General features: G+C 43.4%; 85 protein-coding genes (1 of these 85 only partly in view). 62 read left to right on the top strand and 23 right to left on the bottom strand.

The window, feature by feature from the left end; translation table 11 throughout:
* The 3 genes from N6H06_RS19630 to N6H06_RS19620 all read left to right on the top strand — a co-directional run.
* The coding region (locus N6H06_RS19630; RefSeq protein ID WP_263707777.1) for an LXG domain-containing protein at nucleotides 1-1,262 on the top strand (1,262 nt) is incomplete at its 5' end.
* Nucleotides 1,263-1,277: 15 nt separating this feature from the next.
* Nucleotides 1,278-1,499: a hypothetical protein gene (locus tag N6H06_RS19625; RefSeq protein ID WP_035202084.1), complete on the top strand. Its 222-nt coding sequence runs from the start codon at nucleotides 1,278-1,280 to the stop codon at nucleotides 1,497-1,499.
* A 412-nt stretch (nucleotides 1,500-1,911) separates the two neighbouring features.
* The gene (locus tag N6H06_RS19620; protein ID WP_263707776.1) at nucleotides 1,912-3,012 is read left to right on the top strand and encodes an AimR family lysis-lysogeny pheromone receptor; all 1,101 of its coding nucleotides are present in this window, start codon (nucleotides 1,912-1,914) and stop codon (nucleotides 3,010-3,012) included.
* Nucleotides 3,013-3,395: 383 nt separating this feature from the next.
* Here the strand turns inward: N6H06_RS19620 and N6H06_RS19615 are convergent, their stop codons facing one another.
* Nucleotides 3,396-3,938 carry a GbsR/MarR family transcriptional regulator gene (locus tag N6H06_RS19615; protein ID WP_062750212.1) on the bottom strand — a complete coding sequence of 181 codons (543 nt, stop codon included), beginning with the start codon at nucleotides 3,936-3,938 and terminating at the stop codon, nucleotides 3,396-3,398.
* Between the two features lie 249 nt (nucleotides 3,939-4,187).
* On the opposite strand from N6H06_RS19615, the gene N6H06_RS19610 reads away from it, so the two are divergent.
* The 6 genes from N6H06_RS19610 (at nucleotide 4,188) to ade (ending at nucleotide 11,552) form a co-directional block, all read left to right on the top strand.
* Nucleotides 4,188-5,405: a quaternary amine ABC transporter ATP-binding protein gene (locus N6H06_RS19610; protein ID WP_213029473.1), complete on the top strand. Its 1,218-nt coding sequence runs from the start codon at nucleotides 4,188-4,190 to the stop codon at nucleotides 5,403-5,405.
* Nucleotides 5,374-6,210 carry an ABC transporter permease gene (locus N6H06_RS19605; RefSeq protein WP_062750210.1) on the top strand — a complete coding sequence of 279 codons (837 nt, stop codon included), beginning with the start codon at nucleotides 5,374-5,376 and terminating at the stop codon, nucleotides 6,208-6,210. Before N6H06_RS19610 ends, N6H06_RS19605 begins: the two co-directional genes overlap by 32 nt.
* Before the next feature lie 57 nt (nucleotides 6,211-6,267).
* On the top strand, nucleotides 6,268-7,206 hold the full coding sequence (locus N6H06_RS19600) for a glycine betaine ABC transporter substrate-binding protein (RefSeq protein ID WP_062750209.1): 939 nt from the start codon (nucleotides 6,268-6,270) through the stop codon (nucleotides 7,204-7,206).
* A gap of 317 nt (nucleotides 7,207-7,523) precedes the next feature.
* On the top strand, nucleotides 7,524-9,269 hold the full coding sequence (locus tag N6H06_RS19595) for an adenine deaminase C-terminal domain-containing protein (protein ID WP_263707775.1): 1,746 nt from the start codon (nucleotides 7,524-7,526) through the stop codon (nucleotides 9,267-9,269).
* Between the two features lie 83 nt (nucleotides 9,270-9,352).
* Entirely contained in the window at nucleotides 9,353-9,661 is a 309-nt protein-coding gene (locus N6H06_RS19590) for a YerC/YecD family TrpR-related protein (protein ID WP_011245931.1), read from the top strand.
* Between the two features lie 160 nt (nucleotides 9,662-9,821).
* Nucleotides 9,822-11,552 carry an adenine deaminase gene (ade, locus tag N6H06_RS19585; RefSeq protein WP_062750207.1) on the top strand — a complete coding sequence of 577 codons (1,731 nt, stop codon included), beginning with the start codon at nucleotides 9,822-9,824 and terminating at the stop codon, nucleotides 11,550-11,552.
* Nucleotides 11,553-11,795: 243 nt separating this feature from the next.
* Here the strand turns inward: ade and N6H06_RS19580 are convergent, their stop codons facing one another.
* Entirely contained in the window at nucleotides 11,796-14,207 is a 2,412-nt protein-coding gene (locus tag N6H06_RS19580) for a penicillin acylase family protein (protein WP_263707774.1), read from the bottom strand.
* A 144-nt stretch (nucleotides 14,208-14,351) separates the two neighbouring features.
* Here N6H06_RS19580 and N6H06_RS19575 point away from each other — a divergent pair, with 144 nt between their 5' ends.
* Nucleotides 14,352-15,233: an aldose 1-epimerase family protein gene (locus N6H06_RS19575; RefSeq protein WP_213029468.1), complete on the top strand. Its 882-nt coding sequence runs from the start codon at nucleotides 14,352-14,354 to the stop codon at nucleotides 15,231-15,233.
* Nucleotides 15,234-15,268: 35 nt separating this feature from the next.
* Here N6H06_RS19575 and N6H06_RS19570 read toward each other — a convergent pair whose 3' ends face one another.
* The gene (locus N6H06_RS19570; protein WP_062750204.1) at nucleotides 15,269-15,565 is read right to left on the bottom strand and encodes a hypothetical protein; all 297 of its coding nucleotides are present in this window, start codon (nucleotides 15,563-15,565) and stop codon (nucleotides 15,269-15,271) included.
* A 258-nt stretch (nucleotides 15,566-15,823) separates the two neighbouring features.
* Here N6H06_RS19570 and N6H06_RS19565 point away from each other — a divergent pair, with 258 nt between their 5' ends.
* The 22 genes from N6H06_RS19565 to N6H06_RS19460 all read left to right on the top strand — a co-directional run bounded on the left by N6H06_RS19565 (nucleotide 15,824) and on the right by N6H06_RS19460 (nucleotide 40,229).
* The gene (locus tag N6H06_RS19565) at nucleotides 15,824-15,946 is read left to right on the top strand and encodes a hypothetical protein (protein WP_263707773.1); all 123 of its coding nucleotides are present in this window, start codon (nucleotides 15,824-15,826) and stop codon (nucleotides 15,944-15,946) included.
* A gap of 221 nt (nucleotides 15,947-16,167) precedes the next feature.
* A complete protein-coding gene (locus tag N6H06_RS19560; protein WP_062750421.1) occupies nucleotides 16,168-17,220 on the top strand; it encodes a FecCD family ABC transporter permease in 1,053 nt (350 codons plus the stop codon).
* The gene (locus N6H06_RS19555; protein ID WP_263707772.1) at nucleotides 17,217-18,230 is read left to right on the top strand and encodes a FecCD family ABC transporter permease; all 1,014 of its coding nucleotides are present in this window, start codon (nucleotides 17,217-17,219) and stop codon (nucleotides 18,228-18,230) included. Before N6H06_RS19560 ends, N6H06_RS19555 begins: the two co-directional genes overlap by 4 nt.
* Before the next feature lie 16 nt (nucleotides 18,231-18,246).
* A complete protein-coding gene (locus tag N6H06_RS19550; RefSeq protein WP_062750202.1) occupies nucleotides 18,247-19,074 on the top strand; it encodes an ABC transporter ATP-binding protein in 828 nt (275 codons plus the stop codon).
* A 642-nt stretch (nucleotides 19,075-19,716) separates the two neighbouring features.
* Complete coding sequence (locus tag N6H06_RS19545; RefSeq protein WP_062750201.1) at nucleotides 19,717-20,415, top strand: heptaprenylglyceryl phosphate synthase; 699 nt, start codon at nucleotides 19,717-19,719, stop codon at nucleotides 20,413-20,415.
* 12 nt (nucleotides 20,416-20,427) lie between these two features.
* The gene (pcrA, locus tag N6H06_RS19540; protein ID WP_263707771.1) at nucleotides 20,428-22,674 is read left to right on the top strand and encodes a DNA helicase PcrA; all 2,247 of its coding nucleotides are present in this window, start codon (nucleotides 20,428-20,430) and stop codon (nucleotides 22,672-22,674) included.
* A gap of 16 nt (nucleotides 22,675-22,690) precedes the next feature.
* The gene (ligA, locus tag N6H06_RS19535) at nucleotides 22,691-24,706 is read left to right on the top strand and encodes an NAD-dependent DNA ligase LigA (RefSeq protein ID WP_263707770.1); all 2,016 of its coding nucleotides are present in this window, start codon (nucleotides 22,691-22,693) and stop codon (nucleotides 24,704-24,706) included.
* Between the two features lie 16 nt (nucleotides 24,707-24,722).
* A complete protein-coding gene (locus N6H06_RS19530) occupies nucleotides 24,723-25,877 on the top strand; it encodes a CamS family sex pheromone protein (protein ID WP_062750198.1) in 1,155 nt (384 codons plus the stop codon).
* Nucleotides 25,878-26,026: 149 nt separating this feature from the next.
* The gene (locus tag N6H06_RS19525) at nucleotides 26,027-27,121 is read left to right on the top strand and encodes a BMP family lipoprotein (protein ID WP_062750197.1); all 1,095 of its coding nucleotides are present in this window, start codon (nucleotides 26,027-26,029) and stop codon (nucleotides 27,119-27,121) included.
* Between the two features lie 71 nt (nucleotides 27,122-27,192).
* Entirely contained in the window at nucleotides 27,193-28,731 is a 1,539-nt protein-coding gene (locus tag N6H06_RS19520; protein ID WP_213029463.1) for an ABC transporter ATP-binding protein, read from the top strand.
* Nucleotide 28,732: 1 nt separating this feature from the next.
* The gene (locus N6H06_RS19515) at nucleotides 28,733-29,779 is read left to right on the top strand and encodes an ABC transporter permease (protein ID WP_404830365.1); all 1,047 of its coding nucleotides are present in this window, start codon (nucleotides 28,733-28,735) and stop codon (nucleotides 29,777-29,779) included.
* 2 nt (nucleotides 29,780-29,781) lie between these two features.
* Nucleotides 29,782-30,735, top strand: coding sequence for an ABC transporter permease (locus N6H06_RS19510; protein ID WP_263707769.1), 954 nt, complete (start codon nucleotides 29,782-29,784; stop codon nucleotides 30,733-30,735).
* 210 nt (nucleotides 30,736-30,945) lie between these two features.
* Nucleotides 30,946-31,284 carry a hypothetical protein gene (locus N6H06_RS19505; RefSeq protein ID WP_062750194.1) on the top strand — a complete coding sequence of 113 codons (339 nt, stop codon included), beginning with the start codon at nucleotides 30,946-30,948 and terminating at the stop codon, nucleotides 31,282-31,284.
* Nucleotides 31,285-31,452: 168 nt separating this feature from the next.
* Nucleotides 31,453-32,421: an immunoglobulin-like domain-containing protein gene (locus N6H06_RS19500; RefSeq protein ID WP_213029461.1), complete on the top strand. Its 969-nt coding sequence runs from the start codon at nucleotides 31,453-31,455 to the stop codon at nucleotides 32,419-32,421.
* Nucleotides 32,422-32,456: 35 nt separating this feature from the next.
* The gene (locus tag N6H06_RS19495; protein WP_062750192.1) at nucleotides 32,457-32,942 is read left to right on the top strand and encodes a DinB family protein; all 486 of its coding nucleotides are present in this window, start codon (nucleotides 32,457-32,459) and stop codon (nucleotides 32,940-32,942) included.
* 170 nt (nucleotides 32,943-33,112) lie between these two features.
* Nucleotides 33,113-33,400 (top strand): Asp-tRNA(Asn)/Glu-tRNA(Gln) amidotransferase subunit GatC, encoded by a 288-nt coding sequence (gene gatC, locus N6H06_RS19490; protein ID WP_062750191.1) that lies wholly within the window; start codon nucleotides 33,113-33,115, stop codon nucleotides 33,398-33,400.
* Between the two features lie 27 nt (nucleotides 33,401-33,427).
* The gene (gatA, locus tag N6H06_RS19485) at nucleotides 33,428-34,879 is read left to right on the top strand and encodes an Asp-tRNA(Asn)/Glu-tRNA(Gln) amidotransferase subunit GatA (protein ID WP_213029460.1); all 1,452 of its coding nucleotides are present in this window, start codon (nucleotides 33,428-33,430) and stop codon (nucleotides 34,877-34,879) included.
* Nucleotides 34,880-34,894: 15 nt separating this feature from the next.
* The gene (gene gatB / locus N6H06_RS19480; RefSeq protein ID WP_263707768.1) at nucleotides 34,895-36,325 is read left to right on the top strand and encodes an Asp-tRNA(Asn)/Glu-tRNA(Gln) amidotransferase subunit GatB; all 1,431 of its coding nucleotides are present in this window, start codon (nucleotides 34,895-34,897) and stop codon (nucleotides 36,323-36,325) included.
* 208 nt (nucleotides 36,326-36,533) lie between these two features.
* Nucleotides 36,534-37,442, top strand: a complete 909-nt coding sequence (locus tag N6H06_RS19475; RefSeq protein WP_062750419.1) for a diacylglycerol kinase — start codon at nucleotides 36,534-36,536, stop codon at nucleotides 37,440-37,442.
* Nucleotides 37,443-37,648: 206 nt separating this feature from the next.
* Nucleotides 37,649-38,107, top strand: a complete 459-nt coding sequence (locus N6H06_RS19470; RefSeq protein ID WP_062750188.1) for a flavodoxin — start codon at nucleotides 37,649-37,651, stop codon at nucleotides 38,105-38,107.
* A gap of 74 nt (nucleotides 38,108-38,181) precedes the next feature.
* A complete protein-coding gene (rlmD, locus tag N6H06_RS19465; protein WP_263707781.1) occupies nucleotides 38,182-39,558 on the top strand; it encodes a 23S rRNA (uracil(1939)-C(5))-methyltransferase RlmD in 1,377 nt (458 codons plus the stop codon).
* Nucleotides 39,559-39,623: 65 nt separating this feature from the next.
* Complete coding sequence (locus tag N6H06_RS19460) at nucleotides 39,624-40,229, top strand: NDxxF motif lipoprotein (protein ID WP_213029458.1); 606 nt, start codon at nucleotides 39,624-39,626, stop codon at nucleotides 40,227-40,229.
* Between the two features lie 372 nt (nucleotides 40,230-40,601).
* Here the strand turns inward: N6H06_RS19460 and N6H06_RS19455 are convergent, their stop codons facing one another.
* Nucleotides 40,602-41,309, bottom strand: a complete 708-nt coding sequence (locus N6H06_RS19455; protein WP_263707767.1) for a GntR family transcriptional regulator — start codon at nucleotides 41,307-41,309, stop codon at nucleotides 40,602-40,604.
* Between the two features lie 168 nt (nucleotides 41,310-41,477).
* On the opposite strand from N6H06_RS19455, the gene N6H06_RS19450 reads away from it, so the two are divergent.
* The 5 genes from N6H06_RS19450 to N6H06_RS19430 all read left to right on the top strand — a co-directional run bounded on the left by N6H06_RS19450 (nucleotide 41,478) and on the right by N6H06_RS19430 (nucleotide 48,231).
* Nucleotides 41,478-43,376 carry a beta-glucoside-specific PTS transporter subunit IIABC gene (locus N6H06_RS19450; protein WP_263707766.1) on the top strand — a complete coding sequence of 633 codons (1,899 nt, stop codon included), beginning with the start codon at nucleotides 41,478-41,480 and terminating at the stop codon, nucleotides 43,374-43,376.
* A 12-nt stretch (nucleotides 43,377-43,388) separates the two neighbouring features.
* Nucleotides 43,389-44,828 carry a 6-phospho-beta-glucosidase BglA gene (gene bglA, locus N6H06_RS19445; RefSeq protein ID WP_263707765.1) on the top strand — a complete coding sequence of 480 codons (1,440 nt, stop codon included), beginning with the start codon at nucleotides 43,389-43,391 and terminating at the stop codon, nucleotides 44,826-44,828.
* 1,135 nt (nucleotides 44,829-45,963) lie between these two features.
* Nucleotides 45,964-46,938 (top strand): LacI family DNA-binding transcriptional regulator, encoded by a 975-nt coding sequence (locus N6H06_RS19440; protein WP_318527591.1) that lies wholly within the window; start codon nucleotides 45,964-45,966, stop codon nucleotides 46,936-46,938.
* Between the two features lie 94 nt (nucleotides 46,939-47,032).
* Nucleotides 47,033-47,350 carry a PH domain-containing protein gene (locus tag N6H06_RS19435; protein ID WP_263707764.1) on the top strand — a complete coding sequence of 106 codons (318 nt, stop codon included), beginning with the start codon at nucleotides 47,033-47,035 and terminating at the stop codon, nucleotides 47,348-47,350.
* A 101-nt stretch (nucleotides 47,351-47,451) separates the two neighbouring features.
* Nucleotides 47,452-48,231, top strand: a complete 780-nt coding sequence (locus tag N6H06_RS19430) for a glycosyltransferase (RefSeq protein WP_263707763.1) — start codon at nucleotides 47,452-47,454, stop codon at nucleotides 48,229-48,231.
* A 183-nt stretch (nucleotides 48,232-48,414) separates the two neighbouring features.
* Here the strand turns inward: N6H06_RS19430 and N6H06_RS19425 are convergent, their stop codons facing one another.
* Together N6H06_RS19425 and N6H06_RS19420 are read right to left on the bottom strand one after the other, a co-directional pair.
* Nucleotides 48,415-49,857: a GntP family permease gene (locus N6H06_RS19425; RefSeq protein WP_263707762.1), complete on the bottom strand. Its 1,443-nt coding sequence runs from the start codon at nucleotides 49,855-49,857 to the stop codon at nucleotides 48,415-48,417.
* A gap of 173 nt (nucleotides 49,858-50,030) precedes the next feature.
* Nucleotides 50,031-52,013: a YjhG/YagF family D-xylonate dehydratase gene (locus N6H06_RS19420; RefSeq protein WP_263707761.1), complete on the bottom strand. Its 1,983-nt coding sequence runs from the start codon at nucleotides 52,011-52,013 to the stop codon at nucleotides 50,031-50,033.
* 533 nt (nucleotides 52,014-52,546) lie between these two features.
* On the opposite strand from N6H06_RS19420, the gene N6H06_RS19415 reads away from it, so the two are divergent.
* The 4 genes from N6H06_RS19415 to gucD all read left to right on the top strand — a co-directional run bounded on the left by N6H06_RS19415 (nucleotide 52,547) and on the right by gucD (nucleotide 56,904).
* On the top strand, nucleotides 52,547-53,323 hold the full coding sequence (locus N6H06_RS19415) for an IclR family transcriptional regulator (RefSeq protein WP_062750178.1): 777 nt from the start codon (nucleotides 52,547-52,549) through the stop codon (nucleotides 53,321-53,323).
* Between the two features lie 259 nt (nucleotides 53,324-53,582).
* Nucleotides 53,583-54,455, top strand: coding sequence for a fumarylacetoacetate hydrolase family protein (locus N6H06_RS19410; protein ID WP_213029454.1), 873 nt, complete (start codon nucleotides 53,583-53,585; stop codon nucleotides 54,453-54,455).
* A 23-nt stretch (nucleotides 54,456-54,478) separates the two neighbouring features.
* Nucleotides 54,479-55,384, top strand: a complete 906-nt coding sequence (locus N6H06_RS19405; protein WP_062750176.1) for a dihydrodipicolinate synthase family protein — start codon at nucleotides 54,479-54,481, stop codon at nucleotides 55,382-55,384.
* Nucleotides 55,385-55,434: 50 nt separating this feature from the next.
* Nucleotides 55,435-56,904: an alpha-ketoglutaric semialdehyde dehydrogenase GucD gene (gucD, locus tag N6H06_RS19400; RefSeq protein WP_062750175.1), complete on the top strand. Its 1,470-nt coding sequence runs from the start codon at nucleotides 55,435-55,437 to the stop codon at nucleotides 56,902-56,904.
* 422 nt (nucleotides 56,905-57,326) lie between these two features.
* Here gucD and N6H06_RS19395 read toward each other — a convergent pair whose 3' ends face one another.
* Nucleotides 57,327-58,382 (bottom strand): helix-turn-helix transcriptional regulator, encoded by a 1,056-nt coding sequence (locus tag N6H06_RS19395; RefSeq protein WP_213029452.1) that lies wholly within the window; start codon nucleotides 58,380-58,382, stop codon nucleotides 57,327-57,329.
* 226 nt (nucleotides 58,383-58,608) lie between these two features.
* On the opposite strand from N6H06_RS19395, the gene N6H06_RS19390 reads away from it, so the two are divergent.
* Both N6H06_RS19390 and N6H06_RS19385 read left to right on the top strand, forming a co-directional pair.
* Nucleotides 58,609-59,655, top strand: a complete 1,047-nt coding sequence (locus tag N6H06_RS19390; RefSeq protein WP_213029451.1) for a saccharopine dehydrogenase family protein — start codon at nucleotides 58,609-58,611, stop codon at nucleotides 59,653-59,655.
* A gap of 268 nt (nucleotides 59,656-59,923) precedes the next feature.
* Nucleotides 59,924-61,186, top strand: a complete 1,263-nt coding sequence (locus tag N6H06_RS19385) for an MFS transporter (protein WP_238583371.1) — start codon at nucleotides 59,924-59,926, stop codon at nucleotides 61,184-61,186.
* 209 nt (nucleotides 61,187-61,395) lie between these two features.
* Here N6H06_RS19385 and N6H06_RS19380 read toward each other — a convergent pair whose 3' ends face one another.
* The 4 genes from N6H06_RS19380 to N6H06_RS19365 all read right to left on the bottom strand — a co-directional run bounded on the left by N6H06_RS19380 (nucleotide 61,396) and on the right by N6H06_RS19365 (nucleotide 65,652).
* Nucleotides 61,396-62,226: a metal ABC transporter permease gene (locus N6H06_RS19380; protein WP_062750172.1), complete on the bottom strand. Its 831-nt coding sequence runs from the start codon at nucleotides 62,224-62,226 to the stop codon at nucleotides 61,396-61,398.
* Nucleotides 62,172-62,879: a metal ABC transporter ATP-binding protein gene (locus N6H06_RS19375; RefSeq protein ID WP_062750171.1), complete on the bottom strand. Its 708-nt coding sequence runs from the start codon at nucleotides 62,877-62,879 to the stop codon at nucleotides 62,172-62,174. The genes N6H06_RS19380 and N6H06_RS19375 overlap by 55 nt, the downstream gene beginning before the upstream one ends.
* 106 nt (nucleotides 62,880-62,985) lie before the next feature.
* Nucleotides 62,986-64,578: a metal ABC transporter solute-binding protein, Zn/Mn family gene (locus tag N6H06_RS19370; RefSeq protein WP_263707760.1), complete on the bottom strand. Its 1,593-nt coding sequence runs from the start codon at nucleotides 64,576-64,578 to the stop codon at nucleotides 62,986-62,988.
* 72 nt (nucleotides 64,579-64,650) lie between these two features.
* On the bottom strand, nucleotides 64,651-65,652 hold the full coding sequence (locus tag N6H06_RS19365) for a metal-binding protein ZinT (RefSeq protein WP_263707759.1): 1,002 nt from the start codon (nucleotides 65,650-65,652) through the stop codon (nucleotides 64,651-64,653).
* Nucleotides 65,653-66,163: 511 nt separating this feature from the next.
* Here N6H06_RS19365 and N6H06_RS19360 point away from each other — a divergent pair.
* The 3 genes from N6H06_RS19360 to dcd all read left to right on the top strand — a co-directional run bounded on the left by N6H06_RS19360 (nucleotide 66,164) and on the right by dcd (nucleotide 69,569).
* Nucleotides 66,164-67,129 (top strand): CobW family GTP-binding protein, encoded by a 966-nt coding sequence (locus N6H06_RS19360; protein ID WP_263707779.1) that lies wholly within the window; start codon nucleotides 66,164-66,166, stop codon nucleotides 67,127-67,129.
* Between the two features lie 144 nt (nucleotides 67,130-67,273).
* On the top strand, nucleotides 67,274-68,950 hold the full coding sequence (locus N6H06_RS19355; protein ID WP_263707778.1) for a FeoB small GTPase domain-containing protein: 1,677 nt from the start codon (nucleotides 67,274-67,276) through the stop codon (nucleotides 68,948-68,950).
* A gap of 64 nt (nucleotides 68,951-69,014) precedes the next feature.
* Nucleotides 69,015-69,569: a dCTP deaminase gene (dcd, locus tag N6H06_RS19350; protein WP_213029446.1), complete on the top strand. Its 555-nt coding sequence runs from the start codon at nucleotides 69,015-69,017 to the stop codon at nucleotides 69,567-69,569.
* Between the two features lie 16 nt (nucleotides 69,570-69,585).
* Here the strand turns inward: dcd and N6H06_RS19345 are convergent, their stop codons facing one another.
* From N6H06_RS19345 to N6H06_RS19335, 3 genes are all read right to left on the bottom strand, one after another.
* Nucleotides 69,586-70,701, bottom strand: a complete 1,116-nt coding sequence (locus tag N6H06_RS19345; RefSeq protein WP_062750166.1) for an MGDG synthase family glycosyltransferase — start codon at nucleotides 70,699-70,701, stop codon at nucleotides 69,586-69,588.
* A 472-nt stretch (nucleotides 70,702-71,173) separates the two neighbouring features.
* A complete protein-coding gene (locus tag N6H06_RS19340) occupies nucleotides 71,174-72,265 on the bottom strand; it encodes a class II aldolase/adducin family protein (protein WP_213029444.1) in 1,092 nt (363 codons plus the stop codon).
* Nucleotides 72,266-72,289: 24 nt separating this feature from the next.
* Nucleotides 72,290-73,510 (bottom strand): zinc-dependent alcohol dehydrogenase, encoded by a 1,221-nt coding sequence (locus N6H06_RS19335; protein ID WP_263707758.1) that lies wholly within the window; start codon nucleotides 73,508-73,510, stop codon nucleotides 72,290-72,292.
* A gap of 143 nt (nucleotides 73,511-73,653) precedes the next feature.
* Between N6H06_RS19335 and N6H06_RS19330 the strand changes: the two genes are divergently transcribed.
* Both N6H06_RS19330 and N6H06_RS19325 read left to right on the top strand, forming a co-directional pair.
* Nucleotides 73,654-74,277, top strand: coding sequence for a lysophospholipid acyltransferase family protein (locus N6H06_RS19330; protein WP_263707757.1), 624 nt, complete (start codon nucleotides 73,654-73,656; stop codon nucleotides 74,275-74,277).
* Complete coding sequence (locus N6H06_RS19325) at nucleotides 74,246-75,160, top strand: YegS/Rv2252/BmrU family lipid kinase (protein ID WP_263707756.1); 915 nt, start codon at nucleotides 74,246-74,248, stop codon at nucleotides 75,158-75,160. The genes N6H06_RS19330 and N6H06_RS19325 overlap by 32 nt, the downstream gene beginning before the upstream one ends.
* A gap of 92 nt (nucleotides 75,161-75,252) precedes the next feature.
* Here N6H06_RS19325 and N6H06_RS19320 read toward each other — a convergent pair whose 3' ends face one another.
* Nucleotides 75,253-76,689, bottom strand: a complete 1,437-nt coding sequence (locus tag N6H06_RS19320) for an alkaline phosphatase family protein (protein ID WP_318527590.1) — start codon at nucleotides 76,687-76,689, stop codon at nucleotides 75,253-75,255.
* 233 nt (nucleotides 76,690-76,922) lie between these two features.
* On the opposite strand from N6H06_RS19320, the gene N6H06_RS19315 reads away from it, so the two are divergent.
* A complete protein-coding gene (locus N6H06_RS19315; RefSeq protein ID WP_263707754.1) occupies nucleotides 76,923-77,666 on the top strand; it encodes an endonuclease/exonuclease/phosphatase family protein in 744 nt (247 codons plus the stop codon).
* Between the two features lie 23 nt (nucleotides 77,667-77,689).
* On the opposite strand, the gene N6H06_RS19310 is transcribed toward N6H06_RS19315, so the two are convergent.
* On the bottom strand, nucleotides 77,690-78,574 hold the full coding sequence (locus tag N6H06_RS19310) for a diacylglycerol/lipid kinase family protein (RefSeq protein ID WP_062750160.1): 885 nt from the start codon (nucleotides 78,572-78,574) through the stop codon (nucleotides 77,690-77,692).
* Between the two features lie 455 nt (nucleotides 78,575-79,029).
* Here N6H06_RS19310 and N6H06_RS19305 point away from each other — a divergent pair, with 455 nt between their 5' ends.
* Nucleotides 79,030-79,995 carry a formylglycine-generating enzyme family protein gene (locus N6H06_RS19305; RefSeq protein WP_263707753.1) on the top strand — a complete coding sequence of 322 codons (966 nt, stop codon included), beginning with the start codon at nucleotides 79,030-79,032 and terminating at the stop codon, nucleotides 79,993-79,995.
* 32 nt (nucleotides 79,996-80,027) lie between these two features.
* Here N6H06_RS19305 and N6H06_RS19300 read toward each other — a convergent pair whose 3' ends face one another.
* Nucleotides 80,028-80,921, bottom strand: a complete 894-nt coding sequence (locus N6H06_RS19300) for a LysR family transcriptional regulator (RefSeq protein ID WP_263707752.1) — start codon at nucleotides 80,919-80,921, stop codon at nucleotides 80,028-80,030.
* A gap of 297 nt (nucleotides 80,922-81,218) precedes the next feature.
* Here N6H06_RS19300 and N6H06_RS19295 point away from each other — a divergent pair, with 297 nt between their 5' ends.
* The 4 genes from N6H06_RS19295 (at nucleotide 81,219) to N6H06_RS19280 (ending at nucleotide 87,454) form a co-directional block, all read left to right on the top strand.
* Nucleotides 81,219-81,998 (top strand): MurR/RpiR family transcriptional regulator, encoded by a 780-nt coding sequence (locus tag N6H06_RS19295; protein WP_263707751.1) that lies wholly within the window; start codon nucleotides 81,219-81,221, stop codon nucleotides 81,996-81,998.
* Between the two features lie 191 nt (nucleotides 81,999-82,189).
* Nucleotides 82,190-83,965, top strand: a complete 1,776-nt coding sequence (locus N6H06_RS19290) for a sulfatase (protein WP_263707750.1) — start codon at nucleotides 82,190-82,192, stop codon at nucleotides 83,963-83,965.
* A gap of 121 nt (nucleotides 83,966-84,086) precedes the next feature.
* Nucleotides 84,087-86,003, top strand: coding sequence for a beta-glucoside-specific PTS transporter subunit IIABC (locus N6H06_RS19285; protein WP_263707749.1), 1,917 nt, complete (start codon nucleotides 84,087-84,089; stop codon nucleotides 86,001-86,003).
* Nucleotides 86,004-86,014: 11 nt separating this feature from the next.
* Nucleotides 86,015-87,454 carry a 6-phospho-beta-glucosidase gene (locus N6H06_RS19280; protein WP_263707748.1) on the top strand — a complete coding sequence of 480 codons (1,440 nt, stop codon included), beginning with the start codon at nucleotides 86,015-86,017 and terminating at the stop codon, nucleotides 87,452-87,454.
* Between the two features lie 334 nt (nucleotides 87,455-87,788).
* Here the strand turns inward: N6H06_RS19280 and N6H06_RS19275 are convergent, their stop codons facing one another.
* From N6H06_RS19275 to N6H06_RS19250, 6 genes are all read right to left on the bottom strand, one after another.
* Complete coding sequence (locus N6H06_RS19275; protein ID WP_263707747.1) at nucleotides 87,789-87,962, bottom strand: hypothetical protein; 174 nt, start codon at nucleotides 87,960-87,962, stop codon at nucleotides 87,789-87,791.
* A gap of 27 nt (nucleotides 87,963-87,989) precedes the next feature.
* Nucleotides 87,990-88,757 (bottom strand): alpha/beta fold hydrolase, encoded by a 768-nt coding sequence (locus N6H06_RS19270; RefSeq protein ID WP_263707746.1) that lies wholly within the window; start codon nucleotides 88,755-88,757, stop codon nucleotides 87,990-87,992.
* Between the two features lie 207 nt (nucleotides 88,758-88,964).
* Complete coding sequence (locus tag N6H06_RS19265) at nucleotides 88,965-89,669, bottom strand: Type 1 glutamine amidotransferase-like domain-containing protein (RefSeq protein WP_263707745.1); 705 nt, start codon at nucleotides 89,667-89,669, stop codon at nucleotides 88,965-88,967.
* A gap of 37 nt (nucleotides 89,670-89,706) precedes the next feature.
* On the bottom strand, nucleotides 89,707-90,585 hold the full coding sequence (locus tag N6H06_RS19260) for a fumarylacetoacetate hydrolase family protein (RefSeq protein ID WP_263707744.1): 879 nt from the start codon (nucleotides 90,583-90,585) through the stop codon (nucleotides 89,707-89,709).
* Nucleotides 90,586-90,616: 31 nt separating this feature from the next.
* Nucleotides 90,617-91,387, bottom strand: coding sequence for an SDR family NAD(P)-dependent oxidoreductase (locus N6H06_RS19255; protein ID WP_263707743.1), 771 nt, complete (start codon nucleotides 91,385-91,387; stop codon nucleotides 90,617-90,619).
* A 148-nt stretch (nucleotides 91,388-91,535) separates the two neighbouring features.
* Nucleotides 91,536-92,387 (bottom strand): helix-turn-helix domain-containing protein, encoded by an 852-nt coding sequence (locus N6H06_RS19250; RefSeq protein ID WP_213029436.1) that lies wholly within the window; start codon nucleotides 92,385-92,387, stop codon nucleotides 91,536-91,538.
* Between the two features lie 187 nt (nucleotides 92,388-92,574).
* On the opposite strand from N6H06_RS19250, the gene N6H06_RS19245 reads away from it, so the two are divergent.
* From N6H06_RS19245 to N6H06_RS19210, 8 genes are all read left to right on the top strand, one after another.
* The gene (locus tag N6H06_RS19245; protein WP_263707742.1) at nucleotides 92,575-93,588 is read left to right on the top strand and encodes a C4-dicarboxylate TRAP transporter substrate-binding protein; all 1,014 of its coding nucleotides are present in this window, start codon (nucleotides 92,575-92,577) and stop codon (nucleotides 93,586-93,588) included.
* Nucleotides 93,585-94,100 (top strand): TRAP transporter small permease, encoded by a 516-nt coding sequence (locus N6H06_RS19240; RefSeq protein ID WP_263707741.1) that lies wholly within the window; start codon nucleotides 93,585-93,587, stop codon nucleotides 94,098-94,100. The genes N6H06_RS19245 and N6H06_RS19240 overlap by 4 nt, the downstream gene beginning before the upstream one ends.
* A complete protein-coding gene (locus tag N6H06_RS19235) occupies nucleotides 94,078-95,361 on the top strand; it encodes a TRAP transporter large permease (protein WP_263707740.1) in 1,284 nt (427 codons plus the stop codon). Before N6H06_RS19240 ends, N6H06_RS19235 begins: the two co-directional genes overlap by 23 nt.
* 223 nt (nucleotides 95,362-95,584) lie before the next feature.
* Nucleotides 95,585-95,875, top strand: a complete 291-nt coding sequence (locus N6H06_RS19230; RefSeq protein ID WP_249413937.1) for a UxaA family hydrolase — start codon at nucleotides 95,585-95,587, stop codon at nucleotides 95,873-95,875.
* On the top strand, nucleotides 95,872-97,038 hold the full coding sequence (locus tag N6H06_RS19225) for a UxaA family hydrolase (RefSeq protein ID WP_213029432.1): 1,167 nt from the start codon (nucleotides 95,872-95,874) through the stop codon (nucleotides 97,036-97,038). Before N6H06_RS19230 ends, N6H06_RS19225 begins: the two co-directional genes overlap by 4 nt.
* A gap of 157 nt (nucleotides 97,039-97,195) precedes the next feature.
* On the top strand, nucleotides 97,196-98,656 hold the full coding sequence (locus N6H06_RS19220; RefSeq protein ID WP_263707739.1) for a protein adenylyltransferase SelO: 1,461 nt from the start codon (nucleotides 97,196-97,198) through the stop codon (nucleotides 98,654-98,656).
* Between the two features lie 166 nt (nucleotides 98,657-98,822).
* Nucleotides 98,823-99,815, top strand: coding sequence for an ROK family protein (locus tag N6H06_RS19215; RefSeq protein ID WP_263707738.1), 993 nt, complete (start codon nucleotides 98,823-98,825; stop codon nucleotides 99,813-99,815).
* 21 nt (nucleotides 99,816-99,836) lie between these two features.
* Nucleotides 99,837-100,844 carry the 5' portion of an MFS transporter gene (locus N6H06_RS19210; protein ID WP_263707737.1) on the top strand. Its footprint extends 216 nt past the window's final position, so only the first 1,008 of its 1,224 coding nucleotides appear in the window; its start codon is at nucleotides 99,837-99,839; its stop codon lies off the right edge, out of view.

Raw genomic sequence — 100,844 nt, 5'->3', positions numbered from 1 at the left:
CCATCGCCGACCTGTTGCCGCTGCCACCGTTCTCGATGGAACCAGTCCTTCGCTACGTGCAACAAGGCAAAGACCATGTCCGTGTGACGGCGGAAAGGCTTGGTAACTTGGACGAAGCCAACGACACGGTGCTCTCAAGCGCAAAAAGCACTTTGCAAGAACTGACGACCGTTGTCAGCCAAGTAGCCAACTGGACCAGTGGCGGCGTGATCCCTTCCCCAGAAACGCAGGCGGAGATCGATGCCAATATGGAAGAGCTGTACCAAAATGTCGTGACACAAGCGATCCAAATGGCCCCACTAGACCGAAGCCATATCAAAGGCCGCGAAGGGGATCTGTACCAAGACGTCTTGCCGCTCGAATTTCTGTATACAGGCGCCTACGCCCCTCTATACAGTGGCTTGAAGGCAGCGAGTTGGTATTACTTGAACCATTTCCCTGTCAGTGCCATCCTAAGCAATGAACAGGCGCTGCAAGCGTGCCGAGCGCCAGCGATGGGAGCAACCCATGCCGTTACCCCGTCGTATTTCCCGTTATTTGCGCGCCTATCGACTTTGCCGGCAAACGCGACCGTCTCGCCGGCGATCCTGACACGGCAACTGAAACAGCTGGTTCCGATCCAATACCAATGGTACCAAGCCCAGCTCCGTACCCAAGCGATTCAAACGGATACGTCGCAAGTGGTCACCATACCAGAATATATGTTTACGGATCAAGAAGTCGCAGCCATCAACACGTACCTCGAGAACAACCCTCCGAGCGAGGAGCGGTTGAAGACAAATCCCATTGTTGCTGGAGTGGTCGACTTTTTATTTGGTGACTTCATCACGCTCGCCGACCCAGAAGCTTCGTTCGGGGAGAAGGCCCTAGCAACGACGTTTATCTTAGTGAAGCCAGCGAAAGTGGCCGAACTAGGATATGACTTGTCGAAAGCGAGGAAGGTGAAGACTGGGGGGAAGGGTGCAGGGAGAATTCCTAAGCAAACAGTGAAATCGAATAAAGGTAAGACAATTGATGTTACACCCACTGCAAATCATTCAACTACAACATCGGTTCCAAATCCTGCTAAGGGTACACCAAATTCATCAGTAGATATCACAGACAAGAATACTGGTGAAATAAAAACTAGGAGATTTTATGGACCTGACGGCAGGGCTGTGAGAGACGTTGATTATACTAATCACGGTAATGCTAAGACTCATCCTGAATGGCCACATGAACATATTTTTAAATGGAATAGTGATGGTACGTTTAATAGATAATCTAGGAGTGATACTATGGATTATGAAGAATTAAAACAAAGAGTAGCGATGGGAGAGGAGTTTCAATTCTACTATCGAAATCAAAGTTTTTGGATTAGCAGAAATGAAGATGGGTACTATTTAACAAGAGTTAGAGATAGCTATTCTCAATCCTTTAAAACATCAAATGAATTGTTTGTGGATGGACGAATAGATGGGAAAAGTATTCGAGAGTTATGGAAAGAAATTGAGATATAGATGCTGTATACCTTGATTGGCTTTATGCCTTTCAAGGTTTTTTTGTGAGGCCTAGTACTGAATAAACCGCTTTTTACCTTACAAGAAAAGGTAATCTAAGTGGTTGGATTTTGTTGTGTATATCCATTTTTTCATTTGGCTAATCCATTTTATTTCCTCTTTTTTACACAATATTGAGCTTGCCTAGAAGCTTCACAACGACAGCACTACCATCATTTATAATGAATTCCCATACACAACTAGCATAAAAGAGGGCTTTAGTACGTTTTCCCAACCACCCACCGATACTCCCTTCTACACCAGTTTTTAACAAAAAGCATATTGGGAAAATGGCCAAGCCTGTTGTCTTATTCATTCAAAAGTACTAGGATAGCACTAGTATGGAACTTTATTTCGGGAGAAGGGATAAACATTGCTTGAAGTAAAAGAAAAAGCTGGCACACTTATGCGCCAAAAAGGGTGGTCAGATCCTTTATTAAACGAAGCACGCATGAAAGAACTAGCAAATAGTGATGAATACTCGTTTGAAGAAGTCCTCCTTATTGCAAAACATTTAATGCCTGACGAGTTCATTCCCCTTATGAATGTATATGCGGCATCAGCAAAGAAGCTGCAGCATGTCCGGGATGCGTTTGAGTATGCTGCACTAAATGAGCAATTTGATATACTAGAAATTCTTATTAACACTCATAAAGAAGATGAGTTGCTTTGGGAGTCGGTTCGTGTTTATCAATTAATATATGATATACTAACAAATCAAATTGATGAAGAAGAGTCTCTCCAAAAAGCTAGAAATTTATATGCAACAACCAAGAATCCAATGGTGAGAATGCGCTTAGAATTTTTAGAGTTAGCGCAATCGTTTAAAAATCGAACATTGCGTGGGGCAAAAATTATTGAAAATAGAATGAGAAATGCTTTTAAACAAACGGAACCTTGTTATATGAAAAGTGTTTTGGCTTCAAAGTATTCAATATTAATAGGTTCAGTCTTACTATACAATGAAGGGTGCTTTGAAGAAGCAGAAAATTATTTCTTGGCCTCTGCTGTGAATCAATCATCTTCGGACGGTATGTTAAGCTCATGTTATCACGGGTTAGGCCAAATTTATCTCGTTCAAAATAAGCCCGGGCTATGTATCGATAGTTACGAGAAATCAATCAACTATGCGGCTGCTTCAACATTGGACCATTATAAAATTAGTCTCGAAAATGAGTTTTTTCCTTTTGCACGCAATATGCTTGGTCAAGTTTTTGATATGGAAAACGTCGTCAGTGAAGAGCGTGTTCATCAATATATTGTTCGAGGCGAAAATCAACAAGCTTTATCGCTTATTGCGGACTTAGAAACTCAAGGGAAAAGCACTCCTTTTCTATTATTTTATAAAGGAAAAGCGACAAAAAATGCGGATTATTTTTTGCAATCGATGAGAAAGTTTGCTGATTCTGGACATATTTATTATTATGGAATTGTAGAACGTGAACTAAAAAATTTAATAAAAAGGTGGTTTTAATGTGAAAAAAGTGTTAGTAGTGGTATTTATGTTGACAGTTATTTTTGGTGTTTCAGCGCCTTACGATGGAACCATCCAACCCCAAGGGGGAGGAACAAATTACATTAATCCATAACACTTTGAGATATTAAGACCTGTTCTATTACTTCATTTATTTTCACGCACCATGGCTAACTACCTTTTCGGAAGAGAGTAATTTTAAACGCAAGCAGTCGTAACAAAGAAATGTTAAGAAAAGCGAACAAAGTGGCTTAGTGTTATTCATTAGACTAAAGGTTATAAGAAAAAAGAAGCTTAAATTAACAAGCTTCTTTTTCTTGTTCCTCAGCTTCTTAAAAAACTTATGGACAAGGAGCCAGGTATAAAACATTCAGACTTTCTATTCATTTCTCCAAATGCTCAAAAATCTCGCCGCTCTCTAAAAAGTCGATAAAGCGGTCGAGCCAGTCGTAATATGCTTTGGCATGGGCGATTTTTTTTAAGTCGGAAGCAATGACTTCTGCTTGTTCGGGGGCTTCTTTTTGTAATGCAAGCAAGCGTTTTTCCATTTGCACGCTTGCTTTTTTGTTGTTTTCGATTCCTTGGCGCCATTTTTTCGAAAAAATCGCGATAAAAGAAGCATACCAATCTTCTTCTCCAATATAAAGGTCTTTGCGGACGCCTTTCTTCCACACTTTCCGCGCCATATTGGCATCCACAAGCTGTTTAATGCCGGTGCTCATGCTTGTTTTGCTCATCCCTAGGCGCCGGCTCATTTCATCAAGCGTTAAAGTATCGTTTTCAAATAATAGCGTACCATAAAGACGACCGACTGATTCGTTAATGCCATATAGATGAAAATTGGTCGAAAGCTCATGGATAAACTGTTCTCTGATTTCCTGAAGTTGCTGGTCAACGCCGTTGCTATGCTCGTTTGCCTTCTCCATGTCATTCCTCCAGTGGCCTGCTTATAGAGAGTGTAACAAAGTTCAAAAACAGGTGATAGCATGACAAAGTACAGCATCTGCCAGCATCTGCGAGCAAATAGAAGGAAACCGACCATTGCTTTCGTACAGTTTAAACTGTATGAAAAATATCGACTAAAAGAATGATATATCATGTTTGATTAAAAAATTGTAAATAAGGTATAGTTACAAGGTCTAAAGCAGCACGACTGAAGTGAAGAGGTGGAAAACTTGTCAAAAATTAGGGTTGAGGGCTTGACAAAAGTATTTGGGAAAAAACCGAAACGGGCTCTGGACATGTTGGCACAAGGAAAATCCAAAGCGGACATATTAAAAGAAACTGGCCACACGGTTGGTGTTAACCAAGCAAGTTTTGAAGTCGAAGACGGTGAAATTTTTGTTATTATGGGGCTTTCAGGCAGCGGTAAGTCAACGATTGTGCGGCTGCTGAACCGTTTGATTGAACCTACATCAGGAAGTGTTTGGATCGACGGTGAGGACCTCGCTAAGATGGATGGGAAAAGCCTTCGGGAAGTTAGGCGCAAAAAGATGAGCATGGTCTTTCAGAAGTTTGGCTTGTTTCCAACAAGGACGTTGATTGAAAACGTGGAGTATGGCCTTGAAGTGCAAGGCATTGAGAAGCAGGTGCGCCGTGAAAAAGCGATATCGTCCCTTGAACTTGTTGGCTTAAAAGGATACGAAAATAGTTATCCTTCGCAACTTTCTGGCGGAATGCAGCAACGTGTAGGGCTTGCACGTGCTCTTGCCAATGATCCGGATGTCCTGTTAATGGACGAAGCGTTTTCTGCGCTTGATCCGCTCATTCGGAAAGATATGCAAGACGAATTATTAGATTTGCAAGAAACGATGAACAAAACGATCATTTTTATTACCCATGACTTGGACGAGGCACTGCGTATCGGTGACCGCATCATGATTATGAAAGACGGTTCGGTCGTGCAAATTGGCACGCCTGAAGAAATTCTTACACAACCGGAAAATGATTATGTTGAGCGGTTTGTGGAGGATGTGGACCGCTCAAAAGTATTTACGGCGGAAAATGTCATGATCCGTCCAGAAACGATTAATTTGGAAAAAGATGGACCGCGCGTTGCCTTGCAACGGATGCGTGATGCGAAAATTTCTAGCATCTATGTAACGAAGCGGAATAGAGAGCTAGTTGGAATCGTCCATGCGAGCGATGTTTCTGAGTTAATCAAACAAAATATTAATAGCATTGACAGCATTATTGTGACAGATGTGCCGAAAGTCGAATTGGATACGCCAATTAATGAATTGATGGAGCAGCTTGCGAGCAGTTCCGTGCCCCTTGTTGTCATTAAAGGCGACAAGCTACAAGGCATTATTGTAAGAAGCGCCGTTCTTGGGGCGTTATCGGGAAGTGAGGTTGATTTTAATGGATTTTCTACCCCGTCTGGAACTAGGTAGTTGGGTTGAAGCGTTTGTAGAATGGCTGCAGCATGCTGCTTGGTTGTTTAATGGCATTGATTTTACGATTGAAAAGGTCATGGACGGGATTTACTGGGTGATCGCCTTGCCGCCAAGTTGGCTGTTTGTTCTTATTATCGGCGCGCTTACGTATTGGACGAACCGCAAATGGGGCTTGACTGTCTTTGTGATTCTCGGACTTTTGTTAATTGACAGTCTCGGTTTTTGGAACGGCATGCTTGATACGTTGGCACTCGTCTTAACAGCTTGCTTGATTTCAGTCGTCATTGGTGTTCCAGTTGGCATTTTAATGGCAAAAAACGACCGTACAGAAGCCGTTATCAAACCAGTACTTGATTTTATGCAGACGATGCCAGCATTTGTTTATTTGATCCCAGCTGTTGCTTTCTTCGGCATCGGCATGGTTCCTGGCGTTGTCGCTTCTGTCATATTTGCCATGCCGCCGACGGTCCGTATGACGAACCTTGGTATTCGTCAAGTTTCCACGGAATTAATTGAAGCAGCAGACGCATTCGGTTCAACTGGCACGCAAAAACTATTTAAAGTGCAACTGCCAATGGCTCGGGGGACGATCATGGCTGGGATTAACCAAAGCACAATGCTTGCCCTTTCTATGGTTGTGATCGCGGCAATGATCGGGGCAACTGGAATAGGCCAGGTTGTTTATAGCGCAGTTGGACAAAATAATATTGGCAATGGCTTTGAAGCAGGTATTGCGATCGTCATATTGGCCATTATTCTCGACCGTTTAACGCAAAGTTTTAATAAAAAACAAAGCGAATAAGTGGCAAAAGGGCGCAACCGCTCTTTTCACAATAGATGAAATTCAGGGGGTAATGAAATGAATATTAAACACGTTACGATGACAGCAACAGGATTGGCCCTTGCCGTAACACTTGCGGCTTGTGGGAATGGCGATGACAACGGCAACGGGAATGGTTCTGACTCTAATCCAGTTGGCTCTACGGATGAAGGCATGATTTCCAAAGAAGATATTACTAATGATCTATCGGTCATTACGGGGATTGACCCAGGCGCAGGCGTTTCCCAAGCAGCGGAGCGGGCGATTGAGGACTATGGCTTGACGAACTTGACTTTGCAAACGTCTAGTTCCTCTTCTATGGCGCAAGCGTTGGATACAGCCATCCAAAAACATGAGCCAATCGTCGTAACGGCATGGAATCCACATTGGAAGTTTGCTGCCTATGACTTGAAATACTTGGATGATCCAGAAGGTTCATTCGGCGGTACAGAAGAGATTCATACGATTGCTCGCCAAGGCTTGGAAAGCGAGAAGCCTGAAGGCTACCAAGTCGTCGACAATTTCTTCTGGAGCGAGGATGACATGAACGAAGTCATGCTGGCTGTGCATGAAGGCGCTGATCCAGCGGATGCTGCTCAAGAGTGGGTTGATAACAACCAAGAAAAAGTCGATGAATGGATTGACGGCGTTGAGACAGTCGATGGAGAATCATTCTCCCTTGTACTCGTAAACTGGGATTCAGAAGTAGCTTCTTCCAATGTGCTTGCCCTTGCGCTTGAGCAAGTTGGCTATGATGTGGAACTGAGTGTCGTTGAAAACGGGCCAATGTGGAAATCGCTTGAATCTGGCGACCAAGATGCAAGTGTTGCTGCATGGTTGCCAATTACACACGGCAGCTTCTTCGATGAAAGCAAAGTCGACGATTTAGGTGTCAACCTTGACGGCGAGCCGCGCATCGGCCTCGCAGTGCCAAGTTATATGGACATTGATTCGATTGAAGATTTGAAAGCTGAATAACGAACAAAAAGAGTCTGTTGGGATTATCCAACGGGCTCTTTTTCGATTGAGGGATACCTGAAGAGTGAATCGAGGTAGATCCTAATTTGGTTTGTTTTCGATTCTTTTTTGGCATATTTATCCTTCAACGCCTATACATTAGTAGAAGTGTGCGTTTTTTAGCAGGAAAGGGGAGAGCGTTAAAAAAGCAATCGTGAAAATCAATTGTTACGATTTTGGCAAAAAAGATGTGAAGAAATGTCACATTTAACAATCAAATGCTGTTCTTAATATGGTAAAATAAAACTAAGATTGACGAGATGAAATGAGTGATAACGATGAGCACGGAGCGGATTCACCGCTGGACGAAAACAAGGCTGCGGGAACATCTAAGTGTTGTAAAAGGGGAGCGCCCGCCAACAATAGTCTTAAAAAATGCTACGTATTTAAACCATGCCAGAAGAAGATGGCTGAAAGCAAATATTTGGATTGCGGATGACCAAATTGTTTATGTTGGCAAAAGCTTGCCAGAGCAGATAGGCGATGCGGAAGTGGTTGATTGTACAGGCGAATACATTGTTCCTGGTTATATTGAGCACCATGCCCATCCATTTCAACTGTATAATCCATACAGTTTGGCAAAATATGCTTCTGAGCGTGGGACAACGACACTTATCAATGACAACTTGGTTTATTTTTTGAACTTGGAAAAAAAGAAAGCGCTTTCCTTGATCGAGAAACTGGAAGAATTGCCGACAACGATGTACTGGTGGGCGCGCTACGATTCACAAACAGAGTTAATCAAAGATGAAATGTTTTCCAATTCAAAAATGAAGGCTTGGCTTGAACACCATTTGGTGGTGCAAGGAGGGGAACTGACGTCATGGCCGAAAGTGCTGCAAGGCGATGACACGACATTGCATTGGATGCAGGAAACAACAAGGCTGCGGAAGCCAATCGAAGGCCACTTGCCAGGAGCTTCTGAAAAGACGCTGTCGCAAATGGCGCTTCTTGGCGTGACGTGCGACCACGAAGCCATTACGGGCGAAGAAGTTGTGCGCCGTTTGGACCTCGGGTACACCGTTTCGCTGCGCTATTCCTCGATCCGCCCTGATTTGCCTCGCTTGTTCGAGGAAATGAAGGAGCTAGGCGTCGATTATTTTGGGCGTTGCTTGATGACGACTGATGGTTCACCGCCGTCGTTCTATAAGGATGGTGTAATGAACCAATGTATTAAAATTGCCCTGGAAGCCGGCCTTGATCCTGTTGATGCATACGGCATGGCTACCTATTATGTCGCCCGTTATTATAATATCGACCATAAACTCGGCATGATCGCTCCAGGCCGCATTGCCCATTTGAACTTTCTCGAAAGTATGGACGATCCAATGCCTAAAAGCGTTTTGGCTAAAGGGCAGTGGGTGTTAAGAGATGGCACTCCACAAGGAAAAGAAACAGCGCCATTTGAGTGGGGCGACTATGGGATTGGTCCGATTCACATTGACTGGAGTCTAGGTGAAGATGAGCTCCATTTTTCGATGCCAATGGGGATTGAAATGACAAACGCGGTTATTTTAAAGCCTTATCAAACGACTCTGGAAACGGCGGCAACGGAGTTAGCGACAGACCATGATGAATCGTTTTTTGCGATGGTCGACAAGCAGGGCAAATGGCTTGTGACGACAACATTAAAAGGGTTTGCCACGGCGGTTATGGGCATGGCCAGTTCTTACTCTTATACAGGCGATATCATTTTGATCGGCAAATCGATCTCAGCCATGATCCAGGCGTTTAATGAGTTGAAAGCACAAGGGGGCGGGCTCATTCTTGTTGAGAATGAGGAAGTGATCAGCCGTGTCCGCTTGCCTCTTCTTGGCATGATGTCCGCTGCGCCGATGGAAGAAATTATGGCAGAAGAACAGTCGTTTGTTAGCCTCCTGCGGGAACGGGGTTACAAATTTGAAGATCCAATGTATAGTTTGCAGTTTTTTTCAGCTACGCATTTGCCTTATATTCGGGTAACGCAACGGGGGATCTACGATGTTCGGAAGAAAGGAATACTATTTCCGGCGATAATGCGTTAAAATAGAATTACTTTGGTGCTTTAAAACTTTAAAAAAGACACGCATCGTAGAGATTGCACAATACTCGAAAGGTGTGACATTGCTTGCAGATCAACAAATTACGGGGCAAAGAACTAGATCAGCTCTTTAAATCGATTTTGTCTCTCAAAAATTTAGAAGAAGCGTATGAGTTTTTTGACGATCTTTGCACCATTAATGAAATCCAGTCACTTGCGCAAAGGCTAGAAGTTGCTCGGATGTTGCGTGATGGTTATACGTACCACAAAATTGAGACAGAGACGGGGGCTAGCACAGCGACCATTTCCCGAGTTAAACGCTGTCTAAATTACGGCAACGATAGCTACCGGATGGCGCTTGACCGGATTGAAGCCCAGGAAGAGCCGCAAGATTGATTAAGGCATCTCATATGAGTGCGGCAAACAACGACATGTGTGCGTGTTTGTCTACAGGCTAAGAACGATTCTTTTTAGGATCGTTCTTTTTCTTGTTTTTTGATAGCACAAATAGGGGAGATCGGCTACAATAGACGTTAAAAACAAAAGGAGAACGAGAATGGACCGCCATCACGCTACCTACAAAAAACGTCTTGCCGTAGCAAGCAAACAGGAGCCGGCCGATATTTTGGTCATTAACGGAAAACTTATTGATGTTTATACGTTAACCATCTATGAAGCTTCTATCGCAATCACAGATGGCCATATTGTTGGCATTGGCGATTATACAGAAGGCAAAACAGTGATTGATGCCCAAGGCAAATACGTATGCCCCTCGCTTATTGATGGCCACGTCCATATTGAATCGGCGATGGTTCGCCCTGAAGACTTTGCTAGTGTCCTTGTTCCAAAGGGCGTGCTTACGGTCATTGCTGATCCTCATGAACTTGCCAATGTTGCTGGTGTAGAAGCGGTGACATACATGGTTGAAGCAGCTAAAGACTTGCCTCTTGATATCAAAATGGCCGTTCCTTCCAGTGTGCCTGCTGCATCCTTTGAGGAAAATGGCGCCTCCCTTTCTGCCGAAGATGCGCGCTTGCTTTTTTTAAACGAAGGCGTATACGGGCTAGGAGAAGTAATGGACTACCCGGCCGTTTTAAATGGCGATGACGACATGCTTGAAAAAATCGCAATGGCGAAGGCAAAGGGCCGCCCCATTGATGGCCATGCCGCAGGGCTAAATAGCGAGGCATTAAATGCATATCGGACAGCTGGCATTCACAATGACCACGAAGCGGTAACTGCTGAGGAAGCAAGAGCACGAGTCCAGCGTGGGTTTTATGTGCTGATGCGTGAAGGGACGGCGGCACGTGATATCGAGGCGCTCTTGCCAGCCGTTACAGCAGCCAATGCCCGGAGGTTTGCATTTGCGACAGATGATAAGCATCTAGATGACTTGCTGAAAGAAGGCAGTGTTGATTTTAATGTCCGTAAAGCGATTGCACTCGGCATGGATCCACTCCAAGCGATCCAAATCGGCACCTTAAATGCAGCTGAATGCTTTCAACTTGATGATAAAGGGGCCATTGCTCCTGGAAAAGAAGCGTCGTTTCTGTTCGTGTCAGACCTTTCCACGTTTCAAGTCGATGCCGTGTATGCAAAGGGCATGCTCGTAGCCGAAAAAGGCGAACTAACGAGCCCGATCCGCGCTCCTTACCCCGTGCCAGAGCGATTATTGAACAGTGTCCATATTTCTCCATTTGCACGAGAGGACTTAACGCTGAAATTGAAAAACCCTCAATCGACCCCTGTTATTGAAACGACGCTCGGCTCGATTGTGACGAAAAAAGCGATGGCGTCCGTTCCAGCCGAAAACGGTATTTTTCAACCTGGCGGCGAATGGCTAAAGCTTGCAGTCGTGGAACGCCATCAGGCGACGGGACATATCGGACTTGCCATTGTAAAGGGCTTTCCTTTTTCAGAGGGGGCGATTGCCGCGACTGTAGCCCATGATTCCCATAACCTCATCGCTGTAGGGGGAGATGATGAAAGTTTGTACCATGCCATTCACCATGTTGCTGGCTTAGGGGGTGGAATGGCCGTCGTAAAGGAAAACAACGTGCTTGCGGCAATGCCTCTCAAACTGGGCGGCTTGATGTCAACGGCTTCAGCGGAAACAGTCAAACAACAGCTCAATGAGCTCCAGCAATCACTCGTCCATCTCGGCTATAAAGAGCAAATCGATCCGTTTTTAACATTGGCTTTCCTTGCACTCCCAGTCATCCCTGCACTTAAACTGACGTCAAAAGGGCTGTTTGATGTCAACGCGTTTGCCTTTGTAGAACAATAAAAACACGAAGTATGGGAGCATTTGTCTGAAGGACTGGCCAGTATGCCAGTCCTTAAGGTTGTCGACAAAGTCGATAAAACCGCACTCAGACTGAAAGAAAACGCTTGTCAGACGAGGAGTGTAGGCGAGGGAAGATGTGAATAGAACGGGTGTTCATGAACATATGACTGAGACAAACGACGAAGTATGCGAGCGTTTGTCTGCAGTCTGAAGGACTGGCCAGAACGCCAGTCCTTCCTGTTGTTACTGGGGGCGTAATTCGAGTTTGTCGCTGTTGTTCTTATACGTTGCCGGATGAATCGATGTCGTATGATAATGGCCCTCTGTCCAAGCTTCCATTTGCGAGCGGTATGTCTCGCTTGTGACGTGGCCAGACTGTCCAGGAGCGACGATGTGGTACGTATGGTCAATGTCGCTTAAATCAAATACGCCACGCCAACCGGCGCCGTGGTTGACAAGGCCCGTTTCGCGGTTGTAGCCTGCCGCCATCGTCGTAATATGGCTGCCGTCTGCTGGAAGAGGATCCCGATCAAATAAGTAATTCAACGGTGTGATCGCTGCCATTGGATGGCTAAATTCAACTTGGTGAAAAACACCCCAGCGCCACTTTGCTGGCTTGTTCCCTTGTATACGAGCAGCTTTGTCTATTGCCGCTTGGTAACTTTGAAGGACGACTGTTTCAAAACCGCCAGCGTTTTCTACCCATGGACCTGGTTCACCAGTTGCTGCACGTCTTAGCAATTCATCGACAACACCAGCCCGGCCGTAAAAAAGCTCGTTGATTTCAGCAGGAATTTTATCGGCAAACAACAGATTCTCGATTTCTTCCATCCAAAAATGGAACAATAGCGGTCCAGCTTCTTCGCGCTCGTCAAATTGGTTCCAGTCCGCCAGAACATTTAACCCCTCCTCGTCAATAGCGCGCAGTCCCTCAGCTGGTAACGCTTCTGTCAGAAGAGGAAGCAGGTTGGTTGCTTGCAAATTGGCGACGTCCATTTGCAATGCTTGCATGTCGGTTACGGTATGGTTGTCTTTTGCTGCGAGCACCTCCATAATTCGCTGTTGCCGGTAAGGTTGGGCCCATGTGTGGGAAATGTGGTAAGGATAGTCATCTCCAGCAATTTTGTTATTAGCGGTGGCAATGATTCCTGATTCAGGATTGACGATTGTTGGCAACTCATCCCAAGGAATATACCCTTCCCATTCATAAGCCGGGTCCCAGCCAGGCGCTGGCAATAATGCATCATCGGCGTTTGCGCGGATTGGAATTAGGCCATTGGCTCGGTACGCGATTGTGCCATCCGTGCTAGCGAACACAAAGTTTTGTGCGGGCGCATGAAAATGGGTTAATGCTTCTTTAAACTGGTCCCAATTATCGGCGCGGTTGAAATCTAGTACAGCTTTTAGTTCCGTCGTCGGATCGTGTCCAGTCCAGCGCAAAGATAACGCATACTCGGATTCGTTTTCTACATGTGCATATTCGGATAGGATCGGGCCATGTTTCGTTAAAACCACATCATGGTAAAAAGGCTCTGCGTCAGCAATTTTAATCTCTTCTGCGATGACTTCGGCTTTATACCACTCCCCGTCATAGAGAAATTCATTTGGGTTTTCAGGGTGGCGCTGTTCAAAATAGAGCTGTTGTACGTCAGGGCCGACATTGGTGACACCCCAGGCAATCGTTTCATTTGAGCCAAGAATAATGCCAGGGACGCCAGCGAAAATGACGCCTGTAACGTTCACAGTCGGCGATGTCAGATGGGTTTCATACCAAATGCTAGGCGCCCCCAATCCTAAGTGAGGGTCATCAGCCAACAGCGGCATACCAGACGCTGTCCGTTCCCCTGAAAGCACCCAATTGTTGCTGCCGTTAAAAGGGTGTGGCAGTTTAGAGCCAATGTTGGCAAACGCCGCTTCGACATCCATGTCAATCGTTTGTGCCAAGTCAAGAACAGCAGGCCCTTCTGCTGGATAGCTAGGAAGCAAATCGAGTGCTTCCTCTTCACTCACATGTTGGCTTAGCCAGTAATGGAACGCTTGGCTTTGCCAATTGCCGCCTAAGTCGTATGCCATATATTTTCCGATCGTTAAGGAGTCAATCGGGTCCCATCGTTCAGGCTCATAGCCGGCCAAACGGAATTCAAGTGGAAGTGTGCCAGTTGCCTGAGCGTGTTCGATAAAAGCATTAACGCCATCAGCGTAAGCTTCTAAATACTGGTACGTTTCAGCGTCATAGGCAGATGCCGATGCCTCAGCTGCCCGGCGCAAGCCGAACGTCCGAAAGAAAACATCTGAATCAACAAAGGTTTCTCCCATTACTTCAGCAAGCTGTCCCGACGCTTGCCTTCTGCTTAAATCCATTTGGAACAGGCGATCTTGGGCGGTAACGTAGCCTTGGCTAAAATATAAATCAACGTCCGATTGGGCTTCAATATGAGGAACGCCTTGCGCATCCCGATAGACGTTAACAGGAGCATCTAATCCTTTGACGACGATTTCTCCTGTCGTTGGCGGCAGCGGTTTTTTGATTTGCATGTACGCCCACAATAGGGTTGCAAGCAAAATGACCAAAATCGCTGCTCCAGAAATAAATAGGCCCCGCTTCGCAAACGGCCGTTTTTTTGGCGCTTGGCCAGTTGATGGTGTTGAATCCATCAAATTCCCCCTCTTATTTGAATGCGCTTTCATTTTATATTCTATTCGAAGACAAGTTTGATTAATCCTGCAAAGGACGGTGCTAGTTGCATTTTCAGTCCATTCCGTCATACTACAAGAGAGAAATGATAGGAGGGGTATATTGTGATCATTATTGAGAATGACAAATTCACAGTTGAAATTGCAAATAAAGGGGCGGAAATTCGGAGCATTTGGCATAAAGAACGAAACAGGCAAGTGATGTGGAGCGGAGACCCAACGTACTGGGGGCGGATCGCGCCTGTATTGTTTCCGATTGTTGGCCGTTTAAACGATGGCGCGTATACATACAATGGGAAGTCTTATCAACTTAGCCAACATGGATTTTTGCGCGACCAAATGTTTGTTACCGACCGTTTGCAAAGTGACAAAGCCGTATTCCGTTTTGAGTCGTCTGGTCAGTTTGCCGATGTGTACCCTTTTGAATTTACTGTTTATTTATCGTATCAGTTAAACGGACATACGCTCACCGTAGGCTGGGAAGTCGTCAATGACAATGAGGAGGAGATGTATTTTTCGATCGGTGGGCACCCTGCTTTTGCGGTCCCCTTTCGCTCAGAGGAATCATTCACAGAGTATGAGCTTTCCTTTAAAGCGGCAGAAGGCAAACAAATCAAACGTTATGAGCTATCTAACGGTTTGGTCCAAAAACCGGAAACCGTACCAGTGCTGAAAAACATTGGGCTTACTGATTCGCTCTTTCAACATGACGCACTCGTCTACAGCCATCTCGACGAAGTCGCTCTCTATCCAAAACAACGCCCTGAAGAGAAAATTGTTGTCTCTTTTCCTGGCTTCCCTTATGTGGGGATTTGGTCAGCATACAATCCTGAAGAAAAAACGAGCGCCCCTTTTGTTTGTATTGAGCCATGGTTTGGGGTTGCCGATACGGTTGATACAACAGGGCGATTTGCGGAGAAAAAGGGCATCCAACAAATTGGTGCCAATGAATCGTTTAAAGCATCCTATGCGATCACGATTTATTGAGCAATCGCGCAAACTGGGGCGCGATTGCTTCAGTGTTAGCTTGATTGCATAAACAAAAAGCGGAAAAACGTGACGGCGGCTAGAACGGCAAGGCCAATCAAGTAAATAATGGAGAGCCTTCGTTCGCTTTTGCTCGTTGTTTTTAATGCTTGCAAGATGAGCAGAGCAGCAAGGAAAATATTTAAGAGCGAAACGATAAAAAAGGGGAAAATGCTTTCATATAACTTCGTTGATGCAATTCCGGTAATGTTGACAACCGCCACTAAAATAAAGAGCCACATATAGACCATCATAAGGAAAGACGGCCGTTCTTTTCGTTTGTTTGCTGACATCATTTGCCTCCTTAATCGAAATTATGTATGGATCAACAGAGAGCCGAAGGAAAAACGCGCCTGTTTAGCGAAAAGAAACGTATGATCCAACAGGCTATCGTAAGTGTAGCATATGAGGCAAAAACATTTCGAAAAAGACGCCAGCTTTAGTGAAAGTCTCCTGCTGATAAGGATTACAGAATCTTTACGATTGCTTAATGCTGGCTACATGCACAGCCCTTATGCTGAAAGCAGCAAGATATAAAGGAGGCGTCGAGGTTGGAGGAGGATATTCAATACGAAGTTGGCGAGAATATGGTTGTAGGCGCAGGCTGGGCTCTTGCTCTTAGCATTCCCTTATGGGGTGGGCTGATTGCCCTTTGCAAGGTGTTGTTTGTATAAATAGCGACTTTTCGTGAAAGGGCTGTTTACGAAAACGCCACAGAACGAAAGGTGAATTGTTCGACTTTTTCTTGGCTGAATGCCATTTTAATTGATAAAAAGTTTTCTAAAACCAGCAAAATGCTGGTTTTTTTGTTTACCCGCTTGATCGTCCATGGTATGATAATGATTATCAATACCATCAAAAATGACGTATCGAACGTTAAAGGGAAAAACATGAAATGAGCACACATGCTAAGGAAGCACAACAAGATTTAGAAAAAGCGAAGGCACGCTCCAAGCCGTTAGCGGCAGTAAGCGTACTCGTTATTGGATTGGGATTTCTTGTGTTTGCGCTCGTTCTCTCCATTTCATATGGGGCAGCGCAAATTGATTTTAAAACCGTTTGGCAGGCGGTTTTCTCTTTTAATCCAGCATTGACCGAACATCAAATTATTCAAGAAATCCGCCTTCCCCGGGCTTTAGGGGCGGCGCTAGTCGGCAGTTTTCTTGCTGTCTCAGGCGCTATCATGCAAGGAATGACGCGCAATGCTCTTGCGGAACCGTCAATTATGGGCGTCATGGATGGGGCGGCGCTAGCGATTGCGATTATGTTTGCTTTTGCCGCGCATGTCTCTGGTTTTCACTTAATGGTTGCCTCTTTTATCGGCGCAGGCGCTGGTGCTGCGTTTGTGTTCGCAATCGGGTCACTGGCACGAGGGGGCTTGACGCCAGCCAAGTTGGCGCTAGCTGGCGTGACGGTCGGCGCGTTTCTAAGCGCGATTTCCTCAGGCATTGCCATTCATTTTGACGTCGCCCAAGATATAAGTTTTTGGTTTGCTGGTGGTTTATCTGGTATGAATTGGACCCACATCAAGTTGATTGTGCCAGTCGCCATGATCGGTTTGCTCCTTGCCGTTGCTTTATCGAAGTCGGTGACGGTGCTTAGTCTCGGCGAAGATGTAGCGCGAGGGCTTGGCCAGCGGATTTTTCTTGTTAAGACGCTCGGTGTTGTAGCTGTCTTGTTATTGACAGGGGCCGGTGTGGCAGTCGCAGGATCGATTGGATTTGTCGGCTTGGTGATCCCCCATATTACTAGAGGCTTAGTTGGCGTCGATTACCGTTATATTATTCCATGCTCTGCTGTATTAGGAGCATTGCTTTTAGTGCTGGCGGACTTAGCCGCTAGGTTGGTAAATGCCCCATATGAAACGCCGGTCGGTGCAATGACCGCGTTAATCGGCGTACCGTTTTTCCTTTACCTTGCAAGGCGTGAAGGGAGGGGGCTTTCATGAAGCAAGCATTGAAAAAACGTCCAATCGCGGTGCTGGCGATTCTGCTTTTGGCCATTGTCGTCGTGTTTTTAGTCAGCTTACAGACAGGCGCGATTCGGATCAGTCCCGACGCGGTTGCGAAAACGCTGTTTGGCTACGGCTCTGCCCGAGATGAGCTCGTCCTGTTTCAGTTTCGTTTGCCGCGAATGGTGATAGCCCTTTTGGTTGGCGCAGGTCTTGCTGTTTCTGGCGCGATTTTACAAAGCATTTCCCAAAATGAACTGGCTGATCCAGGTATTTTGGGGATCAATACAGGTGCAGGCCTCGCTGTTGTCTTATTTATCTTTTTTGTACAAGGTTCTTTAACGGGTCTTGGCAGCGCAAACCTTTTGGTGATGCCGTTATTTGCGCTAAGCGGTGCACTGTTTGCTGCTTTCCTCATTTATATACTGGCTTGGAAAAAAGGCATTACGCCAGTGCGGTTAGTGTTAGTGGGGATTGGTTTAAATGCAGCATTTAGTGCCTTGCTGATCGTGATTCAATTGCGGATGGAACCGAATGATTTTATGCAGGCAACGATTTGGTTAACGGGGAACATTTGGGGAACGACGTGGCCCCACGTATGGGCAGTCTTGCCATGGATCATCCTCTTGATTCCGATTACGCTTTTTAAAGCGCGAACGCTAAATGTTTTACAAATCGGCACTCAGTCGGCGGTGTCGTTAGGCGTCCCGATTGAGAAAGAAAGGCGGACGCTTCTTGTTTTAGCTGTTAGCCTTGCTGCTGTGTCCGTAGCTGTCGGCGGCGGCATTTCCTTTTTAGGTCTAGTCGCTCCCCATATTGCACGTCGCCTCGTCGGGCCGAAACACCAAGTGCTTATCCCGGCTGCGGCTTTAATGGGGGCATTGATCTTGCTTACTGCAGATATGATTGGACGCAACGTCCTAGCTCCATCGGAAATTCCAGTCGGCATTGTGATTGCCATTCTTGGAGCGCCATACTTTTTATATTTGTTGATGAAAACCCGATAAACAAGGAGGAAGTCCAATGCCACGTTTAGTGACTGAAAAGCTTTCGATTGCTTATGAAAAAAGAGAGATTGTCAATGACTTGCATTTGCAAATTCCAGATGGAAAAATTACGACGATTGTCGGGCCAAACGGCTGTGGCAAATCGACGATTTTAAAAACGATTTCCCGTATTCTCCAAGCTTCCAGAGGAGCCGTGTATTTAGACGGGAAGTCGATTCATAAACAGTCAACAAAAGAAATCGCCAAAAAGATGGCGGTTCTGCCACAGTCTCCTGAAGCGCCAAGCGGGCTAACGGTTTCTGAGCTGGTTGCATATGGGCGTTACCCTCATCAGCGCGGGTTTGGTCAATTGAAGGATCATGACCGCTCCATGATCGACTGGGCGCTGGAACAAACCAATATGAGCGAATACGCGGACCGACCAATCGAGGCCCTTTCTGGCGGCCAGCGCCAGCGTGTATGGATTGCAATGGCCCTTGCACAAGAAACGGATATTCTTTTGCTTGATGAGCCAACGACTTATTTGGACTTGGCCCACCAACTCGAAGTGCTGCAAGTGTTAGAACGGCTAAACAAAGAGCAACAGCGCACGATCGTGATGGTCATCCATGATTTAAACCATGCAGCACGCTTTGCCGATTACATGGTATCGATTCGCGCCGGAAAAATTATGAAAGAAGGGGCGCCTGCAGATGTGATGTGCCAAGACGTGCTCCGCGATGTTTTCCACATTGATGCCAACATCGTCATGGACCCACGGACAGGCAAACCTGTTTGTTTGACGTATGATCTGTTGAAAGACCAACACCAGCAGCAGGACGAAAGACAACCAGCACTCGCATAGTGCTGGTTCCCTGGTGTTGGCCACAACAACAGGCAGACTGATAGAAAACGCTTGTCAGACGAGGAGTGCAGCCGAGGGAAGATGTGAATAGAACGTGGGTTCATGAGCAGCGGTTTTCTTGCGCATGAAACGACCGTTTCAAAGCATATGAGTGAGGCAAACGACGAAGTATGCGAGCGTTTGTCTACAGTCTGAGACAACCAGCACTCGCATAGTGCTGGTTGTCTTTTATAAATAGTGGCTACCAAACCGCTGCTTGAAGCGGGTAGACAGGGATTTCGTGGGCAAAACCAAACATAACAGAAAGAGGCAATATTTTTAGCGAATTTTCATTGACATTGATAATGATTTTCGTTATCATTTAGATAACGTGCTACGATACACGTCTGGTCGATATAGACCCCCTACATTTAACCTGCGCCTTACTGGCGGAGGTCTTTTTTTTGTCTAATCGTCTAGGCGGCAACTTTCGGCGAAATCCCTTATTTTTTCAACAGATGGATACGGGACAACGAGTGGGAACTTTGCTATAATGACAGACAGAACGAACGTACGTATACTCGGTATGTGGCACGCCGATTTGTATGTTTTGCATTTTTGAATCAATAAAGGAGGGGCGCGCCTGCGGTTAAGGCGCTTAACATGAAAAATTATGATGAATGGGCGCATGTTTTTAAACTTGATCCAAACAAGGAAATAACGGATGAAGCGCTTGAAGCCGTTTGCGAGTCAGGTACTGATGCGATTATTGTTGGCGGAACGGACAACGTCACATTGGATAACACGTTGTCCCTTTTTGCCCGCATTCGTCGGTTTCCAGTGACATGTGCGCTTGAAGTATCGGACCTTGAAGCGATTACGCCAGGGTTCGATTATTATTTGATTCCATCCGTCATGAACAGCCAACATGTTAGCTGGGTCATTGGCCACCATCACCAGGCTGTCAAAGAATATGGCGAACTCATTAATTGGCAAGAACTGTTGTTGGAAGGCTACTGTGTTTTAAATGGAGAAGCACGAGTGGCTAAACATGCGAATGCCCAGACTGACTTGGATATAGAAGATGTCGTTGCTTACGCACGGCTGGCAGAGCATATGTACCGCTATCCTTTTTTCTATTTGGAATACAGCGGCAAAAAAGGCCCAATTGATGTCGTCAAACGGGCAAGGGCAGTATTGGAAAAGACAAAGCTCATCTATGGAGGCGGGATAAAAAATGCAGCAGATGCCTCTGAGATAGCGGCATATGCTGATGTTGTCGTTGTCGGCAATGGGCTTTATGAAAATCTTACAGAAGCGCTTAAGACGGTGGAGGCCGTCAAGGAACATAAATGCAGGTAGGCGGTGAATGACATGCAAGATACAATAATTGAACGGATGCTATCTGAATTAAACCCTGAGCAACAAAAAGCTGTGACCCATTCAGACGGGCCTTTGCTGTTGATGGCAGGGGCGGGAAGCGGCAAAACCCGTGTGCTGACTTACCGGATCAGTTATTTGCTCCGGCGCCATGCGACGCCGCCTTGGGCTGTCCTCGCCCTCACATTTACAAACAAAGCAGCGCGAGAGATGAAAGACAGGGTGGCGCAGTTGGTTGGACCAATTGCTGAAGATATTTGGATTTCCACTTTCCATTCGATGTGTGTGCGGATGTTGCGCCGTGATATTGACCGGATCGGTTACAGCCGCAATTTTACAATTTTAGATTCATCTGACCAGCTTTCAGTCATAAAGCAAATTTTGAAAAGCCAAAACGTCGACCCTAAGAAATTTGACCCAAAAGCGCTATTAGGGATGATTTCTGCTGCTAAAAACGAATTGCAAACGGCAAGCAAATTTGCGCAAACAGCCTCAGGCGTATTTGAGCAAGTAGCGGCCGATGTGTATAGTGAATATGAAAAACGATTGAAACAAAACAACGCACTTGACTTTGATGATTTAATTATGAAGACGATCCAGTTGTTTAACGAAGTGCCGGAAGTGCTCGATTTTTACCAACGCAAATTCCAGTACATTCATGTTGATGAATATCAAGATACGAACAAAGCACAATATCGCCTTGTGAAGCTCCTTGGTGACCGTCTGCAAAACATTTGCGTTGTCGGCGATTCGGACCAATCGATTTACCGTTGGCGTGGCGCCGATATTCAAAATATCCTCTCCTTTGAAAAAGACTACCCGGATGCGACTGTCATTTTGCTTGAACAAAACTACCGTTCGACGAAAACGATTCTGAAAGCGGCCAACAGCGTTATTGCTAACAATGGCAACCGCAAGCCAAAAAACCTTTGGACTGAAAATGACGAAGGAGCCAAAATCAGCGTATACGAGGCGGCTACAGAACAAGCTGAAGCACAATTTGTCGTCGAAAAAATAAAAGAAGCAGCAGCAGAACCAGGATTTTCTTACAAAGATGTGGCGATTCTGTACAGAACCAATGCCCAATCGCGTATTATTGAGGAATATTTTGTGAAATCTAATCTCGACTACAATATCGTCGGCGGTACCAAGTTCTATGACCGCAAAGAGATTAAAGACGTTCTTGCTTATTTGCGCTTAGTTGCCAACCCCGATGACGACATTAGCTTACAGCGTGTTGTCAATGTGCCTAAGCGTGGCATTGGCGCGACGACGGTAGACAAGATCGCTGCTTATGCCGATGCCCACGGGCTCTCGATGTTCAAAGCTCTGGGGGAATTGGAGCAAATCGGCGTTACAGCCAGAGCGCGGACGAAACTTGTGGAATTTCGCGACCAAGTGAACAATTGGGTGCAAATGCAAGATTATCTTTCAGTTACAGAGCTAGTGGAAGAATTGCTTGATAAAACCGGTTATCGCGAGATGCTTAAAAACGAGCAGACGATTGAAGCACAATCTCGGCTTGAGAACATCGACGAATTTATTACGGTCACCCAAGAGTTTGAGAAGCGGAGCGAGGAAAAAGATCTCGTGTCTTTCTTGACTGACTTAGCCCTTGTTGCCGATATTGACCAACTCGATAAGGATGAGGAAGCGACAAGAAAAGAGGTCATTACGCTGATGACGCTTCATTCAGCAAAAGGACTTGAGTTCCCATATGTCTTTTTGATCGGAATGGAGGAAGGGGTGTTCCCACATAGCCGCTCCTTGTTTGAGGAAGAAGAAATGGAAGAGGAGCGGCGTCTTGCCTATGTTGGCATTACTCGTGCCGAAAAACGGCTCTATTTGACGAGTGCCAAAATGAGGACGCTCTATGGACGAACGAATACCAACCCGACTTCCCGATTTATTGCTGAAATTCCCGCTGAATTGATTGAAGAAGACAGTCAGATGCCAGCTTGGGGAACAGGAGGCTCTAGGCAGCCAGCCGCCGCAAATGCCGCTGCGCGTGTGCGCTCAAGCGTTTTTGCAAGCAAGAGCGGATCGCCACGAGTAACGGCAACAGGCGGGGAAAGTTTTGACTGGTCAGTCGGCGACAAAGCCGTCCATAAAAAATGGGGAACAGGAACAGTCGTCAGCATTAAAGGAGAAGGAGATTCCATCGAGCTGGACATTGCCTTTACTCCGCCTACAGGTGTAAAGCGGCTATTTGCCAAATTTGCGCCTATCACGAAAGCTTAGAGAGGAAGACAGACCAATGGACAAGCACCAAGCAGAAAAAAGGCTTAAAGAGCTGCGCCTCCTATTGGAGGACTACGGCTACCATTATTATGTGCTCGATACGCCTAAAGTCCCCGACTCGGAGTATGACCGCCTCATGAATGAATTGCTTCAACTTGAGGCGGCTTATCCAGAGCTGGTTACGGAAGACTCACCAAGCGTACGCATTGGCGGGCCGCCGGCTCCGTCCTTTAAAAAAGTGGCCCATCGAGTGCCGATGATGAGCTTGTCCAATGCCTTCAACGAGGAAGATTTGCGCGCGTTTGACCGCCGCGTCCGCCAAGCGGTAGGCGAACACGTCTCCTACGTGTGCGAATTAAAATTTGATGGTCTTGCTGTATCGCTTACTTATGCAAATGGAAAGCTCGTCCGCGGCGCGACCCGTGGGGACGGAACTACTGGCGAGGATATAACAAACAATTTAAAAACCGTTCCTGCTATCCCTTTGCGGTTAAAACAGCCTTATTCGATCGAAGTCCGCGGCGAAGCATATATGCCAAAAGCATCGTTCGAACGTTTGAACGAAGCAAAAGAACAGGCAGGGGAAGAAAAATTCGCCAACCCTCGTAATGCAGCAGCTGGCTCTTTGCGCCAGCTCGACCCTAAAATTGCTGCCAAACGGAATTTATCACTATTTGCCTACTCGATTGGCGAAGTCGAGGGCAAAAACTTGCAAACCCATTTTGACAGCTTGATGTTTTTGAAAGAACTTGGCTTTAAAGTAAATGAAGAAGCAGCGGAATGCCAAACGATTGAAGACGTCATTGCCTATACAGAAAAATGGATTGAACGGCGCCATGAACTTCCTTATGAAATTGATGGAGTCGTCGTGAAAGTCAATTCCTTGGCCGATCATGAAAAACTAGGCTTTACAGCAAAGAGTCCCCGGTGGGCAACGGCATTTAAGTTTCCTGCCGAAGAAGTGCTGACGGTTTTACGCGATATCGAACTAAATGTTGGCCGCACAGGCGTAGTAACGCCTACTGCCATATTAGATCCCGTGCTTGTCGCGGGAACAACCGTAAGGCGGGCTTCCTTGCATAACGAAGACTTGATCCGCGAGAAAGACGTCAAGCTTGGCGATACGGTCATTGTCAAAAAAGCAGGTGACATTATCCCAGAAGTTGTTGGCGTTTTGACGGACAAACGAACAGGCGAGGAAGTCGACTTTCATATGCCGACAGAGTGTCCTGAGTGTCATAGCGTTTTGGAACGCTTGGAAGGGGAAGTGGCGCTGCGCTGTTTGAACCCGAAGTGCCCAGCGCAAATTCGTGAAGGGCTCATCCACTTTGTCTCCCGGAATGCGATGAACATCGACGGCCTTGGCGAAAAAGTGATCAGCCAATTGTTTTTGCATCAATTGATCGCTGATGTGGCTGATTTATATTTGTTGAAGCGTGATGAATTGCTCCAGCTGGAACGGATGGGAGAAAAATCTGTCGACAATTTGTTGGCGGCGATTGAAGCATCAAAAGAAAATTCACTTGAACGGCTGTTGTTTGGGCTCGGCATCCGTTTTGTCGGTGCGAAGGCAGCAAAAACGCTAGCATATGAGTTCGAAACAATGGAACGGCTCCAAGAGGCAACGTTTGAAGAATTGCTTGCCGTAAATGAGATTGGCGAGAAAATGGCTGACTCGATTGTCTCCTATTTTCAAAAGCCAGAGGTGTCAACGTTGCTAGAAAAACTAGCCAATGCTGGTGTCAACATGACTTACACAGGACCGAAAAAAGCAGCGATAGACGAAGAAGATGGGGTATTCGCTGGCAAAACAGTTGTGCTGACCGGAAAATTGTCCCAGTGGACGCGAAAAGAAGCGCAGGAAAAAATTGAAGCGCTCGGCGGCACAGTGACGAACAGTGTCAGCAAAAAGACCGATTTGGTTGTCGCTGGGGAAGATGCAGGTTCTAAACGGAAAAAAGCGGAGAGCATTGGGATTGACATTTGGACAGAGGAACAGTTTACACAAGCGGTTGAACAAAGCGAACAGTAACAAGGGGGATTGAAAGATGAAGCGTGTGGGGATACTTGGTTTGGCAGGCGTTGTTCTCCTCTCCGGCTGCAATTTCTTTGGCGGCGAAGAGGATGATGAAGCCAATACGCCTGATGTTTCGGAAGCGGATGAATCGTTAACCGTTGTCCCGTCGGTACCGTCAGAGGAGAACTATTATGCAAGTGTCCTGCAAGATGGGGCATATGTGCATGGACAAACGCGTGGCTATGGCCTTGATTTAGGTTATAGCCGCAAAGACTTGGATTGGCTTGAGCTGGGACTGGAGGACATTGCCAAAGAACGGTTCGATCCAAACGATTACTTTTTTCAGGAGGGCACCCATCTTTCTCGCGATACGGTAAAGTCATGGTTGCTTCGCTACGATGAAGAAGAAAATCCGAATGGGCTAAATCCACCTTTGGGCGGAGGGGATGACCCGATGGAACAAGAGAAAAACAGCCCTTGGGTGCTAGCGAACGTACTCGAGCAAAACTACATGAATGTAAATGATGAAGGCGACTATTCAACAGGCGGTGTGGCCCTCGGTTTATCGCTATATAGCGAATACGAATTTACCCATGACGGAAAGTCAGATTCTGTACCGATCAGCGCTGCTGTCCAAGAGGAAAAAGGAATGGAGTTTGCTGAAACGATTGTCAATCGGATGCGTGAAGGCGTCGACTCGGAGGAAGACTTGAGCGACGTGCCGATTGTCGTGGCGCTATTTAGCCAACAGCCGAAGGATGCTGTCAATGCGGGCCATTTTTTTAAAGTAGGCACATTTGAACCAGGAGAAAACCCTCACTGGGTAGATATTAACCAAGAGCATGTCCATTTCCCTTCACCTGCAGCCAATGAAGACCATCGTGACGATGCGGACCGCTTTGCCCAATTCCGTACCGATGTGCAAGCCTTCTTCGCAAATAATGTCGGCGTCGTTGGCAGAGCACGTTATGAAGACAATCAAATGGTAAAGCTCAATGTTGACGTTAATATCCAATATAAAGGCAAGACGGAAGTTGTCGCCTTAACACAATACATTGCGGGCCAAGTCGAAGAATACTATGAAAACATACCAGTAGATGTAAACATTTCAGCGCTTTCCGGTTCACTCGAGAGCATTGTCTCGTATCATCCAGACCGGGAGCCGTTTATTCACATTATCAACTAAAATGCTAAAAATGTTCGTTTTTTATACGATGATTTTATGCTATAGTATGTTTGCTGGCAAAAAAGGAATGACGTTGCCGTTATTCCGAGCCACATGAAGAAAAACGCTTTCAGCAGAAGCTGGAAGTCATTATAGGAGGATATTCTCACGTGAAAAAATGGATCAAGGCATTATCGGTTGGTCTCGCATCGGTTGTTGTGCTAGGTGCTTGTGGACAAGGCGATGGTTCGGAAAACAATGCGGGTTCAGAAGGTGGAGGAGAAAGTTCGGATTTTACTGCGAAAATGGTAACAGACGTTAGTGGCATTGACGATAAATCGTTCAACCAATTTTCTTGGGAAGGCTTGAAAGCGTTTGGCGAAGCCAACGGGTTGGAAGAAGGCAAAAACTACGATTACGTACAGTCAAGCACTGCCCAAGACTTTGAACCGAATTTACGCGCTCTTACACGGGAAAACACGGACATTAGCTGGGCGATCGGCTTTCTAATGGCGGATGCTGTCAAAACAGTGGCGCAGCAAAACGAAGATGCACAATTAGCGATCATTGACTCAGTCGTAACAGATGACAATGGCGATCCATTAAGCAACGTAGCAAATATTACATTTAAAGAGCATGAAGGCTCCTTCTTAGTGGGCGTTGCGGCAGGCTTGCAAACGGAAACGAATAAAGTCGGCTTTATCGGCGGCGTTGAAAGCGAGTTAATTAAGAAGTTTGAAAACGGCTTTAAAGCAGGCGTTCATGCGGTGAACCCTGATGCAGAAGTGATTGTCCAATATGCGGAGGTATTTACTGACCCGCAAAAAGGACAGCAGCTTGCCAACACCATGTATACGACAGGAGCAGATGTGATTTACCATTCAGCAGGGAACACGGGGAATGGCCTGTTTACAGAAGCGATTAACCGTGTCAAAAATGGCGAACAAGTATGGGCGATCGGCGTCGATAAAGACCAATATGAAGAAGGCGTCTATGAGGGCGACCAATCCGTTACACTTACGTCGATGATCAAACGTGTTGATACGGCGGTCCAAGATGTGACACAGCAAACGATGGACGGCAACTTCCCTGGTGGCGAAATCCTTGAATACGGAATTGAAGATGATGGAATTGATTACGCGACGACTGGTGATAACCTAAGCCCTGAAATCATCGAAAGCATGGACGATTACATGCAGCAAATTCTTGACGGTGAGCTGGAAGTGCCAAAAACCGATGACGAGTTTAATGAGTTTGCCGGATAAACGAAATCCAGATGGGCTAGTGTGAAAAACTAGCCTTTCTTTTTACGTTAACTAAAGGAGCGTTTGATCCTATGGAATATGTCATTGAGATGAACGGCATCCGCAAAGAATTCCCAGGCATTGTAGCGAATGACAATGTCAATCTTCGCTTGAAAAAAGGGGAAATCCATGCCCTTTTAGGGGAAAATGGCGCTGGAAAGTCGACACTAATGAACATTTTGTTTGGCCTTTATCAGCCAGAGCAAGGGGAAATCAAAGTCCGGGGCGAAAAAGTAGCGATCACAAGCCCAAACGTTGCTGGCAAACTTGGAATTGGCATGGTCCACCAGCACTTTATGCTCGTTGACTCGTTTACGGTTACAGAAAATATCATTCTCGGCATGGAGCCGACAAAAGGCGGCCGAATGAATAAGAAAAAAGCGAGCAAGGAAATTGCAGCCTTGTCTGCCCAGTATGGCCTTGCCGTGGACCCTGATGCATTGGTCAAAGATATTTCAGTCGGCATGCAGCAACGGATTGAAATTTTAAAAACGCTGTATCGCGGCGCGGACATCCTCATTTTTGACGAACCGACAGCCGTGCTGACGCCCCAAGAAATCAAAGAATTGATGGACATTATGAAAAAGCTGACTGAAGAAGGTAAGTCCATCATTTTAATTACACATAAGCTAAAAGAAATCAAACAAATTTGCGACGTTTGTACCGTCATTCGCCGCGGCCGCGGGATTGGCACCGTCGAAGTGGCAAGCGCGACAACGGCTGAGCTAGCAGAAATGATGGTTGGCCGTGAAGTCAATTTCCGTGTACAAAAAACACCAGCTGTACCAAAAGATACCGTGCTTGAAGTGAAAAATCTTTATGTCAAAGACGGCCGCGGCGTGGAAATGGTCAAACAGCTTGACTTAACAATTCGCGCAGGCGAGATTGTTGGCCTTGCTGGGATTGAAGGGAACGGCCAATCGGAGTTAATCGCAGCGATAGCCGGCCTGCTCCCGGTGGAAAAAGGAGAAATTCGTTTAAACGGAAAAAACGTGGCTGACCTCAGCCCCCGCAAAGTAACGGAAGCGGGCGTTGGCCATATTCCTGAAGACCGCCATAAACTTGGCCTTGTCCTAGACTTCAGCGTCCAAGAAAACATGGTGCTGCAGACGTATTACCAAGCACCATACTCACGAAACGGACTGCTGAACGCAGAAGCCATCAAGGCAAAAGCAAAAGAATTAGTCGCAGACTACGATGTACGGACCCCTTCTGTCGAAACGGCGGCTAGAGCCTTGTCAGGGGGCAATCAACAAAAGGCAATTATCGCCCGTGAAGTAGACCGTTCTCCAGACCTGTTGATTGCGGCACAGCCAACAAGAGGTCTGGATGTCGGTGCGATTGAAACGATCCATGAACGTCTTGTCAAAGAACGTGACAAAGGCAGAGCGGTGTTGCTCATGTCCCTTGAACTTGATGAAATTCTTAGCGTGAGCGACCGTATCGCCGTGATCCACAAAGGCCAGATTGTCGATATCGTGAAAGCCGACCAAACAAATGAAAAGGAGCTCGGCCTGTTGATGGCAGGAGGCAGCCGTGAAAAAGGAGTGGAAGCAAGTGAACGTGAATAAATTGCTGGCCGGAAAAGCTATGCATGTCGCCATTCCCCTTTTTGCGATCCTGCTCGGGCTGCTTGTCGGCGCCATTGTGATGGTCATCACGGGCCATAATCCCATTGAAGCTTATGGGGCGTTAATAGCAGGTATTTTTGGCAGCAGCTATTATTTTGGCGAAATGATCCGGACGATGACGCCGCTTATACTAGGGGGGCTCGCTGTTGCATTTGCTTACCGGACAGGGCTGTTTAACATTGGCGTGGAAGGGCAGCTGATTGTCGGTTGGCTTGCCTCTGTTTACGTTGGAGCCGCTTTTGAAGCGCCGATGGCCATCCACCTCCCACTTTCTATTGCCGCTGCGGCGGTAGCTGGGGCGCTGTGGGCACTTGTTCCCGGCATCTTAAAAGCAAAGCTTCATGTCCATGAAGTCATTGTCAGCATTATGATGAATTATATTGCATTGTATACCGCCAATGCGGTCATCCGCACTTACTTGCTTATACCTGGCGAGCGGACAGAAAGCGTTTATCCTTCTGCCTCTTTGGCATCGCCATTCTTTCAGTCTCTTACAGAATACTCACGGTTGCATTATGGCTTTTTAATCGCAGTGGCCGCGTGTTTGTTTATGTGGTTCTTTTTATGGAAAACGACAGCGGGCTATGAGCTTCGCGCAGTTGGTTTAAATGCAAATGCTTCCACTTATGCAGGAATGAATGTTAGCCGCAACATCATTCTTTCGATGGCCATTTCTGGCGCATTTGCCGGACTGGCAGGAGCGGCAGAAGGCTTAGGAACTTTTGGATACATGAGCATTCTTTCAGGCTTTACAGGCGTTGGTTTTGAAGGCATTGCCGTTGCACTACTAGGTGCGAATACAGCGCTTGGCGTGTTCTTGTCTGCCTTTTTATTCGGAGGCTTGAAAACAGGGGCATTGACAATGAACCAGCAAACTGATGTGCCGACAGAACTGATTAGCATTGTCATTGCACTGATTATTTTCTTTGTCGCTTCAAGCTATGTTGTTCGCCTGATGCTTCTGAAGCGGAAAAAGGGGGATAAGTAACGATGGATGTGCTCGCCCTAATTGTTTCAACGACGATTTATTCTGCTGCCCCTTTAATGCTTGCTGCTCTAGGCGGCTTGTTTAGTGAACGTTCAGGCGTCGTCAACATTGGCCTAGAAGGGTTGATGGTGATGGGGGCATTTTCTGTCATCGTCACAACGCTCACTCTCGAAGCGGCAGGGGTAGGCGCTCTATCTGTTTGGATCGGGTTGCTTGTCGCTGCTGTGGTCGGCGCGCTGTTTTCGTTGTTTCATGCTGTCGCCTCGATCCATTTCCAAGCAGACCAAGTCGTGAGTGGCGTTGCCTTAAACTTTCTTGCAGTTGGCCTTTCGGTCTATATTATCAATTTGCTTTACGGCAGCGGGCAAACCGCTTATATTGAAAACCGGTTTTATCGTTTTAACATTCCAGGTTTAAGTGACATTCCCGTCATCGGACCGTTGTTTTTTTCAAATGTGTATGCAACATCCTTTCTTGCGTTCGGACTTGCCTTTCTTGTTTATTATGTCATTTATTATCGGCCGTTTGGCTTGCGTCTCCGCTCTGTCGGCGAACATCCACAGGCCGCGGATACAATGGGCATACGAGTAGTCAAGATGCGCTATATCGGCGTCATGTTGTCAGGCGTGTTTGCTGGCCTTGGCGGCGCTGTTTTTGCAGCGACGTTTAGCGGTAATTTTTCAGCAACCACGATCACAGGCCAAGGATTTATGGCACTGGCGGCGTTAATCTTTGACAAATGGCACCCTCTTGGCGTAATTGGGGCAACGTTGTTCTTTGGACTTGCCCAAGCACTTGGTGTAGTCGGCCAGCAGCTGCCGTTTCTTTCTGATGTGCCGCCTGTATTTTTGCTGATTGCCCCTTACGTGCTGACGATTTTAGCCCTTGCCGGTTTTGTTGGTCGGGCAGAAGGTCCAAAAGCGTTAGGCAAGCCTTATATAAAAGGATCACGCTAAAAGAATGCACAATCACTCCCGCTGTTAAAAAGCGTTTGTTAGATATGTCTACAGACTGAACAAGGCAAGCCCGTGGTTTGCCTTGTTTTTTTGTCCAACTTTTTTGGGGGGAGATATGTTTTTGGCAAATGGCAAAAACGCGGAATTAAGCCTTTCTTTTTTACGCCTTCCTCGGTTATAATGATGAAAAATGGGAGGTGCGATCACAAAATGACGACAAATGACCGTGATTTTGATCAGTTGTTTTCCCTAGTCACAGAGATGAGAAAAGTGATGATTGACATGAAAAATGACATGGAAACCCGTTTTGACCAAGTGGAGAGTCGCTTTTCGGAAATGGACAAACGCTTTGATAACATGAAAAACGATATGGACAAACGTTTTGATGAAATGAAAGAAGAGCATGTCGTAATGAATCGCCGCATTGGCAACTTAGAGACTGCTCAATTGGAAACAAATGCCCGCCTTTCTAAAGTGGAAGACAGCCAAATGAAAACAGCTGCAGCATTAACTGCTATTGCCGACGCTATTAAAGAGCGGACAAAGTAAGCGGCTTTTACTCCTTTATGCCTCTTGAACGTTTTCCTCTTATCCTTTCACAAGTATTTTTCCTTTTCTGCCTTTCCATTCTTCTTTTCACGCCACCTAATCGTGACCTGCTGGACCCCCTCTTTTTCTCATTTATATGTATAATAGAATAAAGGAGCGTGAACGGGCATGAACCGTTTTCGAAACATTGTGCTTGCCGCTATATCGACAAGTGTGGCAGTCACACTTGTTAGTTGCGGCCAAGACACAGCGAATATACAGGGAGCAGACTCACCGTCTAATTCCAATCAACAGACTCATCTTGATGATGAAGCAACTTGGGCAAAAGGGCATGGCGAATTGCCGTCTAAAATCGGCGATGGTTTAACCGATACGCTTGCTGTAGATGCTACTTTTACCGATTTATTTGACATTAAAGAGGAGGTTTGGCAGCAAACGGAATATGATTTGCCAACGGGCGTTTGGTTTTCACAAGAAGAAAATCGCCCAATAAGAGGATATGGCCTTACTTCAGGAACCCAACAAGCTGGCAGCAAACTTGAAATTATCTTTTTTGGCCATACAATGGACGGAGAACCAGTAGAGCGCGATGTCCGCGTTCAGTTGACGGAACGGGATGGGATTGCGAAAAGCGCGTTAATTGATGAAGACATCATTTATGTAGACAAGGTGAAGTCGAGTGGAACCGAAATCTATGAGAATATGCTGCCTGAAAAAGAGAATGCAGCCTATTTATTGAGCGTTGAAATGTTAAATGCTGCTGGCGAAGTGGAAGATACAAAACTCTCCTATATCTATGTCCCTATTCCTGAAGCGAATGCGACACTCGCATTTACCGAAAGCGTTTATTCAACCGCTGATTCATCGGCAACGCTTGTTTTGCATAACGAAGGCCCTGTCCCATTATCTTTAGGCGTTGATTATACGATTGAAAAACAAGTCGGCCAAGAGTGGCGAACGGTGCCGCTAGAACTGGCTTTTATTGAAATTGGCGTCGAATTGCCAATCGGTGGTGAGCATCGTGACGACATTGAGATTGGGGGACTTAGCCCAGGCAAATACAGGGCGGTAAAAGAAGTATGGGCACACGGGATAGATTCGAGTTTCACGCTTGCGGCAGAGTTTGAGATAAAATAATGCACGGCAAGACATGAGATTCAGGGGTGAACACAATGAAACGGTTTTTTGAATACAATTGGCAAGTTCGGCGTGAGTGGTATGAGTGGTGTGAACAACTTAGCGAAAAAGAGCTTCTTGCTGAGCGGACAGGAGGGGTGGGCAGCATTTTAAGAACGTTGTTCCATATTGTCGATGTGGAATGGAGTTGGATTCGCGACTTGCAAGGGAAGCCCAACCCAGAGGAAGACTTTGATTCCTTTAAAAGTTTGGCGAAAGTGCGCGCGCTTGACCAAGCATACCATGTGGAAGTAAAGGCGTTTGTAGACCGCTGGGATGAGAAAATGGAAGAAAACCGTTATGTTGAAAAGGGGGAAAATGGCAAGGTGTACGATGACACATGGGGCATCGTCATGCGTCATATCATTGCCCACGAAATCCATCATATTGGACAATTGTCTATTTGGGCGAGAGAAATTGGCAAGGAACCAGTTTCAGCAAATGTCATTGGCCGGAAGTTGACCGCAAGTCAAGTTGAGTGAGTCGTAAAAAGGGCATAGGTGTGAAAGTGGATACTTATGTTCGCTTATGCCCATTTAACCGAAGCCTGTTTTCATACATACCTGTCCGTCGTACCGCCTAAGTTGCTTGCCTTGCAGCAATTTGGTATCATTAATCATATTGTCAACAAGTCCGTTTTGGAGGTGTCAAAATGTCAAGAATTTCGAAAGAACAAGTGAAACATGTAGCCCATTTGGCCCGGCTGGCCATTACGGAAGAAGAGGCTGAAACATTCCGCAACCAACTTGAAGACATCATTACCGCTGCAGAACAACTGAATGAAGTCGATACAGAAGGCGTCGTGCCTACGACACATGTGTTGCAAATGCATAATGTCCTACGTGAAGATAAACCGGAAAAAGGCCTTGATGTGAAAGAAGTGCTGAAAAATGCACCAGACCATGAAGATGGCCAAATCCGGGTTCCGTCGGTATTTTAAGATTGAAGCATAGACAGGAGGACAAGCATGTCATTATTTGATCATTCGTTAACAAAACTGCATGAGTTGCTTGCTGCAAAAGAAATCAACGTCTCTGACCTTGTCGATACTTCTTACAAGCGTATTGCTGACGTTGATTCAAAAGTAAAGGCGTTTTTAACCCTTGACGAAGAACGGGCGCGTGGTCTCGCTAAGAAGCTTGACGAAGTAGACGCAAGCGAAAAAGGCGTGTTGTTTGGCATGCCGATTGGCATTAAAGACAATATTGTCACGAAAGGCTTGCGGACAACGTGCTCAAGCAAAATCTTAGAAAACTTCGATCCCATTTATGACGCGACGGTTGTGACGAAACTCCGTGGAGCAGAAACAGTCACGATTGGGAAAATCAACATGGACGAGTTTGCGATGGGCTCTTCGAATGAAAACTCGGCATTCCAAGTGACGACAAACCCGTGGAATACCGATTATGTGCCAGGCGGTTCAAGTGGCGGCTCCGCTGCAGCAGTAGCCGCAGGGGAAGTCCCATTTGCTTTAGGATCTGATACAGGCGGCTCGATTCGCCAACCGGCTGCTTATTGCGGCGTTGTCGGCTTAAAACCTACATATGGGCGCGTGTCCCGTTATGGCCTTGTTGCTTTTGCCTCTTCCCTTGACCAAATTGGGCCGATTACACGCACGGTCGAGGACAACGCCTATTTGCTTGAGGCGATTGCCGGCCACTGCCCGTCTGATTCGACATCCGCTGACTTGCCGGTTCCGCCATACAGAGAGTCGCTTACAGGCGAAATAAAAGGGCTTCGTATTGCCGTACCGTCGGAGTACATTGGCGATGGCGTATCGGAAGAAATGCGCAAAGCCGTGTTCGATGCCCTTAACGTATTGGAAAAAGAAGGCGCTGTTTGGGAAGAAGTTTCCCTGCCATACTCGAAATACGCTCTTGCAGCTTATTATGTCATTGCGTCTTCAGAAGCGTCTGCTAACTTAGCCCGTTTTGATGGCGTTCGTTATGGCTACCGCACTGACAATGCCGACAACTTACTCGATATGTACAAGAATACACGGGCTGAAGGCTTCGGTGATGAAGTGAAACGGCGGATCATGCTCGGGACGTTTGCCCTTAGCTCAGGTTATTATGACGCCTACTATAAAAAAGCCCAGCAAGTCCGCACACTGATTAAAAAAGACTTTGATGATGTCTTTGCCAATTATGACGTGATCATTGGGCCGACTGCGCCAACCCCAGCGTTTAAAATTGGCGCCAAAACCGATGACCCATTAACGATGTACGCCAATGACATTTTAACGATACCAGTCAATCTTGCCGGTGTGCCAGCGCTTTCGCTCCCGTGCGGTTTCAAAGATGGCTTGCCGCTCGGCTTGCAAATCATTGGCAAGCACTTTGACGAGGCAACGGTTTACCGTGTTGCTGATGTCTATGAAAAAGCAACAAACTTCTCTAAAGAGAAACCTTCATTGTAAAGGGGGGACTTGGAAATGAATTTTGAAACGATTATTGGACTTGAAGTGCACGTGGAACTGAAGACAGACTCAAAAATCTTTTCGTCTAGCCCCAACCATTTTGGCGCTGAACCGAATACAAACACGAGTGTCATTGATCTTGGCTATCCTGGTGTATTGCCGGTATTAAACAAACGAGCGGTCGACTTTGCGATGAAAGCAGCGATGGCCCTCAATTGCCAAATTGCGACTGACACGAAATTTGACCGTAAAAATTACTTTTATCCAGACAATCCAAAGGCGTATCAAATTTCGCAATTTGACAAGCCGATCGGCGAACATGGCTGGATTGAAATTGAAGTCGGCGGCAAGAAGAAGCGCATCGGCATTACGCGTCTTCATTTAGAAGAAGACGCCGGCAAGCTGACACATGGCACAGACGGGCATTCACTTGTCGATTATAACCGCCAAGGCACGCCGCTAGTGGAAATTGTCTCTGAGCCAGATATCCGCACGCCTGAAGAGGCCTATGCGTATTTAGAAAAACTTAAAGCGATTATTCAATATACAGGCGTGTCCGACTGTAAAATGGAAGAAGGCTCTTTACGATGCGATGCCAATATTTCATTGCGTCCAATCGGACAAGAAGCATTCGGCACAAAAACAGAGCTGAAAAACTTAAACTCGTTTAACTTTGTCCGCAAAGGGCTAGAGTACGAAGAAAAACGCCAAGAACAAGTGCTTCTTTCAGGCGGTGTGATCGAACAAGAAACGCGCCGTTATGATGAAGCTGGCAATAAAACAATTTTAATGCGTGTCAAAGAAGGCTCGGACGACTATCGCTATTTCCCTGAACCGGATCTTGTGAATCTCTACATAGATGACAATTGGAAAGAGCGCGTCCGGTCGGAAATTCCTGAACTTCCAGATGCCCGCAAAGACCGCTATGTAACCGAACTCGGCTTGCCTGCTTATGATGCCCATGTGCTTACGCTAACAAAAGAAATGTCCGATTTCTTTGAGGAGACGATTCGCGAAGGCGCTGACGCGAAACTGGCTTCCAATTGGCTGATGGGTGAAGTGCTTGCCTACTTGAACGCTGAGCAGAAAGAGCTGCAAGATTCAGCCCTTACGCCAGCAGGGCTTGCCGGCATGATTAAGCTGATTACATCTGGAACGATTTCTTCAAAAATCGCCAAAAAAGTTTTTAAAGAGTTGATCGAAAATGGTGGCGACCCTGAACAAATTGTTAAAGACAAAGGGCTCGTGCAAATTTCCGATGAAGGCGAATTACGTAAAATGGTTGCCGAAGTGCTTGATGCCAATGCACAATCGATTGAAGACTACAAAAATGGAAAAGATCGTGCCCTTGGCTTCCTTGTCGGCCAAATGATGAAAGCGACAAAAGGAAAGGCCAATCCGCAATTGGTTAACAAACTCTTGCTTGAAGAAATGGACAAGCGCTAAGGAACATGCAAGAGAACAGCTGAACAAAAGCCGTTCTCTTGCTTTTTTATGGACTCAGCGTTTACTAGCGCGAGAAACGGGAAAAGATAGAAAGTGTTGCTTGCCGTTATTTTTCACAAAATTGAGTAGATCTTACGCCCATTCGCACTATTGTTTTTAGTACAATAGAAGAATGACATGATTGCAAAAAAGTAAAGTAGGGATTGTTATGAAACGGGCACGATTGATTTATAATCCAAGTTCTGGCCGTGAGCAACTAAGAAAGAACTTAGCCTACATATTAGAACGCCTGGAGAAGGCGGGGTATGAAACGTCAGCACACGCGACGACAGCAGAGGAAGGCTGCGCGACACGGGCTGCCCGCCAAGCAGGAGAACGGGGCTTTGATCTCGTTATTGCTGCTGGAGGAGATGGGACGATTTTTGAAGTCGTTAACGGACTAGCGGGGCTGGAGAAACGCCCAATGCTCGGCATTATCCCAGCAGGGACGACCAATGATTTCGCCCGGGCGCTTGGCATTTCCAGAGATATTGAAAAAGCATGCGACGTTTTGTGTGAAGGCCACTTTGAGCCCATTGACATTGGCCGCATGAACCAGAAGTATTTTACCAATATCGCTGCCGCAGGAACGTTAACTGAGTTAACATATGAAGTTCCGGCAAAGCTAAAGACAATCGTTGGCCAGCTCGCTTATTACATTAAAGGGCTGGAAAAATTGCCGCAAGTCAAGCCGACTTTTGTCCATGTCGAATATGATGGCAAACAGTTTGAAGACGAAATCATGATGTTTTTGATCGCCAATACAAACTCAGTCGGCGGTTTTGAAAAACTATGCCCAGCCGCTTCCATTCAAGATGGGTTGTTTGACTTTATCATTGTCAAGAAGACATCGTTTCCTGAGTTTGTCCATTTGGCATCGCTTGCGCTCCGGGGCGAGCATATTAACCACCCGAAATTAATGTATGTAAAAGCGAACCGCATTAAAGTATCGGTCATGGGAGACGATGAAATGAAGTTGAACCTCGACGGCGAACGAGGCGGCGTCTTGCCGGCCGAATTCGAAAATTTGTATCACCATTTCCAGATGCTTATGCCGAAAGACCGCAAGCGAAACTAGTGAAAACGCAGCTTCTGAAAGAAAAGAAGCTGCGTTTTTGTTCGTGCGTTTAGAAAAAATGGTTTCTTATAGGGGAGGCTCCCTTTGCTTTTCTCGCAAAAAAACAAGGTAACCAGATTTTTAGAGAATTGTTCCCTGTTTTTTCATTGAAAATGATTATCAATATCATTATTATAAATGTAAGGAACGGGAAGGGAGAGACTTTCATGCGCGTATTGATTGTATTTGCCAGCATGTCTGGAAATACGGAAGATATGGCTGAACTAATCAAAGCAGAATTAGCAACAAACGGCGTTGAAGTCGATATGGAGGAAATGGACGGCTATAACGCTTCGGAACTATTGAATTACGAGGGAGTATTGATCGGTAGTTATACATGGGGAGACGGCGACTTGCCCTATGAAGCCGAAGATTTTGCCGAAGAGTTAGCTGAACTCGACTTAACAGGCGTCATTGCCGCTGTTTTCGGTTCAGGAGACCGCGTTTACCCTGCTTTTTGTGAAGCAGTCCATACATTTGAATCGATTTTGCGAAATGGCGGCGCCACCGTCACCGCCGAAGGCCTTGAAATGGAATTCGACCCGAATACAGACGAAGAACGAGCAGCATGTCGTTCATTTGCAAACACATTTCTCACTGCACTCAAGCAACGCCAGACGGTTTAGCGCTTTGTCCCGAGCAAACTTCATGGTACAATGAGGCGAGGAAAAGGAATGTTTGCAAAGGACGTATATTAATGATGAAAAAACAAGCACCCCCTGTACAAAAAAACGAAACGCTCACCGTTACAATAGAAGATTTGACCCATGAAGGGGCAGGCGTAGCGAAAGTAAACGGCTACGCCCTCTTTATCCCTCAGGCACTCCCTGGCGAAACAGTCGATATTAAAGTGGTAAAAACAAAAGCGGGCTACGGCTATGGACGCTTGCTCCAAGTACAAACAAAAAGCGAGCATCGCGTTGAGCCGCCGTGCCCGATCTTCTATAAATGTGGGGGCTGCCAAATCCAACATATGGATTACAGCGCCCAACTTGCTTATAAGCAAAAACAAGTAAAAGATGTCATGGATCGAGTCGCCAAACTTCCCGACGTACCTGTCCGCCCTGTCATCGGCATGGACGATCCATGGAGATACCGCAATAAATCGCAAGTGCCAGTCGCTTTCCAAAAAGGCGATTTCGTTGCTGGCTTTTATGCGAAACGGAGCCACTCCATCGTTGATATGGACCAATGCATCATCCAACATAAAGAAAATGATATGGTCGTGCAGACAGTTAAACAGCTAGCCAAAGAGCTGCGCATCCCCGCCTACCAGGAACAAAACCATCAAGGCGTGTTGCGCCATATTGTCGCCCGTTACGGAAAAACGACTGGGCAAGTCATGGTTGTACTCGTCACAAAAGAAAAGAAGCTTCCTCACAAGGAAGCGTTCATTTCCGGTATTCGAAAGCATGTGCCAGGCGTCGTCTCCATCGTCCAAAACATCAACAACAAACGGACAAATGTCATATTCGGTCAGCAAACAGAAGTGCTCTGGGGCGAGCACTATTTGTATGATGAAATAAACAGGATTCGCTTTGCGATTTCAGCCCGGTCTTTTTACCAAGTGAACCCTGAACAGACGAACCGCCTGTACAGGAAAGCGCTCGAATACGCTGACTTAACAGGAAACGAAACTGTTATCGATGCGTATTGCGGCATTGGCACGATTTCACTGTTTTTAGCCAAAAAAGCGCGCCATGTCTACGGAGTCGAAATTGTCCCCGAAGCAATTAAAGACGCCAAGCGCAACGCCAAACTCAACCAGATCACCAATGCCACATTTGCCGTCGGCGAAGCAGAAGAAGTCATTCCACGCTGGCATGACCAAGGCATCGACGCCGACGTCATTGTCGTCGACCCACCGCGAAAAGGCTGCGACGAAGCGTTGCTGCGGACAATGATTGAAATGAAGCCAAAACGCATTGTATACGTATCCTGCAACCCAGGAACATTGGCCCGTGATTTGCGCATTCTCGAAGATGGCGGCTACAAGACGGAAGAAGTGACGCCTGTTGATATGTTTCCGCAGACGACGCATGTAGAAGCTGTGGCGAGCTTAGTTATAAATTCGTAACTAGAACCGTGTATAATATTTAAGGAGCGGGAGATAAAGTGGAGAGAGGAAAGAGGGAGAAATGAATGAAAAGAATCGTTATTAGCTTCTTCATCATTTTTGTGTTGGCTGCATGTTCCCAAGAAGAAAATATCGATGCTACTGAGGATGCAACACCTAGCACAAGCGACGTAGAAATACCGAGTACGATTTTCACTTCTGAAAAAAACAATGATTTCATTGACGAAGAAGAAATCAAACAAAGCATAAAAATGTATTTAGACAGCAGCGAAGATTTATATCATGCAAGCGATCCATTCGAGGAGATGATCGATGCAGGTGAACAATTAACTAAAAGTGATTTGGATGCATTTAACGAAATTAACAAGCTCATAAAAGAAAACGATGAGAATTTCTCTAATTATATTTTAAATAATACGTTGCCTGAAGGGTATCAAGAAGAGGCTGATAGAATTAGTCAGTACATGACAGCGTCCAATCAATACCTTTATGAGTTAAATGATGCACTCAATAATCTGATTGACGACATTAGTGAAGGAAATTTTTTGGAAATGGACTTTGGATCACTAATCGATCAAAGTGGTGTAGTGAATGGAAAAGAACAGAAAAAAATAGAAGAATTCCTTGATGAGAAAAACATTGATACAAAGGCTTTTGGACGAGAAGAATAAGAAATCAGGATCATTCATTGCATCCGATGAGATTGAAAAAAGCGGCCCTCGATTAAAAAGGGGGCCGCTTCAGCCTGTCGACAAAGTCTCCGTTTTGCTGAGGTAGTCGGCAGGCTTTTTTGGACAATTAAAGAGGAAAAGAAAAGCGATGTACACGGGGATGTCCTAATTGAACAGATGATCATTGGGATAGTGATTTTATCCCATTCTAAAAAGAACCAGCGACAAAGGTTTTGTATTGCAAGAAATTCGAACCAAAATAAAGCAAACGCCGATGCCACTAGACAAAACGCCTTTGAGATTGAGTTCTCAGAGGCGTTTTGTTAGTGCCTGAAGCAAGTGTTACCAAGTGGTAATTTGTTTTTTGCCTACTTACAACGAATACCCCGTCGATTGGAAGAAGAACTGCGCCTGTTCGTAGTTATAGGTAATTCTTGAAAAGTCGAACGGCTGGCCGTTATTCAAATAGAATATCGTTTCGACGAAAAGTTTCGGATCGCCTTTTTGGAGTCCAAGAAACTGTGCTTCGCTTTCATTCAGTTTCTGGATGTGCATATACAAATCGGAAAAGCCGATTTTCGCTCCCAGGGCGTTGCTGATGTAATCGAAGATAGAACCGGTGGCGATTTCGTTATTCAGATAGGTGACGATCTCCTTATTATAATAGGATTCTTCGAGACATAATGTTTGTCCGTTGATATAACGAATTCGTTTAACGTAGTAGACATCGTCCTCTGGGTTAATCTTAAGGTTGGAAGCAACTTCGGCTAAAGGTTTACGGATTTCGAGATCCAATACTTTAGAAGTAATATCAAATTCGCGTAGTTCATCACTGAAGCCATGGTTAGAAAAGCTTATATAGCCTTTTCGGTTGCGGCGGCGCACGAAGATACCACTGCCACGGACTTGGTAAACGAGTCCTTTTCGTTCGAGCAGGCTGAGTGCCTTGATAACGGTGCTTTTGCTCGCTTTATATTGGGACATCAGGGTTTCCAGCACCGGTAGCTTCGTGCCTTGCGGAAGGTCATTATTCTCGATGTCTTGCTGTATATCGTAAGCAATTTGCTGATATTTAAGCATAGAAACATTCCTTATATATTCAGATAGTGTGATTTTAGCACAGCCGCTCAATTACGGAAACCCCCACTATTTTAGTATACACTGTTAATTTTATTAGTTTAGCATTGATAAATTGTACCGTTATAATTATAATGTGAGTGTATAATTAGTGGGGAAGAGGTGTTTCAAATGGCTAATAAAACAAGGGATTATCCAAAACTTGCTGCAGATATATTGAAGGCTGTCGGTGGTGAAGAAAATATTGTAAACGCTGCCCGTTGTGCGACGCGTCTGCGCTTAGTGCTGAAACGGTCAAAGCCGTCAGCAAAAGAAGAGGTCAACAGTTTGCCGGGAGTTATTACAGTAGTAGAGAATGGCGGTCAATTCCAAGTCGTAATCGGCCAGCATGTCGGCGAAGTTTATGAAGAATTCGCCAAGCTAGTGAATGTGGATACGGCCGAAGTGGATAATCAAAATAAAGGCTCCATTCTAAATCGTATCATTGCCACCATGTCTGCGGTATTTGCGCCATTTATCTATGTCCTAGCAGCAGCTGGTATTTTGCAAGGTGCACTAATTTTAATTAACTTGATGTCCAAGGACTTCGAAGCAACAAGTACGTACCAAGTATTGAGCTTCATTTCATGGGCACCGTTTACGTTCCTGCCGATCTTCATAGCGATAACAGCATCCAAGCATTTCAAGACTAATACGTATATTGCAGTTGCGGCCTGTGCTGCGCTTGTCAGTCCTGATTGGGCAACGATGGCTGCCAGCATCGCTGATGGGAACAGCATGAATTTTCTTGGGCTGCCATTATCAGAGACTACTTACACATCATCTGTCTTGCCGCCATTATTCCTAGTTTGGATACTTTCTTACTTGGAACGTTTCTTGAACAAGCATATGAACGAAGTAATCCGTCCGTTGTTCGTGCCGCTGATTTCCATTTTGGTCATGGTTCCGCTAACACTTGTAGCAATTGGCCCATTGACATCCCTTGGAGCAAATGGAATTGCGAATGGATATAACTTTTTGGCTGAATACGCTCCATGGCTTGCAGGTGCAATCATTGGCTCCCTGTGGCAGGTTATCGTTATCTTCGGTGTCCACTGGGGTATTACACCAATGGTTTTGGCAAACTTCGACCAATTTGGCCGTGATTCTTTCCAGGCTTATCAAACGATTGCCGTTATTGCTCAGGTTGGAGCGGTAATGGGGGTCATCCTGAAAGCAAAAAGTAAAGAAGTGAAGAAAATCGGTGTTTCTGCAGGTGTTACTGGCATATTCGGCATAACAGAGCCAGCAATCTATGGTGTGACACTTCGATTCAAGAAACCATTCATCATTGGATGTATTTCTGGTGCAGTGGGTGCTATTGTTGCAAGCTTTTTCAATCCATATTATTTCGCTTATGCAGGACTTCCAGGACCATTAACCATTGTTAATGGCATTAATGCAGATTACCCGACAAGTTTCTTGGGAATTGTTATCGGCACTGTTATCGCTATTATCCTGCCGATTGTCCTGATTCAACTCTTTGGCTTTGGGGAAGACGCTGCTACACAAGCAGACAGCAGTGTAGCAGTGGATCAGAAAGATGCCAAGGCAGAAGCGTCTGCAGCTGCAAACAATGAAGAAGTGGTCCATGCCCCTTTAACCGGGAAGCTTCTCGCTTTGGAGATAGTGCCAGATGAAGTGTTCAGTTCAGGGGCTATGGGCAAAGGATTGGCGATTGAACCGTCTAATAATAAGGTGTACGCACCATTTGATGGAACGATCGTGATGGTTGCGCCAACGAAGCATGCCATCGGCTTGCGCTCGAATTCCGGTGCCGAGGTATTGATACACGTTGGACTGGATACGGTGCAAATGGATGGCTCACCATTCTCCTTGCATATAAAAGAAGGAGACAAAGTAAAACAAGGGGATGTATTGAGTGAGTTTGACATGGGAGCGATAAAAGCAGCAGGTCTACAGACAATCACGCCTGTTATTGTGACCAACGTAGCTAACTACACTGAAATCATCATTAATGAAACAGAGACAGCGACACAAGGCGATGACTTGCTTACTGTTGTGAAATAGGAGGAGATAGAGATGAATTCATTACCGAAGGACTTTTTATGGGGTGGCGCACTCGCTGCTCACCAATTTGAGGGCGGCTGGAATCAGGACGGCAAAGGCCCGAGTGTCGTTGATGTCTTGACAGCAGGTGCGCATGGCGTACCGCGAGAAATTACCGAAACGATCGAAGAAGACAAATTTTATCCAAACCATGACGCGATCGATTTCTATAATCGATATAAAGAAGATGTTGCTTTGTTCGCAGAAATGGGTCTCAAATGCTTGCGGACTTCCATCGCCTGGACACGTATTTTTCCAAAAGGTGATGAAGCGGAACCGAACGAAGCAGGGCTGAAATTCTATGACGATCTATTCGATGAGCTGCTAAGCCATGGCATCCAACCAGTGATCACACTATCTCATTTCGAAATGCCGTTGCATTTGGCAAGGAAATACGGCGGATTCCGCAACCGGGAAGTTGTTCATCACTTTGTTCGGTTTGCTGAAGTATGTTTCAACCGCTATAAAGACAAAGTGAAATACTGGATGACATTCAATGAAATTAACAACAAGATGGACACCGCTAACCCATTATTCCTTTGGACCAATTCAGGGGTGACAGTCAAAGAGGGGGAAAATGCCCGAGAAGTAATGTACCAGGCTGGTCACCATGAGCTACTTGCCAGTGCGCTCGCTGTTGCAAAAGGGAAGGAAATCAATTCGGAATTCCAAATTGGTGCAATGGTATCCCATGTGCCGATTTATCCGTATTCCTCCAATCCAGCCGATGTAATGCTTGCTGAAGAGTTGATGCGGGAACGCTACTTCTTCCCAGATGTGCATGTACGCGGGTACTATCCTAGCTATGTACTGAAGGAATTTGAACGAGAAGGCTACAAGATCGTATTTGAAGACGGCGATGACGAGATACTCCGGAATGGCACGGTAGATTATCTCGGATTCAGCTATTATATGAGTACAACTGTCAAAAGTGATAAAGAAGTAGAACAGACTGCCAACATTACGAATGGCGGCTTGGCCCAGAGTGTCGAGAACCCATATATCAAAGCCAGTGACTGGGGCTGGTCTATCGACCCAATTGGATTGCGCTATACATTGAACCGTTTTTACGACCGCTATCAGATTCCACTGTTTATCGTCGAGAACGGCTTCGGTGCAGTAGATACTGTGGAAGAGGACGGATCCATTCATGATCCTCAGCGTATCGATTACCTACGTTCCCACATCGAAGAGCTGAAAAAAGCGGTGACTTACGATGGGGTCGATTTGCTTGGTTACACACCATGGGGAATCATCGATATTGTTTCCTTCACTACTGGTGAAATGAAGAAACGCTATGGCATGATTCATGTCGATCGTGATAATGAAGGAAATGGATCGATGAAACGGTCGAAGAAAGATTCGTTTGAGTGGTATAAAAATGTGATTGCTTCGAATGGAGAAAAGTTGTAAATAAGTAGATCTAGGAATAAGGGATGATCTACACCCTTTCTTAATAGACAGTCAAAAATTTAAGCAGCTAGTGATGAAGTGATGACCTTGGTATTGTTCCAGGGTCATTCTTTTTAATCCCATTGGTAACGACCAGAGTTTTAATAGTCAATAGAGCCCTCGACTTTACCTCTTAATTCAAGGAGCATCTTATAAGCACTGGCTTTTACATGATCTTTAAAGTATCCAAAAAAGATTCCATTGATAAAATGTATAAACAGTTGCCTATGCATGACATTGATTGTGCCAACCAGATCTCTTACCTTTACTTGTGTATAATGAAAACCTTGATTCGAGTATATGAGGGCACCGGGATGGACGTCACCATCCAAAGTATCTCTTAATAACTTTAAGGAAATCGTAAAACGTAAGAGTGAAAAGGATTCCCCTCAAGTGATTCGTTTGACCAGCAAACAAGAGGGCAAAAACGCTTGAATGACTTTGGGGCAAAGTAGAAAAAGTTTATCTAAATGCAATTAAATCAAGTATTTGAATGAAGTAACAAAAACAATTAAATTTGCACAATATACGATAAATTTAAAGAAAAACGAACTTGATGAGTGTTAAATAAAGTGAGATAATTATTACAGTCACTAGATTTTACCATCCTTTGCATGTTATTTACCAAATTCACAACAGAATACGTTTACCGATTTAATTTAATAGACTGTAGGAATTTCCTTTCAAATAATATGGTAATCAGGATGGCCAGGATTGACTAATGTTGATCACCTGTACAGCTGAATTTTGATCGCTAAAGCAAGAGGCTCTTTCATGATCGACAAAACTAGGATCTCATTTTCAAGATATGGTCTTTTATTTACTTTTGATGCATATAACAAAACCTCTTTTTTTTCAAGTATTGTTCTTAGTCTGGACAAAAACCATTATTAGTCAACTGCTACCCATCGGCATATATCTAAGGGGATAATAACTTGTACATTTAACGCAGTTCCAAGCATATAACTGAAAGGCATGTTAGTTTGCCTTGGAAAATCCTTGTTCAAAGACGGATTAATCGTTGGTAGCAAACTGAACGCTAATGGTTTATCATTGTAATCGATCGATTATTAATTTTAAAAATAAGGGGTGAACTATAATTCCTACTATCAAGGATATAGCTAAATTGGCTGGAGTATCAATAACTACAGTATCTAGAGTATTGAATAACCATCCCTATGTAAGTGAAGAAAAAAGAATTAAGGTTAAAAGAATTATTGAGGAATTGAACTATCAACAAAATTTTAATGCTATTCATCTAGTTAAAGGGGAAACGCTTACATTGGGTGTCATAATCCCATATATAAACCATCCATATTTTCAATCTCTGGTTGGAGGGGTGATGGAAAAAGCGTTTGAAAACAATTATGCTGTGCTTTGCTGTGCTACAAACTATAATAAAAAAATAGAATTAAATTACTTGCTTATGTTAAAAAGAAAACAACTGGATGGTTTAATCATATGGTCGCATGCTAATGATTGGGAAACAATACTTTCTTTCACTGAATATGGTCCAATCATAGGTTGCGAATTTGTTGAAGAGGCACCCTGTGTTTATATAGATCATTATGATGCTTTCAAATCAGTTTTAAAATACTTAATAGGCAAAGGGCATCGAAATATCGGGTATTGTACAGGAAGAAAAAATAGTCTAAGCAGTAAAATGCGTTTTTCAGCATTTGAAGATTGTCTTAGCAAAGTTAATCAGAAAGTATCAACTTCTTGGGTATTTACCGACTGCTTTACACTTAATGATGGAAAGAAAGTTATTGATAAGCTATACAATGAAGAAAATATGCCCACTGCAATCTTGGCAAACGGAGATGAAGTAGCTGCTGGAATGATTATTCAGGCAAAAGCTCACGTTATAAAAATCCCTGAGGAATTATCAATCATAGGATTGGATAATGCCCCTATTTCCGAGGCCCTTGGATTGACAACTTTAGACCTGAATATAAAAAGCATTGGAGAACAAGCATTTCAACTTTTCTTTGATGGTGTGAATAAAAAAATTAAACAACCATTCCATCTTGTCAAACGCACTACAGTATCCTTTCCTAAAAAAAAATAAAAAAATCGCTTGATATGAAAAGGTTTTCATGGATTAGACTTTTGTCAAATGAAATTAAGGAAACATCCATTTTCATATTAAGGAGATGAAGGGAATGAAGGGAATAAAAAAATGGGAATCAATATTGCTTCCTGGAGAGCACATTATTGATAAGGTAAGGGGAAGCTTCGAGGTACAGGGAGAAATGGGGATTGAATATAAATTTGGAGAAATCTTTGCAACTAATGAACGCCTAATTTGGTATACTAGATACCCTTTTGGTTGGGAAAATACTGAGATTTATAATTACAATGATATTGTAAATGTACAACATTTATCGTTTACATTTAACAGCGATATCGTAATTACTGCAAAATGGATAAATTATGGGGATATTGAACGTTTTCTGAAGGAAATTTGTGGTTTAATTTAATAAACGAAAGGCAATAGATATACCTCAAATACCAGTAATTATATAGTTGGTATATGATGACGGGAGCGTTAAGAGTTTTGTGTAAATGAAAACCCTGATCTATGCTTCAAAAAGAGGGCTTGACAGCTCTTAAACAAAAAGAAAATATATATGTATTGCAACATTCGGAACTTCAAAAAAATTATATTACGAAAAATGGATTTGACCAGAGAAATATTTTTAGGATTATCCCTCCTGTCTCTTTACCGAACGTAAAAGACATAATTTTACGTGATGAAATTTTGCAATTTATTGCAACGAAGAAAGATGAAATGCTTTTAATATCGACTGCCGCGAGGGTCGATTACTTCAAAAATTTCGATTTTTTAATTAAAGTATCTGTGAAAATCCTGGAAGATGGTGTGCCTCTTAAAGTTTTAATAGCCGGTGATCCAAAAGAGAAAGAGGAAAACAGAATAGCCTTAACAAATTTAATACCTGATCATTTAAAAGAGTATTTTCTTGTTATCGAAACCCTGCCTCAAAATGAATTGTATAGTTTGTTTAAATTATGTCGCAATAAAGCGACCTTTGTGTGTTCTTCCAGGTATGAAACTTTAGGAATAACTCCTTTAGAGGCTGCTTTGATTGGTGTTTATACTATTATCCCTAATTCCAAGTTAGTTGAAGCATCGCAGTATTTTTCAGAAGAAGATAAATTCTACTATGTATCAGACCAATTAGAAAATATCTTAAAAAGAATTTATGATGAAAAGAGATACATTAGTAATCATCAAAGTCTTAATATTAGTGAACTTATTTCGTATAAGTATTTTGAAAAAACGCTTCTAAAATCACTTCAGAAGATTGAGCAAAAGCTTCCGTTGAAACTCCTTATTTAGAGACTATCTGAGTGTAAACTCACTTTTTCATGGAGATGAGGCGCCCCATGATTTTGAAGGAATGCGGTTGTCGCCAGTTTCTTCGTATAGAACTGGGAAACGGCAGTACTAATTGGATTCTGAATGGTGGAGTATTTTAGTGGGCAGCTTCCGAATTGAAATAGGGAGCACGAGTCTATGACTCTATGCCCCTAACGCGTTTCTTTTATCCTTTATTGGCGTAACGGTACTGAAGTATATGGCTGTTACGCTAATAAGAACGATGGCCACTCCTGCGACGATTAAGGATGTATCTAATAATAAAATAAACCCTAATCCAACGACAGAAGTGATCGTCGATAGGATCGTCCATGTTGAAAATGTTTCTTTCATGCTTAACCCAAAGTATTCTTTGATCATCCAAAATCCGGCATCATTCACATGGGAGCAAATCGAGCTGCCTGCTCCAGTTGCAAGAGTGACCAAGGCTAAATTGACATCGTATTGGGCTAGCATTGGCACAACTAATCCAGCAGTCGATATAGCCGCAACGGTGGCTGAACCTAAAGATATACGCAAGATGGCAGCTACGAGCCAAGCAAATAAAAGAGGGGACATAGACGTTTCTTTAAATAGTTCGGCTACATAATCTCCGACACCGCCATCAATGAGCACTTGTTTAAAGGCGCCTCCGCCTCCAATAATTAATAGCATCATCCCAATCGCTGCAATCGATGATGCACACGAATCCATCACTTGTTTGATTGGAATCTTTCTTGCTATCCCCATTGTATAAAAGGCAAGCAATAAAGATAGTAACATGGCAGACGAAGGGTTTCCGATAAGGCGAATGATCGCTATGATTGGATGATCGTCAAACCCTACTGAGTTCTGGACTAGATCGACTATTGTAGAAATAGCCATTAATAAAACAGGGAACATCGCAGTTAAGACACTAATACCAAAGCCAGGCGTCTGTTCGAGTTTGAATGTTTTTTGTTCTCCTAAAGAGTCTATATTCCCTGTTTTGTTAAATGCATCCGGTACAATTTTTTTGGCAACCTTAGTAAAGAGAGGGCCTGCTATAATGACAGTGGGTATGGCAATCATAATCCCGTAGAGTAAAACGACTCCCAGATCAGCCCCATATTCGCCGGCTATTACGGTTGGTCCTGGGTGCGGCGGTAAAAAACTATGAGTTGCTAATAAAGCGGCGGCCATGGGAATGCCTAAGTATAAAATAGAAATTCTTAGTTCTTTTGCAATCGAAAATACAATCGGAATTAATAATACTAAGCCGACCTCAAAAAATAGGGCAATGCCTACAATGAACGAAGCAACGACAACAGCCCACTGAATTCTCTTTTCTCCGAACTTGTTAATTAACGTCATGGCGATACGCTGGGCTCCCCCTGCGTCTGCAATTAACCTGCCAAGCATAGCACCGAGTCCAAATATTAACGCGATATGGCCAAGTGTACCTCCTAATCCACCTTCAATGGAGGACACCACATTTTCGAGAGGCATTCCTAATGCCAACGCTACGATAAAAGCGACAATAATTAATGAAACAAATGTATTTAACTTGAACCCAGTAATCAAAATGAGTAACAAGACAATTCCAACTGCTACGATAAATAATGGCATCCTAAACCTCCAAAAATGAATAAGTATTCGTGTGATCTCAACATACTTGGATTGTTTACTATCTGAATGCGCCGTTCATTGAAGAACGCTATACACAGAAAACGCTTTCAATAAATCCCCCATTTATAAAACAATGGGGGAAAATCTTACACACAATTTAACATGTGTGCCATTTAGACGTTTATTTGTTCTTCCTCTAACGCTTTTACGCCGGCTTTTAGAACTTCAATGATTCGATCTGTATCGTAAATATTTCCGCGCCAAGTTCCTCCACTGACGGATTGAAGCGCAGCCCATAAGCGAGTGTCGTCTGGCAGATCTGGATTCGGTTGAAGGTCTGGATGAAGGGCACGTTCTTTCAGTACTTTACTTGCATCGGCCAAAGAAAGCCGTTCATTTTCCGTTCCAATGAAATTGACAGAACCCACTAACTGATTGCGGTCAACCATGATTTCAATCATATCTCCATCGCGTAGTTTTCCAATTGGTCCGCCTGCCAATGCCTCAGGTCCGATATGTCCAATGCATGCGCCAGTAGAAACACCTGAAAAACGGGCATCTGTAATCAAGGAGACATGTTTTCCATAGGACAAATGTTTTAATGCCGATGTTAGTTGGTAGGTTTCCTCCATCCCAGTTCCTGAAGGACCGCCGCCCATCACAACCATGATGTCTCCTGCTTCAATGCTTCCATGTTTAATTGCCTTTATAGCAGCCTTTTCTGAAGTAAAAACTTTCGCTTTCCCAGTATGTCTATAGATTCCGTCTTCTCCTACCACTGAAGGATCAATAGAAGTCGATTTAATGACAGAGCCTTCAGGAGCAATATTTCCTTTCGGGAATGTAACAGTAGAAGTCAGGCCTCTTTCTCTCGCTTTGATTGGATCCATGATAATATCGTCAGGATCAATCCCATCTGTATCGAGCAACTGTTTTTTCATCAGAGCACGTCTTGCGGAGTTTTCCCACCAATCAAGGTTTGCACCAAGAGTTTCTCCTGTTACCGTTCGTACATCTTCATGCAGTACGCCTAATTTTCTTAAATGAAGCATAACCTCAGGAACACCCCCTGCTAGGAATACCTTAACGGTTGTGTGACCAACAGGACCATTTGGGAGGACATCAACGAGGCGAGGGATTTTTTTATTGATTCTTGTCCAGTCCTCCACAGTTGGTATCTTGCAATTAGCGGCGTGGGCAATGGCTGGGATATGAAGGAGTAAATTGGTTGACCCGCCAAAAGCCGCGTGAACCACCATCGCATTTTCGATCGCTTTATCCGTCAGAATATCTTTAGTTGATAGCCCTTTTTTCTCCATCTCTAATGCCGCACGCGCTGATTGTCTCGCCATTTCCATCCAGATCGGCTGACCAGATGGCGCCAGTGCCGAGTGAGGCAACGCGATACCCATGGCTTCGGCAACGACTTGAGAGGTGCCAGCTGTTCCAAGGAATTGGCATCCTCCTCCCGGTGTCGCACAAGCACGGCACCCGAGATCGGCAGCTTCTTGTAACGTTATTTCGTTATTTGCGTATCTTGCTCCAATCGTTTGAATTTTTCCTGCGTCTTCACCGTTTGTAGGCGGAAGCGTGACACCTCCTGGGACAATAATAGTTGGTAAGTCATGCATGGACGCTAAAGCGACCATCATTGCCGGAAGGCCTTTATCGCATGTCGCTACGCCAATAACGGCACGGCGCGTTGGCAACGAGCGAATTAACCTTCGATAAACAATTGCTGCGTCGTTTCGAAACGGCAGGGAATCAAACATGCCAGTCGTTCCTTGGGAACGGCCATCACATGGGTCACTAACGAATCCGGCAAAAGGAACGCCTCCTTGTCTGCGAATCTCTTCCGCCGCTTCCTTCATTAGCAGGCCTATTTCCCAGTGGCCAGTGTGATAGCCTAAGGCAATCGGAGCGCCATTTTCATGCCTGATTCCACCTTGGGTGCCTAGGATTAGAATTTGTTTTCCAAGGAGACGGGAAGGCGCCCATCCCATGCCAACGTTTTGAGATAGTCCAAAAAGGTCGCCACTTGGTGAATGTAACAACATCTCGGATGTAAGGGGGAGTGAGCCATCTGCTCCTTTTGCATGAGTCTGAATGTTGTAAAGAGAGACATCCTCATCGCCAAATATTAAATGCAAGGACATATGTTTTCCTCCATGATTGAGATTATTCCTTTCAACGAAATGAAAGCTAAACATTTTTATTGCTCGTTCATTAAGCCAAACTTCCCTTGTAAACGTCTTATCATTGCTTCGAGAATCACCTATAAGCTGAATTTCAATAAAGCGCTTTCAACTTAATTGGAAATTCACCCCCTTAAAGTTTTGCTCAACTAGGTGTTTTTTGCTTGTTCATGCTGGTTAGATGGCTCCATTCATCTCATGCAGCTAGTAACGCTGTTATTTTGGTTTTATATAAAAAACCTAGTTTTTTTTATTAAACTATTTTGATGATATCATACAATTTATGAGTTGGAAATATGTTTTTTTTTTATTAAAAAAACGTGAACGTAAAGATGAATGGCTATATGAACAGTGCCGCCTATCTCATTGAACCGACTTGAATGGACAATTGAATGTAAATAAAAATACGATATTGACTACTTGAAATGATCATGTTAGGTTTTAATAAGAAAACTGAGTTTATTATATTAAACAAAATAGAAGGGTTTGTCGCTATGGAGAAAAAATATTGGGTTCCCGCGATTGGGAGGGCAGATAACATTTTAAATCTTATTGCCTATCGGCCCAATCAATATCGGTTAATTGATCTCTCCAATGAATTAAAAATTAATAAAAGCTCGCTTTATTCATTACTAAATACACTCGAAACGCTCGGTTGGGTGAAGAAAGGGAAGGATGATACGTATTCCCTTGGAATGAGATTTGGTGTTTTTAGTGCTTTATACTCGAGTCAATTTGATTTAATTGGCACGTTTTCGGAGGAGGCTGCGACCACTGTCAATAATTTAGATGAAACGGTTCAGCTTTCGATTTTGGATGGTGTCGATATTTTATATTTGGCAAAGAAAGAGGGGAGTTCCCCAGTAAGGGTCGCCACTGATCCAGGAATGAAATTTCCTGCTCATGCAACCGCGATGGGAAAAGTTCTCCTTTCCAAATATACGTTTAACCAAATGAAGGACTTGTATGAGGGAAGAAGGCTTGAGGCTAAAACGCCATACACCATCAAAACATTAGAGGAGCTATGGGCACAAATCGCCCTACTAGATGAACAGGGCTATATCAAGGAATATCAAGAAGCCGTAGAAAATTTCTTCTGTATTGCTGCCCCAGTAAAGAATCAAGAGGATGAAGTCATTGCAGCTGTTAGTGTAACCATGCTAACAACAAGTTGGGAAAAGAAACAAAAAGAAGCAGAACAGGAGATTGTAGACTTGGCCAAGAGAATTTCTCTTCATGCAGGGTTTTTAAAGCCGGTGGAACCTCAATAGAAAGAGTTTGTGAGCAATCCAAGAAGAATGGTTTTGGTTCAAGACCATTTTCTTGGATTGAAAGAAAACAGCTTTAAGAAGGATTAGCGATTTTTAACTATGCAAGTGGATGGAATGTCATTCTGCCAACGTAAAGAGATTTTAATAGTTTATCATAAAGCTGATGAGAAACGTTGGAGATAGCGACTAAAAAAATGAATGCGTTATCATGCTGTGATTTGAAAATCGGCTAAACAATCAAAAAGGAGACTAACTCTATATGAAATTCATTCGATTTAAAGATCAAGAGCATATTGTCCATTCTGCGATTGGACAGACATTTTCTGAAATGTATGTCGTCCCTTTCGATAACTATGTGAATTTTTATTATTATCTTAAAGAAAACGCGAAAACCGCAGAAATGTATATCAAAGAGAACAGCCTGGCTCCGGTATCAATTGAAGAAACGGCCTTGGAGATCCCAATAGAGGCAGATGAGGTATGGGCTTCAGGAGTAACATACATGAAAAGCAGAGAGGCCCGAAATTACGAAGCTACGAATGGAAAGCTCGATGTATTAACGTTTTACGATAAAGTGTACAACGCTGAGCGCCCTGAAATCTTTTTGAAATCGACTGCACGTCGCACCCAAGGTCCAAATAAAGAGTTATTGATCCGAAGTGATTCAAACTGGCAAATTCCTGAACCTGAACTGGGCTTGGTTATTGGCGAAGGGGAAGAGATCATTGGTTATACATTAGGGAATGATATGAGTTGCAGAGATATTGAGGGGGAAAATCCTTTATATTTACCACAGGCGAAAGTGTGGAAAAAATCTTGTTCCATTGGTCCAGCCATTCTTATGCCAACTGGTATTGAAAATCCATATGAGCTTTCGATTATGTGTACGATTAGCAGGGAGAAAGAGGTTGTTTTCCAGGGGTCTGCAAGTGTGAGTCAATTAAAAAGAAAACTAGAGGAATTAGTAGAGTTTCTAATACGCGACAATGACATCGTACCTGGAACGGTCTTATTGACGGGCACGTGTATTGTTCCCGATAACGATTTCACATTAGCGGTAGGTGATGTGATGGAGATTAGCTCTACACACATCGGAACATTAAAGAATCATGTCGGTTCCTTTCAAAAATAAAGCAGTCTGAGGTGATTACGTTGTTGCAAGGCATCATTCCTCCGCTTGTTACGTTTTTTGATGAAAATGGCTCAGTAGATAAAGAAAAGAATTTCCGACTAATCGATATTCTGATTGAAAAAGAGGTAGATGGATTTCTCTTATTAGGGAGTAGCGGTGAGTTCACTTCAATGACGCACCAACAAAAGATCGATTATATCCATCATGTCATCCCATATATCAACAAGCGGGTTAAGTGTATGGTAAATGTCGGAAGCAATGTTGTTGAAGAGGCGGTAGATTTAGCGATAAAAGCTGAAAAAGCAGGAGCGGATGCAGTTTTAATTGTTAATCCCTTTTATTGGCCATTAAGTGAAGCACAACTGATCGATTATTTCAGCGAAATTATTCAATCCATTAAAATGGATGCCTATCTCTATAATGTGCCGATGCTTTCATCACAAGAGATTCCAGTAAACATCATTCCTCCGTTACTAGAAAGACATGACAATTTAAAAGGAATAAAAGAAACGGTTAGTGATATAGGCAGATACAGAAAATTAATTGAAAACGTTAGACCTAAAAACACTGAATTTGTCATTTTAACAGGTTTTGATGATCATTTATTACCTGGTATGATGATCGGCACCAATGGAAGTATTAATAGTACAGCTGTCGTATTCCCGGAAATCTCCGTCAAGCTAAAGAAAGCGATGGAACATCAACATTTCGAAGCAGTAAATCATTACCAAAATCTCATAGCTGAAGCTATGCAACTATATGATATAAATCACTCATTCTTTTCAACGATGAAAGAGGCGGTTTCCTATAGATGGTTTAACGGTGAACACGTCTATCATAAGAAACCTTTTCATTTAATTAACGCCAATACAAGGTCAGAAGTAGAAAGAATCGTCCATAACATCAATCGTAAATTGAAAGAAGACTGATTGATTGGGATTCGAGTAAGTTAAATGACATCAGACAGGGGTGCATATAAGTGGCCAAATTTACACAAACAGTAGAAGTATTTCAAAATTATTTGAATGGCGAATGGAAAGACAGTACGAGCGGACAAGTAATGGACAGTGTGAATCCAGCAAACCAAAATGAAACGATTGGCCGAATTCAGTCGTCTACAACTGAAGAAGTGGAAGAAGCGATTCAATCGGCCACTGAAGCGAAAGTCGGCTGGCGTAAAATCGGGCCATATCAACGGGGCCAACTATTAGCTAGTGTCGCTAATGAGTTAGAAAAAAACGTTGATGACATTGCCGAAACGTTAACAAAAGAAATGGGAAAAACGTTACCTGAAGCAATTGGTGAAACTCAACGTGGTATTGCGATATTACGGTATTATGCAGCGGAAGGGATGAGAAAAGAGGGGGAAGTGATTCCAGCTTCTGATAAAGAGGCGCTAATGTTTACGAAGCGGACACCCCTGGGCGTAGTTGGCATCATTACCCCTTGGAACTTTCCGGTGGCAATCCCTATATGGAAAATTGCCCCGGCATTGGTTTACGGAAATACAGTGGTCTTTAAGCCAGCTTCTGAAAGTGCGGTCACAGCCGCTAAAGTTGTCAGATGTTTTGAACATGCCGGTCTTCCTAAAGGTGTATTGAACTTTATTACCGGAAAAGGCTCCATTGTTGGCGATGCCCTTATAAATAGCAAGAAATTAAACGGGATTACGTTTACTGGATCTGAGTCCACTGGTAAGCTAGTCGCAAAAGCAGCGAGTGCTAATGGCGTAAAATACCAACTAGAAATGGGTGGGAAAAATCCGGTCATTGTTCTAGATGACGCTGATCTCCAAAGCGCTGTGCAAGGAATTTTAAGCGGTGCCTTCAAATCAACAGGGCAAAAATGTACGGCAACGAGTCGTGTCATTGTACAAGAAGGGATTTACGAAGAGCTGAAAAACCTCCTTTTAGAGGAAACGAAAAAGATCACGATCGGCGATGGAATGAATTCAACCATTTGGATGGGGCCGTGCGCCAGTGAAAGCCAATTAAATACCGTTTTAGAGTACATTCAAATCGGACAAGAAGAAGGCGCCACACTTCTATTTGGTGGGCAACGTTTAACTGAAAAGGAATACGCTAATGGCTTCTACGTCGAGCCAGCGATATTTGAAGATGTGACTTCTACAATGCGTATTGCCCAGGAAGAAATATTTGGACCAGTCATTGCTCTCATTAAAGTAAAAAGTGTCGAAGAAGCAATTGATATCGCAAATGACACCGAATTCGGGTTAAGTGCTTCCTTGTACACATCCAATATTGGCTCAGCCCTGTCTTTCATTGATGATATCGAAGCTGGATTAGTCCGTGTTAACGCAGAAAGTGCCGGTGTCGAATTACAGGCGCCATTTGGCGGGATGAAAGCTTCAAGTACGGGAACACGTGAACAAGGGGAAGCTGCCAAAGAATTTTATACGGCGATTAAAACCGTTTTGATTAGAAATTGAGTGAACCTCTGTCCAAATAGGCAGTCAAAATGATCAACATGTAAACGGCTTGAGCTCTGAATTCCAGAGCTTAAGCCGTTTCATCTTTTTCACAACAGATATAGTTTGACAATGAACTCTTACGCAAAGTTGAGGAAGCTGTGTACGTTGATACAAGTCCTTGGGTGCCTTCATAATAAAACGTGCTACGTGGGATTTTCAAAATCGCGCCCATGGCAGTCACTGGATAGATTCTGCGAGATGGATCACGTCCATTTTCGTCCTATGATCAGCGCTGCTAGTCTCACCTATCATTCTCCATAGCGAGCTTCAAAAGCAGATGGACGAGTGATTTCTGCTCTAGTCAGATGAAAGGACATTTAAAAATAATCATAATCAGAAGAGGCGTGATCAAATGTGGGGGAAGCGATGATAACTTAATTTTATTGATATTTCGCAAACAGTTTCCAAACTAGTTCATTTCTAGTAGTCACGCCTACCTTATAAAAAATATTTTTAAAATAATCTTGAACCGTATAATAGGAAATGTTAAGTTTGTTTGCTATTTCTTTTGTGGTATGTCCTGGCAGGCAAGCTTTCACCACTTGTTTCTCTCGGGCTGTTAAAGCATATGTTTCCATTAAATGTTCCAGCATTTCTTTGGCAGAAGCTTTGTTTATTGTAATAGCAATTGCAACATTTTTCTTTGAACTATCCGTTTGCAAAAAGGAAGCGGATGCTACGAATTGGATTTTATCTGCTACAGGAATAAAGAGTGTTAAGTTTCTATCTTTCTGGGATAAAAGCTTAAAGCATATAGCTTGAATAGGTTTAGGAAGACTACCTGGATCCTCAGAACGTTCGAATTCTTGCAACAAGGTCATATATCTTTTACCTGCTTCATTCATTGACTGTAATGACAAATGTCGATCTACAATAATTACGCCAGGATCAGTATGAAGGGATTGGGAACTTTGTTCTGATTCCATAAAAAAATAATCCCTTAATGCTTTTCCCATTATTGGGGACAACCCTTCTAATAGTAATGCTTCTTTATCAGTGAAATGTGTACTCTCTTCTCTTTTAAATAATGTTAAAAACCCGTAGCATTTCCCCTTATCCATTAAAGCTACTCGCATTTCATCTGAGAATTGGTGTGGCTTTAAAATGTCAGTAAAACGTCTACTTTCCTGTTTGCCAAAGGTATCACTTAATCTAGCTGTTTTAACAGATTTTTCCACTAACTCTCGGTATAAATGTACATCGTCTTCAAGATACTCAGAAGTTAATAAATCTTGATGAATAGGTTCGAGAGAGCATTCTGTTATTGCTCCAACCGTAGTTAGTGTCATCGGATTGACTACTGTACAACAATACGCATCGAAGGAAACTTGCTGTTTTAAACGTAGAATCATACTTTTTCTATATAGATAAGAATCCGTATATCTATTCCAAATGTTGTTTGACTTTTCTTTCCAGTAATCAATAGAGCACTGCAACTGAGTCCCCCCCTTATTCATGGGATAGTGTCTATAAGCCAGTATTTTATAATTGATAATAATTATCATTATAAATTATAGCAGGGAGAACGTTAAAAATGAAGGGAATGTTGATGGAGAAAGGTGTACTGAATGTATTGAGTGCAGTTATAGAGGGCTCGTTTTTGTTTCTGCGATTATCGAACAAAAGAGGCAATACAATATTAGCAAAAAAGGAGAGAAAAGCATGATCAATTCAGTTATGATTATCGGTGGTTATGGTGAAGTAGGTGGAAATATTGCCAAGCAGTTAACACAATCAACAGACTTACGAATCTTGATTGCCGGAAGGCGGTTAGAAAAAGCTGAATTTTACTGTCGGCAACTTGGTTCCAGTGCCCATCCTGTGGAAATAGATATACGAAAACCAAAAAGTTATGAAGCAATCTTGCTTGCAGATTTAGTGATCATGTGCATGGATCAGCAGAATACAGCTTTGGTTCAGTACTGCTTAGAGCATCATATCCATTATATTGATATAACAGCTAATTTTGCTTTTCATAAGCAAATCGAGCAGCTCAACCCTTTGGCCCAACAGTCCACCGTTATAATGAGCGTAGGCTTTGCTCCAGGTCTTTCTAATTTACTTGCTAAACATCTTATAGATCGTATGGAATCGATTGAGGAATTACACATATCTATTTTATTGGGTTTAGGAGAAGAACATGGAGTCGGGGCAATTCAATGGTTGCTTGAACAGATAAATCAATCTTACAACGTTAAAAAGAACGGTGTTACACAAACGGTTAGAAATTTTTCAGGAAAAAGAATGACGTATTTTAACCGATTAGGGAAAAGAACTAGCTATTTGTTTAATTTTTCGGACCAACATATTCTTCAACGAAAGCTACCCCGCAGCGAGGTGCAAACCTATCTTACATTTGATGTAGAGTGGGTTAATCGGATACTAGCGATAGTCCATAGGTTGAGATTTACGGCACTCCTTAAGTATTCCTGGGCAAAGCGTGTGGTGATTAAAATGATTCAAAGCTTCTGCCGTGTTCCGTCAAGTTCAGATATTTGTGCAATAAAAGTAGAAGCTACGAATAGCGAAAACAATCTGATAAATGAAATACACGAGATATGGTATGCAAACAGTGAAGCAATGACGACAGCTTCTATAACATCACTAGTTGTTAAACAACTAATTCATTCACCGTTACCTTATGGCATCTATCATATAGATGATCTATTTTGCCTTGATAAGGGAGATATAAAGCTTATAAAGAAATAAACTCTGAGGTTGTCGCCAAGTCGATAACCTCGACCAGACTGAGAGAAAACGCTTGACAAACCTCGGAGTATGCGAGCGCTGTCTACAGTGTGGAAGGTTACTATAAGCTTTTTTAAACTAGATATAACGATTTTTTCCAAAAAAGAAATGATGGAGATCAACATGGATGAATAAACAAAATGAACATTATTTATTTTGAATATTCATTATAAATAGAATTAATTAAATATAATAGTGGAATTAGATTGAATAAAAGGAGATTGATATTTTGGATAAAAAAAGGAAGGTAATAGAAAGTTATATAGACAATCCGAAGAAACAAAAACGATTATATAAACGAATCTTAATTATAGTAGTTATTTCACAAGTATTTGGAGGGGCAGGATTAGCCGCTGGATTGACAGTAGGTGCATTGCTTGCAGAAGAAATGCTTGGAACCAATGCATATGCTGGTATTCCAGCAGCTTTATTTACGTTAGGCTCAGCTGGAGCAGCATTAACGGTAGGGAGACTTTCTAATCATTTTGGAAGGCGCACGGGACTTACGATAGGATTTATAGCTGGAGGGCTTGGAGCAGCAGGTGTTGTCATTGCAGCTCTTATCCATAATATATTTTTATTATTTGCGTCCTTATTCATTTATGGTGCAGGCACCGCAACCAATTTACAAGCTCGTTATGCTGGAACTGACCTAGCAACTAATAAGCAGCGAGGAACTGCTGTAAGTATAGCGATGGTTTCTACAACATTTGGAGCAGTTGCAGGCCCAAACTTAGTAAATGTGATGGGAAATTTTGCTCTTTCTATCGGAGTTCCAGAATTAGCAGGACCTTTTATTTTATCGGCAGTAGCATTTGTAGTAGCAGGTCTGTTTTTATTTGTATTTTTACGTCCTGATCCATTTATTATAGCGTTAAAGATAAATGAAAATAGGCGACTTATTAAACCTAATAAGCTCCTGAAAGAGACTCAATTAAATAAAAAGGGAGTTGCTACTGCCGCTATCATCATGATACTTACCCAAATCGTAATGGTTGCAATTATGATCATGACGCCTATTCATATGGAAGATCACGGTCACAGTTTAAAGACTATTGGGCTTGTTATTGGTTTTCATATTGGTTCTATGTATCTCCCTTCTCTTGTTACAGGAATCCTTGTTGATAAAGTGGGTCGAGTTAATATGGCGATTGCTTCTGGCGTTACATTACTACTTTCTGGTGTTTTAGCGTCAATTGCACCAGGCGATTCCATCATTCTTCTCATTATTGCTCTTTCCTTTCTTGGGATAGGGTGGAATTTTGGCCTGATTAGTGGCACAGCTCTAATTATTGATTCAACTGAACCATCAACACGTGCTAAGACACAAGGAACCGTCGATGTTTTTATAGCTTTATCCGGAGCTTCTGGCAGTGCATTAGCAGGCATGGTGGTTGCTGGTTCTAGTTACGAAGCTTTATCGTTAGTAGGAGGTGTTTTAGCCCTGTTACTTGTTATTTTCATGATTTGGTCGCAAAAAAATAAATGTTAAGAGAGGTAAACGTTTCCCGAAAAATGAACTTCATATAGGGGAGGATTAAGAATGTTGGCTGAATGTATTACTAGGTTGCCTTCATTTCGTGTATTAATCTAGGTTTGAACCAAAAAGACAAGACCTGAAGCAAGATGGCACTGTCGTGGTAAAACAGTCATGAAAAAATCGCAACATGTTTACAAACGTTGCGATTTTTGTCATCACTTCTATTTAAAGCGTTTCTCTAATTTAGTGTGACGCAAGATATGTTTAATCAGTGCAGTCGCAGCAAAAAGGATCATGAAGATTAATATGATAGAAGCTCCTGGAGGTGTACCTAATTCATACGAAGCGACTAGACCACTCAACATGCCAATTAAGGCAATCACGATTCCAATGAAAATAACACCATTAAAGCTTTTGCTTAACCGCATTGAAATCGCAGCAGGTAAGACGATAATGGCTGAAACGAGTAAAGCGCCGACTATCGGCATAATGATTGCAATCGTTACCCCTGTTAACACGTTAAACAAAATAGACATCGTTTTGATAGGCAAACCAGCGGTGAAGGCAATTTCCTCATCAAATGTCAAAATATACATAGGTTTTCGGAAAACGAAATAGAGGAGACTAATCATAATCGTTAGGATGAACAACATCCATACTTGCTGCTTACTAATGGTGACAATGGAGCCAAATAAAAATTGGTTCATGCTTAAAGTAGCTCCACCATCATTTAACCCCATGAGGAATAGGGCTAGAGCCATGCCGACTGACATTAAAATCGCAATCGAAATTTCCGAATACGTGCGATACACCACACGTAAATATTCAAGCATGATGGCAATTACCGCAACGACTAAAAGATTGGTCCACGTTGGATTGACGCCGATTAGCAAACCTAGTGCTACACCCGCTAAGGATACATGTGATAGAGTATCCGCCATTAGAGACTGTCTACGTAATATTAAAAACAAGCCTAACAATGGTGCAATGAATGAGATTAGGAGTGAGGCTTGGAAAGCTCTTTGCATGAATCCATGGAAAAACATCTCCATGGAGAGTCCTCCTTCCTGACTAGCTCAATATGTTTGTCAGCATAATGACGGATTTCTTCATGATCATGGGTAACCATTAAAATCGCTTTCCCATGTTCACGGCAATTGTGTTTTAACAATTTATAGAATTCTTCTCTAGAATTCACGTCCATTCCAGTTGTAGGTTCATCTAGCACAAACAAATCAGGGTCTGTTGCAAATACACGGGCAATGGAAATCCGCTGTTTTTGCCCGCCAGATAATTCTCCTATCTTTTTATGGCGCATGTCCCACATTCCCACTGATTCTAGTGAGCGCCGCACATGCTCTTTGTCATCTTTATCTAATCGTTTAAACCATTTGCCTCTTTGATAGCGGCCAGATTGCACAAGTTCAAGCACAGTACTCGGAAATCCAGCGTTAAAGGAGGCAACCTGCTGTGAAACATATCCAATCATGAGCTTCTCGCCAAAACGATTTTTTGGTGAAATTCGGACGCTACCTTTTGACGGTTTCAACAAACCTAAAATATTGCGCAACAAAGTCGTCTTTGCGGCACCATTTTCTCCGGTTAGCATCACAAAATCCTCTGCATCTACTTCAAATGAAATATTTTCCAACACCGGTTCGTTTTCATACTGAAAGGCGAGATTTTTTACTTCAATATAATGCATAATGAAACGACCTTTCTATTATAGATCGTATTCTTTCTACTTATCGTTTAAGAATACGATCTATACGTTTCGTTGTTTCCTATCTACAATCGTTTAATCATGCCCGTTATTGGATGCTTAACTGTAAAGCTTCCAAGTTTTGCCGCATGGCATCCACGTATCCTAGATCCTCTGCTTGAAGCTCTTCAGATAGTACTTCTAAGTCATACAAGACGGCTGTCTCTGTCTCTGTTTCAGTAGCGACCGTTTCGGCAATGGCTGAATTGGCTCCTTGTTGATAATAAATAACTGGCACATCATGTTCTTCCACGAGGTTTCCAATTTCAGCAATACGCGATGGACTCGGTTCAACTTCTGTAGATAAACCGCCAATCGCTACTTGTTCTAACTGATAACGTTGCGCAAGGTATCCAAAGGCTTGGTGTTGGACGACAAACACGCGGCTTTCTGCATCTTCAAGCGCAGCTTGATAGTCCTCATGTAATGCTTGAAGCTCTTTATTAAAGGCTTCTGCATTTTCCTCATAAATCGCTTGTCCGTCTGGATCTGCCTCAATCAGGGCATCGCGAATGACGTTAACTTGCTCTTGTGCCAATACGGGGTCTAGCCAAATATGTGGATCGTGTGATTCATGATCATCAATGATGACCGATACTGGCTCTGATTCTGCATACGTATTATGATCGTCATCAAAAAGGACTGCCCGTACTTCGAAGCTTTCTCCAGTTGTTTCATACTCAAAGTGATCGGTTCCTTGTCCAGATACAGCTTCCCATTCATCATCTTCACTCATACGTGTGTACCAGTGCCAATGATCGTAGTCTACCTCTTCTTCAAGCTGAGCAACGAGTGTAACGACATCTCCTGTATGATAGTGATCCGCCAATCCAACAATTTCAATTGCGCTATCACTTCCATGCTCCTGATGTTGACCATGTTCCTCCTCATGCTCATGTTCCTCTTCCTGGCCGTGGTCGTGGCCGTGGCCGTGATCATCAATGACAATTTCTACTGGTTCTGACTCTGCGTATTCATTGTGACTATCATCAAAAAGGACTGCCCGGACCTCAAAGCTATCTCCTGATGCCTCATAGTTGAATTCAGGTCCTCCTTGATTGGGAACAGTTACCCATTCCTCATCCGCACTTTCTCTTGTATACCAGTGCCAATGATCATAGTCTACTTCTTCATCTAATTCCGCCGTTAATTCAATCATGTTGCCAGTATGATAATGGTCGGCAACACCTTGAATGTTTATCTTTCCAGCGGCTTCTTGTTTTTCCTCGTTTCCATGTTGATCGTGGCCATGAGAATGACCTGATCCACTAGTATCCACTAAATCAACACCATCTGCTGTACGAGCGATGACCAGATCATTGTTCTCTACTGTGTTAAATAGACTTTCAACCCAATGTTCCATTTCTTCACTACTATAGACAAATACTTCTGCTTCATTAACAGCCGCTACATCTTGGGCACTTGGTTCATAATGATGGGCATCTTCTTCTGCAGAAACCATTAGTGATACGTCTGCACGATCCCCTGCGACTTGTTGAGCAAATTCATACATTGGGTAAAACGATGTTACAACGGATAACTTCTCACTTGCAGTGTTTTCGTCTTCATTTTGGTTACAGCCCATAAGAGTGGTACACATAATGGAACTAAACAAAATGGTAACGAACCGATTGGCTTTCATCCTATATTCTCCTCACTGTACGAATGATCAGACCTCAGCTATATTCTCTTAAATGAATCTTTGCGACAGAGATTAATGTGCCAACATATCACGTACGATCCCATCTTTGTCTAATTCAGAAGGATAGTACGTTGGCCAATTTGTAACTTCCTCCAATAGGGCCTCACGGTCATCTCCCCAATATAAGTGAAAATGATGGGAATCTACTGGAAAGATATTGTGATCACTAAACTGAATGTATGGAGGCATTTCATCTGATCCATCAACTAATTTAAAGATAAATCGTACGCCTCTATTACCTGCTTCATAGGTAAGAATCTCGTAACCATCTGATTCGTACTCTCCTGAATACTCGTTGTCATTTTCAAAGAAAGTGACGGTATTGTCTTCAATGATGATACGATCAACATCTGTTTCATATCCTACCGTGTAATACTGTTTGTACTCTTCTTCTGTCATATCTCCATCTTCTGCCTTATGTTCAAACACTTCATCTAGATCTCCAGATAAAAGATAAGGATAAACCGATTGCCAATCTCCTTCCCAATCAGACAATTCACGGTCTTCAACCTGACTATCTTCAAAGTAGCCTTGATAGATTTGGCGGCTTTCTTCATCATGTCCATGATGATCATCAATCACCACTTTGACTGGTGCAGATTGAACATGAGGCTCATGGTCATGATCGAATAAAACAGCTTTTATTTCTAAGCCATCGATTGTTGCTTCTCCTGTAAATGTGTCCGTTTCCTGTCCTGAAACGCCTTCCCATTCCTCATCTGCACTTTCTCTGCTATACCAGTGCCAATGATCATATTCTGTTTCTTCATCCAGTACTGCGGTTAGCTCAATCGCATCGCCCGTATGATAGTGATCAGCAACCCCTTCGATTTTTATACTTTCTGGAGCCTCAAAATCGTTCGTATCACCGTGGGCATGACCCTCATCTGTATGTACTTCTGATTCCCCTTCTTCTATTCCGTTCACTTGCTCCTCATCTTTTGTTCCTTGACATGCTGTTAAATAAGTACTTAGTACTAATAAACTTGATAAGCTAATAAGCAGTCTTTTCATTTTTTTCTTCCTCTCCTTTAAGGCGATATGTAAATCGAAATGATTACGTTTTGTTACAAGCTAACACTAATTCCGCTATTCCGTCAAGAAGTTTATTTCATTCGATCGAATAATAATCGGTTTGTGGTCATCTGTATCCATAAAGGGGGGGATCGGAGCTGTTGGCTGATTGAATCTCTCACTTTGCTTCTGTCAAGGTGGATTTGTGGTGAGTAACGTTGGGAATCATAGTTGTTTTAAGTCCCATAATCAGCCAGTTTCGCTGTTAAGAGGGAAGCGTTCATGTTTGTCAAACTCACCATTGATTTTCTTTTACGCGAAGAAACGGACGTATGAGGGGAGGGGACAATCTTTGCTATTTACAATCCTACGTGGATATCATATAATCCTTTTAAATCGTAATTGTTACGATTTGTTGTTTCTGTTTTAGCAGGTATGGAATAGTCTCATGGTTGTCGCTGTACATGTTACGATCAAAGTCGGAAATTTAGACGATGGAGGAAAAAGAGAATTGCCAAAAGAACAAACGGTTCCCGTTACGATTTTAACTGGCTTTTTAGGTGCAGGAAAAACCACATTTCTCAATCACTTACTAAAAGGGATAGCTGAACGAAATGTGGCTGTCATCATTAATGAATTTGGCGATACATCGATTGATAGCCACTTGGTCGTGCCAACTAAGGAAGAAATAATAGAAGTGAATAGTGGTTGTATTTGTTGCAATGTACGGGCTGATTTAATCAATCTATTAAGGAATTTGAATGAACGAGAAGAACCGCTTGACCGTATTGTCATTGAGACAACGGGTATGGCTAATCCGGCACCTGTCATTCAAACGTTTTTAATGGATAAGGAAACGGCCCATTCATTTGAAATCGATAGTGTGATTACGATGGTTGACGCCAAGCATATTTGGCAACATTTAGCGGAAGAAGAACCTGGGCAACAAATCGCTTTTGCTGATGTTCTCTTGATAAATAAGATTGATTTGATTACGGATGAGGAAAAAAATAAACTAGAACAACAGCTGACCCATATGAACCCACAGGCGAAACAAATTTATACAACATTTGCCCATGTAGATATTCGAGATGTCGTTGGGAAAAAATCCTTTGATTTAAAAAATGTATTAAAAATAGATCCGACTTTATTAACCGAAACGCATCACCACCATCATAATGAACAAGTGACTTCTTTTGTGTTTCAGGAAGACCATCCCCTTGATTTAGAAAAAGTGAACAACTGGTTCGCCTATTTAGTCCAATTTAAAGGAGAAACGCTGTATCGTTATAAAGGTGTCCTTTATATAAAGCAACTTGAGAAAAGAGTTGTTTTTCAAGGCGTACATATGCTGTTTGCAGGCACAGAGGGAGCGCCGTGGGCGAAAGAGGAAAAAAGGCAAAGTGAGATCGTCTTTATTGGCAAACATCTCGACGATCAGGAACTAGCGAAAGGCTTTCACTATTGTCGTGCTTAATTTTTTTTGTGTTTTAAATCGTAATAATTATGGTTTATGGTCACCATGCAGAGCATTCCGTGATTCCAATCGTTTTCGATAGGTACGACGACAGGGCCCTATAGCTCAATCTGAACGATCTTTTAATAGGAGGGGAGAGTGTCAATGTTAGAAAGTGTGCGGCCTTCCCCCGCTCAACCGACAGATGTATTGTTAGTGGGTTGTGAATCTGTTGGCAAATCAGGTTTATTTCGCCAGTTGACGGGTGAGAAACGAGCATTAGCAAGCAACATAAAAGGCTCAACCGTAGCTGCTTTAAGCGCAACCTGTACAATCAACAGCGATGTTCGATTAACAGATTTGCCAGGACTTCAATTTGATATGGACAGCCACAGCACACAGCTTACGCTAGATCATTTAGAAGGAGAGGAAACGATTCTCTTAGTTGTAAGGGCAACGAACTTGAAGGAGGAGTTAATACAGCTACAGCAAAAATTGGAATTGAAAGGGAAAAGAATAGCGATTGCCGCAACGCACCGAGACAAGTACTTGCCCTCAAAAGCCGAACAAAAAAGAGTGCAAGAACTGTTACAAGTTCCCGTTGTCTGGATGAATGCCCGAAAGATGGAGCAAGGGGAACAAGAGCAAGTGATGACATGTATCGAGAATGCCCGTGTCTGGGGAGTGACGACAAGTATTATTTATTTCTTGCCTGCTTCGCCTAATCCTGTTAACCGTTTATTGCCGATATTCCGTTTGCCGATCATAGGGCCAATGCTCGCATGCCTATTTATTTTGGCCATATTTGCTTTGCCAGTATTTACTGCCTATATGTTTGTCAGTTGGCTCGAGCCATTGACAGAACAATATTTGCTTGTACCACTCATCTCTTTGTTACTTGAGCAGGTACCGCCCTTTTTAGCAAATGTCTTAACAGGTAATTATGGATTAATCACTTTAGGCTGGTACTCATTTCTCTGGGCTTTTCCTGTTGTCATCATGATCAGTATCACGACTACGATTACAGAAGAGATTGGGATACAGGAGCATTTAACCAATGCGTTAGATCCGTGGCTGCGTAAAATCGGTTTAACTGGAAGAGATTTGCTTCCTGTCATAACGGGATTTGGTTGCAATGTGGTAGCCGTGATGCAAAGCAGAAGTTGTAGTAGCTGTACGCGGGCGTCATGCATGTCGATGATTTCATTTGCTTCAGCATGCAGTTATCAAATAGGGGCGACGTTGTCGATTTTTAATGCCGCACATGTTCCGTTTTTATTTATTCCGTATTTGCTTTTATTACTTATTGTAGGAGCCATTCACACGAGAATTTGGCACAAAAGTACCACAAATGAGCTAATACCTATTGCGCCGCTTCCTTATTTGCAAGGGATGAACTGGAAAGGGTTTTGGTGGAAGGTATCTAGTGTCATGAAACAGTTTTTGCTCCAAGCTATGCCGATTTTCTTGGCGATCTGTCTTGTTGCATCTGTATTTGAAACAATAGGGATGTTATCGATTTTTAGCTGGCTCGCTCTGCCTTTGTTATCTCTATTTTCCTTACCTGTAGAAGCAGCGCTTGGCTTAATCTTTTCTTTTATTAGAAAGGATGGCTTGCTTGTGTTGAATGAGGGGCAAGGGAGCTTATTAATGGAGATGTCAATCGCTCAGGTGTTTATTCTTGTCTATTTGGCTTCCACTTTATCTGCTTGTCTTGTGACGTTATGGACAATCAGCAAAGAGACAAGTTGGAAAACGGCCTTGTCGATTGGATGGAAACAAATGCTGACAAGTGTTATTAGTGCAGCTGTTGTTGCGGTGGGACTATCTTTCATTAACTAAAAGGAAGTATGATAGTGAGCGAATCGCTCCACATTCAGAGCAATTATAATGGGTGGTGGGAATAGTGATTTTATCAGGACAAACGATCAAGCAATTCATACAGGAAGAACGCATGGTGATTACCCCTTTTACAGACTTAAGCATACAACCAGCATCGATTGATCTACGCTTGGGGGATCATTTTTTAGTAGTGGATGACATGTCTACCCCTTTATTATCAGTTGACAAGCCGGCGAACTATCATGAAACACAGGTGCCAGAAGGCGGAGTGATTTCGATTCCACCTAAAACGTTTATGCTAGGAACAACGTTAGAACAAATTCGTTTGCCTGATGATTTAACAGCTTTTGTTGAAGGGAGAAGCTCGATCGGAAGACTAGGTGTGTTTATTCAAAATGCTGGCTGGATTGATCCAGGCTTCTCTGGCCAAATTACATTGGAGTTGTTTAATGCAAACCGTGTTCCTGTTCAATTGCAGGTCGGCATCCGTGTTTGCCAGTTAGTGATCGCAAACGTCGACCAAGCTACAGAAGGCTATCGCGGAAAATATTTATATCAAGAAGGGGCTACCCCTAGCAAAGTCTATATGGATCTAGACAGAGAGGGGAATATGGAATGAGCAAAACCTCTTGTCGTTAGCCATTTTTTTGTTGTTCAAATCGTATAATCTTCTCAACAATATGGTTGGCGGCGTTTGGTTTTTTTAATTTACGTGCATGATGCTGGAGCGCTTTATAATGAGATGTTTGATACAACACACTCTCTATTACTTGAGGTAATTGAATACAACGTTCTACTTTTACGGCAGCCCCTGAATTGGATAAATATTCGGCATTTTGCTCCTCGTGCCCTGGAATAGGATTGTAAATCATAATCGGTGTTTCACAAGCAAGAGCTTCTGCCATAGTTAATCCGCCTGCTTTGGAAAGTATCCCGTCACTTGCCTTTAGATACAGTAAAAATTGATCTGTAAATTCAACGATTTTTATGGAGTGTTTACTGTTCTGCCGTAAAATGCTTTGCTTCGCTTTACGATTGTGCCCTACCATACATACAATCTGAATCGATTGTTGTAATTGTTCTAATTCCCGTATTATGCGAGTATAATTTGATAAACCAATGCCGCCTCCTGAAATTAACAGGATCTTCTTATCCAAATCAAGTCCCAAATCATGACGAGCTTGTAACTTCGTTATTTGTAAATCGTCATGATTTGAAATGGGGATGCCTGTTGAATAAAAAAGGTGGGAAGGAATGTTGGACAAGTTGGCAAATTCTTCAATTTTAGGGGATGCTGTAAAATAGCCATTTATTTCTTGCCTTACATAGGCAGGATGCAAGACAAAGTCCGTTATAACCGTATACAAGGGGACCTCTAATTGTTTTACCTGTTTGACTCTTGTTAAAAACGCTGTCACAAATGGATGCGTTGAAATCATGAATGAACACTTCTGTTTATCAATGATTGAATAGAGTTGTTCTACAAAAAGGGAGCCAAAGCGATCTAACCATAAATACAACGGATGTTCTTCTGCATATAAATAAATTTTTCTCCATACTACTGGGTATCGTTTTAGCAAATGAATATAACTGCTCAGCATCAACTTATGAAGCCTTGGGCTGATCGCGTGAAACGTATCAACAATTTCAGGATGAAAGCCATGATGATTAAATTCATGTTGTAGGGCTTTAGCCGCCTGATGGTGGCCATATCCAATTGATGCAGAAAAAATCAATGGCTGATTTCTCATCCTATGTTCTCTCCTTCACATGCAACACTCTATAACAGAATATGCTGTAGAACTTTCTGGGTACATACGAACTTTGCATGCAAGCAAAAGGCAGACTTCCATTCGCTAGTTATATAAACAGATATACGGCCGCCTAGATTTATTCGTTTTCTTTTTCGCTAGTGGAAGTCCGTTCAAGGATCTCTTCATATTCGAACTCAAAACATGCAATAAGAATTTCTACTATTTGACTTACTATTTGCTTTAGCATAGTCTCCATGTCCTTACCTGCCCCAATGTCTTCATGTACCCAACGGTATAGATCCATTTATTTGTCGGTGCAACAAAGGTAAATTCTTTCCTGTTCTTCTTCTTTCTTTGTCATTCCCTCAACATTGATGCGCCGTTTGTTAAACTTCCATGCATGTGCCGACTATTACCCTAACTGGAAGCGAAAACCTGAAACGTTCATTTGAACAAAGGAGGCTTCATTTCAAGTCATGGGCACTTGAGGAATGACTTTATCCTCAATACGTTCAAAGATTTCATCCAAATCATGCCCGGTTATGGTCAGACCATGATTTTTAAGGCCAATCACTGCTCTGCTTGGGTCATCGGCTTGACGTACCAACTCTGCAACCGTTTCGGCAAGCTGGATTGTTCCGCAGGGATAGTTTATTTGCGTAGCTTCTATTCCGTCCATCCAGGCATGTATATGTACAATGGCCCCAACATCTGGATGTTCCCGATAGATCATCCAATGTTCAATCGCATCCACGGACGCTCTTTTCGGGGTAATATTTGGCGGTATGCTAATTTTCATGGCGTTCTTTGTAGAATCGTATCCAGTGATATAGAGAATGTCCCTTCCAATCTCTTTCATATTGGATTTATCAATTCCGCTGGCACTCATCCAGAAATGATCGTTATTTTCACGACTACTAAGGTTCCCGTAACTTAATCCACCAATGCCATACAATTTCTTTAAATGGCGCATATCTCGAGGAGATAAGTAATTGTCAATTGGAAATGGCGCTGGCAATAAATTCATTTTGTCCAGTCTTTTTCCCGATACATACATTTTCCTGGTTCTATCATTTCCATCTAATAAATCGTCAATGAGGTCTTCATTGAAATGATTATCAATCACTAACTGTGAGGAAGCCAAAGGTTCCAACCTGTCAAATATACGTTCAAATAATACTTCTTCTGCTTCATCCGTACGATGAGTCATGCTATAAAATCCTTGTTCGGGCGTGAGAAAATAGAGGTGTATATCATCATCTTGGTGGTAAATATACATCAAATGATTCGCTAGAGACCGAATCAAATAAGGATAGGCCGTTTTAAAAACATTTTCTGGTTTTTCTTCTGTTTCGAGGATGCTCACAACGAAAGTCGATTGAGAATGGCGACGAAAATGTCGAGGCCGATCAGGGTCAATCACATTAAAAACTAGATTGATTTGGTCTATCGGCTCTTCCTTATACTCATATCCAGCCTTTTGAAATGTATGGATCATCCCCTCTGTCAACCATGTCAAGAATGGACGATTGGTTTTTCCGTTAACCGTAAAGGTTTTCATTTGCTGATCCCTCCTAAATGCTTATTAAGGTTCAAATACAACTTTCATACTTGTTCCTACCGCCTTACTTGAAGCAACGTTTAGTGCTTGTCGGTATTCTTTTATAGGGAAACGATGGGTGACAAGCGAAGATAGATCTACTTTCCCTGAACGCAATAATTCAATGGCGATATCGAATGTTCTCATTCTCACGCCTTGATACTCGTCTGTACTATACGCAAAGCTTCCTTTTACCTCTAATTCATTTAGCCAAACAGTCGTCCAATCGATGCCATTCATAATTCCTGCCAAACCGAGCAGGACAACTTTGCTACCACTTGCTGCAAAGCGCAAGGAATCGTTTACACTTTGTGTTTTTCCAACGCATTCATAAACAACATTTGCCCCTCCCTCAATGACATCCGGACCAAATAGTGGCTTCAGTCTTTTCGCACCTACCGCTTCACTTAATTCTTTAACATAATTTCTAGATAAGCGGATTACATGGTCTGCACCGAATCGGGCTGCACATTCGGCCTGAAAATCATGTTTCACTAACACGACCACTTTGCATGGGAGATTCAAAGCTCGAAGTGCCGCCACCACACAAATCCCAATGACGCCTCCGCCAATCACAAGCACCGTATCATTTTCTTTTGGAGGGGTACGTAGCACTCCATGCAGAGCACAGCTAAAAGGCTCTATCATCACTCCATTGAGGTCATCAATTTGATCAGGCAAGCGAAATACTTGGTTCTGGTGAGCGACAAGATATGAACTCCAGCTTCCGCCTGTATCCCGGCATGTACCTGTTAGCAAGCCAGGAGAAATATGGCCATCCGTCATATTTTCACATATGCTATAATCTCCTCTCACACAGGCAGGACATCGATCATGAATCCCTCTAGTTTCACATGATAAAATCGGGTCGACAATCACTCGGTCCTCTACTGATAAATCGGTGACGTTGTTACCGACCTCTGCAATAACCCCAACGGATTCGTGTCCGATCGTAAAAGGGAAAGAAGCATAAGGGGAAGTCGCCGGGCTCTCATTAAGACATAAAATATTTAGATCGCTTCCACAAATCCCACCGTATTTTACTTTCATTTTCACCCAATCGTCATTAGGTAAGTCTGGATCTGGCAAATGCGTCAAACGAAGACAGGACGCCTTTGAAGACCAGTACAAAGATTTCGAAAACCTCCCAAGTGTTTTAGTGAAAAGATAGCGAGAGGGTTTAAAATCAAATTGTAATGATTCCACAATACACCACCTAACTGTCGTAATTTGGAAAAGCGCTACTTATACTGTAACCAGGAAAAGAGTGGCTATACGTTTTTTTTAGGAGAATTTTTTAATGGATCCAGGGAGATAATAGGAGAAAATCTGATGATTGAGGGAATAGGATGATTTATCGTTTATTGAAATCTGTTGCAAAAGTCGTTTTGTTTTTTATTTTTAAAGTAGAATTGATCGGAAAAGACCGAATTCCTTCCGGTGCTGTTATAGTTGCTGCCAACCATATAAGCAACTTTGATCCGATTATCCTTTCTTGTATGTTCAAGCGAGACATTCATTTTATTGCGAAGAAAGAACTGTTTAGCAACCATTTCTCGAACTGGTTTTTCCGTAAGCTTCACGCTATCCCCGTCGATCGTCATAACGGGACGGTGATTCGTCCGGTACGCCATGCTTTGGATGTCCTGCAGCGAGGAGAAGTATTCGGTATCTTCCCTGAAGGAAAAAGATGTAGAGAAGGAGAGAGGATCCGCCCCAAAAAAGGTGTGGCATTTTTCGGCTGCAAAACCGATGCCCCTATCCTTCCGGTTGCAATTGTCAGACTGGGCACAGGGCTCGGACGAACACCGATCAAAGTCATTATTGGTAATCCGATTTATACCGCCAATTTTTTGGACGCTGATTACGATTTTATCTCCCAGGTTGTCATGGAACGAATTAATGAGTTTAGTGAATTATATGATTGGAGGAACAGCGAATATGACGAGCAAACGTGCCCTCATGATTTATAATCCTTCCTCAGGTAGAAAGCGGAACCATAAAAAATTCCCAATGGTAATCGAAAAACTAACGAGCATTGGCTATGACATTCGCATTCATGACTCAAAAGATGTAGCAAAATTAGAATCGCTTATTAAGCATGCTTGTACGAATCGGTGGGAAGCACTGTTTGTCGCAGGGGGAGATGGGACGATTAATACCGTCTTCCAGTTCCTGTCCGCAGAGCAATATCGACCAGTAGTTGGAATTTTTCCATTTGGGACAAGCAACGAATTCGCACAAGTAATTGGTTTACCGAAGAACCTATTCACGATTCTCTCGTACATTGAGAAAGGAGAGACATCTTTTGTAAATATCGGAAAACTTGGGGAGCGCTACTTTGCAAACATCGCAGCAGCTGGTTGGTTAACAGATATTACGTACGAAACGCCAACTTCCCTTAAATCAACGTTTGGCGAATTTGCATATTATCCTTATTTTATAAAGAAGTTTTTGCAAAGCAGACCTTCTGAATCCATTTCCATTCACGTTTTGCCTGATCGACAAATTTCGGACGTATCTTTTTTTCTTTTGATGAATGGGAATTCTGTCGGACCTTTTGAACGTTTTATTTCCCAAGATAGTAAGAGCGATGGAGCTTTTCATTTAATTACTTGTCATAGCTGTAATCGATTGCATTTTTTCTTCATTTTATTGTTAACTGTATTGAGGCTCGGAAATCCCCGTTCACTAATCAACCATCAAGAAGTAGTTGATTCTGAAATTTATTTGCCGGACACAATGCCCATAAACGTGGATGGAGAACAGCACAAAATAACGGAAAGGAAGTTCCGAGTTTTATCGAATCATCTTCAAGTTTTCACAGCTAATTCCCACGCTATACAAAGTGGATAACGTCAAATAACGAAGAAATGCGGCTTTGACTATATGGTGATCACGTATCGCAAAACAAACCAAAATCACTTTGGTCGGTGGGCAGCCCTGTACTATCTAGTCTTCATTAATTGCATGATCCATTTTTTTAGGTCAACAATCCGTAAATGTTCTGGACGGGTGTTCGTTCCGGTTACAATCATTGGGACCAGAGAATCGTCCGCATGTAAGGAGCCATGTGCTGCACCGCCTTTGTAGTTAGGACTCCCACTACGAACAAACTCAAATCCAGGCTTTGCATCAACGACGAGGAAACGACCTTCATGGGAACGAAATACAGCTAATAATCTCGCTAATGGGTCAGGATAATTCCCATAAAAAATGCGTTTTTCTTCGTTGATCGTTATGTCTAAAATTGGGGTTTCGCCTTCTAACGACCATGATTGTCCGTATTGATCAATATATTGTCCACCATTTCGGAAGGAGAAGACTGTTTCGTATTCTGACGAAGCGACATGGATGTCTTCTCCTTTTCGCCATGCGACAAAGCCGATTCGTTGATCTTTTTTGAGGAGAGTAGCGATCGACGTCGAATCAAGATGGTTGTCCAGTAAATAGACATAGGCCATTCGTTCATTTAATCCAAGTACAATTTGATCATCATGTTGTACCGATTTCGATAATGTTGGTATCCGGTAATTCTTTAAAAGGAGTGGCAAATCAATTAATGCATGTTTATCATTGCCAATCCGTGCCTGGCCGCTATCTCCCATCACAATCCACACATTTTCCTTTAATGCCTCATCCCACGAGCCGTATGTATTTAGAAGTTTTTGTACTTCATGGTCTACCTTTTCAATTCCCACAGTTGTCTTTGGTCCCTTTTTATGCACGTCTTTATCATTAACCGGGAAGTATGCGATCGTAAATTTTGGTAGCTTTCCGTTCTTTATCAAATGGATCATTTCGGACGTACTGAATTTGTCGTTTAAGCCATATGCTTGCCATAAATGGCCATACCGGTTTTTAGGGTTCAGTTGTGAAAGCGATCCGAAAGAAAAAAGCGATGTCCCTTTTATATGGATTTCGTGAGGCAATAACTTAAAAAAGGTGGCAAGCCGTGGTGGCCGAAGTTGTTTAGAGGTGCTGCCCCTGTAAACAAGAGCATTGACAGACGCTGACTGTTCTCCGTTTTGTGCCAATTCCTCGTGAATAGTGCGGACATCCGGGCTGATATGGCTGTTGTTCAAATGATAAAGGGCGTTGTTTAACACATTTTTTACACCAAGCATAAGGATCTCTTGCCATGCACTACCGTAGCTAATGAGGTTATTGTTTTTTTTATCATACCAAACAAGACCTGGGATTTTATGTTGATCCGGATACGTGCCTGTTAACAATGAAGTATCGATCGTTACGGACATTGTCGGGAATGAACTAACAACGTTAGGAAAGTACTGGCCTTTTTCGATTAAATAGTTTAAAGCTGGTGCTTTATTGTTTTTAATGGCATCTTGCAATGGTTTATCCATCAATGAGTCAATGACCAATACAATGACGCCTCCCGAAGTATGATTCTGTAAGGAGGAAGTGCTGTTTTTTTCTTGGTCTCGTTTTTGTCGGAAGTATCTATATACACCTATGATGAATAAGGCGAATATGACCAGTAATAGGAGTCCCATAAAGTGATCCGTTCCTTTCCAAAGGATTTGACAGAGATACATGGATGTATTATTACCTAAAATTCGTTCAATATACTTATTAGAGAAAGGGGATTGTAGACTTGGAGATAAAAGTAATGACGTTTAATATTCATCACGGTAAAGGGATTGACAAAGAAGTGAACCTTGGGCGAACGGCGAGTGTCATCGAAAAAAGCGGAGCGGATATCATTGGTCTTAACGAAGTGGACAAACATTTTTCAAAAAGAAGTGATTATAAAGATCAAGTTGCAGAGTTAGCAAAGTATTTATCATTTGACTACGCTTTTAGCCCGGCTTTAACGTTGAAATCAAACCCGTTTGCAGAAGACCGCCAATATGGAAATGCACTTCTATCTCGTTATCCGATTGAAAAAAGTAAAAGTCACCTTTTTCCTGTCACTGGCTACCATGCGGAGAATCGTTCGCTATTAGAAGCCACTGTTCTTTTAAACAAGCAGCGATTAAACATGTATGTAACCCATCTAAGCCTCAATCCTTTCTTACACCAAAAACAGACCGCTTTTATTTTAGATAGAACGGAAAGAGAGGACCACCCTACAGTACTTCTTGGCGATTTTAATATGCGTCCCGGTACGAATCGGTGGAAAAAATTCAATCAAAGATTTGTTGACGCTTGGAGAAAAGCAGGGGTTGGGAACGGATATACGTATCCTTCGACCAGACCGAGACTTAGGTTAGATTATATATTTGTAACCTCTCCTATTCAGATCATCGATATGAACGTTTTCACATCTTTGCCGGAATGCTCCGATCATTTACCGATACTAGCTACACTCCTATTCAATGCACATTCGTCCCAGTGATAGAAACTTGACTGAATAGATGTTCACATAACACGAAGAGCGTCTTTGACCACACTTATGTTGATCGGGCTTTCCGTAAATTGTTCGCCGTCACTTTGGACAAGAACAGGTTTTTCAGAGGAAATATACACTTCCTTTCCTGTTAACAATGTGACGTTTTTATCTGTCGTATGCTTTCCTTTGTAAGCTTTTGGTAGCAATCGTAACAACTCCCATCTTTTTATATCGTGAACAATACAAAGGTTTAGCATTCCATCATTGTAAGAGGCGTCTGGACAAATTTTAATTCCGCCCCCATAGTTTGGTGCATTGGCTACAGCAACAAGCCAAACCTCTGAAAATGTCATTTCTTTGCCGTCAACTGTAATGTCTATTTTCGTCGGACGATAATCCCTTAAGGTTGCCAGCATGCTCACCGTATAGACGAGCCCGCCTAGTCGAAAGTGGTTCAGAAAACGTTTGTACTTGGCTTTATTCACGTTTCGCGCAATTTGCCCGTCGAAACCAATGCCGGTTACCGTTAGGCAATATCGATTGCCAAGGTTGAGTAAATCTACTTTTATCCCATTATTTAAAACAATTCTCTCTAACGCCTTTGAATAATTCATTGGTATACCGATACAACGAGCGAAATCGTTTCCAGAGCCAGCAGGAATAATTCCTAAAGAGAGATCCGTATGTACAAGCTCATTAGCGACCTCATGAATGGTTCCATCCCCGCCCACGACAATAACGGTTTGAACATCCTCATTTAAAAGGTCTTTGACGATCTCGGATACGTGTTGAGAAACCTCTGTAAAACGAGCAATATAAGGGAGATTTTGTTGTTGTAATATGTTCTCGATACGTTTCCATGTACGATCTCCCTTCCCGTTTCCAGAAGTTCTATTAATGATAAATGCATACATCCTTATGCCCCTTTCTGATGAACAGACCATCTTTTAAATGATCCTTTATGTCATTGAATGAACTCCTGAAAGTCGAGAGTAGCGTTCTTATTATGTACAGAATAAGCAGATTTCATAAGTTTAGCCCTCCCAACAAAGCAACTTTTTATCACAAAGTGAAACATCAATAGACTAGTTAGCGGGTTGAAAGAGGCGCTACCGTTCATTAATGGAGGAAGATACATGCAAATTGTAAGAATCATGGATCATTTTATGACAGGGAGGGGAACAAGGAATGTATATCCATACAGTTGCCCCGAGACAAATTTCTATACATACATCATCTTGGAAGTTTAATGCTATGATTTCACTATTTGTAATAGGGTATAACCAATTGGATGAATTCGTAGGATGGAATGATCAAACAACATTCATGTATACTAATGTCAATATGTAAATATAGGGGTTCGATATAAATGGATAAAGAAAATACGCAACGTTCTTGCTGTGCTGGAAGTCGGGCAGACATGAAAAGGATAATGAAAACAGAAAACCAACCGAAAAAAATAGAAGAAGGTCAACAAATTAAATATAAAGAAAAAATGATCCCTCTTACTGGAGGAGAATTTTTAATGGGAACCGAAGACAATGAAGGGTTTCCAGCAGATGGCGAAGGGCCGATTAGAAAAATAACGGTTGCCCCATACTATATCGATGCTTATGCGGTAACCAACGAAGAGTTTAGTGCCTTTGTTAAAGAGACAGGCTATGTGACAGAGTCGGAAAAGTTCGGATGGTCGTTTGTTTTTTATACATTTCTTTCAAAGAGTATAGCAGATCGGGCAAAACCATTACCGCAAACTCCGTGGTGGTATGCAGTAGAAGAAGCATATTGGTATCAACCAGAGGGGCCTGGCTCACACATTGATGATCGTATGGATCACCCTGTCATTCAGGTAAGCTGGAATGATGCTGTAGCTTTTTGTAAGTGGGCTGGAAAACGTTTGCCGACAGAGGCAGAATGGGAGTATGCGGCAAGAGGAGGGCTTGAGCAGAAGCTTTTTCCTTGGGGAGATGAGCTTACACCGAATGGAGAGCACTATTGTAATATTTGGCAAGGGGATTTTCCGAACGAGAATACAGAGGAAGATGGCTATGTTGGGACAGCGCCTGCCAAATCTTTTCCTCCCAATGGGTATGGACTCTATAATGTTTCTGGTAATGTCTGGGAATGGTGTGCAGACTGGTTTACGAGGACACCCGATTTAGCTGAGGTGGTAAATCCAGTTGGGCCAAAAACAGGGCAGGGTAAAGTCATGCGTGGAGGCTCGTATCTTTGCCATAAATCCTACTGTAATCGATATCGAGTCGCAGCACGTAGTTCGAATACGATCGATAGTGCTACAGGTAATTTAGGGTTTCGTTGTGCAATGGATGCATAGTTTTTGGAGGTGAAGTTCAGTTATTGTGAACCTCACCTTTTTTCCTTCGTTCGTATATATTCCATAAATGCTTGAACGCTTTTTTTGGTAAATCTCTTTGGCTTCCAAACCATCCATAAATTACGCTTTAACACCGTATCACGTATTTTCTTTTCATGTAAAAACCCTTGTTCAATTTCACGGGCTACGGTTAGCCTTGAGACAATACTTATCCCAAGACCAGCTTCTACCGCACTTTTTATCGATTGTGTACTGCCAAGCTCCATATAGCTTTCTATTTTTCCTAAAATCCCCCACTCCTTTAAGAAGTTTGTGATAATCGCTCTCGTGCCCGATGAGGGCTCTCGCCATATCATTCTCTCTTGTGCTATTTCGTCTATTTGGACTTCATTTTTCAAGCTCCATGGATGGTCTGGTGCGTGTATGAGAACGAGCTCATCTTCTATTACTTTTTCGATGGATAGTTTTGCGTCATCTACAAGCCCTTCCACTAAGGCAAGGTCGATCCTATCGTCCAAAAGAAGCTCTAAAACGTTTGGCGTATTTTCTACATATAACGATAAACGAAAATCCGGATTTTTATGTTTAAATCTTCCCAGTAAACCTGGTAACAAGTACTCCCCGATTGTGAGGCTAGCCCCTATTTTTAATGTACTCTCGTACCCTTTTAATTTTGCAATGACTGCTTCCTTTGATTGGTTGTAATCTTGAACGATCGACTTAGCGAACGGATACAGCACATGGCCACTATCAGTGAGTATCAACCTCCCGTCTTTTCTATTAAAGAGGAGCGCTCCATATTCTGCTTCTATTTGATGGATTTGTTTCGTTATCGCAGGTTGAGATAAATATAAAGATTTAGCCGCCTGATTGATGCTACCAGTCTCTACGACAAAACAAAACGTTTTCAATAATTGGATGTTCATAATGACCGGCTCCTTTTGTCTATCACGGACATTGTTTGCTCTTTTCGTAACATTATATCTCTGCGATAGAGGTGTGTCACCTGTGGATGTTTATTACAAGGGAATTTAGATTTGTAGCCTGTCGGACAAGGGGAAACTCAGCGTCTTTAGGATTTGTCTAAATCGTAAGTGGTTTATTATTTCATTTGTTTATACTATGATTAAATAAAATAAAATGAGAACTTTGGATGATACTACAACAATAAGCATGAATAGGAGAGGAAAAACGAAAATCCAATAAATGAGTAGGTGATTTCAGTGAAGCTAGAAGAATTAATGAACGATCACCACCAGACCTTTAGTGAGGGTGAAAAGGTCTTGGCAAAGTTTATACTAGAGAATAAAAACGATATCTATGATTTAGGAATTAATGAACTCGCTAAAAAGAGTTTGAGTTCTAAATCCTCTGTTTTGCGATTTGCGCAGAAGCTAGGGTTCTCTGGCTATACGGAAATGAAAAACTTTATGAAGTGGGAGAATCATTTAGCGGAAAAATCTTTTACACAAAAAGACTTTGGAAAAATAGTCATTAGCAATGTAGAGCAAACAGTTAATCAGTTGAACGAAATAAATCTTTCTCCTATTTGCGAAGTGATTGATAGAAGTCCAAATGTTTATATAACAGGAACTGGGCTTATGCAACAAAGTTTAGCGAAAGAAATGCAAAGGATGTTTTTAGGGGTTGGCAAAAATACGCAAACATTTCCTATGGATATAGGCACAAATATTTATCAATTGTTGATGGAGAGAATTTCAGAAGATGATTTGATCGTTGTATTTTCCGGTTCTGGAAACAATACCATTCTTAAGGAAGCGCTTAGTATTCCCTTGATTAAGAACGTGAACATCCTTGCCATTACTGGATCTCATCATAATTGGTTAATGAATCACGCAACCTTCTGTATTCCAGTATATATCCATCAAAATTCATTATTGCTTAGCAGTTGGTTTTCTTCTTCGAGTGCATTTTACAGTGTTATTGAAATCGTTGCCTATAATTATTTTGAGTATAAGAATAAAACGTTACAGAATAAATGATATGATTTAGGCTATTGCATATTCGATGATAGCCTATTTTTCTTTTAATAAAAGCGGCGAAAAATGATTGATTCCCATATCATGAAACCGTTTCCCAACATGTCTAAAAATTCTTCTCTTATAATGACTCATGTACTATACTTCCATCATAACATCACAATGATGAATGCAGGGGAAGGAGGCATTTTGGTATGAAAGCGATTCAAATTATGTTTGACACCTTAAAACGAAATTACTTAAACGCCTATGAACATTCAGATGTAATCACACCTAATTTTGACCGGTTACAAAGAAAAACCGTTCAATTTGATAATTTTTTTGCTGGAAGCTTACCTTGTATGCCTGCAAGAAGAGAGTTGCATACAGGTCGTTACAATTTTTTGCATCGCGGGTGGGGGCCAATTGAACCTTTTGATGATTCCATGCCTGAGATATTAAAACAAAATGGAATCTATACCCATCTTGTAACGGATCATAAACATTATTGGAGAGACGGTGGTTCCACTTATCATACTCGTTATTCTTCATACGAACTGATTCGCGGGCAAGAAGGAGACAACTGGAAAGCGAAAGTCGACAAGGAAATCGATATCAAAGGGTTAGAACATCTTCCTGATTTTGCAAAGAAACGAAAGCAGGCGAGTATTTCCCAAGATTTTGTGAACAGAACCTATATGAAACAGGAGAAAGACCACTCTTTATTTCGAACTGTCGAGGCAGGTATGGGGTTTTTGAAAGAGAACAAGGATGCTGATCAATGGTTCTTACAAATTGAATGCTTTGATCCACATGAGCCCTTTTTTGTCCCTGAAAAGTATCTAAAATTATATGGGCTCTCAAAAGACGATTTCAACGGATGGCTCCAATATTCACATGATCATTTTTCATCAGAAAAAGCAGATGTGATGAGAGGATATTATAAAGCTTTATTAACCATGTGTGATGCATATTTAGGGAAAGTATTAGATTTTATGGATGAGAATAACATGTGGGAAGATACAATGTTAATTGTTAATACGGATCACGGTCTACTCTTAGGGGAACATGAATGGTGGGGCAAGAACATCATGCCCGTTTATAATGAAATTGCCCATATACCATTCTTTATATGGGATCCAAAGTTAGGTGTCCAAAATGAATCTAGAAATCAATTAGCACAGAATATCGATATACCTGCAACTATACTAGAATTCTTTCATGTAGATATCCCAGAATTCATGATGGGAAAACCATTAAGTTCGGTAATTGAATCAGATGAAGTGATTCGCGATGCTGCTTTGTTTGGTTATTTTGGTAGTAATATTAATGTCGTTGATGGTGACTATATCTATATGAGAGGGCCAATGCCCGGTAGAGAAGCGGAACTGCATGAATATACATTAATGCCAATGAGAATGAATAGGCGCTTTACGGAAGATGAACTACAGGGTGCTGAATTGGATCAGTCTTTTGCCTTTACAAAAGGGATTAGTACGTTGAAGATGAGAACGACTGAATTTATGTCAAAAAGTTATCAGCGCTTTGGGAATAAATTATTTAATTATCGAGATGATCCTAACCAAAAAAAACCCCTTCATGATCCAGTAAAAGAATTTGAAATGATAGCAAAATTAAAGCAATTAATGAAGGAAAACGAGGCCCCAGAATCCCTTTATCGTTACTATGGTCTCGATCGTATCAATTGTGTAGAAGATGTATTGGCAGAACATAAGGCGTTTAATAGAAATCAAGAAATTGTTTGTGAGGATATCAAATTTTCTAATCACGCTGTTAAGGAAGGCTATTTAGCAATGGTAGCTTCTATTAAAGATAAAAAAGTGGAGTTGTTAAGAGCCAGTCTTAAAAAAACAAGTGAATGTAATGCAGTGTCAGATCAAGATTTAAAGAATTGGATATTAGAACACACAGATAAGCAAGACCAAGCTTTTATCTTTTATCAATTAGAGCTAGCTCTTAGGGGAGACTAGATGTTTCGTATATGACCATTTAAGTACTTGGCGGGATTGTAAAACGAGATGGTCCACTGCATCATACAGCAAATGCAGTGGGTCATCTTGAAATCTATGAAGGCAAAGAGAGGGTCGAGAGATGAAGTATGAACAATTGGCAAGCGATATTATAAAAAATGTTGGCGGAAAAGAAAACGTTGCCAGTGTTGTCCACTGTGTTACACGTTTACGCTTTAAATTGAAAGACGAAAATAAGGCAAATACGGACGTATTAAAAGAGATGGATGGTATTGTTACCGTTATGAAAAGTGGTGGTCAGTACCAAGTAGTCATCGGGAATCATGTCCCTGATGTCTATAAAACAGTACTTGCAGTTGGCGGTTTTGATAATCAATTTTTAGAAAAGCAAGAAAATGGAGAGGGACAAGAGGAACAAGGACTTTTTAACAAGTTTATCGATATTGTATCTGGGATATTTGCCCCAATATTAGGCGTATTAGCTGCTTCAGGGATGATAAAAGGTTTTAATGCCTTGTTTGTTGCAATGGAATTGTATGCGGATACATCTGGAACCTATTATCTATTACAAGCTTGTGGTGATGCCTTATTCCATTTCTTCCCGATATTTTTAGGCTTCACGGCTATGAAAAAATTTGGAGGAAACCATTTTGTTGGGATGGCGATAGGGGCTGCATTAGTTTACCCATCGCTTTCTGGTCTTACTGGAGGAGATCCCCTTTATACGTTATTTCAAGGAACAGTATTTGAATCTCCTATCTATATCACATTCCTTGGAATACCGGTTATTTTAATGAGTTATGCATCTTCAGTTGTTCCGATTATATTGGCAGCTTATTTAGGAACAAAGTTGGAAAAATGGTTCACAAAAGTCATTCCTGATGTCGTAAAGTCCTTTCTTGTCCCATTTTTCACATTGTTAGTTACCGTCCCGCTCACTTTTATGGTGATAGGAACAATTGCTACATGGATTAGTTCACTATTGGGACAGGCTACAGTTTGGGCTTATGATCTTAGTCCATTATTGGCAGGTTTGATACTCGGAGGATTTTGGCAACTATTTGTAATGTTTGGACTTCACTGGGGGTTCATTCCAATTGCTATGAACAACTTAGCTATTTTTGGTTATGATTTTATATTAGCTTTAATATCGGCTACATCCTTAGCAACTACTGGTGTTGTACTTGGGGTGATGGCTAGAACGAAACAACAAAAAATTAAAACGTTAAGTATACCTGCTGCTATATCCAGTATCTTTGGTGTATCAGAGCCAGCCATTTACGGGATTACGCTACCTTTAAAAAGGCCGTTTATTATCACCCTTATCACCTCTGCAGTTGGTGGAGCTATTATGGGGGTAATGGGTACGAAAGTATATATGATGGGTGGTCTAGGTGTTTTTGGTATCCCATCTAAGATTGGCCCTGGAGGTCTTGACATAGGATTCTGGGGCGGCATTATTGCAATGGCAGTAAACTTGGTATTAGGTTTTATACTCGCTTATTTATTTGGGTTTAATAGAAAGAACAAGAATGCAGAAACCCATAACGAAAAAAATAACAATAATCATACAGTGATTAAAGACGAAGATATCGCTAGCCCACTTATGGGAACGGTAATGCCATTAGCAGAAGTTAAAGACGAGGCTTTTTCTACCGGAGCACTTGGAAAGGGGCTTGCAATTGATCCTATAGAAGGAAAATTGGTTTCACCGGTCTCAGGGACCGTATCTACACTATTTCCTACCTATCACGCGGTTGGAATAACGACCGATAGTGGGGTTGAAATCTTGATGCATATTGGATTAGATACCGTTCAATTAGACGGGAAGTTTTTTAAGCCCTTTATTAAACAGGGAGATCGAGTAGAAAAAGGTCAATTACTAATAGACTTTAAATTGGATCAAATCAAGCAAGCCGGTTTTTCAATAGTAACTCCTATCGTTATTACAAATAGCGACAACTATAAAGAGATTATTCTAACGAAAACAGAAAAAACAAATCCTGGTGCTCAACTAATAAGAGCAGTGACCAATTAGGAGGTAATCGTATGCCAAATAAAAACAAATTCCCTGAAAATTTCCTGTGGGGCGGCGCAACAGCTGCGAACCAAGTAGAAGGTGCATATCTTGAGGGCGGAAAGGGTCTTAACCTTGCCGATGTTTTACCTGGTGGAAAAACGCGCTTAACGTTGTTATCCCAATCTGGATTCGATTTTGAAATAGATACAGATCAATATACCTACCCTAATCATGAAGCAATTGATTTTTATCACCGCTATAAAGAAGATATTGCCTTGTTTGCGGAAATGGGCTTTAAAGTATTTCGATTGAGCATCGCATGGAGTCGAATTTTCCCAAATGGGGATGAAAAGGAACCGAACGAAGAAGGATTGGCTTTTTATGATCGCGTATTTGATGAACTGCATAAACACGGAATTGAACCGTTAGTAACAATTGCCCACTACGAAACGCCGTTACATCTCATAAAAGAATACGGTGGATGGAGGAATCGAAAGCTTATTACATTTTTTGAGCGTTATGTCACGGTCCTTTTCAATCGCTATAAAAACAAAGTGAAATATTGGTTAACATTTAATGAAATAAATGGAGCCACTCATATGCCGCTTTTCGGTCTAGGTTTTTCCCCAACCAGTGATGAAACCCGTCTACAAGAAAGTTTTCAAGGGCTTCATCATCAATTTGTTGCGAGTGCAATCGCAGTAAAGCTCGGCCATGAAATCATTCCAGAATCGCAAATCGGCTGTATGGTTATCTATGCCCCCGTTTACGCTTATGATTGTCATCCTGAAAATGTGATGTATGCCCAACAAGAGGCGCGTCTTTTTAATCATTTTTGTGGCGATGTCCAAGTTCGTGGGAAATACCCAAGCTTTGTCCATCGTTACTTCCGGGAAAACGCTATTACGATTGATATGGAAGATGGGGACCTAGAGTTAATTAAAGAAGGTACGGTCGATTTCATTTCATTTAGTTACTATATGTCGCGCACGGACAAGAAAACCAAATCCCCTGAGGACATCGGTCAAGGAAATTTAATTGGCGGCATCAAAAATCCATTTTTACAGGCAAGTGACTGGGGATGGGAAATTGACCCAATCGGACTCCGTATTGCTTTAAACGAATTATATGATCGCTATCAAATGCCTTTATTCGTAGTGGAAAACGGGTTAGGCGCTTACGATAACGTGGAAGAGGATGGCAGTATTCATGATGACTACCGGATTAATTATTTAAGAGAACACATTCGGGCAATGGGTGAAGCAATAGACGATGGAGTAGAATTAATGGGTTACACTTCGTGGGGATGTATTGACTTAGTGAGTGCTTCATCAGGTGAATACGCAAAAAGATATGGCTTCATCTACGTTGATAAACATGATGATGGAAGTGGAAGTTTAGAACGTCGCAGAAAAAAATCATTCTATTGGTATAAACATGTGATTGCCTCGAATGGAGACGATCTTTAATTTGACGGTGGATCCTTATGAAGTGGAATACTCCTGCATAGAGAAATTCGAGATTTGGCCCAAATAGAATCAACCAAGTATCTCTACGGATCGCTTAGTTTGAGCGAGAAGTAGTAGACAGCGAGTTCCCACCCACTTGAAAAAGTGTTGGAATCAATGGCAGCGAAAGCAGTAGCCAATCTGTTTAGTAAACGGTGTGACTGTAAAGAACCCCCTACTTTTTTGCGAAGAATAAGTAGGGGGTTCATTAATGCCCCGTTTTTACCGTAGTTTGGCTCACAGTTCGTGTGCTGGTTTAGAGGGAAAAAAAAGAGGCCTGCCCTAACCAGCCAGTTCATTCCTCATAAGCTTTCATATACAAAGGGCTGACCACAGCTATAAGAAAGAATGCCCCGAACGCAGAGCCGAGTACATAAAACCCATTCATGCTGTCAAAAAAGGTCTGGATGATTGCCGATCCGAGCACTGCCCCTAGCGCCGCTAAGAAGCCAAGAAGAATGTTTTTCATAGAACCTTCAACATGAGAATCGCGTATTCATTCGTTTTCAGCATGTAAGGAATAAATGTGGTCAAGAAACGATAAAAACAGCTTGTTAAACGCTTCAGGGTTATCTTGATGGGCGCAATGGCTGGCATTGTCAATCCAATAGAACTCCCCATTTGGCTCTCGCTTTGCCCAGCGTGGTGCTGTTTTTTTTATATTGCCTGTATGGTCATTGACGCCGCAGACAAGTAAAAATCGTTTTCGGATATAGTATGTTTTTTCTTCGTGCAAGCAGCCTTGCATGCCTTGAAAGATTTTCGGGAAATCCTTCGGGCCAACCGTATGAAAGCACTCGTGTAAATAGGTCTGCACATCGGGTTTAATCGAGCTAGCGCGTGCACTTTGATTGACTAACATATTCCACGGATACAGTGACAAGAGCAGCGGCGTGATGGTGATTAGTCCTTTCTCTATGAACGTCAGCTTTTGCGTATTACACGTACAATCAATCAAAACCAAGCTCTCGACTTTATCTGGATGGTGAAACACCAACTCTTGAGCCGCATTTCCGCCCATCGATTGGCCAATAAATGTCGCTTTCTCAATGCCTTCTTTCGTCATAATCGCCAACATGTCATCGATCAGCAGCTTGATCGTAAAATCCGTCCCAATGGGCCGCGATAGCCCATGTCCTCGTGCATCCCACAAAAGTAGTCCGTACGTTTCATCGATTACATTGAGCTGTTCAGCAAACATGCGATGATCAGTACCGGCGCCATGCATGAAAATCAACCAAGGGCCGCAATGGTTGGCAGTCATCCAATAATGAATCGGGCAACCGTCCTTTTCAAGGACTCGTTGTTCTCATTTCATTGCGTTTCTCCTTTTGTGCTGACCGATTTTGAAAAACCGCTGCATGTATCCGATTGCCTCGGCCTTAGCAGCGCATGGACAGGAAAGGCGCCGGAAAGCAGCGCCAAAGGAAAAAGTCGCTACTCAAGCCATGCGTTAGGTAGATGCCGCTTTTTAATCGGCACCTAAAAACGTTGTCTCTAACTCGACTTCCTTTACCTGTTTGCCATCATAATCGACTTGGTAGGCTTTCGCTTGCGGTCTTGAGCTGACAATTTTCCACACGTCTTTTTCCTTATAATGAAGGGCGACTCCGTCATCGGCGGCTATTCCAGGTTTGATGTTGCCAGCCGCTACGAATTGCTGGTAGCTCGGCCTTCTGTCTGCTTCGCCGTCATAATGGGGACAGTTGCTTCCCGTTAAAAACCCTAGTCCATTGGTTAATGGTTCGAGCCCATTTCCGTAAGAGTCTGTCACGCCTTCTTCAAACCAACAAATGGAACCGGCGCTAATGCCTGCTAGTACGATTCCTTGTTGCCACGCTTTTTTCATTATCGCATCTAAGCCCCATTCCCTCCATAGAACGAGCAAATTTTTCGTGTTTCCGCCGCCTACATAAATGATGTCTTTTTCGAGCAAATAGCTTTCTAAATCTCGAGTAGGCGGTCTAAATAAAGACAAATCCGAAGGCTGGCAATGTTCGTTGCGGAAAAAGTGGTAAAATTTAGCGATATAATGTTCGGCATCACCGCTAGCAGTCGGGATAAAGCAAATGGATGGCTTAGGTTTGGCGGATTGCTTCAGTATGTAGCGGTCCAATAAAGGGTTGTCAGGTTCCATCGAGAACCCTCCCCCTCCGAGGGCAATGATTTGCCTCATTCGATTCATCCTTTCTCTAACAACGAACGATTTGCTCTTATTCCGCTTTCACGAGCTTGTTTGTTAATGTTCCTAATTGTTCAATATGAACGGAAACGGTGTCTCCAGGTTGCAAATAACGCCGCTCTGCTTCAGGTAGGCCAAGAATGACTCCTTCAGGCGTGCCAGTAAGGACAATATCCCCTGGCTTTAGTGTAAAGTGGCGGGATACATAACTGATAATCTCGGCACATGTGAAGATCATATCGGCTGTATTCGATTGCTGTTTGATTTCGCCGTTGACTCTTGTCTCAAGCGCTAAGTTTTGCGGATCGGCAATTTCTTCTCTTGTGACAAGATACGGACCGATTGGACAAAATCCATCGCATGTTTTCCCTAAAAGCCATTGCGCCGTTTTCATTTGCAAATCACGGGCGGACAAGTCGTTAGCCGTGCAGTAGCCTAACACATAATCAAGGGCGTCATCTTTAGCGACTTGTTTCGCCGTTTTACCAATGACAACGGCAAGCTCCACTTCGTAATCCAATGCTTGCGTCACAGGAGGGACGACAATGTTGCTGCCATGCCCAGTCAGGGTGTTATTAAACTTGCTAAAAAGAATCGGCGTTTCTGGATAAGGGGAACCAGTTTCGTCTGCATGGCGCCTATAGTTAAGGCCGACGCAAATGATTTTCTCTGGGTTCGGAATGGCAGGGCCAAACGTACAGGACTCCATTGCATGTATGAAAGGCCCTGTTTGTTCTAATGTTTGTATATAAGCTTCTAAAGCTGGCAGCGACTCTGGCTGATTGATCAATTCGTCCATTGTTGCCGGGACTCCCGCAGCTGGGTGAGCTTGCAAAGCCTCATAAATATTTGCAATCTGCCCATTTCGTTCGACGCCTAAGTGGTTGTGTTCCAACGTGCATAGTTTCAAGCGAACCACTCCTTTTTTTAGTTTGGTTAATTTATGCGTTTTTTCCGAAAACGACGCCGCCATCGATATATAGGGGTGCGCCCATCACGAAGCGGGACTCATCTGACGCTAAAAATAGCGCCGCTTTGGCGACATCTTCTGGCAAACCGAGTTCACCGGAAAGTTGCCGTTTTTTTATGGCGGCAATCGTTTTTTCCGGATCATCTGATTCGGCTAAATATGCTTCGACAAAAGGGGTAAAGATCGTACCTGGCAGCAAGGCATTGATGCGGATATTGTAGGCGGCGTAGTCGACTTGCATCGATTTTGTTAGTGAAAGAACAGCCCCTTTTGTAGCTGCATATGCTGCTCGGTTAGCGAGGCCAATTTCGGCAATGCATGATGACATGTTTAAAATCGTGCCGCTTCTTGCCGCAATCATATGGGGTAGGACGTATTTGCTTGGCAGAAAAACGCCTTTAAGGTTAACGTTGACAACTCGGTCCCATGCGTCTTCTTCGATTTCATGCAATGGGCCGATACCGCTCACGCCGGCATTGTTAAACAATACGTCAATGCGACCATATTCACGAACTACATCTGTTACCATTGTTTCAACATCAGCAGCATTGGTCGTGTCAGCCTGAATAAAGGAAACGTTGCCGCCTGCTGCGCAAATCGCTTTCCCTGCTGCTTTTCCCTTTGTCTCATCGATATCATTGATCGTAACAAAGGCGCCTTCTTTGGCAAACAATGCTGCCGTCTCCTTGCCGATCCCTGATCCTGCTCCAGTAATCAACGCTACTTTATTCGCTAAGCGCATAGTTTGCTCCTTTCGCCAAGTTGGTTGTTTTCCATTGTAGCATAAATTAGAGACATCGATTATTGCGTTATTTAGCATAAAAGTAGCTTTTTTTAATCAGCACAGTAAATGACGGACGGCCGCTTTTGCTGCTTCTGACAATTGATGTCTAGCTGTTTTTTCGGTATACGGCTGGCGTTGTTCCAGTGGCAGCGCGAAAAGTCCTGTAAAAATGGGGCATGCTGTAATAGCCGCAGGCTTCAGCAATGGCTTGGATGCTAAGATCGGTTGTTTTTAGCAAGTCTTTTGCTTTAATAAGGCGTTTTGACTTTAAAAACTCGATGTAAGTAAGGCCAATAGAGGCTTTGAATTTTTTGCTGAAATAGGAGGGATGGACACAAGCATGGGCGGCAAGCATTTTTAAATCTAGTTCTTCATGCAAATGGGCGTCAATATAAGCTAGGCTCTCTTTTATCCATGTGGGTACGAGCGGAGGCAGTTTTTCTTGGGCAGTGCCGCAGTTTCGCGAGACAAACACAATCGCGTAGCGGATAAGCAACGCCACCGTTTCGCCTGAATACAAATCGGCAATATCTGTTTCTTTGCCCATTTCGTCAAAGAGGCCGGCTAAAAACAACCGTTTCTCTGGTTCCATATAGTAGCGGTACTGTTTTGTTGTTTTAGCTGTTGTAAATAGAGAGTGGAGTGAGTCAGACTCGGAGCCGATCATCGATGCAAGCAAGCTTGGACAAAAGTACAATGCGGAAGTTGTCACGGTTTTGCCTTGATCAAGAAGCGAACAATGAATGATGTTGCCGGGGACAATGACGATATCGCCTGAAGTAAGTTCAAAAAAACAATCATCAATAAAGAACGTGCACGTTCCGTGATGGACCACAATGATTTCATGCCATTCATGCAAATGGTGTGGCAGTTCGTCATCACAAGATTTGGCTTTGTTATGGACAAGCTGGAAAGGAACAATGTGAGATTGGTTAAAGCGTTTGCGAATCGGCCCCATATAGCACCTCCTGGTTTAGACTAAAAAAAGCAACTTTTACACCCACAATCGCAATTTATCACGTTTGTGTAATCATGGTAGCATACAGATGACCAATTTTGAAAGCGCTTTCTGTTGGTCGTACTTGATCGTGAGAAAGGCAGTTATCACGTAAAAGGGGAGATGGATGCCAATGAAGGGGGCGGCGATGAAAACAGTCGTATATGCAATGTTATGCTTGCTGTTAGTTGGCTGCGCGTATCCGACCGTGGCATCGAAGACGGCTTTAGACGATGTGTATACGATTAATATGGCTTATGGGAATCAGCCTGGGGAACCGATTGATCAGCAGGCAAGGAAATGGCAAGAGCTAGCAGCAGAAGCGAGCAACGGTCGCTTGCAACTTCAAGTATACCCTAGCTCTCAGCTTGGCAGTGAAAGCGACATGATTGAGTTGGCGATGCGCGGCAACAACGTCATTGTGTTCACTGCGTATGATTTTTTAATGGACTACGTACCTGACTTTGGCATTTTAGGGGCGCCGTATTTGGCAGAAGGCTTTGAAGACTTGCTTTATTTGACGACGACCGATTGGTATGCAGGGCTTGAAGAGGAGATGAACGAGCTCGGACTTTCTTTGCTAGGAAAGAGGACGATTTACGGAGAGAGGCACTTGATGACTAAAAAAGAAGTCAACACGCCGGATGATTTGCGAGGGATGAAAATTCGTGTCCCGAACAACAACTTGTATATTCGTGCCTTCCATGAGTTAGGAGCTTCACCAACGCCCCTTCCACTTGGCGATTTATATGCATCGCTACAGCAAGGGGTCATTGATGGCGCCGAAAATCCTCTACCTGTGCTTCAAGGCACCCGTACGAATGAGGTAACGTCGTACTTAACGCTAACGGGGCACATTAAAGTAATGGGCGTGTGGGTGGCAGGGGCAAAAATGATGGAAGATTTGCCTGATGACCTTGCCAAGATTCTTGCCGAAACGAGTGAAGAGGCGGCTGAGTATGCCTATGACATTACTAAACAAAAGGAACAGAAGGCGCTTCAATTTTTCACCGATGAAGGGATGGTTGTCAATGAGATCGATCAATCTCTGTTCCGAGAAAAAGTCGCTCCTTTTTATGAAGGGATGCCGTCATGGTCACCGGGGCTTTACGAAAAAGTGCGCGATTTAATGGCACAGAGGCCGAAAGAGGGAGAGGAATGAGGAAGAAAGCGACTAATTGGCTTGCATCGGTTGATGATTGGATCGGTGCGATTGCTTTGAGCCTGATTGTCATTTTGATCGGTGCCAACGTGTTTTTCCGGTTTGTGTTGTCTCAGCCGATCACGTGGAGCGAAGAAATAAGTTTAGCGCTGTTTGTTTGGTTAACGTTTATCGGTATTAGCGCTGTTATGAAGCGAAATGAACATGTCGGAATCGATTATTTTGTCCGCAAACTGCCTAAAGATGCGTTTGTGTGGGTGCAACGTTTTCGCCTAGTTGTGTTACTAGCTGTGACATGTGTTGTTTTTGTTTATTGGGGCACAAAGCTAGCCATTGACACCCATTGGAAAGTGACACCTGTGCTTGGCGTTCCTTTTCGCTTCATCTATATGGCGCTTCCTGTCGGCGGCATACTTGCGCTCTACCATTTAGTAAGCGTGCTTTTACGCAAGGACCGCTCATTTATCTACCAGGAAGAGGGGAAAAGCGATGATGCTTCTCTTAATTGTTAGTGTGATTGTGCTCCTAATTGTCCTGAATGTTCCTGTAGCTTACGCGATGCTTGCAGGAGCGGCCATTTACTTTATTGCCAATCCAAGCTTTATGAATGAAACACTGACGCAACGGGTAGTAAGCGGAGTTGAATCCTTTCCGCTGCTTGGAATTGTCTTTTTTATCACTGCTGGTGTTTTGATGAACTATACCGGAATTACGCAACGAATGCTTGTATTTGCCAAGCTTGTAACTGGCCACTTGACTGGCGGATTGGCGAAAGTGAATGTGCTGCTTAGTGTGCTAATGGGCGGCTTATCGGGTTCGAATGTAGCGGACGCCGCTATGCAAACAAAAATTGTCGTCCCAGAAATGGTCAAAAAAGGCTACGCGCCTGGTTTTTCAGCAGCATTAACGGCGACAAGCTCGCTCATCACACCAATCTTGCCTCCAGGCATTGCCTTGATTCTTTATGGCTATGTGGGCAATGTCTCAATCAGCGACTTGTTTATTGCCGGTATTATCCCGGGTTTCATGTTGGCAGCGATTTTATTGGTTTATGTCCACTTCGCCGCTAAAAAGCACGGCTTTGAGCAGGAAAGGAACCCTTTCCCTTCTTTCAAACAAGTGGCGATTGCTTCAAAAGATGCTTTACTCGCTCTTTTGCTTCCGGTTCTCATTATCGGTGGCATCCGTTTAGGGATGTTCGGCCCGACTGAAGCGGGAGCAGTTGCTGTCCTGTACGCACTTGTTATTGGCTTGTTTATATACAGGGAAATGACGTTCAGGGATTTAGTCACCGCTGCGAAAGAATCGGTGCAAATTATTGCCACTGTCATGATTATTATTGCAGCAGGCACCGCATTTGGCTGGATTTTGACGCTTGAGCAAGTCCCGCAACAGCTTGCTTCCGCCATTACCGCTTCGGTCGAACACCCACTTGCGTTTTTGTTGTTATTGTTGTTGTTTCTGCTCATTGTGGGGATGTTTATTGAAGGAAACGTCATGCTTATAATTTTAACGCCAATCTTTATGCCCGTGCTTGAGACATACGGGATTGACCCTGTTCATTTCGGAATCTTCTTTATTCTTTGTTTGAGCATTGGCACGATCACACCGCCAATCGGCACCATTATGTTCACAACGGCCTCGATTGCAAAGGTAAAAATTGAAACGTTCATTAAAGAGGTTATACCGTTTTGGGTGCTGCTGATTGGCTTTTCGCTGATCATAATTTTCATTCCGGCCTTGTCGTTGTGGTTGCCGTCTGTCTTGTCTTAAATCAATCAATAACAAAGAAAAGGGGATTGACGATGAAACTAATCCGTCTACAAAAAACAAGGCTCTGTCTGAGTCGGAGCAGTCGACGAAGAAAATGTGACAGTAGCTCCATTTGCGGGCTACCCATGCATTGATCAAGGAAGAGCAAGCAATGGCCACATATCGGAATGGCTAAAAAAACAGATGGATAGCTGGCCAATAGAATGGAAAGGATGAGGGCGTTTTGAGCGAAACAAAGACACATGTCGTCATGCAGCAAAAGGACAATGTTGCCACTGCTTTGCGGGATTTTGAAAAAGGGCACGTAGTCACGATCGACGGAGAAAAGCCACTACATTTAAAAAATAACATAGACTTTGGCCATAAATTTGCCCTTTACCCGATCAAAAAGGGAGCAGACATTACAAAATACGGGGAAGTGATCGGCGTTGCTTCAACCGATATTGCAGTAGGAGAGCATGTCCATCTCCATAATGTTGAAGGCAAAAGGGGAAGGGGAGATCAACGCGTATGAGCTTGAAATTAACAGGATTTCGCCGTCGAGATGGTCAAGTCGGCATCCGCAACCATGTGCTGATTTTACCGACGATTGTCTGTGCCACGCAGGCTGCGCAAAACGTAACAAAACTGGTCGACGGCACTGTTTCTGTCATTCACCAGCACGGGTGTGCACAAGTGGGAAGCGACTATGAGCAAACGTTTCGGACGTACGTCGGAATGGGGTTAAACGCAAATGTCTACGGAGTGGTTGTAATGGGGCTCGGGTGTGAAACACACCAAGGCAAAAGTGTAGCTGCAGAAATCGCTAAGAAGAGCAACAAACCTGTTGAACTGGTCTCGATCCAAGATTATGGCGGCACATTGCAAGCAACCTGTGAAGCGGCGCGCATTGCGACCAAAATGGTGCAAGACGCCTCCGCGCTAGAACGGGAGCCGATTGCGTTTTCTGATCTTATTGTTGGCACGGAATGCGGCGGCTCCGATGCATGCTCCGGATTGTCGGCAAACCCAGCTGTCGGTTATGTCAGTGATGCCATTGCTGATTATGGAGGCACGTCTATTTTGGCCGAAACGACTGAGCTAATCGGCGCTGAACATTTGCTCGCCGGCAGGGCAGCCAATGACCGCGTCGCCAAGCGTGTTTATGAAGTCATTGAAGCAATGGAAAACCGCGCTTTTCAAATGGGTGTTGACATCCGTACCGGCAACCCGAGCCCAGGCAATAAACAAGGCGGGCTGACGACATTAGAAGAAAAGTCGTTAGGCGCAGCAGCAAAAGCGGGAACACGAACATTGCATGAAATTGTTGATTATGCAAAACGGCCAACGAAAAAAGGCCTCGTCTGGATGGATACGCCAGGCCATGATATTGAGCAGCTCACAGGGATGACGGCAGGGGGCGCGCAACTCGTATTGTTTACAAGTGGAAGAGGCACACCGACTGGCTCGCCAATTGCACCAGTGATTAAAGTCGCGACCAATACGGCGATGTTTGAAAAAATGAACGAAAACATCGATTTTAATGCAGGTACGATTATTGAAGGAAAAGAAAGCATCGAATCAACTGGCGAACGCCTATTGGCTGAAGTCGCTGCAGTTGCTTCAGGCAAACGGACGAAAGCCGAAATCTTAAAACAACATGATTTTGGCATTTGGCGGATTGGTCCTACTTTTTAAATAGAGAGAGGGAGTAGCAAGTCCAAGGCCGCTGGCGTTGGCTGATGAAAAGGGAAGGCGGCCGTTATCATTGGTATGTGTAATGATGCCATGTATAATGGAAAAATAAACAACAAACACTGACTATAATCAATGGCACATACGAAAAGGGGATACCATGACTGAACAAGCGAAATGGAATTTTGACAACAGTTACGCCCGTCTTCCACAGCCGTTTTTCGCTCGCCTTAAGCCAAACCCAGTGCGGTCGCCAAAGCTTGTCCTCTTTAATGAACCGTTGGCGACTGCTCTTGGTTTGAATGGGGAAGCGTTGCAACAGCCTGAAGGCGTCGCCGTACTTGCAGGCAATGCGATCCCTGAAGGAGGGGAGGCGCTCGCTCAAGCGTATGCTGGCCACCAATTCGGCCACTTTACAATGTTAGGGGACGGCCGCGCGTTACTCATTGGCGAGCAAATCACGCCTGAAGGCAAACGCTTTGACATCCAGTTAAAAGGATCAGGGCGGACGCCTTTTTCCCGTGGCGGCGACGGTCGTGCGGCGCTTGGTCCGATGTTGAGGGAATTTTTGATTAGTGAAGCGATGCACGCACTTGGCATTCCGACAACAAGAAGTCTCGCTGTTGTGACTACCGGAGAGGAAATATTCCGTGAAACGGAACTGCCTGGCGCTGTGCTGACACGCGTCGCCGAAAGCCATCTTCGTGTGGGCACGTTCCAGTATGCGGCTGGCCGTGGCGAAGTAAGCGATGTGAAAACATTGGCTGACTATGCGATTAAGCGCCACTATCCAGAAATAGCGGAAAGCGAGAATCCTTATTTATCCTTGTTGGAACAAGTCATTTCCCGCCAAGCTAACCTAATTTCCCAATGGCAGCTCGTTGGCTTTGTCCACGGCGTCATGAACACCGACAATATGACGATAAGCGGGGAAACGATCGATTACGGGCCATGTGCTTTTATGGATAACTACGACCCGGCGACTGTATTTAGTTCGATTGATACGCAAGGGCGTTATGCATACGGCAACCAGCCGCAAATCGCCAACTGGAATTTGGCAAGGTTTGCTGAAACACTCGTGCCTTTGCTTGCCGAAGATGAAACAAAAGCCGTGGAAATGGCCCAATCAGCGATTGAAGGCTTTAAAGGCCAATACGTAAGCAATTGGCTGGCAGGCATGCGCAAAAAGCTAGGCTTATTCAATGCTGAAGACGGCGACAAGGACTTTGTAGAGAAGTTGCTTCGCCTTATGCATGAGCATGAAGCGGATTACACCAATACATTCCGGTTGTTAACACTAGGCCAGCCAGACAAAACGGCAATGAATGGCGCAGCTGAATTTGCCGAGTGGCTGGAACAATGGCAACAGCGGCAAAGCAGGCAAGCGCAAACGAAGGACGAGGCGATGAAGCTGATGAAAACCAACAATCCTGCCGTTATCCCACGTAACCACCGCGTCGAAGAAGCGCTTGCGGCAGCAGTTGATGAAGAAGATGACAGCTTGGTGAAACAATTGATTGCTGTATTAAAAGAGCCTTATGCGTACAGTGAAGAGCAAGAACGATATGCCGAGGTGCCAGAACGTTGCCAACATGGCTATGTGACTTATTGTGGGACATGAGTGTAATGGTGCATTCGGGAGCAGGCACTGCCTGTTTTCCTAAGGAAGAGCATAACCAAGTGTTATTGCTCTTTTTTTTGTCTTGACAGCGAATCCATGCTGCACCATACTTACTTTATAAAATAACTTTATAAAGTGGATTTATGAAGATGAGATGGAGGTGCCTATGGGAAAAGCGCATACGCAGTTGCTCAAAGAAATCAATTTGGACAATGTGCGCCGTGCCGTGCGCACAGCAGGAATTGCAACGAAACCGCAATTGGCGGAAGCGACTGGGTTAAGTGTTGTGACAATCGCCTCGCTTGTAAAAGAGCTTATACAGATAGGGGAAATCTATGAAGGAAAGGCAGCTCATTCAACGGGAGGCCGTCCGCCAGTAACGTATCATTACAACTATGACGTTTGCATGGCGTTGTTGTTAATCCTTCATGAGCATAAGGAAGAAGTGCTCCTATCGGTGATTAACCTAAACGGCGACTCTCTGAAAGAACATACGCATGCAGTCGCCAATTTTGACGTTGACGCGATTTGTGCCCTTGTCCATGAATATGTAGCGGCCTATCCAGCGATTAAAATGATTGGAATGGGCATTCCTGGCCAGCAAGTGGACGGAGAAATGAAAGTCAGCAGCCATGAAAAACTAATTGGCGCGAGGTTAACGGACACGATCCAGCAGCAATGCGCTTTGCCAGTATGGTGGGAAAATGACATTAATGCTGCCTTGAGCGGCTATTGTACAAACGATCCGCCAAATGAAGGGGAGTGTATCATTGGCCTCTTTTTTCCAGCACATCGCCCACCTGGTTCAGCCATGTATATAGACGGCAAATTGTTTAAAGGCAAAAACGGGATGGCGGGAGAAATTAAATTTCTGCCTGTCGACGTTGATTGGTATCAGCCGCTTGAAAGCAGGCGTTTTACTGAATTCGTTTGCTACACGCTGCAACTGCTGAATGCCGTGCTTGCCCCTGACAAAATCATTATTTACCAAAATCGCTGTACCAACGAACAATTGTTAGCTGCTTGGCAAGCGCACGAGCAAAAGCAGACGATGCCAGTCTCGCCAAAAGTGATGGTATCTGACGATTTTGGCGCTGATTTTCTGCGAGGCTTGAAGGCGATGGTGTTAAGAGGACTAGAAGAAAAAGTGTATGAATGAGAGACGAAATCGGAGGAAACGATGAGAAAACTCGTATGGATGGCTTGTTTGGCGTATTTGCTTGCTGGATTTGGCCATATTATTATCGGTTCTGTCCTAGAGCCAATGATGAATGCGTATCAGCTTGATTACCGTGATGGTGGGCAGCTGATTATGAACCAATTTCTTGGATTTTTAGTAGGGGTGTTGTTTGCGCCCCTCGTCATAAAGGTACTTGGCCGTAGGCTCGTTTTGCTGTTGGCGTTAGCGTTGTTTGCAGCCTCGCAATTGTCGCTGTTCTTGATGCTGCCTTGGAATGTATTGCTTGCAATCATCCCCCTTGGAGGTGCAGGGTTAGGGCTTACGGAGACCGTTCTTGCCGGTTTGATTATTGGCAAGTTGAAGGAAAAAAAGGCTTCGATTATGGTGCTGACAGAAGTGTTTTTCGGGGTAGGCGCGCTGGCTGTGCCCGTCCTTTCCGCTCTATTGATTGCAAATGGAAATTGGAATATGGTCTTTTTGGTCGTCGGTGCAGCTGTGCTAATTAGCTTCTGTTTATGGCTGTTTCTCCGTTTTGATGACTATGAGCCGCTGCTAACAAAAGAAGCCGTTGCCGGTGCTGATGGGGATGAGAGGCCATTAAAGGCTCGTTATCCAAAAACGTCGCTGCCATTGGTTTTAGTTGGCTCATTGTTTTTCTTTTGCTATGTTGGCGTCGAAATGACGTTCCCGAATTATTTGCCTTCGATTTTAGCAATGACATCTGACCTTTCCCCGTCTGTGCTTGCCCTTAGCATTACCGTCTTTTGGGGGGCGATGACGATTGGGCGAATGATCATGGTCTTTGTCGTCGGCAAAGTAAACGTCGCGACCTTGTTTTTGCTTGCTGTTTTTGGCCAGTTAGCGATGCTCGGATTGTTTGCGATTTCTCCCCATTACATCATCCGTTTTATCGTCATCTTTTTCGCAGGGTTGCTAATGGGAGGCATCTTTTCGTTAGGATTGCTTGTCGTGAATGAAGGGCTACCCGGGCTTGAAGACCGGACAACG

The organism is Shouchella tritolerans, assembly GCF_025770735.1.
GTDB lineage: Bacteria > Bacillota > Bacilli > Bacillales > Bacillaceae_D > Shouchella > Shouchella tritolerans.
Note: the sequence above shows the minus strand (reverse complement) of the source record. Positions and strands in the feature narration are given on the sequence as shown.

Excerpts from the sequence above, each read along its gene's own strand:
- N6H06_RS19280 (WP_263707748.1), top strand. The coding sequence starts at position 86,015 with ATGCCAAATAAAAACAAATTCCCTGAAAATTTCCTGTGGGGCGGCGCA.
- N6H06_RS19365 (WP_263707759.1), bottom strand. The coding sequence starts at position 65,652 with ATGAAAAGACTGCTTATTAGCTTATCAAGTTTATTAGTACTAAGTACT.
- N6H06_RS19300 (WP_263707752.1), bottom strand. The coding sequence starts at position 80,921 with ATGAACATCCAATTATTGAAAACGTTTTGTTTTGTCGTAGAGACTGGT.
- N6H06_RS19375 (WP_062750171.1), bottom strand. The coding sequence starts at position 62,879 with ATGCATTATATTGAAGTAAAAAATCTCGCCTTTCAGTATGAAAACGAA.
- N6H06_RS19595 (WP_263707775.1), top strand. The coding sequence starts at position 7,524 with ATGAGCACGGAGCGGATTCACCGCTGGACGAAAACAAGGCTGCGGGAA.
- N6H06_RS19420 (WP_263707761.1), bottom strand. The coding sequence starts at position 52,013 with ATGTCCTTGCATTTAATATTTGGCGATGAGGATGTCTCTCTTTACAAC.
- N6H06_RS19340 (WP_213029444.1), bottom strand. The coding sequence starts at position 72,265 with ATGAAAACCTTTACGGTTAACGGAAAAACCAATCGTCCATTCTTGACA.
- N6H06_RS19560 (WP_062750421.1), top strand. The coding sequence starts at position 16,168 with ATGAGCACACATGCTAAGGAAGCACAACAAGATTTAGAAAAAGCGAAG.
- N6H06_RS19600 (WP_062750209.1), top strand. The coding sequence starts at position 6,268 with ATGAATATTAAACACGTTACGATGACAGCAACAGGATTGGCCCTTGCC.
- N6H06_RS19380 (WP_062750172.1), bottom strand. The coding sequence starts at position 62,226 with ATGGAGATGTTTTTCCATGGATTCATGCAAAGAGCTTTCCAAGCCTCA.
- N6H06_RS19290 (WP_263707750.1), top strand. The coding sequence starts at position 82,190 with ATGAAAGCGATTCAAATTATGTTTGACACCTTAAAACGAAATTACTTA.
- N6H06_RS19265 (WP_263707745.1), bottom strand. The coding sequence starts at position 89,669 with ATGAGGCAAATCATTGCCCTCGGAGGGGGAGGGTTCTCGATGGAACCT.
- gatA (WP_213029460.1), top strand. The coding sequence starts at position 33,428 with ATGTCATTATTTGATCATTCGTTAACAAAACTGCATGAGTTGCTTGCT.
- N6H06_RS19255 (WP_263707743.1), bottom strand. The coding sequence starts at position 91,387 with ATGCGCTTAGCGAATAAAGTAGCGTTGATTACTGGAGCAGGATCAGGG.
- N6H06_RS19240 (WP_263707741.1), top strand. The coding sequence starts at position 93,585 with ATGAGGAAGAAAGCGACTAATTGGCTTGCATCGGTTGATGATTGGATC.
- N6H06_RS19625 (WP_035202084.1), top strand. The coding sequence starts at position 1,278 with ATGGATTATGAAGAATTAAAACAAAGAGTAGCGATGGGAGAGGAGTTT.
- N6H06_RS19410 (WP_213029454.1), top strand. The coding sequence starts at position 53,583 with ATGAAATTCATTCGATTTAAAGATCAAGAGCATATTGTCCATTCTGCG.
- bglA (WP_263707765.1), top strand. The coding sequence starts at position 43,389 with ATGAATTCATTACCGAAGGACTTTTTATGGGGTGGCGCACTCGCTGCT.
- N6H06_RS19495 (WP_062750192.1), top strand. The coding sequence starts at position 32,457 with ATGAAACGGTTTTTTGAATACAATTGGCAAGTTCGGCGTGAGTGGTAT.
- N6H06_RS19215 (WP_263707738.1), top strand. The coding sequence starts at position 98,823 with ATGGGAAAAGCGCATACGCAGTTGCTCAAAGAAATCAATTTGGACAAT.
- N6H06_RS19455 (WP_263707767.1), bottom strand. The coding sequence starts at position 41,309 with ATGCTTAAATATCAGCAAATTGCTTACGATATACAGCAAGACATCGAG.
- ligA (WP_263707770.1), top strand. The coding sequence starts at position 22,691 with ATGGACAAGCACCAAGCAGAAAAAAGGCTTAAAGAGCTGCGCCTCCTA.
- N6H06_RS19555 (WP_263707772.1), top strand. The coding sequence starts at position 17,217 with ATGAAGCAAGCATTGAAAAAACGTCCAATCGCGGTGCTGGCGATTCTG.
- N6H06_RS19355 (WP_263707778.1), top strand. The coding sequence starts at position 67,274 with ATGTTAGAAAGTGTGCGGCCTTCCCCCGCTCAACCGACAGATGTATTG.
- N6H06_RS19605 (WP_062750210.1), top strand. The coding sequence starts at position 5,374 with ATGGATTTTCTACCCCGTCTGGAACTAGGTAGTTGGGTTGAAGCGTTT.
- N6H06_RS19545 (WP_062750201.1), top strand. The coding sequence starts at position 19,717 with ATGAAAAATTATGATGAATGGGCGCATGTTTTTAAACTTGATCCAAAC.
- N6H06_RS19520 (WP_213029463.1), top strand. The coding sequence starts at position 27,193 with ATGGAATATGTCATTGAGATGAACGGCATCCGCAAAGAATTCCCAGGC.
- N6H06_RS19330 (WP_263707757.1), top strand. The coding sequence starts at position 73,654 with ATGATTTATCGTTTATTGAAATCTGTTGCAAAAGTCGTTTTGTTTTTT.
- N6H06_RS19345 (WP_062750166.1), bottom strand. The coding sequence starts at position 70,701 with ATGAGAAATCAGCCATTGATTTTTTCTGCATCAATTGGATATGGCCAC.
- N6H06_RS19450 (WP_263707766.1), top strand. The coding sequence starts at position 41,478 with ATGGCTAATAAAACAAGGGATTATCCAAAACTTGCTGCAGATATATTG.
- N6H06_RS19285 (WP_263707749.1), top strand. The coding sequence starts at position 84,087 with ATGAAGTATGAACAATTGGCAAGCGATATTATAAAAAATGTTGGCGGA.
- N6H06_RS19235 (WP_263707740.1), top strand. The coding sequence starts at position 94,078 with ATGATGCTTCTCTTAATTGTTAGTGTGATTGTGCTCCTAATTGTCCTG.
- N6H06_RS19275 (WP_263707747.1), bottom strand. The coding sequence starts at position 87,962 with ATGAAAAACATTCTTCTTGGCTTCTTAGCGGCGCTAGGGGCAGTGCTC.
- N6H06_RS19430 (WP_263707763.1), top strand. The coding sequence starts at position 47,452 with ATGCTTCAAAAAGAGGGCTTGACAGCTCTTAAACAAAAAGAAAATATA.
- N6H06_RS19370 (WP_263707760.1), bottom strand. The coding sequence starts at position 64,578 with ATGAAAGCCAATCGGTTCGTTACCATTTTGTTTAGTTCCATTATGTGT.
- gatC (WP_062750191.1), top strand. The coding sequence starts at position 33,113 with ATGTCAAGAATTTCGAAAGAACAAGTGAAACATGTAGCCCATTTGGCC.
- N6H06_RS19425 (WP_263707762.1), bottom strand. The coding sequence starts at position 49,857 with ATGCCATTATTTATCGTAGCAGTTGGAATTGTCTTGTTACTCATTTTG.
- N6H06_RS19460 (WP_213029458.1), top strand. The coding sequence starts at position 39,624 with ATGAAAAGAATCGTTATTAGCTTCTTCATCATTTTTGTGTTGGCTGCA.
- N6H06_RS19580 (WP_263707774.1), bottom strand. The coding sequence starts at position 14,207 with ATGGATTCAACACCATCAACTGGCCAAGCGCCAAAAAAACGGCCGTTT.
- N6H06_RS19570 (WP_062750204.1), bottom strand. The coding sequence starts at position 15,565 with ATGTCAGCAAACAAACGAAAAGAACGGCCGTCTTTCCTTATGATGGTC.
- N6H06_RS19220 (WP_263707739.1), top strand. The coding sequence starts at position 97,196 with ATGACTGAACAAGCGAAATGGAATTTTGACAACAGTTACGCCCGTCTT.
- N6H06_RS19415 (WP_062750178.1), top strand. The coding sequence starts at position 52,547 with ATGGAGAAAAAATATTGGGTTCCCGCGATTGGGAGGGCAGATAACATT.
- N6H06_RS19530 (WP_062750198.1), top strand. The coding sequence starts at position 24,723 with ATGAAGCGTGTGGGGATACTTGGTTTGGCAGGCGTTGTTCTCCTCTCC.
- N6H06_RS19475 (WP_062750419.1), top strand. The coding sequence starts at position 36,534 with ATGAAACGGGCACGATTGATTTATAATCCAAGTTCTGGCCGTGAGCAA.
- N6H06_RS19550 (WP_062750202.1), top strand. The coding sequence starts at position 18,247 with ATGCCACGTTTAGTGACTGAAAAGCTTTCGATTGCTTATGAAAAAAGA.
- N6H06_RS19435 (WP_263707764.1), top strand. The coding sequence starts at position 47,033 with ATGAAGGGAATAAAAAAATGGGAATCAATATTGCTTCCTGGAGAGCAC.
- N6H06_RS19615 (WP_062750212.1), bottom strand. The coding sequence starts at position 3,938 with ATGGAGAAGGCAAACGAGCATAGCAACGGCGTTGACCAGCAACTTCAG.
- rlmD (WP_263707781.1), top strand. The coding sequence starts at position 38,182 with ATGAAAAAACAAGCACCCCCTGTACAAAAAAACGAAACGCTCACCGTT.
- N6H06_RS19390 (WP_213029451.1), top strand. The coding sequence starts at position 58,609 with ATGATCAATTCAGTTATGATTATCGGTGGTTATGGTGAAGTAGGTGGA.
- N6H06_RS19505 (WP_062750194.1), top strand. The coding sequence starts at position 30,946 with ATGACGACAAATGACCGTGATTTTGATCAGTTGTTTTCCCTAGTCACA.
- N6H06_RS19325 (WP_263707756.1), top strand. The coding sequence starts at position 74,246 with ATGACGAGCAAACGTGCCCTCATGATTTATAATCCTTCCTCAGGTAGA.
- N6H06_RS19500 (WP_213029461.1), top strand. The coding sequence starts at position 31,453 with ATGAACCGTTTTCGAAACATTGTGCTTGCCGCTATATCGACAAGTGTG.
- pcrA (WP_263707771.1), top strand. The coding sequence starts at position 20,428 with ATGCAAGATACAATAATTGAACGGATGCTATCTGAATTAAACCCTGAG.
- N6H06_RS19245 (WP_263707742.1), top strand. The coding sequence starts at position 92,575 with ATGAAAACAGTCGTATATGCAATGTTATGCTTGCTGTTAGTTGGCTGC.
- N6H06_RS19305 (WP_263707753.1), top strand. The coding sequence starts at position 79,030 with ATGGATAAAGAAAATACGCAACGTTCTTGCTGTGCTGGAAGTCGGGCA.
- N6H06_RS19250 (WP_213029436.1), bottom strand. The coding sequence starts at position 92,387 with ATGGGGCCGATTCGCAAACGCTTTAACCAATCTCACATTGTTCCTTTC.
- N6H06_RS19470 (WP_062750188.1), top strand. The coding sequence starts at position 37,649 with ATGCGCGTATTGATTGTATTTGCCAGCATGTCTGGAAATACGGAAGAT.
- ade (WP_062750207.1), top strand. The coding sequence starts at position 9,822 with ATGGACCGCCATCACGCTACCTACAAAAAACGTCTTGCCGTAGCAAGC.
- N6H06_RS19270 (WP_263707746.1), bottom strand. The coding sequence starts at position 88,757 with ATGACTGCCAACCATTGCGGCCCTTGGTTGATTTTCATGCATGGCGCC.
- N6H06_RS19225 (WP_213029432.1), top strand. The coding sequence starts at position 95,872 with ATGAGCTTGAAATTAACAGGATTTCGCCGTCGAGATGGTCAAGTCGGC.
- N6H06_RS19510 (WP_263707769.1), top strand. The coding sequence starts at position 29,782 with ATGGATGTGCTCGCCCTAATTGTTTCAACGACGATTTATTCTGCTGCC.
- N6H06_RS19310 (WP_062750160.1), bottom strand. The coding sequence starts at position 78,574 with ATGTATGCATTTATCATTAATAGAACTTCTGGAAACGGGAAGGGAGAT.
- gatB (WP_263707768.1), top strand. The coding sequence starts at position 34,895 with ATGAATTTTGAAACGATTATTGGACTTGAAGTGCACGTGGAACTGAAG.